This window comes from Mucilaginibacter mali (assembly GCF_013283875.1).
In the GTDB taxonomy this organism is placed as follows: Bacteria; Bacteroidota; Bacteroidia; order Sphingobacteriales; family Sphingobacteriaceae; genus Mucilaginibacter; species Mucilaginibacter mali.
In genome coordinates, this window is record NZ_CP054139.1 from 1,840,336 (window position 1) to 1,955,678 (window position 115,343).

103 protein-coding genes (2 of these 103 only partly in view) are annotated in these 115,343 nt (G+C 45.9%); 43 read left to right on the forward strand and 60 right to left on the reverse strand.

Going from position 1 to position 115,343, the window contains the following annotated elements; all coding sequences use genetic code 11:
• On the forward strand, window positions 1-76 hold the 3' portion of the coding sequence (locus HQ865_RS07785; RefSeq protein WP_173414349.1) for a YciI family protein. It extends 215 nt beyond the left edge of the window; 76 of the gene's 291 nt are visible here — the last part of the coding sequence; the start codon falls outside the window, past its left edge; it ends in the stop codon at window positions 74-76.
• A gap of 90 nt (window positions 77-166) precedes the next feature.
• Here the strand turns inward: HQ865_RS07785 and HQ865_RS07790 are convergent, their stop codons facing one another.
• From HQ865_RS07790 to HQ865_RS07800, 3 genes are all read right to left on the reverse strand, one after another.
• The gene (locus HQ865_RS07790) at window positions 167-901 is read right to left on the reverse strand and encodes a hypothetical protein (RefSeq protein ID WP_173414350.1); all 735 of its coding nucleotides are present in this window, start codon (window positions 899-901) and stop codon (window positions 167-169) included.
• A gap of 187 nt (window positions 902-1,088) precedes the next feature.
• Window positions 1,089-1,820: a hypothetical protein gene (locus HQ865_RS07795; protein ID WP_173414351.1), complete on the reverse strand. Its 732-nt coding sequence runs from the start codon at window positions 1,818-1,820 to the stop codon at window positions 1,089-1,091.
• Between the two features lie 210 nt (window positions 1,821-2,030).
• Window positions 2,031-2,888, reverse strand: coding sequence for an aldo/keto reductase (locus HQ865_RS07800; RefSeq protein WP_173414352.1), 858 nt, complete (start codon window positions 2,886-2,888; stop codon window positions 2,031-2,033).
• 276 nt (window positions 2,889-3,164) lie between these two features.
• Between HQ865_RS07800 and HQ865_RS07805 the strand changes: the two genes are divergently transcribed.
• The 7 genes from HQ865_RS07805 to HQ865_RS07835 all read left to right on the forward strand — a co-directional run bounded on the left by HQ865_RS07805 (window position 3,165) and on the right by HQ865_RS07835 (window position 11,505).
• Window positions 3,165-4,139, forward strand: coding sequence for a cytochrome C (locus HQ865_RS07805; protein ID WP_173414353.1), 975 nt, complete (start codon window positions 3,165-3,167; stop codon window positions 4,137-4,139).
• Window positions 4,140-4,242: 103 nt separating this feature from the next.
• Complete coding sequence (locus HQ865_RS07810) at window positions 4,243-4,956, forward strand: hypothetical protein (RefSeq protein ID WP_173414354.1); 714 nt, start codon at window positions 4,243-4,245, stop codon at window positions 4,954-4,956.
• A 162-nt stretch (window positions 4,957-5,118) separates the two neighbouring features.
• Window positions 5,119-6,465: a trigger factor gene (gene tig / locus HQ865_RS07815; protein WP_173414355.1), complete on the forward strand. Its 1,347-nt coding sequence runs from the start codon at window positions 5,119-5,121 to the stop codon at window positions 6,463-6,465.
• A gap of 201 nt (window positions 6,466-6,666) precedes the next feature.
• Window positions 6,667-7,380: an ATP-dependent Clp endopeptidase proteolytic subunit ClpP gene (clpP, locus tag HQ865_RS07820; RefSeq protein ID WP_173414356.1), complete on the forward strand. Its 714-nt coding sequence runs from the start codon at window positions 6,667-6,669 to the stop codon at window positions 7,378-7,380.
• A 101-nt stretch (window positions 7,381-7,481) separates the two neighbouring features.
• A complete protein-coding gene (gene clpX, locus HQ865_RS07825; protein WP_173414357.1) occupies window positions 7,482-8,723 on the forward strand; it encodes an ATP-dependent Clp protease ATP-binding subunit ClpX in 1,242 nt (413 codons plus the stop codon).
• 344 nt (window positions 8,724-9,067) lie between these two features.
• Window positions 9,068-9,928 carry an AMP nucleosidase gene (locus tag HQ865_RS07830; protein WP_173414358.1) on the forward strand — a complete coding sequence of 287 codons (861 nt, stop codon included), beginning with the start codon at window positions 9,068-9,070 and terminating at the stop codon, window positions 9,926-9,928.
• Window positions 9,929-10,143: 215 nt separating this feature from the next.
• A complete protein-coding gene (locus tag HQ865_RS07835) occupies window positions 10,144-11,505 on the forward strand; it encodes a pyridoxal-phosphate dependent enzyme (protein WP_173414359.1) in 1,362 nt (453 codons plus the stop codon).
• A gap of 191 nt (window positions 11,506-11,696) precedes the next feature.
• Here the strand turns inward: HQ865_RS07835 and aroC are convergent, their stop codons facing one another.
• From aroC to HQ865_RS07855, 4 genes are all read right to left on the reverse strand, one after another.
• Window positions 11,697-12,794, reverse strand: a complete 1,098-nt coding sequence (aroC, locus tag HQ865_RS07840; RefSeq protein ID WP_173414360.1) for a chorismate synthase — start codon at window positions 12,792-12,794, stop codon at window positions 11,697-11,699.
• Between the two features lie 199 nt (window positions 12,795-12,993).
• Window positions 12,994-14,307, reverse strand: coding sequence for a 3-phosphoshikimate 1-carboxyvinyltransferase (gene aroA, locus HQ865_RS07845; protein ID WP_173414361.1), 1,314 nt, complete (start codon window positions 14,305-14,307; stop codon window positions 12,994-12,996).
• 95 nt (window positions 14,308-14,402) lie between these two features.
• Window positions 14,403-15,533, reverse strand: a complete 1,131-nt coding sequence (locus HQ865_RS07850) for a chorismate mutase (protein ID WP_173414362.1) — start codon at window positions 15,531-15,533, stop codon at window positions 14,403-14,405.
• 33 nt (window positions 15,534-15,566) lie between these two features.
• Complete coding sequence (locus HQ865_RS07855; RefSeq protein WP_173414363.1) at window positions 15,567-16,478, reverse strand: prephenate dehydratase; 912 nt, start codon at window positions 16,476-16,478, stop codon at window positions 15,567-15,569.
• Window positions 16,479-17,169: 691 nt separating this feature from the next.
• Between HQ865_RS07855 and HQ865_RS07860 the strand changes: the two genes are divergently transcribed.
• Window positions 17,170-19,017 (forward strand): outer membrane protein assembly factor BamB family protein, encoded by a 1,848-nt coding sequence (locus HQ865_RS07860; protein ID WP_173414364.1) that lies wholly within the window; start codon window positions 17,170-17,172, stop codon window positions 19,015-19,017.
• 214 nt (window positions 19,018-19,231) lie between these two features.
• Here HQ865_RS07860 and HQ865_RS07865 read toward each other — a convergent pair whose 3' ends face one another.
• Window positions 19,232-21,994: a M14 family metallopeptidase gene (locus tag HQ865_RS07865; RefSeq protein ID WP_173414365.1), complete on the reverse strand. Its 2,763-nt coding sequence runs from the start codon at window positions 21,992-21,994 to the stop codon at window positions 19,232-19,234.
• A gap of 552 nt (window positions 21,995-22,546) precedes the next feature.
• Between HQ865_RS07865 and HQ865_RS07870 the strand changes: the two genes are divergently transcribed.
• Window positions 22,547-24,277 (forward strand): carboxypeptidase-like regulatory domain-containing protein, encoded by a 1,731-nt coding sequence (locus HQ865_RS07870; RefSeq protein WP_173414366.1) that lies wholly within the window; start codon window positions 22,547-22,549, stop codon window positions 24,275-24,277.
• A gap of 315 nt (window positions 24,278-24,592) precedes the next feature.
• On the opposite strand, the gene HQ865_RS07875 is transcribed toward HQ865_RS07870, so the two are convergent.
• The 6 genes from HQ865_RS07875 to HQ865_RS07900 form a co-directional block, all read right to left on the reverse strand.
• Complete coding sequence (locus HQ865_RS07875; protein ID WP_173414367.1) at window positions 24,593-24,961, reverse strand: hypothetical protein; 369 nt, start codon at window positions 24,959-24,961, stop codon at window positions 24,593-24,595.
• Window positions 24,962-25,523: 562 nt separating this feature from the next.
• Window positions 25,524-25,931: a hypothetical protein gene (locus HQ865_RS07880; RefSeq protein WP_173414368.1), complete on the reverse strand. Its 408-nt coding sequence runs from the start codon at window positions 25,929-25,931 to the stop codon at window positions 25,524-25,526.
• Window positions 25,928-27,664, reverse strand: coding sequence for a hypothetical protein (locus HQ865_RS07885; protein WP_173414369.1), 1,737 nt, complete (start codon window positions 27,662-27,664; stop codon window positions 25,928-25,930). The genes HQ865_RS07880 and HQ865_RS07885 overlap by 4 nt, the downstream gene beginning before the upstream one ends.
• A 191-nt stretch (window positions 27,665-27,855) precedes the next feature.
• Window positions 27,856-29,526, reverse strand: a complete 1,671-nt coding sequence (locus tag HQ865_RS07890) for a response regulator (RefSeq protein ID WP_173414370.1) — start codon at window positions 29,524-29,526, stop codon at window positions 27,856-27,858.
• A complete protein-coding gene (locus HQ865_RS07895; protein ID WP_173414371.1) occupies window positions 29,507-30,154 on the reverse strand; it encodes a hypothetical protein in 648 nt (215 codons plus the stop codon). The genes HQ865_RS07890 and HQ865_RS07895 overlap by 20 nt, the downstream gene beginning before the upstream one ends.
• A 15-nt stretch (window positions 30,155-30,169) precedes the next feature.
• Window positions 30,170-30,634, reverse strand: a complete 465-nt coding sequence (locus HQ865_RS07900) for a hypothetical protein (RefSeq protein ID WP_173414372.1) — start codon at window positions 30,632-30,634, stop codon at window positions 30,170-30,172.
• 214 nt (window positions 30,635-30,848) lie between these two features.
• On the opposite strand from HQ865_RS07900, the gene HQ865_RS07905 reads away from it, so the two are divergent.
• Window positions 30,849-32,801 carry a PAS domain-containing sensor histidine kinase gene (locus HQ865_RS07905; RefSeq protein WP_173414373.1) on the forward strand — a complete coding sequence of 651 codons (1,953 nt, stop codon included), beginning with the start codon at window positions 30,849-30,851 and terminating at the stop codon, window positions 32,799-32,801.
• Between the two features lie 207 nt (window positions 32,802-33,008).
• Here the strand turns inward: HQ865_RS07905 and HQ865_RS07910 are convergent, their stop codons facing one another.
• Genes HQ865_RS07910 through HQ865_RS07920 form a run of 3 tightly spaced genes read right to left on the reverse strand, consistent with a single transcriptional unit; the run spans window position 33,009 to window position 35,143 of the window.
• A complete protein-coding gene (locus HQ865_RS07910; RefSeq protein ID WP_173414374.1) occupies window positions 33,009-33,431 on the reverse strand; it encodes a type II toxin-antitoxin system VapC family toxin in 423 nt (140 codons plus the stop codon).
• Window positions 33,421-33,681 carry a DUF6364 family protein gene (locus HQ865_RS07915; RefSeq protein ID WP_173414375.1) on the reverse strand — a complete coding sequence of 87 codons (261 nt, stop codon included), beginning with the start codon at window positions 33,679-33,681 and terminating at the stop codon, window positions 33,421-33,423. The genes HQ865_RS07910 and HQ865_RS07915 overlap by 11 nt, the downstream gene beginning before the upstream one ends.
• 34 nt (window positions 33,682-33,715) lie before the next feature.
• Window positions 33,716-35,143 carry an ATP-dependent DNA helicase gene (locus tag HQ865_RS07920; RefSeq protein WP_173414376.1) on the reverse strand — a complete coding sequence of 476 codons (1,428 nt, stop codon included), beginning with the start codon at window positions 35,141-35,143 and terminating at the stop codon, window positions 33,716-33,718.
• 67 nt (window positions 35,144-35,210) lie between these two features.
• Between HQ865_RS07920 and HQ865_RS07925 the strand changes: the two genes are divergently transcribed.
• Window positions 35,211-35,996, forward strand: a complete 786-nt coding sequence (locus HQ865_RS07925; protein WP_173414377.1) for a DUF3822 family protein — start codon at window positions 35,211-35,213, stop codon at window positions 35,994-35,996.
• Window positions 35,996-36,529, forward strand: a complete 534-nt coding sequence (gene rsmD, locus HQ865_RS07930) for a 16S rRNA (guanine(966)-N(2))-methyltransferase RsmD (RefSeq protein WP_173414378.1) — start codon at window positions 35,996-35,998, stop codon at window positions 36,527-36,529. Before HQ865_RS07925 ends, rsmD begins: the two co-directional genes overlap by 1 nt.
• 127 nt (window positions 36,530-36,656) lie before the next feature.
• Here rsmD and HQ865_RS07935 read toward each other — a convergent pair whose 3' ends face one another.
• From HQ865_RS07935 to HQ865_RS07945, 3 genes are all read right to left on the reverse strand, one after another.
• Window positions 36,657-37,190: a hypothetical protein gene (locus HQ865_RS07935; RefSeq protein WP_173414379.1), complete on the reverse strand. Its 534-nt coding sequence runs from the start codon at window positions 37,188-37,190 to the stop codon at window positions 36,657-36,659.
• Window positions 37,191-37,216: 26 nt separating this feature from the next.
• Window positions 37,217-37,981 carry a C40 family peptidase gene (locus tag HQ865_RS07940; protein WP_173414380.1) on the reverse strand — a complete coding sequence of 255 codons (765 nt, stop codon included), beginning with the start codon at window positions 37,979-37,981 and terminating at the stop codon, window positions 37,217-37,219.
• Between the two features lie 111 nt (window positions 37,982-38,092).
• Window positions 38,093-38,443, reverse strand: coding sequence for a 4Fe-4S dicluster domain-containing protein (locus tag HQ865_RS07945; protein ID WP_173414381.1), 351 nt, complete (start codon window positions 38,441-38,443; stop codon window positions 38,093-38,095).
• Window positions 38,444-38,545: 102 nt separating this feature from the next.
• On the opposite strand from HQ865_RS07945, the gene HQ865_RS07950 reads away from it, so the two are divergent.
• From HQ865_RS07950 to HQ865_RS07960, 3 genes are all read left to right on the forward strand, one after another.
• Window positions 38,546-39,571, forward strand: a complete 1,026-nt coding sequence (locus HQ865_RS07950; protein WP_173414382.1) for an acyl-CoA reductase — start codon at window positions 38,546-38,548, stop codon at window positions 39,569-39,571.
• A gap of 98 nt (window positions 39,572-39,669) precedes the next feature.
• Window positions 39,670-39,873 carry a fructose-6-phosphate aldolase gene (locus HQ865_RS07955; RefSeq protein ID WP_173414383.1) on the forward strand — a complete coding sequence of 68 codons (204 nt, stop codon included), beginning with the start codon at window positions 39,670-39,672 and terminating at the stop codon, window positions 39,871-39,873.
• Window positions 39,874-39,879: 6 nt separating this feature from the next.
• Window positions 39,880-40,560 (forward strand): cell division ATP-binding protein FtsE, encoded by a 681-nt coding sequence (locus HQ865_RS07960; RefSeq protein ID WP_173414384.1) that lies wholly within the window; start codon window positions 39,880-39,882, stop codon window positions 40,558-40,560.
• A gap of 59 nt (window positions 40,561-40,619) precedes the next feature.
• On the opposite strand, the gene HQ865_RS07965 is transcribed toward HQ865_RS07960, so the two are convergent.
• The 8 genes from HQ865_RS07965 to HQ865_RS08000 form a co-directional block, all read right to left on the reverse strand.
• Window positions 40,620-41,231, reverse strand: coding sequence for a TetR/AcrR family transcriptional regulator (locus tag HQ865_RS07965; RefSeq protein ID WP_173414385.1), 612 nt, complete (start codon window positions 41,229-41,231; stop codon window positions 40,620-40,622).
• Window positions 41,232-41,397: 166 nt separating this feature from the next.
• A complete protein-coding gene (locus HQ865_RS07970; protein ID WP_173414386.1) occupies window positions 41,398-42,147 on the reverse strand; it encodes an SDR family oxidoreductase in 750 nt (249 codons plus the stop codon).
• A gap of 35 nt (window positions 42,148-42,182) precedes the next feature.
• Window positions 42,183-43,733, reverse strand: a complete 1,551-nt coding sequence (locus HQ865_RS07975; RefSeq protein ID WP_173414387.1) for a DHA2 family efflux MFS transporter permease subunit — start codon at window positions 43,731-43,733, stop codon at window positions 42,183-42,185.
• Window positions 43,734-44,079: 346 nt separating this feature from the next.
• The gene (locus HQ865_RS07980; protein ID WP_173414388.1) at window positions 44,080-45,336 is read right to left on the reverse strand and encodes an aspartate kinase; all 1,257 of its coding nucleotides are present in this window, start codon (window positions 45,334-45,336) and stop codon (window positions 44,080-44,082) included.
• Window positions 45,337-46,167 (reverse strand): RsiV family protein, encoded by an 831-nt coding sequence (locus tag HQ865_RS07985; protein WP_173414389.1) that lies wholly within the window; start codon window positions 46,165-46,167, stop codon window positions 45,337-45,339.
• A gap of 6 nt (window positions 46,168-46,173) precedes the next feature.
• On the reverse strand, window positions 46,174-46,974 hold the full coding sequence (locus HQ865_RS07990; protein ID WP_173414390.1) for an RsiV family protein: 801 nt from the start codon (window positions 46,972-46,974) through the stop codon (window positions 46,174-46,176).
• Between the two features lie 54 nt (window positions 46,975-47,028).
• The gene (locus tag HQ865_RS07995; RefSeq protein ID WP_173414391.1) at window positions 47,029-47,505 is read right to left on the reverse strand and encodes a GNAT family N-acetyltransferase; all 477 of its coding nucleotides are present in this window, start codon (window positions 47,503-47,505) and stop codon (window positions 47,029-47,031) included.
• Window positions 47,506-47,604: 99 nt separating this feature from the next.
• Entirely contained in the window at window positions 47,605-48,294 is a 690-nt protein-coding gene (locus tag HQ865_RS08000; protein WP_173414392.1) for a YggS family pyridoxal phosphate-dependent enzyme, read from the reverse strand.
• A gap of 45 nt (window positions 48,295-48,339) precedes the next feature.
• Here HQ865_RS08000 and HQ865_RS08005 point away from each other — a divergent pair, with 45 nt between their 5' ends.
• Window positions 48,340-48,741 (forward strand): DUF4296 domain-containing protein, encoded by a 402-nt coding sequence (locus HQ865_RS08005; protein WP_173414393.1) that lies wholly within the window; start codon window positions 48,340-48,342, stop codon window positions 48,739-48,741.
• Entirely contained in the window at window positions 48,741-51,107 is a 2,367-nt protein-coding gene (locus HQ865_RS08010) for an endonuclease MutS2 (protein ID WP_173414394.1), read from the forward strand. The genes HQ865_RS08005 and HQ865_RS08010 overlap by 1 nt, the downstream gene beginning before the upstream one ends.
• Window positions 51,108-51,245: 138 nt before the next feature.
• On the opposite strand, the gene HQ865_RS08015 is transcribed toward HQ865_RS08010, so the two are convergent.
• Both HQ865_RS08015 and HQ865_RS08020 read right to left on the reverse strand, forming a co-directional pair.
• Window positions 51,246-51,890: an NAD(P)-dependent oxidoreductase gene (locus HQ865_RS08015; protein ID WP_173414395.1), complete on the reverse strand. Its 645-nt coding sequence runs from the start codon at window positions 51,888-51,890 to the stop codon at window positions 51,246-51,248.
• A 54-nt stretch (window positions 51,891-51,944) separates the two neighbouring features.
• The gene (locus HQ865_RS08020) at window positions 51,945-52,352 is read right to left on the reverse strand and encodes an Rrf2 family transcriptional regulator (RefSeq protein WP_173414396.1); all 408 of its coding nucleotides are present in this window, start codon (window positions 52,350-52,352) and stop codon (window positions 51,945-51,947) included.
• A gap of 195 nt (window positions 52,353-52,547) precedes the next feature.
• On the opposite strand from HQ865_RS08020, the gene HQ865_RS08025 reads away from it, so the two are divergent.
• Window positions 52,548-53,396, forward strand: a complete 849-nt coding sequence (locus HQ865_RS08025) for a universal stress protein (protein WP_173414397.1) — start codon at window positions 52,548-52,550, stop codon at window positions 53,394-53,396.
• 178 nt (window positions 53,397-53,574) lie between these two features.
• On the opposite strand, the gene HQ865_RS08030 is transcribed toward HQ865_RS08025, so the two are convergent.
• Window positions 53,575-54,069, reverse strand: a complete 495-nt coding sequence (locus HQ865_RS08030) for a hypothetical protein (RefSeq protein ID WP_173414398.1) — start codon at window positions 54,067-54,069, stop codon at window positions 53,575-53,577.
• A gap of 262 nt (window positions 54,070-54,331) precedes the next feature.
• On the opposite strand from HQ865_RS08030, the gene guaA reads away from it, so the two are divergent.
• From guaA to HQ865_RS08045, 3 genes are read left to right on the forward strand one after another with little or no spacing between them, the layout of a single operon-like run.
• Window positions 54,332-55,861, forward strand: a complete 1,530-nt coding sequence (gene guaA / locus HQ865_RS08035; protein WP_173414399.1) for a glutamine-hydrolyzing GMP synthase — start codon at window positions 54,332-54,334, stop codon at window positions 55,859-55,861.
• Entirely contained in the window at window positions 55,818-57,107 is a 1,290-nt protein-coding gene (locus HQ865_RS08040) for an ABC transporter substrate-binding protein (protein ID WP_173414400.1), read from the forward strand. The genes guaA and HQ865_RS08040 overlap by 44 nt, the downstream gene beginning before the upstream one ends.
• The gene (locus HQ865_RS08045) at window positions 57,104-58,270 is read left to right on the forward strand and encodes an RsmB/NOP family class I SAM-dependent RNA methyltransferase (RefSeq protein WP_173414401.1); all 1,167 of its coding nucleotides are present in this window, start codon (window positions 57,104-57,106) and stop codon (window positions 58,268-58,270) included. Before HQ865_RS08040 ends, HQ865_RS08045 begins: the two co-directional genes overlap by 4 nt.
• 3 nt (window positions 58,271-58,273) lie before the next feature.
• On the opposite strand, the gene HQ865_RS08050 is transcribed toward HQ865_RS08045, so the two are convergent.
• Together HQ865_RS08050 and HQ865_RS08055 are read right to left on the reverse strand one after the other, a co-directional pair.
• Window positions 58,274-61,120: a gliding motility-associated C-terminal domain-containing protein gene (locus HQ865_RS08050; protein WP_173414402.1), complete on the reverse strand. Its 2,847-nt coding sequence runs from the start codon at window positions 61,118-61,120 to the stop codon at window positions 58,274-58,276.
• Window positions 61,120-62,736: a Na+/H+ antiporter gene (locus tag HQ865_RS08055; RefSeq protein WP_173414403.1), complete on the reverse strand. Its 1,617-nt coding sequence runs from the start codon at window positions 62,734-62,736 to the stop codon at window positions 61,120-61,122. The genes HQ865_RS08050 and HQ865_RS08055 overlap by 1 nt, the downstream gene beginning before the upstream one ends.
• A gap of 376 nt (window positions 62,737-63,112) precedes the next feature.
• Here HQ865_RS08055 and mgrA point away from each other — a divergent pair, with 376 nt between their 5' ends.
• From mgrA to HQ865_RS08070, 3 genes are all read left to right on the forward strand, one after another.
• Window positions 63,113-64,102, forward strand: a complete 990-nt coding sequence (gene mgrA / locus HQ865_RS08060; protein ID WP_173414404.1) for an L-glyceraldehyde 3-phosphate reductase — start codon at window positions 63,113-63,115, stop codon at window positions 64,100-64,102.
• 3 nt (window positions 64,103-64,105) lie between these two features.
• Window positions 64,106-65,089, forward strand: coding sequence for a Gfo/Idh/MocA family protein (locus tag HQ865_RS08065; protein ID WP_173414405.1), 984 nt, complete (start codon window positions 64,106-64,108; stop codon window positions 65,087-65,089).
• Between the two features lie 75 nt (window positions 65,090-65,164).
• Window positions 65,165-65,680, forward strand: a complete 516-nt coding sequence (locus tag HQ865_RS08070; RefSeq protein ID WP_173414406.1) for a DUF2911 domain-containing protein — start codon at window positions 65,165-65,167, stop codon at window positions 65,678-65,680.
• Window positions 65,681-65,736: 56 nt separating this feature from the next.
• Here HQ865_RS08070 and HQ865_RS08075 read toward each other — a convergent pair whose 3' ends face one another.
• Together HQ865_RS08075 and HQ865_RS08080 are read right to left on the reverse strand one after the other, a co-directional pair.
• Window positions 65,737-65,913: a DUF6496 domain-containing protein gene (locus tag HQ865_RS08075; protein WP_173414407.1), complete on the reverse strand. Its 177-nt coding sequence runs from the start codon at window positions 65,911-65,913 to the stop codon at window positions 65,737-65,739.
• 238 nt (window positions 65,914-66,151) lie between these two features.
• A complete protein-coding gene (locus HQ865_RS08080; protein WP_173414408.1) occupies window positions 66,152-66,799 on the reverse strand; it encodes a CatB-related O-acetyltransferase in 648 nt (215 codons plus the stop codon).
• 74 nt (window positions 66,800-66,873) lie between these two features.
• On the opposite strand from HQ865_RS08080, the gene HQ865_RS08085 reads away from it, so the two are divergent.
• Window positions 66,874-67,743 carry a nucleoside phosphorylase gene (locus HQ865_RS08085; RefSeq protein WP_173414409.1) on the forward strand — a complete coding sequence of 290 codons (870 nt, stop codon included), beginning with the start codon at window positions 66,874-66,876 and terminating at the stop codon, window positions 67,741-67,743.
• Between the two features lie 47 nt (window positions 67,744-67,790).
• The gene (locus HQ865_RS08090; protein ID WP_173414410.1) at window positions 67,791-68,885 is read left to right on the forward strand and encodes an AI-2E family transporter; all 1,095 of its coding nucleotides are present in this window, start codon (window positions 67,791-67,793) and stop codon (window positions 68,883-68,885) included.
• A gap of 69 nt (window positions 68,886-68,954) precedes the next feature.
• Here HQ865_RS08090 and HQ865_RS08095 read toward each other — a convergent pair whose 3' ends face one another.
• Window positions 68,955-69,812 carry a hypothetical protein gene (locus HQ865_RS08095; protein ID WP_173414411.1) on the reverse strand — a complete coding sequence of 286 codons (858 nt, stop codon included), beginning with the start codon at window positions 69,810-69,812 and terminating at the stop codon, window positions 68,955-68,957.
• Between the two features lie 455 nt (window positions 69,813-70,267).
• On the opposite strand from HQ865_RS08095, the gene HQ865_RS08100 reads away from it, so the two are divergent.
• Window positions 70,268-71,077, forward strand: coding sequence for an MBL fold metallo-hydrolase (locus HQ865_RS08100; RefSeq protein WP_237073769.1), 810 nt, complete (start codon window positions 70,268-70,270; stop codon window positions 71,075-71,077).
• A gap of 50 nt (window positions 71,078-71,127) precedes the next feature.
• On the opposite strand, the gene HQ865_RS08105 is transcribed toward HQ865_RS08100, so the two are convergent.
• The 9 genes from HQ865_RS08105 to HQ865_RS08145 form a co-directional block, all read right to left on the reverse strand.
• Entirely contained in the window at window positions 71,128-71,727 is a 600-nt protein-coding gene (locus HQ865_RS08105; protein WP_173414413.1) for a tetratricopeptide repeat protein, read from the reverse strand.
• A 17-nt stretch (window positions 71,728-71,744) separates the two neighbouring features.
• The gene (locus HQ865_RS08110; protein WP_173414414.1) at window positions 71,745-73,046 is read right to left on the reverse strand and encodes a bifunctional folylpolyglutamate synthase/dihydrofolate synthase; all 1,302 of its coding nucleotides are present in this window, start codon (window positions 73,044-73,046) and stop codon (window positions 71,745-71,747) included.
• Window positions 73,047-73,146: 100 nt separating this feature from the next.
• Window positions 73,147-73,953 carry an energy transducer TonB gene (locus HQ865_RS08115; protein WP_173414415.1) on the reverse strand — a complete coding sequence of 269 codons (807 nt, stop codon included), beginning with the start codon at window positions 73,951-73,953 and terminating at the stop codon, window positions 73,147-73,149.
• Window positions 73,954-74,027: 74 nt separating this feature from the next.
• On the reverse strand, window positions 74,028-74,426 hold the full coding sequence (locus tag HQ865_RS08120) for an ExbD/TolR family protein (RefSeq protein ID WP_173414416.1): 399 nt from the start codon (window positions 74,424-74,426) through the stop codon (window positions 74,028-74,030).
• Window positions 74,426-75,136 (reverse strand): MotA/TolQ/ExbB proton channel family protein, encoded by a 711-nt coding sequence (locus HQ865_RS08125; RefSeq protein WP_173414417.1) that lies wholly within the window; start codon window positions 75,134-75,136, stop codon window positions 74,426-74,428. Before HQ865_RS08125 ends, HQ865_RS08120 begins: the two co-directional genes overlap by 1 nt.
• 12 nt (window positions 75,137-75,148) lie before the next feature.
• The gene (locus tag HQ865_RS08130; RefSeq protein WP_173414418.1) at window positions 75,149-76,510 is read right to left on the reverse strand and encodes an HU domain-containing protein; all 1,362 of its coding nucleotides are present in this window, start codon (window positions 76,508-76,510) and stop codon (window positions 75,149-75,151) included.
• A gap of 175 nt (window positions 76,511-76,685) precedes the next feature.
• The gene (locus tag HQ865_RS08135) at window positions 76,686-78,560 is read right to left on the reverse strand and encodes a porin family protein (protein ID WP_173414419.1); all 1,875 of its coding nucleotides are present in this window, start codon (window positions 78,558-78,560) and stop codon (window positions 76,686-76,688) included.
• 17 nt (window positions 78,561-78,577) lie between these two features.
• Window positions 78,578-81,679, reverse strand: a complete 3,102-nt coding sequence (locus HQ865_RS08140; RefSeq protein ID WP_173414420.1) for a tetratricopeptide repeat protein — start codon at window positions 81,677-81,679, stop codon at window positions 78,578-78,580.
• A gap of 203 nt (window positions 81,680-81,882) precedes the next feature.
• Window positions 81,883-84,096 (reverse strand): tetratricopeptide repeat-containing hybrid sensor histidine kinase/response regulator, encoded by a 2,214-nt coding sequence (locus tag HQ865_RS08145; RefSeq protein ID WP_173414421.1) that lies wholly within the window; start codon window positions 84,094-84,096, stop codon window positions 81,883-81,885.
• A 425-nt stretch (window positions 84,097-84,521) separates the two neighbouring features.
• On the opposite strand from HQ865_RS08145, the gene HQ865_RS08150 reads away from it, so the two are divergent.
• Window positions 84,522-85,793 carry a BamA/TamA family outer membrane protein gene (locus tag HQ865_RS08150; protein ID WP_173414422.1) on the forward strand — a complete coding sequence of 424 codons (1,272 nt, stop codon included), beginning with the start codon at window positions 84,522-84,524 and terminating at the stop codon, window positions 85,791-85,793.
• Between the two features lie 683 nt (window positions 85,794-86,476).
• Here the strand turns inward: HQ865_RS08150 and HQ865_RS08155 are convergent.
• Both HQ865_RS08155 and HQ865_RS08160 read right to left on the reverse strand, forming a co-directional pair.
• The gene (locus HQ865_RS08155) at window positions 86,477-86,815 is read right to left on the reverse strand and encodes a glycine zipper domain-containing protein (protein ID WP_173414423.1); all 339 of its coding nucleotides are present in this window, start codon (window positions 86,813-86,815) and stop codon (window positions 86,477-86,479) included.
• A gap of 72 nt (window positions 86,816-86,887) precedes the next feature.
• Window positions 86,888-87,289 carry a hypothetical protein gene (locus HQ865_RS08160; protein WP_173414424.1) on the reverse strand — a complete coding sequence of 134 codons (402 nt, stop codon included), beginning with the start codon at window positions 87,287-87,289 and terminating at the stop codon, window positions 86,888-86,890.
• A 119-nt stretch (window positions 87,290-87,408) separates the two neighbouring features.
• On the opposite strand from HQ865_RS08160, the gene HQ865_RS08165 reads away from it, so the two are divergent.
• Window positions 87,409-87,570 carry a hypothetical protein gene (locus HQ865_RS08165; RefSeq protein WP_173414425.1) on the forward strand — a complete coding sequence of 54 codons (162 nt, stop codon included), beginning with the start codon at window positions 87,409-87,411 and terminating at the stop codon, window positions 87,568-87,570.
• 28 nt (window positions 87,571-87,598) lie between these two features.
• Here the strand turns inward: HQ865_RS08165 and HQ865_RS08170 are convergent, their stop codons facing one another.
• Window positions 87,599-88,102 (reverse strand): hypothetical protein, encoded by a 504-nt coding sequence (locus tag HQ865_RS08170; RefSeq protein ID WP_173414426.1) that lies wholly within the window; start codon window positions 88,100-88,102, stop codon window positions 87,599-87,601.
• Window positions 88,099-88,560, reverse strand: a complete 462-nt coding sequence (locus HQ865_RS08175) for a sigma-70 family RNA polymerase sigma factor (protein ID WP_173414427.1) — start codon at window positions 88,558-88,560, stop codon at window positions 88,099-88,101. The genes HQ865_RS08170 and HQ865_RS08175 overlap by 4 nt, the downstream gene beginning before the upstream one ends.
• Window positions 88,561-88,780: 220 nt before the next feature.
• Here HQ865_RS08175 and HQ865_RS08180 point away from each other — a divergent pair, with 220 nt between their 5' ends.
• Window positions 88,781-89,287, forward strand: coding sequence for a DUF892 family protein (locus HQ865_RS08180; protein ID WP_173414428.1), 507 nt, complete (start codon window positions 88,781-88,783; stop codon window positions 89,285-89,287).
• A gap of 112 nt (window positions 89,288-89,399) precedes the next feature.
• Entirely contained in the window at window positions 89,400-90,581 is a 1,182-nt protein-coding gene (locus HQ865_RS08185; protein WP_237073770.1) for a BamA/TamA family outer membrane protein, read from the forward strand.
• A gap of 71 nt (window positions 90,582-90,652) precedes the next feature.
• On the opposite strand, the gene HQ865_RS08190 is transcribed toward HQ865_RS08185, so the two are convergent.
• Window positions 90,653-91,567: a DUF6263 family protein gene (locus HQ865_RS08190; protein WP_173414430.1), complete on the reverse strand. Its 915-nt coding sequence runs from the start codon at window positions 91,565-91,567 to the stop codon at window positions 90,653-90,655.
• A gap of 392 nt (window positions 91,568-91,959) precedes the next feature.
• Here HQ865_RS08190 and HQ865_RS08195 point away from each other — a divergent pair, with 392 nt between their 5' ends.
• A complete protein-coding gene (locus HQ865_RS08195) occupies window positions 91,960-93,804 on the forward strand; it encodes an SPFH domain-containing protein (RefSeq protein ID WP_173414431.1) in 1,845 nt (614 codons plus the stop codon).
• A 234-nt stretch (window positions 93,805-94,038) separates the two neighbouring features.
• Here the strand turns inward: HQ865_RS08195 and HQ865_RS08200 are convergent, their stop codons facing one another.
• Window positions 94,039-94,329, reverse strand: a complete 291-nt coding sequence (locus tag HQ865_RS08200) for a hypothetical protein (protein ID WP_173414432.1) — start codon at window positions 94,327-94,329, stop codon at window positions 94,039-94,041.
• Between the two features lie 269 nt (window positions 94,330-94,598).
• On the opposite strand from HQ865_RS08200, the gene HQ865_RS08205 reads away from it, so the two are divergent.
• The 3 genes from HQ865_RS08205 (at window position 94,599) to HQ865_RS08215 (ending at window position 96,627) form a co-directional block, all read left to right on the forward strand.
• Window positions 94,599-95,852 (forward strand): DUF2130 domain-containing protein, encoded by a 1,254-nt coding sequence (locus HQ865_RS08205; RefSeq protein WP_173414433.1) that lies wholly within the window; start codon window positions 94,599-94,601, stop codon window positions 95,850-95,852.
• Between the two features lie 96 nt (window positions 95,853-95,948).
• Window positions 95,949-96,176, forward strand: coding sequence for a UPF0175 family protein (locus HQ865_RS08210; protein ID WP_237073771.1), 228 nt, complete (start codon window positions 95,949-95,951; stop codon window positions 96,174-96,176).
• Entirely contained in the window at window positions 96,163-96,627 is a 465-nt protein-coding gene (locus HQ865_RS08215) for a DUF3368 domain-containing protein (RefSeq protein ID WP_173414435.1), read from the forward strand. The genes HQ865_RS08210 and HQ865_RS08215 overlap by 14 nt, the downstream gene beginning before the upstream one ends.
• Window positions 96,628-96,667: 40 nt before the next feature.
• On the opposite strand, the gene HQ865_RS08220 is transcribed toward HQ865_RS08215, so the two are convergent.
• On the reverse strand, window positions 96,668-97,807 hold the full coding sequence (locus tag HQ865_RS08220; protein ID WP_173414436.1) for a putative sensor domain DACNV-containing protein: 1,140 nt from the start codon (window positions 97,805-97,807) through the stop codon (window positions 96,668-96,670).
• Window positions 97,808-97,929: 122 nt separating this feature from the next.
• Here HQ865_RS08220 and HQ865_RS08225 point away from each other — a divergent pair, with 122 nt between their 5' ends.
• The 6 genes from HQ865_RS08225 (at window position 97,930) to HQ865_RS08250 (ending at window position 101,428) form a co-directional block, all read left to right on the forward strand.
• Window positions 97,930-98,328, forward strand: coding sequence for a ribosomal maturation YjgA family protein (locus tag HQ865_RS08225; protein ID WP_173414437.1), 399 nt, complete (start codon window positions 97,930-97,932; stop codon window positions 98,326-98,328).
• A 1-nt stretch (window position 98,329) separates the two neighbouring features.
• The gene (locus tag HQ865_RS08230; protein ID WP_173414438.1) at window positions 98,330-99,085 is read left to right on the forward strand and encodes an oxygenase MpaB family protein; all 756 of its coding nucleotides are present in this window, start codon (window positions 98,330-98,332) and stop codon (window positions 99,083-99,085) included.
• A 143-nt stretch (window positions 99,086-99,228) separates the two neighbouring features.
• Window positions 99,229-100,023, forward strand: coding sequence for a HipA family kinase (locus HQ865_RS08235; RefSeq protein WP_173414439.1), 795 nt, complete (start codon window positions 99,229-99,231; stop codon window positions 100,021-100,023).
• Entirely contained in the window at window positions 100,001-100,384 is a 384-nt protein-coding gene (locus HQ865_RS08240; protein ID WP_173414440.1) for a DUF3037 domain-containing protein, read from the forward strand. Before HQ865_RS08235 ends, HQ865_RS08240 begins: the two co-directional genes overlap by 23 nt.
• Window positions 100,384-100,959 (forward strand): Crp/Fnr family transcriptional regulator, encoded by a 576-nt coding sequence (locus HQ865_RS08245; RefSeq protein ID WP_237073772.1) that lies wholly within the window; start codon window positions 100,384-100,386, stop codon window positions 100,957-100,959. The genes HQ865_RS08240 and HQ865_RS08245 overlap by 1 nt, the downstream gene beginning before the upstream one ends.
• 25 nt (window positions 100,960-100,984) lie before the next feature.
• On the forward strand, window positions 100,985-101,428 hold the full coding sequence (locus HQ865_RS08250; protein ID WP_173414441.1) for an SRPBCC family protein: 444 nt from the start codon (window positions 100,985-100,987) through the stop codon (window positions 101,426-101,428).
• A 67-nt stretch (window positions 101,429-101,495) separates the two neighbouring features.
• On the opposite strand, the gene HQ865_RS08255 is transcribed toward HQ865_RS08250, so the two are convergent.
• From HQ865_RS08255 to HQ865_RS08290, 8 genes are all read right to left on the reverse strand, one after another.
• Complete coding sequence (locus HQ865_RS08255; protein ID WP_173414442.1) at window positions 101,496-101,837, reverse strand: hypothetical protein; 342 nt, start codon at window positions 101,835-101,837, stop codon at window positions 101,496-101,498.
• A gap of 203 nt (window positions 101,838-102,040) precedes the next feature.
• Entirely contained in the window at window positions 102,041-104,437 is a 2,397-nt protein-coding gene (locus HQ865_RS08260) for an ABC transporter permease (RefSeq protein ID WP_173414443.1), read from the reverse strand.
• 157 nt (window positions 104,438-104,594) lie between these two features.
• The gene (locus HQ865_RS08265) at window positions 104,595-105,788 is read right to left on the reverse strand and encodes a hypothetical protein (RefSeq protein WP_173414444.1); all 1,194 of its coding nucleotides are present in this window, start codon (window positions 105,786-105,788) and stop codon (window positions 104,595-104,597) included.
• Between the two features lie 82 nt (window positions 105,789-105,870).
• The gene (locus tag HQ865_RS08270) at window positions 105,871-108,411 is read right to left on the reverse strand and encodes a carboxypeptidase-like regulatory domain-containing protein (RefSeq protein ID WP_173414445.1); all 2,541 of its coding nucleotides are present in this window, start codon (window positions 108,409-108,411) and stop codon (window positions 105,871-105,873) included.
• Between the two features lie 329 nt (window positions 108,412-108,740).
• Entirely contained in the window at window positions 108,741-110,015 is a 1,275-nt protein-coding gene (locus tag HQ865_RS08275) for a serine hydrolase domain-containing protein (RefSeq protein ID WP_173414446.1), read from the reverse strand.
• 123 nt (window positions 110,016-110,138) lie between these two features.
• Entirely contained in the window at window positions 110,139-111,491 is a 1,353-nt protein-coding gene (locus HQ865_RS08280) for a TolB-like translocation protein (RefSeq protein WP_173414447.1), read from the reverse strand.
• Between the two features lie 368 nt (window positions 111,492-111,859).
• Window positions 111,860-113,248 carry a glycoside hydrolase family 88/105 protein gene (locus HQ865_RS08285; RefSeq protein WP_173414448.1) on the reverse strand — a complete coding sequence of 463 codons (1,389 nt, stop codon included), beginning with the start codon at window positions 113,246-113,248 and terminating at the stop codon, window positions 111,860-111,862.
• 43 nt (window positions 113,249-113,291) lie between these two features.
• Entirely contained in the window at window positions 113,292-114,887 is a 1,596-nt protein-coding gene (locus HQ865_RS08290; RefSeq protein WP_173414449.1) for a rhamnogalacturonidase, read from the reverse strand.
• A gap of 319 nt (window positions 114,888-115,206) precedes the next feature.
• Here HQ865_RS08290 and HQ865_RS08295 point away from each other — a divergent pair, with 319 nt between their 5' ends.
• A protein-coding gene (locus HQ865_RS08295; RefSeq protein WP_237073773.1) for a glycoside hydrolase family 95 protein crosses the window boundary here: on the forward strand, window positions 115,207-115,343 show its start. It continues 2,353 nt past the right edge of the window; only the first 137 of its 2,490 coding nucleotides appear in the window; it begins with the start codon at window positions 115,207-115,209; the stop codon falls past the right edge of the window.

Below are 115,343 nucleotides of genomic sequence, written 5' to 3' on the forward strand. Positions count from 1 at the left end.
GCAAACCGAACCCTATATTACCCAGGGTGTTTGGGAAACAGTGGATATTAAACCTTTTAGGGTGGCGCAGGTGTAAGCCCCCCGGCCCCCTAAAGGGGGAGTAATTAAACAAACAGCCCGGTTATCTTTAGATAGCCGGGCTGTTTTAGTTAACATCGGTGGATGGTTATTTCTTTGTAAAGTCGCCGGTTAGCAGGTCAACAATATATACGGTGCCGTTAAGGGTAATTGTGGCTTTGCCGTCGCCGGTGAAAGTGGCATTACCTGTAAAATTAATAGCCGCGTTTTTTGTGGTAGTGCCGTTTACCGTTACTGTAGCCGAACCTGAGGTTACTACTTTGGTAGATTTATTGATGGTGAGGTTGGTAATTGCAAGTGTGACGGTTGTGGTGCTGGTATTTTTACTTTCAACCTTCGATGCGAAAGTGCCTACGCGCTTAAATTCGCCATTAATAACATAAACTGTGGCGGCCGGCGTTAAGCCTGCAACCCTGAATGTAGCGGTACCTGTATTTGTTGCCGAAGAACGCGGCCCGTCAAACGTGCCTTTTTCTGATGCTGTACCAGTAATATTATCGGGTTGGTTATTGGCATTACAGTTTAATGTATAACCGTAGCTGAAAGTATCACTGTAAGAAATATTGGCATTTGCCGGGCTGGTATGCGTGGCAGTGAAATTTTTTGTATTGCCACAACCAATGTTCAGATCGAACACGGACTGGGCGTTAACGGTGATATCGGCTGTCGACATAATTAGCCCGCTGGAGTTTGCGGAAAGCGACGAGGCTACCATATCGGCAACTTCGGCATTGGTTACCGGAGTGGAAACGGTATCGTTTGATTTTTGACAGGCAGCCAATGCCAATAGAAGCACCAGCGCAGGGGTTCTGAACTTTTTCATCTGATTAAATTAATAGTTGTTATTTTATTAGGTTAAATAAAGGTAATATAAATATTAATATTTAACAATATTTTTATATACGTATTAGCAGTGTTGAAAGTTTGCTAATTTGTATTAAATTATTATCGCTGTTTTTGATGATCTATCAATATTTAATATTATTGCTATTGGTTAATCAGGCGCTATTCTACATTGCTGTAACATCGGCCGTGGTTAAATTTATGCTATAGTTATTGCCCTCTAAAGTTAATTGCGCCGTATTAGCATCTTTAAAAACTATGGTGCCGTTATAGCTAAATGTATTTTTGTTTTTCACCGTCCCGGATACCGAAACATTCCCCGTGCCGCTTATGATAGCCCTGGACGATTTATTGATCACCAGGTTGACAATATCAATATTAAGGCTGTTGTTACCGGCCAGTTGGGTAATATCTACGGTTTGAAAGGTGCCCGTAGTTTGATAATTGCCGTTGAGCGAATAAGTAGCATCGCTGCCCGAAAGCGAGGCCAGGTTAAAGGTGGCATTTGCCGAGTTAACGCTTGTTAAGTTAGCTGCATCAAAGCTGCCATTGTATTTAACCGTGCTCGACAAGTTATCCTGGATATTATTATTGCAATTAACCATATAATAGTAGCCCAGCGCATAGTTGTAATTGATGGTAGATGTTGATGCCTCTTGCCGGGCCAGCGCGAATGAATCGATCACACCGCAGCCTTTTCCGGCATTGGTTACATTTTTAGCATAAAGGGCAATATCATTTTTAATGTTTGCAAAGCCATTGGCATTTACCGAAAGTGCGGCCCCAACCATGGTAGCGGCCTGGGCATTGGTAATATTGGTGGTTTTAACCGCATTTTCCTTTTTGCACGATGCAAATAAAATAACGGCCGCGGTAGTTAATAGTAGAAAATTTCTCATAGTGGTTGGGGTATTGGTCTCCCTTTTGATTACGAAAAACTAAAAAGGTTTAAGTTTATATTAAATATTATACGCCAATAGTACAGCAATTGTTTTAAAATGGTTGCTTTTTACACCAGATGCACTAATATTATTACATAAGGCCCCAATAAAAAAGCCTGAGAACCGACCTAAACGGTCAATCTCAGGCATTTAAAAAATATATGTCTGTTACAATGTTGCAGATAGTTTATTCATGGTCTCCATATCCTCATCCGTCAACTCAATATCGGCAGCTTTTACGTTTTCTTCCAGGTGTTTTACTTTGGATGTTCCCGGTATAAGCAGGATATTATTGGAGTGGTGCAGTAGCCAGGTAAGGGCAATTTGGTGTACGGTAACTCCTTGCTTGCGGGCTATCAGCTGTAGTTTTTCCTGCACGGCAACATTCCCGGCGTTTAGCGGGAACCAGGGGATGAAAGCGATATTTTGTTCTTCGGTATATTTTAGTACCTGTTCCCATTTGCGGTTATCAACACTGTACATATTTTGCACCGATACCACATCAAAAAATTCCTGCGCTTTTTTTATTTCGGCCACATTAACTTCCGACAGGCCAATGTGCTTGACTTTACCTTGTTCCTGCGCTTTTTTCAAAAATTCAAACGATGCTTCGGCTGGTACTTTTGGGTCGATGCGGTGCAGCTGGTACAGGTCTATTTGTTCCAGTTTCAGGCGCTTCAGGCTGCCTTCAAGCGCTTCCTGTAAATGTTTGGGGCTGGCATCTACCGGCCATTGGTCGGGGCCGGTACGCAGCAGGCCACCTTTGGTGCCAATTACCAGGTCGGTTGGGTAAGGGTGCAGGGCTTCGGCAATTAATTCTTCCGAGATATGCGGGCCGTAACTATCGGCTGTATCAATAAAATTAATACCCAGATCGATGCTGCGTTTTAACACGCGGATGGCTTCGTCCTTATCGGCCGGAGGCCCCCAAATGCCTTTGCCGGTAATGCGCATGGCGCCATAACCCATGCGGTTTACGGTAAGATCTTTGCCTATGGTGAACGTTTTGTTGAATGGTGTGCTCATGGTGTGTTTTTCTGTTAGGTAACAACAGCAAGTATGGCAAAAATGTTCGTATGATATCATCTGCACAATGTCAATTAATCGTTATTAAATAATAATATTACACTTATATTTAATGTGTTAATTCTAAAACGGCTCAAAAACGCGGTGAGATGCTCTGCCAGGGGTTAAAGCGGGCCGTACAATATCAACCATATATCTAAAAAAATAATATTGTTTGTAACGGAACGCGATGTTCTGGCATCTTATCAGCTTTAATACAAATACCTTATTACCAAAATGAAAAAGTTTAAAAAATGGATAGCGGTCACGGTGATCGTTATTGTAGTAGCCGTTACGGCGATGGTAACCTACGTAACCATGGTCCTGCCTAATGTAGGCAAACCTGAAGCAATAAAAATAGATTATACCCCGCAACGTATTGCTCATGGTAAATACCTGGCCAATCATGTAACTGTATGTATGGATTGCCACTCGGACCATGACTGGACCAAGTTCACAGGCCCGTCAGATACCAGTAAATTAGGCATAGGTGGGATGAAGTTCGATGCCGCGGTTGATCTGCCCGGCGAGATCTATGTGCCAAATATCACCCCATTCAATTTAAAGGATTGGACCGATGGCGAGATCTTTCGTGCCATTACTACGGGTGTTAAAAAGGATGGTTCGGCTATTTTTCCGATAATGCCATGGCAATCGTACTCAAAAATGGATAGGGAAGATGTGTATGATATTATTGCCTATATCCGCACCCTGAAACCGCAGCAAACCAGTTATCCTAAAGCTAAATTGGATTTTCCGCTGAATATCCTGGTGCACACTATGCCGCAAAAGGCAAATTTAGGCACCCGCCCGCCCGAAAGTGATACTTTGAAATATGGGCAGTATTTAGTGCAATCCGCCGTCTGCCAAGATTGCCATACACAGGAAGAACATGGTACGCAATTGCCGGGAATGGCCTTTGCCGGTGGCCGTCCGTTTACGCTGAACGGGGGAGTAGTAAAAAGTGCCAACATTACAGCCGACACCAAAACAGGAATAGGCGCATGGACCAAGGCGCAATTTTTGGCCCGTTTTACCATGTATGCCGATAGTGGTTATAAGCCAACTTCGGTTAAACCTGGCGAATTTCAAACCGTGATGCCATGGTTGATGTATGGCAAAATGAAGAAGACCGACCTGGAGGCTATTTACGCGTATTTAAAAACGGTGAAGCCGGTTGATAACACGGTGGTGAAGTTTAGTAACAAATAAGTTATAAAACCACGAATTTAGGCAGGCGTGCAGTTTTGTTTGGATATCATATTCAATATTTTATAGATTTATATTAACTATTAACTGATCAAATATTATTGAAATGAAAAAACTATTACTTGCATTATTTTGCTGCTTTGCTGTTGGCGCCTATGCGCAGGATACAGTAAAAAAAAGCAACAGCGTTGGTAAGTTCGATGAGCAATTTATGGTGCTCAAATCCGACAAAAAGGTGCGCCAGGGATCGTACCACCTTTATACCGAGAAGAAACTGGTAGCCAGTGGAAACTACGATAAAGGAAAAAGGGTAGGTGTTTGGAGTTTTTATAACGGTGATGAGCTGGAGCAACAGTACGACTACACCAGCAATAAAGTAGTTTTAAACCATGGTAGCAAAGCCATTAGCTGCGAGGTAGAAAACACACAACCCAGCGATTCGGTAAAAGCGGCTGTAAAAATTGGGGGTTATAATGGTTTGAGTATGCTGGTAGCCAGTACCGATTTTTCGAGCAATGCCGATGTGGGTAACAACAAGGTGATACACGTGTTCACGCTTGATGATAAGGGCGAAGTGCAATCGTGGATGGCTACCATTAAAAGCGCCGATGGTATAAAGGTAGTAAACCAAAAAATTGTTGATGTTGACCCTGAAGTGGTGAAATTTATTCCTGCCATGGTAAATGGTAAACCTGTGGCCTGTACAGTAACTTTTAACAGCGATATGAAAGGTATAAAAGGCGCGGGTACTGATGGTACCGATACTGGAAAGGCCAAAACACGCGGTAGCGGCTTTGGTGGCCGCAGAGGCGGGGAGTAGTAATTTTAGTTTTTGATTTTTAGCGTTAGCCCCAACTCTGGCTTATAAATAAGCACATTTCTTTAAAAAAATATTTATACCTTTGCGCCCTAATTTAATGGTGCAAAGGTATTTTTTTATCCCTGCGCCTGTTATCAAAAAAATAAAGACGGTTTTAAAAAGATGAACATCTCACAGGAAAAAAAAGACAGCCTGAACGCAGTTATAAAGATCAACCTTGATCCTGCTGATTACCAGCCACGTGTTGAAAAAGCGATAAAGGAACAAGCTAAAAAAGCAAAAATACCTGGCTTTCGCCCGGGCATGGTGCCGCCTGCACACATTAAACGTATGTATGGCAAAAGCATTTTGGTTGACGAGATCAATAACCTGTTATCAGATACGCTGAATAATTACCTGAATGAGCAGCAACTGGAAGTATTAGGCCAGCCACTGCCGAAGATGGATGACGAAAAGGAATACAACTGGGATTTTGCCGATAACTTTGAGTTTAACTACGAAGTTGGCCTGGCACCGGAATTTGCTATCGACCTTTCATCGAAAGATAAAGTTACCCAATACGAGATAAAAGTAGATGACCAAACCCTGGCCGACCGCACCAAAAACCTGCGTAAAAGCTATGGCAAAATGTCAAACCCTGACGTATCGGCAGAAGATGACGTGCTTTATGCCGAATTAAAACAACTTTCTCCGGATGGTTCTGTTTTTGAAGGTGGAATTGAGCATACAGGTTCTATCCGTTTAGACCAGGTTCAGGACGCCAAAGTGAAAAAATCGTTGGTAGGCCTGAAAAAAGGTGATAATGTAACCCTGGATGTGCAGAAAGCTTACAATAACGATGCAGCGCGCATTGCCGCTGTATTAGGTATTGACGAGGAAACTGCAGCAGCGTTGAAATCGAACTTTAGCCTGACCGTTAAAAACGTTAACCGTTTGGAAGAAGCCGATTTGAACCAGGAGTTCTTTGATAAATTATTTGGTGAAGGCGTAGTAACTACCGAAGAGGATTTCAAAGCTAAAGTTACCGGTGAAATTGAAATGATGATGGCGCAGGATTCAGAACGTAAACTGCAGAACGACATTTACAATTACGTGGTTAACAAATTCAACTTTGAATTGCCCGACGAGTTCCTGAAACGCTGGTTAAAAGCTACCAACGAGAAGATCAGCGAAGAAGAATTGGAAGGTGGCTACGCCGATTTTGCTAAAAACCTGAAATGGACCTTAGTAGGCAACAAGATCATTAGCGAAAACAAGATCGAAATTAAGTACGAGGATGTTTTCCAGGCGGCTAAGGCACGTTTAGATGCACAGTTCCGCATGTACAGCCCGCAGCCCTTAGGCGAAGAGCAATTAGGCCAGTACACTGTTCAGTTTTTACAGAACAAGGAGAACGCTAACCGTATCTTCGACGAAGTGAAAGGCGCTAAAGTGATCGATCATATTAAGAGTGTAATTACACTTGATAAAAAAGAGATAGCTAATGCCGATTTCGCAAAATTAGCCTAAAGCTGAAAGCAAAAGGCAAAAAGCTTTTTGCTTTGGTCTTTTCGCTTTAAGCTTATAAAAAGCCAAAAAAAGCAACGTTGTACACAGCGTTGCTTTTTTATTTGCAAATATTTTTACTTTGCGCAAACCATATGCTTAATAAAGTATTCAACTAAAAACTATATTTACCGGGCATACAAAACCCAAAAAACAAATTCCAAAATGGACAATATCAATAAAGACGAATTCAGAAAATACGCGGTAAAGCACCACCGCATTAACAGCCTTACTGTAGATAGATATATATCAGGTATCGACCGCTCTACCACGCCACAAGGCATAGTTACCGGTATGACGCCTTATATTATTGAAGAGCGCCAGCTGAACATATCTCAGTTAGACGTATTCTCTCGTTTAATGATGGACCGCATCATTTTTTTAGGCGATGCTATCTACGAGGGCATTGCTAACGTTATCCAGGCCCAATTGCTGTTCCTGCAATCGGCAGATGCCAAGCGCGATATCCAGATCTACATTAACTCGCCTGGTGGTTCGGTTTATGCGGGCTTAGGTATTTATGATACCATGCAGTTCATATCAAACGATGTAGCTACTATTTGTACAGGTATGGCCGCATCTATGGCTGCCGTATTATTATGTGCCGGTGCCGATGGTAAACGTGCCGCTTTGCCGCACTCAAGGGTGATGATCCACCAGCCGATGGGTGGCGCGCAAGGCCAGGCTTCAGATATCGAGATCACCGCCCGCGAGATCGCTAAACTGAAGAAGGAATTGTACGAGATCATCTCTAAACACAGCGGTACACCGTACGAAAAAGTTTGGGACGCATCAGACCGCGACCACTGGATGATAGCTGAAGAAGCTAAAGAATTTGGTATGGTTGATGAAATATTGCGTTCTAACAACGAAAAATAATTGCTTATTGGATATTAAATAAGGGTAAGTGAAACCATTTGCCCTTATTTATTGTATATTCAGCAATATTTATATAATTTTGAGTAAACCAATCTATAAGTATGACTAAGAACAGCAAGGAAATCAGGTGCTCATTTTGCGGTGCAGGTAAGCAGGATTCTCTGATGCTGATAGCAGGGTTAGATGCGCATATCTGCGATAAATGCGTTAACCAGGCTAACGAAATATTGGCTGAAGAATTAAAGATACGTAAGGTTAAGTCTTCACCATCTGCGCCATCCATATTAAAACCCGCGGAAATTAAGCTGCACCTTGATCAATACGTTATTGGCCAGGATGATGCTAAAAAGATACTTTCGGTTGCGGTTTATAATCACTACAAGCGCCTTAACCAACGTGTGGAAAAGGATGATGTGGAGATAGAAAAATCGAACATAGTAATGGTAGGCGAAACCGGAACGGGTAAAACCCTGCTGGCTAAAACCATCGCCAAGATATTGAATGTGCCTTTCTGCATTTGCGACGCTACTGTGCTTACAGAAGCAGGTTACGTAGGCGAAGACGTGGAAAGCATCCTGACCCGCCTGCTGCAAAGCGCCGATTATGATGTAACCGCTGCCGAAAAGGGTATTGTTTACATTGATGAGGTTGATAAGATCGCCCGTAAAAGCGATAATGCCTCCATCACCCGCGACGTATCGGGTGAGGGTGTTCAGCAAGCATTATTAAAGATACTGGAAGGTACCATGGTGAACGTACCACCCCAGGGAGGCCGTAAACACCCCGATCAGAAGATGATATCGGTAAATACCAGCAACATCCTGTTTATTTGCGGTGGTGCCTTTGATGGTATCGACAAAAAGATAGCCAGCCGCCTGCGTACCCAAACCGTTGGCTACAAAATGAAGCGCGACGATAACGGCGAGGTGGATATGAAGAACCTGTACAAGTACATCACCCCGCAGGATCTGAAATCGTTTGGCTTGATCCCTGAACTCATCGGTCGTTTGCCGGTGCTGACTTACCTGAATCCGTTGGATAGGGAAGCCCTGCACAATATCCTTACCGAACCGAAGAACTCGCTGCTGAAGCAATACAAGAAATTGTTTGAATACGAGGGAGTTAAACTGGAGTTTGAAGACGATGTGCTTGACTTTATTGTTGACAAGGCGATGGAGTTTAAATTAGGCGCCCGCGGCCTGCGTTCTATCTGCGAAGCGATCATGATCGACGCCATGTTCGAGTTCCCGAGCAAGAAAGATGTGAAGCGCCTGGTAGTTAATCTGGACTATGCGCGAGACAAGTTTGAGAAATCGGATATTAAAAAATTAAAAGTAGCATAATATTAATACGACATAAAATTCGTACATTTGCTATGCAAGCATAATAAACCCTGGTGAAACGCCGGGGTTTGTTGTATCCGGTATTTTGGGTTCGGGACGGTACCCCGCAAGCAGACCCTCATGTCATTTCGATAGAGCTGGGGTGGACAAGCGAAGTGGGGGCGAAAGAGAAATCTTATACGCGCGATAAGTATAGCGTATAAGATCTCTCCTCACGCCAGCGCACCACCCAACGCTGGTTCGTTCGAGATGACAAATTGTAAGTGCGGGGCGATAAACTGTAACAAATAAAAACAACATATAATTAAAACCCCCGAAAGGCGGGGGTTAAGGAGAGAAAAATTATGAACGAAGAAAAAAACGTAAAAAAGGCCGCTATCGCTAACGAAGCGCCTAAAGTGAAAGAAGTATCGACCCCGGTTAAAGCGGGTTTGAAAACAAAGGACAGCATTGTAGCTAACTGGCTGCCACGCTACACCGGCCGGCCGCTGGAAGAATTTGGTAATTACATTATCCTTACCAATTTTTCTAAATACCTGAGCATGTTTTCGGAATGGCATGATAACGCGCCGATAATGGGTTTAGATAAGCCGATGCAAAGCGTAACCGCCAATGGTATTACCATCATTAACTTTGGTATGGGCAGTTCGGTAGCGGCTACCGTAATGGACCTGCTGACGGCCATTCATCCCAAAGCGGTTATCTTTTTGGGTAAATGCGGTGGCTTAAAGCGGAAGAATGCCGTAGGAGACCTGATACTGCCGATAGCGGCCATCAGGGGCGAAGGTACATCAAACGATTACATGCCTGCCGAAGTGCCCGCGCTACCATCATTCGCACTGCAAAAAGCAATATCGACCACCATACGCGATTATGGCCGCGATTACTGGACCGGTACCTGCTACACCACCAACCGCCGTGTTTGGGAGCACGATAAAGAGTTTAAAAAATACCTGAAAACCCTGCGTGCCATGGCGGTGGATATGGAAACAGCAACCATTTTTACTACCGGCTTTGCCAACAAGATACCAACCGGCGCGCTGCTGCTGGTATCCGATCAGCCAATGATACCTGAAGGCGTTAAAACAGCTGAAAGCGATTCGAAAGTTACCGAGCAATATGTGGAAACGCACCTGCATATCGGTATCGAGTCGTTAAAGCAATTGATCAACAATGGTTTGACGGTGAAGCACCTGAAGTTTTAAGCTTAGGATTAACCACAGAGGTCACAGAGAAAGAAACACAGAGAACGCAGAGGCATATTTTAAAACTAATTTATCTCCGTGTCCTCTGTGAAAACCTCTGTGACCTCTGTGGTTAAATAACTAAAATGAAAATAATCTACTAAAATTATAGATTAAATTTAGACATTCGCACCCGGAACGGAAGCCCGCCAAATTGGGCTTTAATTTTGAAAATTATGTGGTACAATAATATACTGGAAACCATTGGCAATACGCCCATGGTGAAGCTGAACAAGATAGCTAAAGATATTCCCGCCACTGTGCTGGCCAAAATAGAGACCACCAATCCCGGTAACTCTATTAAAGACCGCATGGCGCTTAAAATGATCGAAGATGCCGAGAAGAGCGGCAAGCTGAAACCCGGCGGAACGATCATCGAAGGTACATCGGGCAATACAGGTATGGGCCTGGCCATTGCGGCGGTTATCAAAGGCTATAAGTGTATCTTCACCAGTACCGATAAACAATCGAAGGAAAAATTTGACGCCCTGCGTGCCTTTGGCGCCGAGGTGATCGTTTGCCCTACAAACGTCGATCCCGAAGATGCACGTTCATACTATTCTGTGTCATCGCGCCTGGAAAGGGAAGTGCCTAACTCGTGGAAACCTAACCAGTACGATAACCTGTCGAACTCGCAGGCGCATTATGAAAGCACAGGTCCCGAGATATGGGAGCAGACCGAAGGCAAGGTTACCCACCTGATAGCGGGTGTGGGCACCGGCGGCACCATTAGTGGTATAGCACGCTACCTCAAGGAAAAGAACCCCGCCATACAGGTGCTGGGTATCGATACCTACGGTTCGGTATTTAAAAAGTACAAGGAAACAGGGGAGTTTGATAAGAACGAGATCTATCCATATATCACTGAAGGCATAGGTGAGGACTTTCTGCCGCAAAACGTTGATTTTAACCTGATAGATCACTTTGAAAAGGTGACCGACAAGGATGCCGCCCTGATGACCCGCGAGATAGCCCGTAAGGAAGGCATCTTCTCAGGCAACTCGACCGGCTCGGCCATCGCTGGCCTGCTGCAAATGAAGAATAGGTTTAAGGAGGGGGATGTGGTAGTAGTGATCTTCCCTGACCACGGTACCCGCTACCTGGGCAAAATGTATAACGACGACTGGCTGCGCGACCGCGGTTTCCTGAAAGATGAAAAGCTGACCGCACGCGATATCATCGGCAAAAAAGAAGCCCAGGATATCGTAACCATCGACAGTGAAAAGACTGTACTGGAGGCGATAAATACGATCAAATCTTTGAATATATCGCAGATACCGGTTACCCAAAAAGGTATGGTAGTAGGCAAGATAACCGAAAGTGATATCCTGACAGCATTGCTGGAAACCCCGTCGCTGAAATCACAGCCGGTAAGCACCATCTCTACCGCGCCGTTCCCATTTGTTGATCTGAATACTTCGATAGACCGGATCTCGGCCATGATCAATAAAGATAACATCGCAGTGCTGGTAGAAGATGGGCAGGGGAAGATAGAGATCATTACCCAGTATGATATTATTAATGCGATTTCGGCTTAGTACTCCCATTTACCAAAGCAAAGGAGGGCGTTCGATAAAATCAAACGCCCTCCTTTGCTTTAATCACCTTGTCATTGCGAGCGATAGCGCGGCAATCTCGTAGTTTGATTTGCATGCTACGAGATTGCCGCGTCGCGCCATCGCACAATTCTTACCCGCAAGCTCCTCGCAATGACAAGCTTTTATGCAGACTATACCGGCAATCTGCTATTCCTATCCCTCAACCAATGATCGGCCAATACCAGCGCGGCCATAGCTTCAACAATAGGCACAGCGCGAGGCACTACACATGGATCATGGCGACCTTTGCCACTGATCTCGGCGGCGTTGCCATCGCTGTCAACCGTTTGCTGATTGTGCATAATGGTAGCCACCGGCTTAAAGGCCACGCGGAACTCTATCGGCATACCATTACTGATCCCGCCCTGTATCCCGCCCGAGAAGTTGGTAAGCGTACTGATATCGCCCAGGTGATTCTTCACAAATATGTCGTTATGTTCGCTACCCAGCATCTCGCTGCCCGAAAAACCTGAACCGAACTCGAAACCATGTACGGCGTTGATGCTCAGCATGGCTTTACCTAATTCGGCGTGAAGTTTATCAAATACGGGTTCACCCAAACCAACCGGGCAGTTTTTGATATAGCAGCTTACCTTGCCGCCAACGGTATCGCCGTTTTTGCGTACACCATCTATAAATTCGATCATTTCTTCAGCAGTGGCCGGATCCGCACAGCGTACGATATTCTTTTCCCTTTCGGCGATAAACTCATTGGCATCGTTAATAAATACGTTTGGCGCATCTATTTTACCTACGCTGCTTACATGGGCGACGATCTCGATACCCTGTGTTTTCAGCAACAGTTTGGCCAGCGCTCCGGCAGCAACACGGGCCGCTGTTTCACGGGCTGATGAACGCCCGCCACCACGATGATCGCGGATGCCATACTTGGTTTGATAAGTATAATCGGCATGCGAGGGGCGGAACACGTTGGTATTGTGGTTATAATCCTTAGATCGCTGATCTTCGTTAGGGATGATCATAGCGATAGGGGTGCCGGTGGTTTTCCCTTCAAAAACACCCGACAGGATCTTTACCGTGTCGCTCTCCTTGCGCTGGGTGGTGATCTTGCTTTGTCCGGGTTTACGTTTATCCAGTTCGCCCTGTATGTAGTCAAGGTCAACCTCCAGTTGTGCCGGGCAGCCATCGATGATAACGCCGATCGCCTCGCCATGTGATTCGCCAAAAGTGGTGATCCTGAATAATTGCCCGAATGAATTGCCAGCCATATATCTTTATGATTTCACCGATGGGGTTTGATTACATCGATTTTAGGTAACTAAGTTATATAATTTATGTCATTGCGAGCGATAGCGCGGCAATCTCGTAGTTAGCAGAGCAAAGCTACGAGATTGCCGCGTCGCCCCACTTCACAGGGCCTTCACCGCTCCTCGCAATGACAAAAGAGGAGACGTGGTAACTCCCCCTTTAGGGGGTCGGGGGGCTAACAAAGCCCACCTTTTCCAGGTCAGTCCAAAATGCCGGGTATGATTTTTCTACCACGTTAGCATCTTCAAACTCTACCTCGGGTATCAATATCGCCAGCGGTGCGAAGGCCATCGCCATACGGTGATCTTCGTAAGTGTGGAACAGCACCTTTTCAGGGATAAATTTTCCGCTACAGTCAAGTGTATATGCTTCGTTATTTTCTATCAGTTTAACGCCAATTTTAGCCAGTTCGTTTTGAAGGGCGGCAATACGGTCAGTCTCTTTGATCTTTAAAGTTTCCAATCCCGTGAAGGTAGCTTCATGACCCAATGCTGCGCATACCACCACTATGGTCTGTGCAAGGTCGGGGCATTTCTTCAGGTCAAATTCCTTACGGATGATCGGTTTCGGTTCCTTGGTCAACAGCACCCCTCCATCCTTAAATTGCGATGTGATGCCAAAGTTGGCCATGATCTCGGTGATCACGCTATCGCCCTGCAGGCTATAGCTGGTTAGTCCGGGTAGAAACAACTCGGCTTCGTCGCTCAGGGCCGCAATGGCATACCAGTAACTGGCCGCGCTCCAGTCAGGTTCAACCCAAATGCTGGTCTCGCTGAAATCCTGTTTGGCAATGCTGATCACATTGTCTGTCCAGTTATGCTTTATGCCAGCCTGTTCAAGCATGGCGAGGGTCATTTCTACATATGGGCGCGAGGTTAGGTCGCCAATTATCTCCAGCCCCAGCCCCAGAGGCAGATTAGGGGCGATAAGCAGCAGCGCGGTGATATACTGGCTGCTGATATTTCCTTTTATGGCTATGCGGGCAGCGCTTTGCTGTATATTCCCCGTAATCTTAAGCGGGGGATAGCCCTCGTTCTCTACATAACTGATATCGGCGCCCAGTTCGCGCAGCGCGTCAACTAACACGCCAATAGGGCGCTGCTTCATGCGTTCACTGCCGGTTAGGATCACCTCCTCATCCTGCAAAGTAAAATAGGCGGTAAGGAAGCGCATAGCCGTACCGGCGGGGCCGATATTGACGGTTTTTAGTTCATGGTTCATGGTTGATGGTTCATAGCTATCTTCGTTCGGACTATGATCTATGATCAATGAACTATGAACCTCTTGCGCTCCGCGCAAGATCCCCGCAAGCAGCACCGCGTCGGCAGCGTCTGATACGTTCTGTACCTTTACTTTACCTTTGCTTAATGCCTCGATAACCAGCGCGCGGTTGCATTCGCTCTTAGATCCGGTAAGCTGGATGGTGCCTTTACTTACACGCGATGGTTTAGAAATAACGATGTTAGGTTTCATTTATAGTATTTTACGCCTCACCCTGCCCTCTCCAGAGGAGAGGGTAAAGAATTTTATAGCCCCTCTCTGTTGGAGAGGGGTTGGGATGAGGCTCTTTACGCGTGCGTTAATTTTTCCTGCGCTTGTCCTTCAGCCTGGCCTGCGCTCATGATCTCGGTTTGCTTGCGGATAGATTCGGCGTGCATCAGTTCCAGCAGTTTTTCAGCAAAATCGGTATGCAGGTTAAGCGCACGTGCGTAAGCGGTACGTTTTTGCAGTATCTCGTCCCAGCGGTTAACCTGTAAAATGGTAACGCCGTTGTCTTTTTTGTAAGTGCCAATCTTCTCCACAACTTTCATGCGCTCGGCCATTTTTTGGAAGATGCTGTCGTCGATCTTGTCTATCTGATTACGCAGTTCATCCAGTTTGCTGCTCAGTTCTTTGCTGCCAACATCAGCCTTACGCAGGGTTAGGCGGTCTATCAGTTCAGCAAGGGCAGATGGCGTAACTTGTTGCTTGGCATCAGTCCATGCTACCGACGGATCGATGTGCGATTCGATCATCAGGCCCTGCATATCCAAATCCAGCGCTTTTTGAGCTACGTATGGCAGCAGGTCGCGGTTACCGCAAATGTGGCTTGGGTCGTTAATGATCGGCAGATCAGGTACCTGAGTTTTCAGCGCGATGGCCATATCCCACATCGGTTCGTTACGGAAAGCTGATTTCTCGAACGATGAGAAACCACGGTGAATAGCCGCCAGTTTAGTGATGCCGGCACCGTTAATGCGCTCCAATGCACCGATCCATAATGACAGATCAGGGTTAACCGGGTTTTTCACCATTACCGGGATATCCACACCTTTCAACGCGTCGGCAATTTCCTGTACAGTGAAAGGGTTCACCGTTGAACGTGCGCCAACCCAAAGGATATCTACACCGGCTTTCAGCGCTTCTTCAACGTGTTTACCGGTAGCTACTTCAATGGCGGTAGGTAAACCGGTCTCCTGCTTGGCGCGATCCAGCCATTTCAGGCCGATGCTGCCAATGCCCTCAAACTCGCCCGGGCGGGTGCGTGGTTTCCAGATACCGGCGCGTAGCGCGGTAACTTTACCGGTTTTAGCCAACAAATGCGCGGTGGCCACTAACTGGTCTTCCGTTTCGGCGCTGCAGGGGCCGGCAATTAAAAGTGGTTGCTTGCCCGTGTTTATCCAGGTATTAAGCGGCTGTATGTTTAAATTCAGTTTCATCGTTTTGTGTTATTTATTTTGAGGGTTTCTTATTTACTTAACTAATTTTTTTACTTCGATATATGCTCTTTTCGATTTGTCTTTTTTAACGGGCAACTTATCAGTCAACCCTTCTTCCACATGCCGCTGATACTCGCCCAGGATATTAAAATTATGGGTGTATTTCAGTATCTGCTTAATGGTAAGGTCGTATTTGCGGCTTTCTTCCCACTCCACATCCACATAAAAGTTGTACTCGGCAGGTTTCCCCAGCACGGGCATACTCTGTATCTTGCTCATGTTTATGCCCTGGTCGGCAAAAATGTTCAGCACCTTGGCTAATGCGCCTACTTCGTTACTTACCTGGAAGCAAAGCGACGCTTTGTTAGGTTTATCCGTCTTCGCATTCTCGTGCGTGGTCAGGATCAGGAAGCGGGTGAAATTCTTCTTGTTCGATTCGATACGCCGTTCCAGTACATCCAACTCGTACAGTTTGGCGGCCAGTGTATTGGCAATGGCTACGGTGTCTGTCAGCTTTTCATCGCGGATGCGTTTGGCGCAGGCGGCGGTATCGTTGCTTTCAACGATCTTTAAATGTGGATACTCATCAAAAAAATCAACACACTGGCGGATAGCGATCGGGTGCGAGGTTACGTACTTGATCTGCTCGAACTTAACCCCCGGCAAGGCCATCAGGTGCAGCTGGATAGGCAGGTAAACTTCGCCAACCACCGGGAAGCTGTAGCTTAACAACAACGAGTAGTTTGGCAAAATGCTGCCGGCAATGCTGTTTTCAATCGCCATTACCACGTAATCGGCATCACCGTTCTTCAGCGCCTCAAACGTTTGCTTAAACGAGTTGCACTCCACGGTCTCAATGTCCTCGCCAAAATAGCGGAACGCTGCTTCCTCGTGAAACGAGGCCCGGATCCCCTGTATGGCAACTCTTGGTTTTTTCGGTTTCATATGTGTGTTAAATGCAGAAAGTCCCGGCTTTTAGGCCGGGACTTTCTGATCTTGTTTATGTCTTTTGTTAAGCATATCAGTCCCGGCTCTTACCGCTAAAGTAAAAGTAGAAACCAAAATAAAATGCTTTGTGTGCGTTCATTGTTATTGTTTACGATGGTAAATATACGGTAAGAAATCTGTTTGTCAATAGATAATTTTTATTTTTCTTAAAATAATACATCAAACCAAATAAAATTCTTTAAAAATGGCTTTTGGCAGATGCTGGGTAAGGGGTTTGTTACAAAAACCGTCACGTCATTGCGAAGTATTTCCCCTATCTACGTCATGTTGAGCGATAGCGAAACATCCCCGGGTAATAGATGTGTATTGTATGACCGTTCTGCTAATTTGGGATGTTTCGCTATCGCTCAACATGACGGGTTGGGAGGACATCACGAAATCAAAATGATCAACATAAATCAGTGGTTCAGACAATTTGTAAATGTACGTTCAGCATTCCATGGCAGCCGGTAGCCCTGCTATCCACTCCAAATCCTCGTTCCGCTGCGCTACACTCCGGGTTTTCCGTTGCTATCAGGTTTAGGTTGAACGGTAGTGCTGAATAAACCAGACTTACGAAGTTTTTAAAAACTTCGTAAGTCTCTAAGCGCTTTAAACCCTACTTTTGAATATCTATCCCCCGTATCTTATGAAAAACACCATCCTGATATACCTGCTACTATGCACCTTAACATACGCGAATGCCCAAACCAAACCATGGCAGTTCGCTCATATATCAGACACGCACATCAACCTCACGAGCCAAACACCCGTTGAAGATTTGCAACGCACCGTGCGCGATATCAACGTCAATCCCGATCTGCAATTCGTCATCATCTCCGGCGATATCACAGAGTTTGGTGCCGACGAAGAATTGAAGATAGCAAAGTCGATATTGGATAGCCTCCACAAGCCCTGGTATATTGTTCCGGGTAACCATGATATGAACTGGTCGGAGAGCGGGGGTAACAGCTTCAAAAAAGTGTTCGGAGCCGAGACGTTCGCGTTCAAAAATCATGGTTACCTGTTCATTGGCACTAATTGCGGGCCGAATATGCGCATGAGCCCGGGACAGGTACCGCGTGAAAATTTGGTTTGGCTGGATTCGGTGCTGAAAGCTACGCCGAAGGATATGCCGGTCGTTTTCGTCAATCATTACCCCATCGATTCGGCCTTGAACAATTGGTACGAGGTGATCGACCGCCTGAAGACCCATAACACCCAGCTCATCATTTGCGGCCACGGGCATAATAACCACAAACTGGATTTTGAAGGCATCCCGGGCATTATGGGCCGGTCTAACCTGCGGGCTAAAGACCCGGTGGGTGGTTATAATATCGTAACCATTGGTAACGATTCGGTTTACTATACCGAACGTACACCGGGCATAGCAACAAAACCCATATGGGCGAAAGCGCGGCTATACCGGCATAATTACCTTAACGATAAATATCCAAGACCCGGCTACACGATAAATCAGCACTTTAACAATGTAAAAACCGCTTGGACGATACAGGACAACAGCGATATCGGCGCGGGGACTACAATAGCCGGTAACCTCGTCATGGTTACCAATACCGCAGGTTGGATAAAAGCTTACGATATTGCTAACGGGAAACCCAAATGGGCAGTTAAAGCCGGAGGGAAGATCTACAGCACGCCAGCTGCTTCGGGCAATTATATAGCTGTTGCCTGTAGCGATGATTACCTGTATTGCCTGGATAGGAATACCGGGAAGATCAAATGGAAAGCCAAATCAGGTAAGCCAGTGGTCGCATCGCCGGTAATTAAAGGCGACCGTGTTTTCTGCGGCGGCTCGGACGGGCATTTTCGATGCTACGATCTTGCATCGGGTAAACTAAACTGGGATTTCGACCAGGTGCAGGGCTTTGTAGAAACTAAGCCACTGTTATATAATGGCATGGTTTGCTTCGGCAGTTGGGGTAACCATTTCTATGCGCTCGATCAAAAATCAGGCGCGTTGAAGTGGAATTGGACCGATGGCTCCATCAACCGCATGTATTCGCCAGCTTCCTGCGAACCAGTGGCAACGGCTAACCGACTCTTTATTGTTGCGCCCGACCGCGCCATGACCTGCTTCGATGCCACAACAGGCAAAGTGATCTGGCGCAAACTCGACCCGAAGATCAAAGTTCGTGAAGCCATGGGCCTATCGGCCGACAGCAGCCTGGTATACGTAAAAACCATGGACGGCGATGTGCTGGGTATGGATGCAAAAGCCGATAGCATGATGGTAAAATGGCAAGGCAAGCGCAATATGGGTTACGATATATCGCCATCGGTATTAAAGGAAAACGGCGGTTTGGTATTCGCGCTATCTAATTCGGGACTAATCTATGCTTTCCGCCGTGGTGATGGCGCTTTAGTCTGGGCTTATAAGATCTCTAACTGCCTGGTAAATCCCCTGAGTTTTATTAATGATCATGAACTGATCGGTACGACTATGGATGGCAAGATTGTTTGTTTGCGGTATTAGCAGATTTATTAAGTTTAAAAGATAGTAAATCTAAGGCACAGCATTAATTAAGAAAATTCCAGCGCGACAGGTATTCTATGCGGTATTTTGAATAGTTTGTGATTTAACCACAAAGTACACAAAAAAGAACCACAAAGATCACTAAGCCTTCGTGGTTCTTTTTATGGAAGAAACTTCAATTGAAAATCACTTTGTGATCATTGTGGTTAAATCATCACTTAGCCGGTACAGTTGTATACAACTCGTTAAATAACAACTTAAACGTACCATGCGATTGCGCCCTGAAGTTGATCTCCGGCCCGAATACATACAGGTTGCCTTTACCCACCTGTGCCGAGAAAGCGGTAACATCATCCTTCAAATATTTCTGGCCGAAAGCCCAGCCGCTGCGCAGTGGTTTATCGTTAGGGAACCACATCAGCGGTTTAATGCCTTTTGATGCAGCATCGGCGTCCAGTTTAAAGGCAGGGCTGTTATCAAACAATACGTCGGCTTCTTTTTCCATACCCCATGTTGCAGGCTGGGTGTTGTCAACCGCTACACGCAATACCGAACCCGGGATATAGTATTTATCGCCAGATAAGGGGTTACCTTTATCGTCAACTATAGCGTTCTTCACCGGCAGGTTCAACTGGTAGGCTAAATTAGCGCTGCTGCCAATGGTTACAATAGTACCGCCGGCCTCTAAAAATGCTTTTAGTTGAGGGATGGTCTTATCGGGCGTGATACGGCCGGTCCAGGTTTTAAATTCGTCCGGAACGTTATCCTGCCCGAAACCACCTCCGCCGCCACCAAAACCACCGCGACCGCCTGCACGGGCAACAGCAGGGATAGCGCCGCCAACAAATACAATTACATCATATTTGCTTTTCAGGTCGCCGGCATCAAACTCCTGCGGGTAAACCAGTTTAAATGGATAGTGATATTGCTCAAACATCCAGCGTGTCCAGCCCGATGCCATCGAACCGCCGTAGTTATCCCAAAGGGCAATACGGGCAGCAGCAACCGGCGCAGCAGTTTTAGGCTTGGCCGATGCGGTTGCTTTTACGCCCCAGTCGGCGGCATCTTTATCCAACACAGCTTTAGCTTTAACCGAATACGGTACATAGAAATCACCACCATCGGTAGTGCGGAACACCTGCGCGCCGGCACTTAGCAGATCATTCATGGCGATGAACGAGTTGTTGGCTTTTGCGCTGATGGTATAACCTTTAGCTATTGCCGGTGCGGCTACCGATGGCATTGGCTGCAATTCGCCGTAAGGGATGCGTTTGAAAGGGCCATTAAAATCATCCAGGATGCGGTCGAACTTCACGCCCATTTGGTACGATAATGTCCAGCCGGTCATATCATACGGACGGATAGGAGGGCCCCCCGGGTATTGGAAATCATTCGGGTGATCTTGTGGTTCAAAGCGGTCTAATACCTCCGGCCGGAACGCCTGCGCGGTTTTCATAACAAACGAACCTGCCGGATAGCTTTTACCGCCAACGGTGAATGCGGCAGTCGCCTTTTCAACGATCAAGCCGCTGCGGATACAGGTATTGATGAACCTTACGGCTGTAGCAAAATCGGCCTGGTCGGCCGGAATGATGTAACCACGCGGATCACGAAGGGCCGGGTTTTTCAATACGGTATCATAATACTTCATCGACATGCCGCGACCGAAACCGCCACCGCCACCCAAAGTAACCGCGCCACTGGCACCACCACGACCACCGCGTTGCGCGGTTGAAGTATCGCCGCCACGGGCCGCCGCGTTAATTTGCTCAATACGTTTCGGCGATAGCGTCCAGTAATCCTTGCTGCCGCGCTCTATCGAGTTTTTCCCCATGCGGTAGCTGTTGAACAGCATTTCATCGGCATTGCGGGCGGCGTAGTTTAGCACCGCGTAGTTAAGCGATACCGAATAATCTATCGACTGTTTAAAGTGCCATACCTGGGGCGTAACCGGGAAAGGTGTCGCGCCGCTTGGTATCAAACGGTCTGGTACCAGCGGTACGCTTGACGGGGTAGGGCTGCCGATGATCTCGGTAAGCAAACCCACCATGTTGTGGAAATAAGTAGCCGTACGTAAACCACCATTCCACCAGGTAGAGTATTCTGAACCCTGGCGTTCGGTATAGCCTGGTTTGCCTTCCTGGTTTAGGCGGCTTACCATGGCGGCACCAACGGCGTCCAAACTGGTTACCATCAGCGGGTCGAACACATAGTTGAACGGATCGCGGTATGGCGGGCCTGAAAGCACCGTACCGGCCGGACCGGTTTGGTGATGGTTGTATACGATCTGCGGCAACCACTCCAGGTATTGCTGGCGGGTAATGTTTTGCGTTTCCTTCATATTCATCATATAAAAGTCGCGGTTATTATCGTGGCCGATGTATTTTTCCCACAGGCGGGGTACGTTGGTATTGCGCTTCTTCACATCGGCATCCTTCATGTACCAGTTAGATACCAGTTCTTGTCCGTCTGGATTGGCGTGGACGAACAGGATGATGTCCTTATCCAATATACGCATGGTCTCCTCGTCGGTGCGGGTAACCAGGCTGTAGGCGGTTTGTATCAGTTGGTGCGCGCCAACTACCTCGCTGGCGTGCAGGCCGCCGTCTATCCAAACTACGGCTTTACCCTGCTCGGCCAGCTTGCGGGCCTGGTCGTCGGTCAGGTTTTCGGCGCGGGCCAGTTTTTGCGAGATATCCTTATACTGATCCAGCTTTTTCATATTCTCGGGCGACGACACGATCAGCATTAGCTGGTGGCGACCTTCCTCGGTGAGGCCGATATCTACAAACTTAGCCCTTGGCGATGCCGCCAGTTTTTTAAAATAAGCTTCGGTTTGGGTATAGTTGGCCAGTTGGTAATCATCGCCAATGTTAAAGCCAAAATGCTCTTTGGGCGATGGGATGGTCTGCGCTTTTAGCGTAGCGGTGCCCAGCAGTAAAGCCGTGCACAATGTGCAAAGGTTTTTACAGGTCATATATACGGTTGTTTAGTTTTGTTTGATCAGTTAATATGACCAATTTATGCATTTGCGCCAAATGACCGATGCAATTTGTTGACCGTATGCACGATGTATTTAAGAAGTTACAAAGCGGTTTGATCGCCCATTGTAGAATCTTATCATTATTTACTCGTTTTGTTATTTTTTTAAGACCTTTTAATATCTGCCTGTTTCAACTGCTATCTAATTGGTTTTGAAGATTTAGATCCAGGCGAAATCTTGCTTAATTGCTTGTTTTTAATGTCAATGAACTTGTGGGTCAAATTTGATACGATGTATTTCGATATGTTTTCATCTATAAAAAACGCTCTGATTTGATGTGAGATCAGCAAATGTTAAAAATATGATCGTACAATTTATGAGGTAAAATGGGCGGTGGAATGCTTAATGGAAAAAAACCGGAGCTTCATCACAATATACGAAAAACCGTCCTGATCTGCAAATAATTATGGCCGGGTAAGGCCGTTCGCTTACCTGTTGTTTTTTTCTTAAATTAGTCTGAACCTTTTACCTGCTTAACCTGTCGCCATGAAAAAACTTCTCGCCGTCTGCCTGTTTTTGTTAGCCGCCACTTGTCTGTACGGACAATCGGTAACGGGCCGTGTGTACCGTGGCGCGGGTGATACCACGGTTGCCAATGCCGTTGTTTACTACAGCGGATCGATGAACGGCGGCACCATGACCGACGCCCACGGCCAGTTTGAACTTGCGGCGCGTTCGGCGCAGATCCCTATTGTGGTAAGCTGCGTGGGTTATTACTCAAGCACGGTGTATTACCGGGATGGGCAGCCGCTGGTTGTGCGTTTAAAGCCCAAGCAGGAGATGCTGAAGGAGGTTACCATCACCGTAGACGGGATGAAGCGCGAAGACGAGGTGGCCATCTTTAAACGCGAGTTCCTGGGCGTATCGAAATATGCGCTCAGTTGCGTCATCACCAATATCGACGACGTTAACCTGCACTACAACAAAAAAACGCGCACACTTACCGCCAGTTGCTACCGGCCCATCATTATCGAGAACCAAAAGCTGGGCTACACGGTTTCTTACTATCTTAATAAGTTTGAGAAAAACCCGGAGACTGTATCCATATTCGGCACTTATATTTTTAAGGATAATGTTTTGCCCTTCGATAAAAACTTTAAAAAGACACAGCAAAATCGCGAGGATGCTTACGACGGTTCGCGCATGCAGTTTATACGAGCGCTATGGGCCAATACGCTTGATAAAACCAATTTCAGGGTCTACACAACTTTTTACGACAAGCTTACTGCCGCCGAGATCACGGTTCAGGATAGCCTGGGGCAAAAATATGTGCACCTAAGGGGACGTATTTACGTGGTTAATACCGACAATATGCACCAGGATAATCCCCTCACGCAGCGCAGTAACTTTACATTTATTGACAGGGACGGCTATTTTGGCGAAGGCCTGATATGGGCAGGCTCAATTAGCACGCAGCGCATGGGCGACCTGCTGCCGTTCGAGTATCAGCCTGCAGCTGAACGCGACAGGAAGCCTGCAGAACAGATAGCAAAAGCACAGGGCCCGGCCGATGAGAACGCCACCTATGCCGACTATCTACCTGCCGGTAAAAAACTGACGCCGGCTGAGAAAGACGCCATGATATTTAAACGAATGGTATTAACGCCGCTAAGCCCTATTAACAACACAATGGTGGTTAAACGATGGCAGCGCCCCATCCGGTACAAAGTATATGGCAGCACTGGCAGCAAAAGCTATGATAAAGCAATAGCCGCCAACCTGAAGGGTTTGTTTAGCCAGATGACGGCGTCGGCCGATTTTTTGATGGAGGAAGCTGCTGCCGACAGCGCTGTTAACCTGAGCATTTTAATTGGCAAGCTGCCGGATTTTAAAGACCAGATCAGTATCGAAGCCATGGATTACTTTAACCGGGATATGGACAGATCGGGGTATTTTACTTATGCCGAAGATGGTTTTAAGAACATGGTGCAGCTGATAAATACCGACCGGCTGATAAACGGCGCCAACATTGTGAGAACGGAAATGGTATGGCCCCAGCTGAAATACCAGTTGATGGCCGGGCTTGGTTTTTTTGGCAAGCTGGGATACGCGCGCGAAAATGGGCATAGTATTTTTAACCCCGAATTTAGCTGGCTGCCTTATAACGGCTTCAAACCCTTCGATAAATACCTTATCCGATCACTTTATCACCCGCTGGTAAAGGCAGGCATGCAGGAAGCAGAGTTGGATGAAGCCATCAAAGCGATGAGTTTGTAATAATATTGCCCACCAACGATATGGTGAACGACAATGAACAATAAACTTTGACCAGTTGGTGGAAGGATAGTGATAATAGGTTGGAGATTAGAGATTAAGCGGCGCAATGGGTTAATGACAGCGCAGCCAATGGCTAATGACCAAAATGGCGTTGCCTCCGGCCCGGGCTGTACGCTCATACGCCTACAGGCCTTAGCCACGGGCCGGTATCCGCTTCCATCCCTAACGCGGGTGAGGTCGGTGTATCACGTGCGATTGTTGGATATACAAGCAAAGTCATCATCAAAAGCGATAAAGTAAAAAAACGCTTTTTCATTATTCTTCATGTGGGTCTGGGTAAAACTTAACTTTATAATAGTGATAGCGGTGTTCTTTGGTATCTTCTATAATATAGATGTTGGCAAAATATAACTCCCGTTCTTTAAACTGAGACCAAACCTTGTTGGCAACTTTTGCAAACTCCATCATAGTATAAACCTTTGTTGGTAGGGTGTCTCTTAGGTAGTTTTCATCAGTATTAACAAAATTGAAATGCATGTTTTTTTTGTTTGCATGGCATTCACATAAATAATCTATCGATGTATATTTTTCGCCACCTTCTTTACGGAATAATTTATCATGTGGCTGCACATGTATGTAATACAAAACAACCGGAGGTGTTGGCCTTTGAATGTTTGCTGCCATAAGGTAAAGAATTAACAATACATTACTCATAATTAGCCAATGCCAACTTTAATCATCATTTTCCTCGGGGAAAAACTGTACCCGATAGTATTTATAATTGTGTTTTTCTCCATCTTCTATTATATAAATTTTGCCATGCCAAAGCAGACTGTTTTAAAATTCAGATCGTAGTTTATTGGCTATGTCTGCAAACGAGCTCATGGAATAATATTTTTTAGGCAATGTATCCCGATAGTAAATTTTACTTGTATCAGAATAATGAAAGTCAAGATTATTCTTTCGCGCATAGCAATGACAGACATAACTAATTGCCACCGCATGCGGGAAATTCTTTTTGGCTAATAACTTGTCATTAGCTTTTGTGTAGATAAAATATATGTTATTATCAGTTGTCTTAATTTTATCATGACTAACGATAATTATAAGTATAAATATAATTGCTGCTTTCATCGTAATGCTCCTGTATTGTTAACATTATTAGACCAAACAAGATATACAGCATATATAAATACCATCCGACGCGCAAGCGGAGGGTAACACTAAATATGATTATATAAAAAAACTATTCTATTCCCTCAATAGGATAAAAATGTACCCTATAATATGAAAAAGCTTTTTGTTTGCCTTCTATAATATAAATTTTAGTATTCCAAAGATCCCTGTTTTTAAAATCGGCTCTGAATTTATCTGCAATTTTAGCGAACTCTGTCATAGAATATGTTTTGGTGGGCAAGTTCTTTTTACTATAAGTATCTATTGTATCGGCATCGGCACCTGTAAATTCAAGGTTATGACCTGTAGCATAGCATTTACAGGTGTATGTAATAGATACCCCGTTTTTAAAAACCGTTTTATGGAATAAAGTATCGCCGGGTTTAACATAAATATAATAGCCGGACTCTTGAACTTTTTTACTTACAGAGCAGCTGATTCCCGTTATAACTGACAAAATAAAGATTATTATTCTCATCGTAGTGGTCCCAAATTAGCTATGTTATTACTATATACAGAATTTATGTATTGCGTTAATGTTATGGCTCCTCCTTGTGTATACCCAGGAAAATACTGTAAAAAAGAGTTTTGATTAGCCGAGACTTGAAAATAAGTCGAATATGCCATTAACGTACTTAAAGCCTCAGCGTATATAAATTCCCTATTGTTAGCCAAAGGAGATTGCGTGCTAATTAAAAACAGGTTAATACCTTTAGCTAAAACGTCGATATTTTTTACCATGTAATTATGTTGCTCAAGTTGACTCCAATTGGTATTTGCTGTAATAAGTGTTCCTCCCAAATTTACCTGATTATTTTGATCGACGGCTAAAAGATCAATAAGCTGATGAATTGTAAGATCGTGAATATTTGTTATATTATAACGTTGCTGTATGATTGTAATATTTTGCTGATTGTAAATGGTTTTTAGTAAATAATCCAACTCGGCATGCCAGGTTTCGTGCAAAATGGTTCGCACAATATTAATATAAGCAGTATTGATATCTGTACGAATAAAATTCCTGTTTAGTGAAACAGTAGCTGTTCCGTTTAATGGCGCATTTGTACTTGTGGAGCCTCCATCAAAACGGGTGTGTCCCAATTCGTTGGTGGCAAGTGTGTCCGAGACCTTATACCTAAGATTATAATTCAACGAATTTTTATAAGCCCGGCTTAAACTATCAAATACCTGATTATTGTTGATCAGCTTTTTAAATATCGAATCGAGCCGTGGTATATTGGTGATGGATGTATCCCGTGTTATAATAGAGGCAACAGCCTCCTCCGGCAATACAACCTGTACGGGTTCCCAATGCCCCGAAGGTGTAGGGCAGCCATCGGGCGGTGGCACATGGTTAATCACTAAATGATTGCTCGCTGGGTTTAGGTCGGGCGGGCAATCAGGGTCTTGCGCATCGGGTACGTAAACAGATACCCACGGCGCGCCGCCACCACCACCGCCGGTTATGCCGCCAATAACTACCCCCGGTATGCCACTGCCCGAAAATGTCCAGTAATCGGTCCAGGCACCATTGCTCACTTCGTCCAATCCTTCATAATCATCGTATACGCAACCACCTACATATCCGTAGCCGCTGTCTGTATATCCCCAACTGCCACCTGTTATAAAGCACCAGGCCTTGGATATTGCTTCGCCAATATCTGCCAGTATATTGTTATTCTTCAATTTTTCGCTTTGTGTACTCAACGCGCTTTTTGTTGAAGATGTACTAACACTTTGCTGATAGGCGTTTGTAACGCTTCCGTTCTCGTAAAACATTGTTCTTATCGTGTAGTCCTGGAAGCTGAATGATGCTATTTTGCCAGTAAATCTTTTTGCACCGGGTTTGGCATCCAGCCATTTATAAGCAAACACTAATAGTTTCCCCTCTTCCCTGGTAAAAAACAGGGCGGCATTGTCTTTAAGCGGCACTTTTATCACATGCTTTTTATTGATAACTGATTGCTTAGCAGTACTCCAGTCAATTTTGTAAGGTAACCCGCCGGGTACATTAGTTATCCATGTGGTAATATCTGCCGAACTGACCTTGTCCGCGTCTGCAAGCTTATCCACGCCTGTAACTTTACTATACGTAATTTCGGCAGTAGGCTTCAGGTCTTTTTTACATGAATTAATGCAGATCAAAAAGAGAACTAAGGAAAAACAAATTTGAATTGAAAACAGTGAGGATAAGGAAAAAGGTTTTTTCATTGTGAATAATAGTTAAGGCTGGAAACAATTATACGCAATAAATGGGAGAAAGGTTATGCATGCAATTTTTTACTCCGCTCCGGCGCCCCTCTATCGCAGGTTTAGCGCAGCATAACATGTGGTAACCATCGCGAAAGTTTCAAACTTCGGCCAGCCAGTATTAGAAAACTCACGATGACAGGTTGAGGAAATTAAACCGGCTCGTTTTGCTGATGCGCGGGCATATCCTGCAGCATAGCCATCAGGGCCTCGGGTTTCATGGGTTTGGCCAGGTAATTATCCACGCCGGCGGTGTAGCAGGCTTCGCGGTCGTCTACCATGGCAGCGGCGGTGGTGGCTATGATATAAGGTTGCTTGCTGTGGTTTTTCCGGATAAAGCGGGTAGCTTCCAGGCCGTCCACTTCGGGCATCTGGATGTCCATCAGTATCAGGTCGTAATAATGCTGGCCCGATCGCTGGATCACCTCGGTGCCGTTGGCGGCAAGGGTTGGCGAGTAGCCCAGCTTGTTAAGGATGGTCATGATCAGCTGCTGATCGGTCTCCATATCTTCGGCCACCAAAATATCCAGCGGGTGCCCGGCGGCGAAATTGTTGTTCAACAGTCCCTGCGCGCGCTTGCCCAATTCTTCCTGCTGTTGTTGCAGCATGGCCAGTATAGCGCGGTTTAGGTGCTGCTGCTTCACAGGCTTGGCCAGCACATCGCTAAACAGGCCCGGGTATTTCTTCTTGGTGTCGTCGCCAATGCTGCTCAGTAAAATCACCGGCAAATGCGGGTGGCTTTCCCTGATGGCTTGGGTAAGCTGCACGCCATCCATTACCGGCATGCGCATATCGGTAATCACGGCGTCTATATCGGTTGTGCTTAAAGCGTGCAGGGCTTCTTCTGCCGAGGCGGTGATGACCGGCTTCAGGCCCCATTGTTTTAGTTGTTGTTGCAGCAGGTGCCGGTTGATCTGGTTATCATCAACCACCAGTATCTTTTTATCTTCCACATCCAGTATACCCAACGTATCGGCAGGCGTTTTATGGTCGGCATTTACCTCACACAGCATGTCGAACCTGAAAGTAGAGCCCTCGCCCGGTTTGCTGGATACGCCGATCTCGCCGCCCATTAGGCCAACCAATCGCTGGCAGATGACCAGGCCCAGACCAGTGCCGCCATAATTGCGGGAAGTAGTACTATCGGCCTGCGAAAATGCCTGGAACAGGTTGCTCAGCTTATCGGCCGGGATGCCGATGCCGGTGTCGATCACCTCGAAGCCGATGGTGATATTATTGCCCTCGTTACGGCTGATGAGTTTAATATCGATAAAGATCTCGCCCTTGAAAGTGAACTTCATGGCGTTGCTCACCAGGTTGATGAGCACCTGCCTTAGGCGCAACCCGTCGGCAATTACCTGGGCGGGTATGCGGGGATCTATCTGGTACAGCAGGTCGAGATTTTTTTGACCCGCATGGCCGGCAAACATCTCCAGCACATCCTCTACACAGCCGCGCAGGTTAAACACGTGCGGGTCCATATCCATCTTGCCCGATTCGATCTTAGAGAAGTCGAGGATATCGTTTATCACACATAACAGGGCCTCGCCACTGTGAACGATGGCCTGTGTGTATTCCAGTTGTTCGGGGTTAAGTTCGGTTTCGCGCAACAGGCTGGCCATGCCCAGCACACCGTTAAGCGGCGTACGGATCTCATGGCTCATGGTGGCCAGGAAAAGGCTTTTGGCTTCGTTGGCATTTTTTTGGCGCAGCGCATCTAACTGCTTCCGGTAAATGACCACCAAAAAGCAAACCACAATGGTAAACGAACCCATCATGGCCATAATAACCAGTGCTACTATATTATCTTTTATCTCGCCCATAGCGTATCGCTACAAAAAACAACAGGTACATGATCAGTACAAAGGTATCATGTATATCCCATATAATTAACTTAATGTTCTTCGGCGCGCTTTTGCTGATCACGTTTGAGAAGATAAACTGGAACAGCGAACTGAAGAAGTACATTAAAAAACCGCCGGCTACCCATCGGCCCGGGTTATGGCCGGGGCCGTCTTTATCGCCGGGGTGCTGCCCGGCCAGGTATATGCCGCTGAACATGATGATGATGAGCGCCTCCAGCGGGCGGGTATAGGTATTAAACTCGTAAATGCTTTGCAGAAAGGTGAAGTTTAGCACGCATAACACCGGGTAGATGATCATAATGGGCATTATCCACCCGTCCATCCTTTTATTGGCAAAGGCATACTTGTAGTACAGCATTACCGCCAGCAATTCAAACATAGTATAAAAATGCAGCAGCGGCAAATTGTTCTGGCGGTGATTGGACATTATTACCGCCACAATATTTATCAGCAGCACCACAATCAGGTAACCCGTTAAGGTATGCAAGGCCTTATTAAGGCGCTTGTAATAAATAATGCCGGCAGTAATTGGTATCAATGTACTGCCGGGCACTATATATCCTTCGTAAAAACTGGATAGGGTCATTTACGTTATTTACAATTATACAGTAGGCGGATTGCTGTTATCGTACAGCGGGCTGGAAGGGTCGCAGCAATCAGGGCATGGTTTGGTGAAATCGTAAACGTTCGAGTCGTCAAAATCGCCGCCATCTGGTGATAAGGCCTCCATTTCAGAACCGGCTGGGATGTACATCAGGTCTTGCCCGTTAAAATAGCCCGGTGTGTCCTTTACCAATACCATTACAAATTTTACCTGGTTGGTTTCGGTTTCTTTAAATTCGTTTTCCAGGGTAAAATAGGCACGTACACCTAATAAAGAGTCGTCGTTTTCGCAGTATTTAGCCAGGTCCATAATATCGTTCCTTGAGATGTAAACGGCTTTAGGTACGGTTTTTACATCGGCAGAAAACGTTTCTTCCATAAATTTACGCCAGTAGGTTGTTTTGGCGATGGCGACATCCACAGGGATGATCACACGGGTAGAGTTAATGAGCGGGTTTGCCATTGTGATTTAATTTAATTTGATTACGATAAAAGTAATGTAATTCCCGGGAAAAAATAATGGCAGGTTAAAAGAAACCGCAATTAAAAAACAAATTATGCCGCAGGTAGGGGTGTTTAGTTACATAAGTTAACTGACAGATAAATGTTTATAATTTAAAACATTTTTAATGGTAATGATGTTAGGTTGTATTTAGCAGTCTGCCTGTAATAACATCATGAACCATACCACTAAGCCCCTAAGCGATAAACAGCTATTGGATGTTTTATCATTATATCAATACGGTATTGCCGTGCACATTGGTCCGGATAGCGTGATCCAGTACGCCAATGATGCCATGATAGCTATTTGGGGAAAAGACAGGAGCGTGATCGGCAAATCGCTGGAAGCGGCCCTGCCCGAACTGGAAGGCCAGCCTTTTATTGATATGTTTAAGCAGGTTTGGAACGAAGGTATTACCATATCCGGTACCGATACACCCGCCGATCTGATTGTTAACGGCACCTTACAGACGTTCTATTTCGATTTTGAATACCGGGCCGTTTTGGGCGATGATGGCAAAACCATGTGCATATTACATACTGCTACCGATGTTACGGCGCGTTATGAAAGCAAGAAACGCGAGCAAAACATGGCCGAAGAAGTATTGGCCATCAACGAAGAACTTTCCGCATCGAACGAGGAACTGCTGACCACTAACGAAGAATTGCTGGAGGCACACGAACAGCAACGCCTGCTTTACGAGGAATTGCAGCAAAGCAGCGCCCGTTTCCGCAGCATGGTGCAGCAGGCACCGATAGGGATCTGCATCATCCGCGCCGAAGACTTGTATATACAGGATGTGAACGATGCTTACCTTGAACTGGTAGGCCGTCATCGTAGCGAACTGGAAAATAAAACGATATGGGAGGCCATCCCCGAAGCCGCCGACGCGTACGCGCCGATTATGAGCGGAGTGATCGCCACAGGCATTGCCTTTGTTGCCAAAGAGCATGAGGTAGTGCTGGTGCGCAACGGGGTTCCCGAAGCTGTTTTTTTAGATTTTGTGTACGAACCTATTAAATATTACGAAGGCACGGCCGATGCCATTATGGTTTTGGTAATTGACGTTACTGAAAAGGTACTGGCCCGGAGAAGCATAGAAGAGGTGGAAGAACGCGTAAGGCTGGCGGTTGAAGCGGCAGAAATAGGGACCTACGATGTTGACCTGTTAAAGGGAACCTTATTAACATCAGGCAGGTATAACGAGATATTTGGGTTTGATAAGCCGGTGCCCCTGCAGATGCTGATAGACGCGATACACCCCGATGACAAGCAGATCAGGCAGGTGGCTTATGATGAAGCCATGAAGAACGGCAAGCTGTTTTACGAAGCCAGGATCATTCATCCTGATGGATCGGTACACTGGATCCGCGCACAGGGCAAGGTGGTTTATAAGGATGGTACCCCGGCCCGGATTTTAGGTACAGTGCTTGATATTACACGTGTGCAGCGCCTTAATCAACAAAAGGACGACTTTATCAGCATCGCCAGCCACGAGTTGAAGACCCCGATAACCAGTTTAAAGGCATCCCTGCAACTGATGGACCGGATGAAGGAAGCACCATCGCCGGATATGATGCCTAAACTGATTGAACAGGCCAACCGCAGTATGCAAAAGATCAGTTCGCTGATAGAGGACCTGCTGAATGTGAGCCGCGCCAACGAATCGAAGCTGAGCCTCAACAAAACCAACTTTACCGTTGCCGAACTGCTGAACAGCTGCTGCAGCCACATCAGGGCCGCCGGCAAATACCATATCATAGTAAAAGGCGATGACCAGGTAAAGATAAATGCTGATGAGCACGCTATAGACCAGGTGGTGGTTAACCTGGTAAACAATGCCGTTAAGTACGCCCCCGATTCGCTGATCGTTACCCTGGGCGTTGAAAAATTGGATGGCTCTGTAAAAATATCCGTTACCGATAAAGGCCCGGGCATTGCCAGCAATAAGATCCCGCACCTGTTCGATCGTTATTACCAGGGTGAGGTAGCCGGTTTCCAAAACTCGGGATTAGGGCTTGGCTTGTACATCAGCGCCGAAATTGTGAAGCGCCACGGTGGTAAGATAGGCGTGGATAGTGAAGTGGGTAAGGGCAGTACGTTTTGGTTTACCTTGCCGGTGGAGTAAGGTCTTAGATCTGCCCTCTGTTAAATTAATTAAGCAGGTTTGCCTTCAATCTTTTTTCCCGCAGCAAGTAGTTTATCTAAATATGCCCTTTCTTCTGTGTAGGTCATGTCTTTTATTTCAAGGCTAAAATCGTCTCTTATTTTTGACGCATTGTTTTTATGGCATCGAATATTTTTTCCTGTTGTTTAACTTTCGCAATCATAAAGCCTATTTGTAAATATTTTCAAAAAAATATTTTGCTGATACAACAGGCAACGATGGTGTTCCCTCTTTTTGAAAATCTTTATCTTCAGATATAACTATATCTAACTGATGACGCAAAGCACTGTAATATTGTAATGCGTCCTCAATATCATCAATTTTCGAGTGTAATGCCAATAAGGTTATTTCATGATCAATATCTATCACGGTGACATCTGCCAATACAATTAAAAGCATTTCTTTTGCTTTTGCACTGCCATACGATTTAGTAAGCCAATGACCCACTAAATGCACAATGGATGGTGTTATAAATGCTTTAACCCTGCCACTTACAACAAGATTAAATACTGCTTTGGCATTCTGGTAATTACTGCGGATCAATAAATAATCAAGCAGAACATTGGCATCAAGAAATATGTTAAAAACCATATTTTTTTGCCTGGTCTTCGTAAAACGCTTTCTTCAGATCAACAGGCAGCTCAATATCAGGTGCCTGCATTTCATTCATGTATTCAACGATATTTTTGTGTTTAACCGGTTTGGAAATATTTTTAAAATGATTTTCCACTAATGCTGATATGCTGATCTTTTTTGATTCCGCATAGGATTTTATATTTGCCAATATCGCTTCGTCGATAGTTAGATTGAGCCTTGCTTTCATGAAAATAAATATACGCATAAATATTAAAAAATGCGCATAATGAAAGATGTTTTTATTCCCGCTCCAACTTCGTCGCAAAAAACTGATCGCTAAAATTCACCAGGTACAACTCCTTAGTAGCCCGCGTGCAGGCAGTATAGAACCAGCGTAAAAAATCAGTATTCACCATTTCGTCGGTCAGGTAGCCCTGGTCAACAAAAACAGCATCCCACTGGCCGCCCTGGGCTTTGTGACAGGTAATGGCATAAGCAAATTTAATTTGCAGGGCATTGTAATAAGGGTTCAGTTTCAACTCGTCGTGCTTCGCCTTTTTGCTGGTGAGGTGTTCGTAATCTTTCATCACCTCCAAATAAAACTTCTTTTGGTCGATGGGTTGCAATGCCGGCGATTCGGAATACAACGTATCCATCAGCACCTTGCAGTTAATGGTGGTATCCTCGGTATAATCGGTCAGTTCTAGTTGTACATCAGCAAAGCGCATGCCGTACATCTCTTCAAAGCGGCGCACCTTGCGTATGCGGCCAATATCGCCATTGGCAATAAACCCGGTGCTCCCTTCTTCGTTCTCCTGCAGCCAAAAGTAATTGTTCTTCACGATCATCACCTGGTCGCCCCCGGTCAGTTCTTCCTCCCGAAAGAGGATCCTGCCGCGGATCTGCCGGTTATATAAATTAGCGTTCTTATTGCTGCGGCATATCACCAGCGTATTTTCATCGCTGTATTTGTTGTAAGCGTAATTAAGGCCCTCTTCCAACCGCTCGCTGGTCATACGGAAAACATCTTTATAACCTTTGGTAACGATGCTGGGCCGGTGTTCCTGTCCCTTGCGGATGATCTCGCGGATGCCGGTCACATTCAGTAAAATACCCGAATCCTTTTGCTGGCGCAAAACTTCGGTCAGCTCATATTTAAAAATCGTCAGGCCAAACTGGTCCTTCATTAGTTTGGGATCCAACGCCGGGCTATATTCCGATCCTACGGGTGGCAACTGCGCCGTATCGCCCACCAGCATCAGTTTGCAGTTGTTGGTGTTGTAAACGTAATTGACCAAATCGTGCAGCAGGGTCTCGCGGTTATTGCCGCTGATCTCGTCGGATATCATCGAGGCTTCATCAACAATAAACAACGTTTGCGATGCCATGTTATCGCCCAGCATAAAGGATTCATCCACATTTAACGCCGATTTTTTGCGATAGATGCGCTTGTGGATAGTAAACGCCTTTCGCCCCGAATAGCTGCTCATTACCTTGGCGGCCCTGCCGGTAGGGGCCAGCAGCACATATTTAAACTGGTAAAAGCGCAGCGCTTTCACTAATGCCCCAATAATGGTTGTTTTGCCCGTGCCGGCATAACCACGCAATATGAAGCATTCGTCGCCATCCTGGGATAGTAGGAATTTGTGCAGCAGGTCGAACAATTCGGCCTGCTGGGCGTTGGGCTGATGCGGAAAAGCCTGGTGTATATGGTTTGCTGAAGACACTAAGCAAAAATGGCGATTAGAAAATGAATGGTGCGTAAAAAATATTACTTTTGTTGATAACCCGTATATGAGCGAATACTCTTTTACCTACAAAAGCGACAGCTTTAGCGTGGCTAAGGCGCATGATAGCGTGCTTTTTATAAAAGCCTGTAAAGCCGAATTTTCGATACTGATTGCCGAAGATGGCCGATTGCTGGCCTGGAAGGATAAATGCGCGTTGGCCGATTTAGCCGGCGACGAAGACCTGGGCGAGATATTGACCGCGCCATTTAAAAAAGCAGTGGTAGGTTTAACACCCGAAGCGCTTACACTGGTACCAACCGAACTATACGATGCCGATAACGTTTTGGATTATGCCCGCTACCTTGATGTGAAGGCCGAAGACCGGGTATTTGCCAGTCAGTTGGATGCGGAGAACCAGGTGATCTGCCGTATAGACCACGCCGTTACCGACGCGCTGGCATCACGTTTTAACCTGCGCGATACCGTGCCCGCCTATCGCGGCTGGCTGGCGGCTATTGCCAAAGGCGAGCCGCTTAACCATGGTATTTATTTAGATGTAAATTGCGGACAGGTGACCATGGCCAACTTTAACGGTGGTAAACTGCGTTTTTATAATACCTTTTCGGTAAGCGATGTGAATGATATACTTTATTATGCGTTGTTTGTTACCCAGCAACTGGATCTGCAAGCCGATTATACATCACTTATTGTAAGCGGTGTTTGCCCGGCCAGCGATTTTGATAAGCTGAACGAGTTTTTCAGGATGGTGAAGTATAACGACCTGAAGGCTATTGATGTACCCATGGGCGTACCTGCACACCAGGTAATGGCCTTAGCATCGCTGGCCTGATGCGTATCATAGGCGGCCGTTTAAGGGGGCTGCGGTTAAACCCGCCGCAAAATCTGCCCGTGCGCCCAACTACCGATCTGGCCAAAGAAGCCCTGTTTAACATCCTGCAAAATCAAATTGATATAGAGGGCATTAAGGTGCTCGATTTGTTTAGCGGTACCGGCAATCTTTCGCTCGAATTTGCCTCGCGCGATGCGGCCGAAGTGATCTCGGTTGATAAAAGCATCCGTTGTGTGCATTATTTAAAAGATATGGCCAAACAGCATGGCCTGGAGCAGATAAAAACCTACAACGCCGATGTTTTCAAGTACCTGCAAATGGAAACGGAGGTTTACGACCTCATCTTCGCCGATCCGCCCTACGACCTGAGCCGCATCCCCGAGATCGTCAAGATCGTTTTCGAACGGAAGCTGTTATCGCCCGATGGTATCCTCATTGTAGAGCATCAAACCATGCAAAACCTCAGCAATCACCCGGCCTTTACCGAGCAGCGGAAATATGGGCATTCTTCGTTTTCGTTTTTTAGGGCTTAACCGTTAAGTTATTGCGAGGTACGAAGCAATCTCTATGTTGGGTCAGTTAGTGCTTTTATGAACGTTAGCCCGGCTCAATCGCCGCCGGTTGGGCTGTTACTTTTTCTTGATAAAAAGTAACCAAAAATCAAGACAGCAAAAATGCTTCCCTTGCCGCACAAGGCCACTGCCCTGCAAAACAAACAGAACCACAGGGCTGAACCTTGATGCCTCCGCTTCGCACGCTCGTACCCGCCGCTTCAGGCACCAAGCTAATGCCCTTTTCCGCACACAAGCCACCATTGTTCTGCTCGTTTTCGCCCGGAAGCCGTTTTGCTGTCGGAGTGGTGACGAAACAGCGCAGATTCTGGCAAATCCGAGCAGGGCAAAGCCCTGCTCGGATTTGCTTTACCTTTCTTCTTCCCGACAGCGGTTTGCTTCTGGCAAGATCAGGCAAAACGATGCTGGCCTGTGCGCAGGAAAGGGGAAGCGGATTTGCCTGATGCGGGCAAAGACCCTGTGCGGCAAGGGAAGCATTACCGATGTCTTGAATTTTTGCTACTTTTTTTTCAAGAAAAAAGTAGTAGGCCCCTGCGGCTATGAGCAGACTGACATTAATAAGAGCACAAACTGAACATAATCCATCCGCCGAACATACGTAGAGATTGTTTCGTGCTGGCAATCAAGTAGCGGGAAGCAAAGCGGTTTTTACACCATCCGCTTAATAATCCGCAACTTATGCGTATACTTCTTCAACTCGCCGGAGTAAATCCCCTGCATGTCAATCTTATCAATCTTCACCTTGCCCGAGGCATGAATAATTTGCTCATTGTTGAGCATAATACCAACGTGGGTAATGCGGCCCTCGTCGTTATCAAAAAAGGCAAGGTCGCCTAATTTGGCTTCCTGTAAAAAATCGACTACTTTGCCTTGTTCGGCTTGTAAATAAGCGTCGCGTTTAAGGGTGATGCCCTGCAGGCGGTATACGGCCTGGGAGAAGCCGGAACAGTCGATACCGAAGTGTGTGCGTCCGCCCCATAGGTAAGGCACATTTAAAAACGATTTGGCGGTGTTCAACAGATCACCTTTTTCGCCAATTTCGCCAATGATCTCGTAACGGTCATTACGGATATGGCATATGGTGCCCTCTAAAAACGAAAGCGAACTGCCAACTGGCAGGTACAGTACGCTGTTATTATTAGCAATGTTCCATGCCTGTGTTATCGGGCGGTAGGTGAGCGGAGTTTTTTTCTTTTGTAACGATTTATAGGCGGTTTGGCTCAGCGGCGCAAATTGCAGCCCGTTTATCCAGCCTTCGTAGCCATCCATAGTGGTAATAATGCGGGCCCATTCGCCCTGCCATTCCATAATTTCAAACGCTTCGCCAAACAATACCTGCGATACCATTTCAGCGCGCGATGCTGGTTCGGCACGCAGGGGGACTATCGCAAGGTTACAAATTCCATATTCCATAAAGTTGTAAAAATGCCCCTTATACGCAGGGAGATATCAATTGGTTATAACAAAAAAAGGAATGTAATTAATTACATTCCTTTTAATATCAAATACAATTATATGTAATTATTAGCTAATATGCAGCCAATCTTTTTTAGCCAGCAATTCTTCTTCAGTTTCGCGTACGTCTTCGTCGTCTACACAGCAGTCAACCGGGCAAACGGCGGCGCACTGTGGCTCATCGTGAAAGCCAACACACTCGGTACACTTATCCGGAACAATGTAATAAATATCATCGCTCAGGGCAGCCTGTGCTTCTTCAGCGTTAAGGGTGTTGCCATCGCCAAAATCAATAACGCCTTTAAGGGTGGTGCCGTCGCTAAAACGCCATGCGGCGCCGGCATCATATATGGCATTATTAGGGCATTCCGGCTCGCATGCCCCGCAGTTTATACATTCGTCGGTGATCTTGATCGCCATTTTTATAAAATATCTTAGATTCTAAATTATCTTTGCCTTATCAAATAAGAGCGCAAATATAACAAAAAATGAGTTACGGGGTTTTAAAACCTCAACATCAATATGTCAAAATTAAAAAAAGATCAAATTATACGGGCTTTCAAAGCTTTGGGGCAGCAATTAACAAGCCCTGATGAAGCCTTGTCGGCCCTCATCAATACCGAATTTCATCATAACGCCTGGTTTACGCCCGAGAATACACTCGGCGCAGTTACTGCCATCGGTCAATCCTTAAACGAGGCCGACCTGAACACCTGGCTAAATAAATATCCTGATCTTGAAAGTGGCGGCGGTAAAACAGTAGGGCTGATACTGGCCGGTAATATCCCGCTGGTAGGTGTGCACGATGTATTGTGCGTGCTGGCATCAGGTAACCAGGCGCTTATCAAAGCATCAACCCAGGATGCCCGTTTAATAAAGCAAGTACTGAAAACGCTGGTTGATATAGAACCTGCTTTTGCCGATAGCTTTATCTTTGTAGATCGTTTGGTTAATTTCGACGCCGTGATAGCTACCGGCAGCAACAATTCGTCGCGGTATTTTGAGTATTACTTTGGCAAGGTGCCAAACATTATCCGCAAAAACCGTAACAGCGTAGCTATACTGACGGGTAACGAAACCGCGGAGCAACTGAATAATTTAGGCAACGATATTTTCGATCATTTCGGTTTAGGATGCCGCAATGTATCTAAACTGTTGGTGCCGGAGGGATATAACTTCAATTTCTTTTTCGAATCGATAGAGAGTTACCAGCCCATTGCCAATCACCATAAATACAATAATAATTACGATTATAATAAGTCGATTTACCTGGTGAACGGCGATAAACATTTGGATAACGGCTTCCTGCTGCTAAAAGAGGACAAGAGGATGGCATCGCCGTTGGCAGTATTGTTTTTTGAGTATTACAAAGATGACCAGGCAGTTAACGATCTGCTATTGGCCGAAAGTGAAAATATCCAGTGTATCGTAAGTCAGATAAAGATGAACGTACCTAACCAGGTAGTAACCTTCGGGCAAAGCCAGCACCCGGCCCTGTGGGATTACGCTGATGGGATTGATACGATGGATTTCTTGTCAAATCTTTAAATAAACAATACATTTGAAAAGTGATCATGGTTCATAGATCATGGTTCATGGAAGCAAATCCGGCTATGAACTATGAACCATTAACCATGAACTAAAGAATGTACATTATAAAAGTTAAAGGCGTTGCCAAAATACCCGACTATGTGCAGCTGCGCGACGAGCAGTTTACGCTGCTGGCCTACTTTAGGGTTGACAGGCCCGAGAAGCATTTAGAAAAGGCGGGGCTGGGCGATAAGCAGGCATACATTATGGGTTTGGTTAAGGATTTGCCCTTTGGCCGTATTATAAAACTTGAGCTATAAATTACCATGATAGGAAATTCCATTATAAAATTACAGGGGGTAGACGTGTTTCAGCAGAAGCACCTGGTGTTGTCGAACGTTAATTTGCATATTGATAAAGGCGATTTTGTATGGCTGATCGGTCAGACAGGATCGGGCAAAAGTAGTTTGCTAAAGGTAATTTATGGCGATATCAGCATCCCTAACGGCGAGGGCCATGCCGGCGGTTACGATCTGCGTAACCTGGCTACCAAAGATGTGCCTTACCTGCGCCGTAAGCTGGGTATTGTTTTCCAGGATTTTCAATTGCTGACCGACCGCTCGATAGAAGAGAACCTGAGATTTGTAATGCGCGCAACCGGCTGGACGGATAAAAACCTGATCACCGAGCGTATACTGGATGTGCTGGAAAAAGTTGGCCTGCGCAGCAAAGTGAAGAAAATGCCGCACGAACTTTCAGGCGGCGAACAGCAACGTGTGGTAATTGCCCGCGCCCTGCTGAATGACCCCGAAATTATCCTGGCCGATGAACCAACCGGTAACCTCGATCCGGATACATCCGAAGAGATTGTAATGCTGCTGAAACAGATCAGCCAATCAGGTACCGCGGTACTAATTGCTACACACGATTATCATATCATCCGTACCTTCCCATCGCGCATTATTAAGTGCGAAAACGGTAAGGTGCTGGAGGATGTGGAGATATAAGTTAAAAGTCTAAAGTCAAAAAAATAAAAAGTCATGCCGAACTTGTTTCGGCATGACTTTTATAATTGAACCTTCAACCCGTCGATCAGCGCCGTTACGGTTTTCAGTATCGTATCTAAACTGGTAGGGTTGTTAGTTATTTTTGATATCATCACGCCCCCTTCAATCAGGGCAATAATAGATAAGGCCGTTTGCTCCTGGTCAATATCATGCCTGAATTCGCCTGCTGCAATGCCGGCTTTTACCAGGTTGATGATGCTGTTCTTCCAGTTCAATATCGCTCCGGCCGCCTTATCACGTAGCGGGCCGTTGGTATCATCGGCTTCAATGGCAGTGTTCAGCACCGGGCAACCACCCTTCACAAAGCCCGATTTGCGGGTAAAACTATGATAAACCGTTGCGTACACCATCAGTTTATCATGATAGGTTTTCGCCTGGTTTACCTTATCTACAATTATCTTTTTAATGTAGCCATGGTTATGATCAAACGCGGCCAGCGCCACTTCCTCCTTATTTTCAAAATTACCGTAAATGCTGCCCTTGGTAAGCCCGGTAGCCTCGGTAATGTCGGACATGGAGGTACCCTCGTAGCCCTTTGTATTAAAAATAGGCGCCGTAGTTTCGATAATAAACTGCCGGGTGCGTTCGGCTTTTGATAATGTTTTGCTCATGATATGTAAATATACCAAAAGGTATTTGTTGTGAGAAATTTAACCACAGAGGACACGGAGGTTTCACAGAGAACACAGAGGCTTTTCTAAAATATTGAAAATTATCTCTGTGTCCTCTGTGATTTTTTCTCTGTGTTCTCCGTGGTTAATTTAACCACAAACGAAATTAATTCCCCCTCGCCTGGTTCATCGCATAAAATGCGTCTTCGGGTTTAGTGCGTGATAGTTCATATATGGCCGCTGTTTTGCCGGTATGGATCTCATAGATGTCGTTTTCAAACGCTTCTACCAGGCTGTCCGCAACTTCAGCGGGAGGGATGCCATTCGCGCCACCTATCGCGCTGGAAAATTCGGTATTAACCAACGGCGGCATCAACTCAAATACTTTAACAGCAGTTGTTTTGCCCAGTACATATCTTAACGATTGGCTGTACGAATGTAGCGCTGCTTTGCTTGCACTATAAGTAGGGATGCCGCTGTTGGGTACAAATGCGGCTATAGATGATACGTTAACTATCGCGGCCTCTTTCGATGCTTTAAGTAGTGGCAATAACTTTTCATTAAGATTGATGATGGCCAGGTAGTTGGTTTGGATCTCTGCTGCTGCTTTGGCGGCAATATCGCTATCCTCGTCTAATTTGTAATAGCTGGCCTGGCCTGCGTTGTTGATCAGGATATCCAGCCCGCCGAAATTATCCGACAGGTATTTCTCCAGTTTAGCCACGTCACCAGCATTATTTACATCAGTTGCGATGTAATGCACACCATTCAACGTTTCTGTCGCCTTTTTTAGTTTTTCTTCTGTGCGACCGGTAATGATCACTTTATTGCCTTTGGCTAACAATTGTTTGGCAATTTCTAAACCTATACCCGAGCCACCACCGGTAACCAGGATCGTTTTGTTGTTAATATTCATGATATTGATTTTTAATTGTTTATATATTTTAATAATTAATGATCGGACACAATAACTGCCGGTCTTTTCACCGGCGATCTCTTAATCACAAACAGCAGCAGCGGCAAAGCCAATGCGAATAGCAGGCCGATGAGCAAAAAGGCATCGAGATAACTTAACAGGGTCGATTGCTTTACTACCGACAGATCTATCAGGCCCATGGCCTTGTGTTTAGCATCTATCAAACTGATGCCCTTACTTTGGAAGTAGTTGGTATAGCCGTTCAACCTACTGGCGGTTGCCGGGTCGGCAGCAGTGATGTTGGTGATCAGGTCGGTACGGTGCAGGGCGAAACGCCTTGCGCTATAGGTGTTTACAATAGATATCCCGAACGAGCCGCCCAACTGCCGCATCATATTGTTAAGCGCGGCACCCTGGGGGATGTCTTTAGGATCTAAGGATGATACGGCCAGTGAAGTAAGCGGCACCGTTAAACAAGCCATCCCGATGGCCCTGAAAATGAGGTTAACACTGATAGCCCCTGCGGATACTTCGGTATTAATTTGGCTCATGTTCCAGCTAAACAGCATAAACATGCCGAACCCGGCGGCTACGATCAGTATGGGGGATATGCCGGCCTGTAATAGTTTTCCGGCTGTCATTAGCGCAAACAGCGCCAGTATAGCCCCTGGCAGTAGCAACAGGCCGCTTTCGGTAGGGGTGAAGCCCAATAAACGCTGCGCGATAACCGGTACAAGGAATATGGAGGTGAACATGCCGATCCCCGTAACAAAGGTGAGCACCGCCGCCACACTTAACGATTTGCTTTTCAGCACCCGCAGGTTAACCACCGGGTTAGGCACCCGCAATTCCCAAAATATAAAGGCGGTAAGCGAAATGATAGCGATAATGGTAAATACCACGATATATCCTGTGGCAAACCAGTCCTCGGTTTCGCCACGCTCCAGCACGGTTTGCAGGGTGCCCACACCAATAGCCAGCAGTGCTATGCCGGTCCAGTCTACCGCGCTTGCTTTGGGTTTAACAGGTGGCTCGGTAAGCAGAAAGTAGCAAGAAATAGCTGTGGCGATACCCAGCGGGATGTTGATGTAAAAGATCCATGGCCACGAATAGTTTTCGGTGATATAGCCACCCAAAGTTGGGCCAATGGTTGGCCCGATAAACACACCGATACCAAATATAGCGCTGGCAATGCCTTGCTTTTCTTTAGGGAATACCTCAAACATTACCGCCTGTGATACAGACAGCAAGGCCCCGCCACCGATGCCCTGCAAAAAGCGGAAGAACACCAGCACCCAGATATTATCGGCATTGCCGCACATGAACGAACAAAAGGTAAACAGCACAATAGACCCGATATAATAATTGCGCCTGCCCAAATTGGCAGTTAGGAAGCTGGTGATGGGGATGATAATTACGTTGGCGATGGCATAAGAAGTGATCACCCAACTGGTATCCTCGATAGTAGCGCCCAAATTACCGCTCATGTGCGACAGGGCAACGTTTACGATAGAAATATCTATCAACTCCATTACCGCGGCGCAAAGCACGGTTAGTATCAGTAATCTTCGTTTGATCGGGTCCATATTGCTTTATTTAATACCAATCGGTATATTTATAATCAAAAATATAACCGGCAAACCGGTTGTTGTTTCTTTGAAAATGTGGACAAATGTAATATCTAAAATATACCAAATGGTATTTTGATTGTCATAAAATACTCTTCCAATTGCGGAGAACAAAGCAATCCCGAACTATGCAAGGCCGCTCTTTGGGTGTGCGATTGCTTCGTGCCCCAATGACAAGGTGGATTATACGACAAAAGAGGCGCTGATGCGCCTCTTTTGTCGTAATCTCTAATCTCTAATCTCTAATCTCTAATCTCTAATCTCTAATCTCTAATCTCTAATCTCTAATCTCTAATCTCTAATCTCACTTCACCACTACCTGCGCTGTGTTACGACTGGTCTGTTCCAGTAGCACGGTCTTATCGCCGATCAAATCGCGTAGCGCGTTTTGCTGAAAGTGGCGTATGGTATACAGCGTAAGGCCACTGTTGTATTTTACTTTAAAATCCTTTTTCAAATCGGTCAGTAGCTGCTCAAAGCGTTCCTCGTGCACGTTAAAGCATACGCTGAAGCTAAGGGCCGATGTTTGCATGATATTGATATGCACATGATGTTTGGCAAACAGGCGGAAAACATCGCTCAGGTGATCTTCGGATATAAAGGAGTAATCCTTGGCCGATACTGATAGTAGCGTTTGTCCCGGCTTAACAATTATTACCGGTTTGGGAAAATGTTGATTAGCATGCTCTTTAATAATGGTACCCGCGCCGTTTACATCGTTAAAAGGTTTAACCAGTAGCGGGATGCCGGCGTTTTGCAGGGGTTTAATGGTTTTGGGGTGGATAACCGTGGCGCCGTAATAGGTCATTTCTATGGCTTCGTTATAAGTAAGTTCATCAAACTTAACGGTATCGCTAAACAGCTTTGGGTCGGCGTTTAAAATGCCGGGTACATCCTTCCAGGTGGTAACCGATTTTGCCTGCAGGCACGATGCAAATATCGCAGCCGTATAATCAGACCCCTCGCGGCCAAGGGTGGTGGTAAAGTTCTCGGAAGTGCCGCCTAAAAATCCCTGTGTAACTACAACGCCCTTTTGCAACAGCGCTGGTATTTCCTTTTTAATAATGGCGCAGCTTTTATCCATATCTACCAAGCCCTCGCGGTAGGTATTATCGGTATGGATATACCCGCGCACATCAAGCCAGGTACTGTTGATGCCAAAATGATTAAGATAGGCGTTTACGATTCGGGTTGAAGCCAGTTCGCCAATCGAGACGATCTGATCGTAAATAAAATCGAAATCATCCTGCGGCTCATCCTCCAGCATCCAGTCTATCTCTACAAAAGTGTTGTTCAGGTCGATGAATACCGGATCCTCATCGCCAAAAAGATCGTGCGCAATCTGGTAATGATATTGCTTGATATCTTCAAAAATATCGTGCATATCACTGTCCTGCTCGTAGTAAGCTTTGGCCAGCTTTTCCAGCGCGTTGGTGGTTTTGCCCATGGCCGATACCACGATGAACAACAGATGCTGCGCGTTATGTTGAACAATATTGGCGAGATTCTTTACGCCCCTGGCATCCTTTACCGATGCGCCACCGAATTTATAGACCAGCATTTATTTAATAAATTGAGTAACCACGGTATTAGGCCGCAGCAAATGTTTAATTGATGAATAAGGGACCAGCAGTTCGGTAGGGCCATACGCGTAGGCTTGTATCTCGTAACTGTTATAATAAAACCTAAGCCCCTTCTCAGTTATTTCAAAGTTATTATTAAGCGCAAATTCGCCATTATCAAAATTGTAATTAGTTAATGGCGCCCGGGGACCAAGTTTAGCGTCTTTCCTGAATATGCTTTCCGCCACCTTATTTAAACCGGTAGTATGATCGTTTATCAAAATATCGTTAAGTGTAATTCTCCTGTCGGTTTTAGGGTTCCAGTTAATAAAACCGGTATTGGTATTTGGGTGTGTTCCGCCGCTGGTTTCTTCAGACCAGGTTAGCACCACCAGGTTTGCGGCCTGCAGCGAAACGCTGATGTTGAGATCTAAGGTACTGGCATGAATATTTTCGGTATCGCTGCTGTCGGGTTCGGCAAAACTCTTTTGGTATTCATCGAAATAGGCTTTGAAAGATTGGCCGGCCGGCTTTTCATCGCCAAGACTGTTAAGCATCGCTTTTTCTATCTCCCGGTTTAAGGCCGGCAAGGTTTTAAATGCCGGATAATTTAACTGGCTGTAATCATAATTGCCCTGCTCATCCTTGCGTAGGGTATCTTGCGCCCGTAAAGATTCATTAGCGTAGGTTATCGTATCGGTGCTGATGGTAGCCGGTGATACCAGCGTAGCCAGGGTATCTGTGCGGTTGCCCGGCTTTTTTTTATGTGAGCAGGCCGATATGGTGATGATGGCTGGTAGAAGGCAGAAATAGTAAGTTATATCGCGCACTATATTTTACAGATGGTATTGGGTGATGACGGTATTTACCCGCAGCAATGTTTTAATTTGCGCGTAAGGTATAAATAATTCTGTTTTTCCCGCCGCGTATGGTTTTATCTCATACTCGTTATAAACAAAACGCAGGCCGGTAGGGGTAACAAGGAAATTGTCGTTCAGGCTAAATTTATCCTTAGCAAAAAAGTAATTATTCTTCAGCGGCTCGGCATCGCTTAAATTTTCCTGCTTGCGGAATATCTTCTCGCCGATAGAATCCAGCGGCTGCTTGTAATTATCTATCAGCAGATCGTTAAGCCTTAGCTGTTTATGTGCTTTGCTGTTCCAGTTTAAAAAAACGGTCAGGCTGCTGCCATGTGCCCCTCCCTGGAAACTGTATCCCGATAACTGCAAGGCCACCAAAGCCGAATCCTGCCTTACAATGGTTGTTTGCGCCTGCAGGGTATAGATCATTTTGGTATTCCGGTTCACCATATCCTGTTGATAGGCTTTCATAAACCGGTCGGCAAACTGGCGGAAACCCGTATCAGCCTTTTTGTAAACGCCAAATAGGGTGGCTGTACGGTGCCTCACAGTATCGCTCAGGGCAATATCGGCCGGGAAGACCGGGTATTTAAACATCACCACCGTGCAGCCGCTGTCGGGTTTGGTACCACAATCGGCAGCGCGCTGTTTAAAGGTTTTGTATTGATATCGTAAAGTATCCTTCGCGATATCGGCCACACTTTTCCCTCCGCTATTCCACGAGCAGGAAGCCGCTACCGTAAGTAAACCAACCATTAAAAAGAAGAAGTATTTCATAGCGTTTAGTCCTCTTACCATATAATACAGTTTACGGGCCGCTTTGTTATATTTTTAGGCGTTAAACGCGGCCAGTTGCTCCTTTGATAACGAGGCGTTTAACCAACCGACCTCGATACCGGCCCCATACAGGTGATAGAATTTTATAGCCGGCTCGTTCCAGTCAAGCACCTGCCAGGTCATCCCGTTAAAGCCCATTTCGTGTGCTTCCTGCACACAACGGTTAAACAGCAGCTTGCCGGCACCTTTGCCACGGTAACTTTCGGTTACGATCAGATCTTCAAGGTAAAGGCGCTGCCCCTTCCATGTTGAATAACGGATGTAGTACAAGGCCATACCGATGATCACGCCATTGTCTTCGGCTACAAAGGTTTTCCAAACCGGTTTGGCGCCAAAGCCGGCTTCTTCAAACTCGGCCAGGGTAACGGTTACTTCATCGGGCGCGCGTTCAAATACAGCCAGTTCATGTATCAGCTCCATCAAACGCGGGCAATCTTCTTTTTTTGCTATTCGTAATTGTATTTCAGTCATTGACACCTTGATTATTAATATTGGACCATGATTTAAAGGATTTAAGGATTGCCAGGATCATGGGTAATCATGTTAATCCTTAAATCCTTTAAATCATGGTCAATTGTTTCTGAAGTGCTTGATCACCCTTGCCCCAAACACCGTGCTGCCCACGCGTATCATGGTGCTGCCTTGCTCCATGGCTATTTTGTAATCGCTTGACATGCCCATTGATAGTTCATCAAACGTATCCTCTTTGCGGAAGATGCTTTGGCTCAGGCCATCAAAAAAGGTATCCAGCTCGTAAAACTCTTCTTTTATCTGCTTTTCGTTATCGGTATTGGTGGCAATGCCCATCAACCCGCGGATGCGGATATTTTTTAGTTCGGCATACTCTTCAGATCGTAGCAGCTCTATCGCCTCGTCAAAGCTTAGTCCGTATTTGGTTTCCTCGTCGGCAATGTAGATCTGCAGCAGGCAGTCTATCACCCGGTCATTCTTCAGCGCGTGCTTGTTGATCTCCTGCAACAGTTTTATACTATCTACCGATTGGATCAGGCTGATGAAAGGGGCAATATATTTTACCTTATTGGTTTGCAGGTGGCCGATGAGGTGCCATTCAATATCCTTTGGCAAGGCTTCGTATTTCTCTACCAGTTCCTGCACCTGGTTCTCGCCAAAAACGCGCTGACCGGCATCATAGGCTTGCTGAATATCTTCGATCGGTTTGGTCTTGGATACCACTACCAGCGTAACATTGTACTGATCGGTTTCTTTTTTTAGTGCTATTATATTATCTGCAATGCTCATTTATGCGTAATTTTACACAATTAAAAACGTTGGCTAAATTACAGAATGCGCAACTATAAATATTTCTTTTTTTTAATCATCCTTGTTTTGGCATCGTGCCTGAGCGAGGAGTCGGTGCCAAATAATGTCATCCAGGAGGACCGCATGACCGGCCTGATGGTGGAATTACATTTGGTAGACGGCGACCTGTTTAACATACAGCAGACACCAGATACCATTTATAAATACAGTATGGGCCGCTACCAGGCCGCCTTTAAAAAATACCGTACCGATTCGGTGCAGTTTAAAAAAAGTTTCAACTGGTATGTTAAACATCCCATTAAGCTGGATGAAGTGTGTGATAATGTGATAAAAATACTACAGGCCAAAACCGATTCGGTGGCGAAGATCAAGCCGTCCAAACCATCGGCCCCTAACAATACGCCTGTTAACGTTCCTGCCCAATAATGCTATACCCGCAAAATAGTGCCGATAAATTAGGCTTCATCGATGTTAAGGAACTGATAAAAGCCCATTGCCTTAGCGATATGGGCCGCCAGATGGTTGACCGGATACAGGTAATGAATAATTACGATAATATCCGCAAATTCCTGAGCCAGGCCGGCGAGTTCAAAAATATTTTGGTAAACAATGCCGCGCTGCCCATCAGCCATTTCTTCGATATTAAATCGCTGGCTAACAAGGCGAGGATAGAAGGAGCATTTTTGAGCGAGGAGGAGTTTTACCAGGTGCAGGCATCGCTAACTACGGTGTTTGCGGTGATAGCTTACTTCAACGAGCGGGAAGGCCAGTACCCAAATCTCGAAGCTCTGTTCGAACATTTGCCGATTGAAAAGGTCATACTGAAAAAGATAGATATGGTGATCGATGCCAAGGGGAAGATCCGTCCCAACGCGTCGCGCGAACTGGCTGAAATTACATCGGGTATTGCCAAAGCCGAACAAGAGGCCCGCAGCAAAATAGACCAGGTATTTAAAAGCGCTACCGGCAACGGCTGGACGGCAGATGGTTCGCTTACCGTGCGTGATGGCCGCCTGTGTATCCCGCTGCTTGCCGAAAATAAACGTAAGCTGAAAGGTTTTATCCATGATGAATCCGCATCAGGCCAAACCGTGTACATGGAACCGGAGGAGGTTTTCGCCCTGAATAATAAAGTGCGCGACCTTGAATTTGAGCGCCGCCGCGAAATTGTAAAGATCCTGACCGCCCTGACGGATGAACTCCGTCCGTATACGCCGCTGCTTTTATCGTACCACGGCTTATTAACCAAGCTCGATTTTGTGCGGGCCAAGGCACTCTTCGCTATTGATATCGAAGGTGAGATGCCCGAGGTGGTGCAGGATGCCCGCATTAAACTGATCAATGCACGGCATCCGCTGCTGTTCCTGAGTTTTAAAAAAGAGCATAAAATGGTAGTGCCGCTAAATGTGCAGATAGATGAGGGTACAAGGGTAGTGGTGGTATCAGGCCCAAACGCCGGCGGTAAATCGGTTTGTATGAAAACCGTAGGCTTGTTGCAAATGATGGTGCAGGCCGGCTTGCTGATCCCCGCTGCGGATAATAGCGTGGTAGGCGTGTTCAAGCAATTGTTTGTTGATATTGGTGATGACCAGAGTATAGAAAGCGACCTGAGTACCTACAGCGCCCACCTGAGCAAAATGAAGCACTTTGTAGAGAATGCCAACGGCAAAACCCTGGTGCTGATTGATGAATTTGGCACCGGAACCGATCCGCAATTTGGCGGCCCGATAGCCGAGGCGGTGTTGGAATCGCTTAACCATAAAAAGGTGCGCGGTATGGTAACCACCCACTACAGCAACCTGAAGATCTTCGCCAGCAATACCGAGGGGCTGGAAAATGCCTCGATGCTGTTTGATAACGTGAACATGAAACCCATGTACATGCTGGAAGTAGGTAAGCCCGGCAGCAGCTACGCCTTTGAGATAGCCCAAAAGATAGGCCTGCCGCAACAGGTGCTTAATTTGGCCAGGAATAAGATCGGCACCAGTCAGAAAAAGGTGGATACCCTGCTGGTTGATCTGGAACGTGAGAAAAAAGAGATCTTCGATACCAAACTGCAACTGGATAAGCAGCAGCGCAAGGTAAATACCCTGCTAAAGGAAAACGAGCAGCTAAAAAGCTACCTGGAAGAAAATCAAAAGGCACTGATCCGCGATGCCAGGCAACAGGCCAAAAATATCATTCTTGACGCGAACAAACTGGTAGAAAACACCATATCCGAAATTAAAAGCAGCCAGGCCGATAAGGAGAAAACCCGCACCCTGCGCGAGAACCTGAATAAAGAACTGCAAAAAAACACCATAAAACCCGAAGCGCCGAAGCAAGCGACACCTGCCGATGATGAAATAAAACCCGGCGATTGGGTTAAACTGGTCGATTCGGAAACGACGGGGCAGGTCATCGAAATTATAAAGGAAAACGTAGTGATCGCCATCGGCGATTTGCGGACTGTAGCCAAAAAGAAGCGGGTACAAAAAGTATCTAAAAGGGAAATACCGAAAGAGGTGAGGCGCAGCTACAATAGTTCATCAACCAGCGATGTGGCTAACTTTAGCCCGGAGATTGACGTGCGCGGCCAAAGGGGGGAAGAGGCTTTATATAACATAGAAAAGGTATTAGACCGCGCCATTATGATGGGCTACGGCACCCTGAAGATCCTGCACGGCAAAGGCGATGGCATCCTGCGTAAACTCATCCGCGATTACCTGCGCAAATACGAGCAGGTGAGCCGCATGGAAGATGAACACGCTGACAGGGGCGGGGATGGGATCACTTATGTTTATTTGAGGTAGTTTTCTCTCCTTCTGAAAAACTAACGTCATCCTGGAGCGATAGCGAAGGATCCCCGGCAAGCAGAGCGGTAATAAATTGCCGACTTGCCTATTTGAGCTCCTTCGCTAGCGCTCAGGATGACGGATCGATGGTTAAACTTAATAGCCCAGCGTAAACCGCTGCCGCACAAACTGGTTCTTCTCCAATTCATCCACCAGCGCAACCGCCAGATCCTCTACAGATATCTCACATTTCTGATCAGCATCAAACACCGGGTTATCGGTACCTAAACGGAATTTACCGGTACGCTCGCCCGGGTGCAGGTTAATAGCCGGGCTTATAAACGTCCAATTCAGTTCAGTTTCCTTTTTCAGAATGTTCAGGTAATCGCGGGCGGCGGTGGCGCCTTCTTTCCATTCGGCAGGGAATTGCGGGGTGTCTACCAGTTGTACACCAGGGGCAATGTACAAGCTACCCGCACCGCCAATTACTATCAGCCTTTTAACCCCGGCCTGTTTAGTGGCTTCCTGTATATCTTCCGAACCTTTTATAAAATCGGCATACAGATCAGGGTTAGTCCAACCGGCATTGAACGAACTGGCAACGGCATCGTGGCCTTTTAATATTTCAGTCAGTGCCGCTACATCGTTCACATCGGCCTGTACCGGGGTAATCAAATCGTTTTTAACAGTTATCTTTTCTGTGTTACGGGCAATGGCGGTTACCTGGTGGCCACGGCTTACGGCTTCGTTTAAAACTGCGGTACCTGTAAAGCCGGTAGCGCCAATCAATGCAATTTTCATTTTATTATTGTTTAAATTGTAATTAAATATGTTACAGTTTTGTTTAAAAATTTTTTAATTAAATCCCTCGCCAAATTTTTCGAGGGTGATGGTGGCCAGTTTGCTTAAAATGGTTAGGTCAACATCCATATATAATTTATTGATCTCGCCGCTGATCTGTTTCCCCACCGGGCAATCGGGGTTAGGTTCATTCTTTGATGTACCTAATACAGCGCCTGTTTTTACGGTTTGATAAATATCGGCCAGGGTAATTTTAGCAGCGGGTTTGCTCAGCGAATAGCCGCCGCCTTTGCCCTCCTTGCTTTCAATAAAGCCATGGTTGCGCAAATTGCTGATCTCTTTACGTACCAGCGCGGGGTTGGTGTTCAGGCTCCCGGCAATATAGTCCGACGACAGCAGTTCTCCCTCCGATTTATTCAGCAGGGTTAAAATATGTATTGCTATCTGGAAGCGGGCGTTCATGTTTTGTTATCTGTAATAAAAATTATTACAGTACAAATGTAAACACAATTATTTATCCCGCAATAACTTTTATCGCACAAAAATTAAAATGAAACATTACTGACAATAGCGCATTATATCATCAGTAACTTTGATCTGTAATTTAACTTTTAGACCAAAAAAGTCAAAAAGTATCACAATTCTTTATTTACTGCTATGAAAACATACCTTGTACCTGTCGATTTTTCCGACGCTGCTAAAAACGCTGCCCACTTTGCCGCCCAACTCAGCCACCAAACCGATACCTCGGATATCATCCTGATGAACGCCTTTTATATTTCGCCTTACGAAACCCTGCTGCCTAATCCCGATATGCTGATGCTACGTGAGCAGGAGATAGAGGAAGACGCCGCCAAACGGATCAAAAAACTAAATAAGTTAAAAAAGAAGTTAGAGACCGAAGTCCGCGAGGGCGTAAATGTCCGCATCCGCCTGAACCGGAGCCACCTGTTAAGAGCTGTGGTTGATACCGTGATTGAAGAAAATGTTGACCTGGTATTTTTAGGCAGCAAGGGCAATAGCAGCGCCGGCGTGCCGGGTATTGGCAGCCATGTTATCAATGTATCAAAGGCCAGTCCGGCGCCAATCATTGTTGTTCCGCCAGGTTATCAATACAGCCTGATAGATAAAGCCGTCATTGCCTGCGATTTTAAGCAGGTGACCGAAAATATGCCGATGGAGATATTGCACAAGCTATTAGGCAATCAACAGATTAACCTGATGGTGTTAAATATAGATAATGAAGGTAAACACGCCACCGCCGATGCCGAACAAAAAGCCCAGGAAACCGCGCTACATGGCATGTTAAAGCAATACCGCCCCCAATACCATTACGTAGCATCACCCGATGTTATTGAAGGGATATTGAACTTTGCCGGCGGGCATAATGCCCAACTGGTCATCGCGCTGCCGCATAAGTACAGCTTCTTCCAATCGCTGCTGCATAGCAGTATATCGCAGCAACTGGCAAGTAATTCGGAGATACCTGTGTTGTTGTTGAAGTAGAAAAGCGCACAAGGGCTTGTGCGATTCCCTCCCATGGGGAGGGTGTAGGGAGGGGTTTATACGGTATAGCATATCGACTAAACCCCTCCCTACCACTACACAAGCCCGGCACACCCCTCCCCAAGGAGGGAACTGCCTAATCATGGGCTATTACCCTCCCAGGGGAGGGAACTTTAAATTACGTTTCAATATGATCAATATCCCCGCCGGTTTCGGTAGTGCTGCTGCCGTGGTCGGGTTGTGGCTCGTCTAACTCAGGTTCGTGATAGGGCTGCTCCTGTGTTTCCTGTGTGTTGCCATCTTCGCCCACCTTTTGTTGGTCGGGCACCTCCTGCGGACCGGGGATATTGCTGACATTACCCTGTGCCGCGGCGTAATCAGGTTCGCCCTGCTGGTGTTCTGCTTTAAAGTTATTGTTGGCGGTATCTTCCTCACTTGGCGCTACCCGGGCAAAATAAGGGTTACTGTATCCCGCATTGCGCGAAGGATTGTCTTTATCATCGCCCATCGGGGTGGCGCTGCCCTCTTTGCCGAAAGCGTGGCCGCCAACGCCCTGTCCCTCGGTAGGCCGGCCGCTCATGCCAGCAATGTTGCGCTCGTTACTGGCCTGCTGGTTTTTTTGCGCGCTGTACGAATCCCGTTCATCGCGCAGGTTGTTTTGGTTGGTTAGCATGGTTTATCATGTTTTAGATGTTATATAAACAATGCGAGAAAATTAATTTTGTTTTAGTTAAATTTGGGTTATTTAACCACAGAGGGCACAGAGGCCTTTCAGATATATAAGTATAACAAGATAAATATTAGGGCCGCAAGTCTCTGTGTCCTCTGTGTTTCTCCCTCCGTGCTCTCTGTGGTTAAATCGCCCAAACCCCCGCCAATTATCAAAATCTCAAATCTCATATCCCACATCTCCAATCAAATGCCTATCTTCGCCCATGCAAGAAAAAATCCTTATTCTTGACTTCGGCTCACAGTTCACCCAGCTTATCGCCCGCCGTGTCAGGGAACTCAACATTTACTGCGAAATCCATCCGTTTAACCATGTTCCGGCTATCGACGACAGCGTAAAAGGCGTGATCCTGTCGGGCAGCCCGTACTCTGTACGCCAGGAGGATGCACTGCATTACGATTTTAAAACCATCCACGGTAAACTGCCCCTGCTGGGCGTTTGCTACGGCGCGCAGTATATGGCGCATTTTGGCGGCGGCGAGGTAATGGCTTCCAGCACCCGCGAATACGGCCGTGCCAATTTAGATTATATTAAACCCGGTAATCCGCTGTTCAAGCAGATCCCGCAGCACTCGCAGGTATGGATGTCGCATGCCGATACCATTTCCCGCATTGCCGACGATTACGAGGTGATTGCCAGTACCGAAACGGTAAAGGTAGCCGCCTATCAAATAAAAGATACCCAAACCTACGGCATCCAGTTTCACCCCGAGGTAACGCACAGCATAGACGGCAAGCAATTGCTGCAAAACTTTTTGGTTGATATTTGCGGTTGCACCCAGGATTGGACACCGGACTCGTTTGTTGAAACCACCGTTGCCGCCCTGAGAGAAAAATTAGGCGACGATAAGGTGGTGTTAGGTTTATCCGGAGGTGTCGATTCGTCGGTAGCGGCGGTATTGCTGCACCAGGCCATCGGTAAAAATCTGCACTGTATATTTGTTGATAACGGCTTGCTGAGGAAAGACGAGTTTGAATCGGTTTTAGAATCGTACAAGCACATGGGCCTTAATATAAAAGGTGTTGATGCCAAACAGCGTTTTTACGATGCTTTATCGGGCCTGAGCGATCCTGAGAAAAAACGCAAGGCTATTGGCCGGGTATTTATAGAGGTGTTTGATGATGAAGCGCACCAGGTACAGGACGTGAAATGGCTGGGCCAGGGCACCATCTACCCGGATGTGATCGAGTCGGTATCGGTAAAAGGGCCGTCGGCTACCATCAAATCGCACCATAACGTTGGCGGTTTGCCCGATTTTATGAAACTGAAGGTGGTTGAACCGCTAAACACTTTATTTAAAGATGAAGTGCGCCGTGTGGGCAAAACCTTAAAGATAGATGATAATATTCTTGGCCGCCACCCATTCCCGGGCCCCGGTCTGGCTATCAGGATCTTAGGCGAGATCACCCCTGAAAAAGTTGCCATTTTGCAGGAAGCCGACGCGATTTATATCAACAATTTACGCTCGGCCGGTGTTTATGATAAAGTTTGGCAGGCCGGCGCTATCTATCTGCCGGTACAAAGCGTAGGCGTAATGGGCGATGAACGCACATATGAAAACGTAGTTTGCCTTCGTGCTGTAGAATCGTTAGACGGGATGACCGCCGACTGGTGCCACCTGCCTTACGATCTGCTGGCCAAGATCAGCAACGAGATCATTAACAACGTAAAAGGGATCAACAGGGTAGTATATGACATCAGTTCGAAACCGCCTGCTACTATCGAGTGGGAATAAATGGTTACTGCCGGTAACCATTGGCATGCTGCTGGCGGCTTGTTCGCCCAAGGTGCGCCCCGTGGTTACCGCGCCCAAACCGGTTGATACTATTGTTAAAAAGCCTGTTGTAGTTAAAATTACCCCGCCGCAGCCTCCACCCGCGGCGGTGATATCGCTTTTATTGCCTTTTTATTTAGATGAGCTAAACCTGAGCAAAGGCGCGCCTAAAGCAGGCCTCAGCAAGGCAGACCTGGCCCTGCAATATTACCAGGGTTTTAAACTGGCTTTAGATTCACTGACCGAAAAAGGAGAAAACTTTAAGCTGCAGGTTTTTGATACCCGCGATGCTACCGCGCAATCGCATAATTTGGCATTGACCACCAAGGTACGTACCAGCGCGCTTGTTATAGGGCCAATTTATCCCGAAGAGGTGAAAAGCTTTACCCAGGCTACGGTAAATATGCACAAGATGCTGGTGTCGCCGTTGTCGCCCGCTTCGCCTGCCGATTATAAGAACCCGGATTTGGTCACCGTGATTCCGCCACTAAAGTACCATTGCGAGACGGTCGCCCGCTATATTACCGATAAGTTAAAGGCAAAAAAGGTATTCGTACTGAAATCGGGCTATAGTGATGATAACAAATATAGCATCCCTTTCGACAGGGCTATCGATAGCATCAGCAAAAAGCGTGTGAAGATAGTAGAGGTGACCATTTTGCGTGGCAACCTCAGCGCATTGCTGCCGCAGTTGTCAACTACCGAGCAAAATATATTTGTGATACCGGCTACCGATCAGCAATTTGTTCAGGTTACTACCCAGGCTTTAGATAAATTGGCCAAACAGCATTACCCGGTTACTTTGTTCGGCCACCCAAACTGGGAGGATGCCACCTATTTAAAAGCCGACCTGATGCAGCGTCTGAACACGTTTATTACATCGGGCGATAGAGTGAACTACCATGCGGCGCGTACCATCAAATTTTTAAAGGCTTTCCGCAAAGCTTACCGCAGTGAACCCGGCGAATATGCCATTAAAGCTTTTGATGAGGGCATGTACTTTGGGCAGATGGCCGCCAACTACGCCAAACAGGGAGCCGCCAATAAGCAAAGTCCGCTGATGCCGGCCAAGGCGGTAATAAGCAACCAGGGCTTCGAAGCATTGCATAATACCTTTCATTTTACCGAGGTACCGGGACAGGGTTTTGTAAATACCCACGTTAAGTTGTACCAATATGCTAACTTTGAGCTAAAACCCGTAGAATGAAGGCCCTGAACCAGCTTAAAACTTTTCAGCGCATTTTGGATGAATACCCCGCCGATACGCCATTGGGTAAATTTCTGCCGGGCTTTTATCGCCAGAACAAGCAAATGGGCTCAACCGACAGGAAAGTGGCTGGTCGCTTGATCTATAATTACTTCCGTTTAGGCCGGGCATTGCCTGAATTACCTGCCGATGAGCGCCTGGTCGTCGCCGAGTTTTTGTGCAATACGCAGGTTAATTCGTTCATTCAACACTTTAGGCCCGAGTGGTCGCTTTGTATCGATTTTGATATCGACCGTAAACTGCAAATGGTAAAAACGGCTTATCCTGATTTTAAGCTGGAAGATGTTTTCCCCTGGGCGGATCAGCTATCGCCTTCTATTAATAAGGATGCTTTCCTGAAGTCGTTCTTTGTTCAGCCCGATCTGTTTATCCGTGTGCGCAAAGGTTTCGAAACCCCGGTAAAAGCCGAATTGACCAAGGCCGGCGTGGTGTTTAAGGATGAAGGCAGCAATTGCTTATCGATGCCTAACGGCACCCGGCTTGAAAATATCTTCCCTAATCAGCACTGGTTTGAGGTGCAGGATGCTTCATCGCAAAAAACAGCGCAATACTTTAAACCCACCAAATGGGAGGCCTGGTGGGATGCCTGCGCGGCATCGGGCGGTAAATCGCTGCTGCTGCACGAGTTGGAGCCTAACCTGAAGCTGGTGGTATCCGATATCCGCGAATCGGTATTGGCCAACCTTGATGAGCGCTTTCAGCATGCCGGTTTGTTAAAGTATCAAAAGAAGGTATTAGACCTTACCCAAAATATCGACCTGGAACTGCACCATTATGAGTTCGATGGTATCATTCTTGATGCCCCATGCAGTGGCTCAGGCACCTGGGGCCGCACGCCGGAGATGATCAGCCAGTTTGGTAAGCAGCGTATCGATTTCTTCAATCGCCTGCAAAAGGACATTGTACGTAACGTGGTAAAATACCTGAAGCCGGGAAAACCTTTGATCTATATCACCTGCTCTGTTTTTAAAGCCGAGAACGAGGAGCTGATCAATTTTATTACCGGCGAACTGGGATTAAAAGCTGAAGAACAAACCGTGCTGAAAGGCTATGGGCATAAAGCTGACAGTATGTTTGTGGCAAGGCTTGTAAAAGCGAAATAATATTTACCTTATTAACGTAACGTAACCGCTTTTGATCAGCGATTTACCCTCGTTATTGGTATATGCCGCTTTCCAATAATATACGCCAACAGGCGCAGGCTTCCCGTTAATCGATCCGTCCCATCCGGTATGTGAGTTAATAGAGCTGAATACTTGGATGCCCGCCCTGGTATAAATGTATAGCTTAAAATTATCTGCTTTACTATTTTGTGTCGGTTGGAAAATATCGTTTATTCCATCATTGTTAGGGGTAAAGGTATTCGGAAATGCTACAATTTCACATCCCTCTTTTTCAATGTTTATAGAAAAATTATCGAGCAGACAACCATCTGGTTTTAGTACGGTAAATACCTGTTCTCCCTCGTCGAGCCCATTAAAAATATGGTCGAAAGTATACGTATTGCTCTTATAGATAATCTTATACTGACTGCTGTTTATTTGCATATTAAACTGTACTTCTCCTTTTAACTCACATATCGCTTTTTTTGTAGTAAAAGTAATAATAGGTTCAGTTGCTTTATAATCCGGCACAATTGCTGAAATAGTTTGTTCATCTTCAGATGAAGTTACTTTTATCTGGTAGCTTCCAGGTGCAACATTGTTAAATATCCCTGTGTTATTAGGATTACTATTGTTTAGCCAATAAGTATATGTATAGGTGTGTGGGTTACTATTTACGTGTATACTTCCTTTAAATGCTATATTACATTCCTGAGTAACATCGGCCGATAGTAATACAATATCACATTTTTTACGTGTAAGCGGTATATCGATAGTGTTAAATAAACAACCATCAGGTTTAAGTACGTCGAAACGATAAATAGCTTCTGACAGGCCTGTAAATTGATGATCAAAAGGATAAATACTACCGGCATATCTAATTGTATAGTTATGTGTATCTGTGTTGGGGAGTGATAATTTTATGTTGCCGGTCACTTCGCACTCGGGCCTGATAGCCACATAGCCAATGGCTGGTTTGGTGGCGTTGTAATCTGGTACGTTCAGGTCAAGTTCTTTTTCATCTTCATCACTTGTTACCTTTATGTGGTAATTGCCTGGTTGTAAATGATTAAAAACACCAGTGGCATTGGTTTCATTATTATTAATTGTATAAGTGTAAGGTGCGGTATGCGGCTGCGCATCTATTTTTATCACGCCATAACCCGGCGCATTGCATTCCTCGGTAACAACACTGCTGTTTAATTGTATAATGCATTTATCACGGGTAAGGGTAACCTCTTGGGTGGTTACAATACATTCTGTACTATTAATTATATCAAAATGAAAAGTACCTGGGTTAAGATTTGAGAACACATGATCAAATGGATAAATATCGGCACCCGCCCTGATGCGATACAATGCGGCAGAGCCGTTGCCGATATTGAATTTTATTTCACCTGCTGCATCGCAAACGGGGTTTTTAGTAGTTGAGGTAATAACAGGTTTTGTAAGATTGTAATCAGGCACAGTTATAGCAATATCTTTGGCATCACCGCCTGACGAGGCGATATGAATAGTATAATTACCAGGATCAATATTGTTAAAAATACCGGTATTATTGATTGTAGTGTTTAAAGTATACGTATAGGTATCCGGCGAATTTACTGTAGTAATCCGGATTACGCCTCTGCCCGGATTATTACATTCTTCACTAACATCTTTTGCATTTATAGTGATGGGACACATGGCTTGTGTTAAGTTTACGTCTGTCTCATCAACAGTGCAACCTGTACCGTTTACAATAGTAAAATGATAATTGCCTGCAGTTAGGTTATCAAAGGTGTGGTCAAAATCAAAAACATCGTTGCCATAACGTATCTTATATAAGTTACCATCATTAGCAGCCGCAATTTTTATTTCTCCGGAGGCGAAACATTGAGGGTCAGTTTTAGTAATAGTTAGGTTTGGTTTTTTTACGGGAAATGCCGTTATTGTAATGTCCTGATCTTTCTGTTCGATGTCCGAACTTACGGTTAAATGGTAAGTACCTGGGGTAAGATTCGTAAAAATTCCTGTGGTATTGGTAATCGTATTGTTTAATGTGTATTTATAATCAATTAATGAGTTTACACATCTTACCTGTATAGAACCTCTACCTGTAAAAGGACAATCGGCATATGTATCTATCGCATCAATGGTTATTGGCAAAAGTGTATCATCCTCTACGTCGCTTGCTGCGTCGTTTACCGAGAATGGAAGTGTGCCAACCGTTGGGCCAAAGGTGTTGTTATTAAGGTCCAGTTCGATGATACTGGTATTGCCATTGTTGATATTTACAATCATCGCATATATTTTATTCTCTGTGCTGCTGTAAGGAACAGCGGTTAATCCCCATATTAGCGCATTGCTTGGTATCACAAGTTTACTTTTTGAGAGGTCAGATAGGTCTATTTTTACTATGCCTTCTTCTGCAGCCATGTATAGGGCACCCTTATAAAACACAAGATCTCCGCCAACAAAATAAGGTAGTTCTCCAAGTAGCGTAATACTTGAATTAGCAGGATCTGCTTTATATAGCTGATTTTGGTTTACTAAATACAATATACCGTTAGCGTCAGCCGTAAGTGCATTACCATAAGCTGGTACAGAGATATTGGTACAATTAATCAACTGGTTGCCGCTCGCTATTGTTGATTTTGTAATGGTGCCCCAAATACTATAAAATGTACCTTTGTGTATTGCTATGGTATTTGTAAAGGGTATACACGATGTTAAATTTTCCTGCGATAGGGTTGTACCTTTTATAGTGATCTTTTTTATTTGAGAATTACCATCAACCACGTAAAAACTCTGACCTAAAAGTTTACAGGATATGCTTAATACAAAAAATAAGGATATAAAGATTTTCATTAGCCTTCTTCAGTCATTAAATGCAACCGCATTTTCTCATGCTCCAGATCAAGCAGCTCTAATTGCTGTTTGATGAGTTCATCGCTGATGTTTTCCTTTTTGTTGAGGGTTTTCAGCAATTTGCGTTGTTCACGCGCAAGGTGGGCGGTAACATCGCGGTAGTCGTGATAAAATTCTTCGGCACGTTTTTCGTTATCGTCCTTTTCCCAATCCTTCAGCAGCTCCATATCGGCATGGTACCGCAAGCGCAGCGATTTTATCATTTCGTTACTTTTGGCCAGGTCTGCATATTCTTCGTCGAGGATCTTTAATGCCAGGATGGAGAGTTTTTTACGCACCAATTGCCTTTGCTGCTCAAAGGGGATGGTGTAATCCGGGTCGGGCAGGTTTACCCATTTAATTAGCGCGGGCAGTGTTAACCCCTGTAATACCAGGGTAACCAAAATCACCGTAAAAGTAATAAACAGGATGAGGTTACGGTTGGGGAAAGCCACGCCATTATTTAAAGCCAGCGGGATACTTAAAGCCGCCGCCAGCGATACCACGCCCCGCATCCCCGCCCAGCCGAACAACAAGGGTACCTTAGGGTGGGGGTGGTTATCGGCCACCGTGATATAGCGGCTGATGAATATGGTGAAGTATAAAGCGCCATAAGTACACATTAGCCGCCCCACAATTAGCACACCGGTAATAATGAGGCTGTATTTAATAGCCGGCGCCAGGCCGTCGGGCCCAAGGGCGTTGATGATAACCGGAAATTCTAAACCTATCAGTAAAAAAACAAAACCGTTTAGTACAAAGGCTACGGTTTCCCAAACATTAACCCCCTGCAAGCGGCTGCGGTGCGATAGGAAATGATCGCGCCGGGCCGACAGGAACAAGCCGCCGCTCACCACGGCCAGCACACCCGAAAAGTGAAATTGCTCGGCTGCGATATACATGGCATAAGGCGTTAAAAAGGTGAGGATGATATCCATATTGCTGGTGGTTGGCAACCAGCGGTGCAGGGCGTAAAATATCAGGGCCACAACAAGCCCGGTAGCTACACCCATTACTACTACCAAAAAAAAATTGCCCGCGGCCTGCGCAAATACAAACTTGCCCGTAAGGATGGCTGCCAGCGCGAAGCGGAACACAATTAAACTCGCCGCGTCGTTCAGCAGGCTTTCGCCCTCTAAAATTGTTGCCAGCCGTTTCGGGACCTTTACATTTTTAAGAATAGCACTGGCCGAAACCGCGTCGGGAGGGGAGATGATCCCGCCAAGTAAAAATCCCGCCGCCAGGGTAAAACCGGGGATAAGGCTGTTTGATACAAAAGCGATAACGCAGGAGGTGATGATGACGATTGGGAACGCGAAGCTGGTGATCACCCGGCGCCATTTCCAAAAATCCTTCCATGAGGTGTTCCAGGCGGCTTCATACATCAGCGGGGGCAGGAAGATGACAAAGATAAGATCGGGTTGGATCTCTGTGCCGCGCAGGGCAGGTACAAAGCCTAATACCAAACCGGTAAGCACCAGTAAAATGGGGTAGGCTACTTTTATTTTTTGCGCCAGCATCTCTACAAAAAGAATGACAGCGAGCAGGCAGGTGTATTGTATAACCAGGTGATGCATTGGTACTAAAATAACTAAAAACAGGGATATTGCTTTTAATTAATTAAAAGGAACACTTGGGGGTGATTATAAATTAGAAGCCCTTGTGCCTGCGACTATGCCTGCGATTTGACTCACCAGGTCTTCGCTTCGCTGGACCACCCTCTCTTGCCTTTGGCAAAAGAGGGAATTGGATATCCGGCATTGCATTTTCCCTCTTTCCGCAGAGCGGAGAGAGGGTGCCCGGCGAAGCAACGGGCGGGTGAGTCTACCCGTATACAGGAGCAAATGCGCGTATCAACCCAGATGTTGCCCATTTAAAATTTGAATACTTAGCCATACAGTCAAATAAAATTAAAAACCTATTTTTAAACGGTAAAACACAACCATAAACAAAATGACCTATCTACCATCGGATAAACGATACACAACAATGCAATATCGCCGTTGCGGCCGCAGCGGCATTAAATTACCGGCTATTTCACTGGGCCTTTGGCACAACTTCGGTGGGGTAGATGTGGAAGAGAATTTCCGCAGCATCCTGCACCTGGCTTTCGATAGCGGGATAACCCATTTTGACCTGGCCAACAATTACGGACCGCCGCCGGGATCGGCCGAGACCAATTTCGGTAAGATCTTGTCCGAAGATTTTAAAAACTACCGCGACGAACTCATCATCAGCAGCAAAGCCGGCTATACCATGTGGGATGGCCCTTACGGCGATTGGGGATCGAAAAAATACCTGGTATCCAGCTTAGATCAAAGCCTGAAACGTATGAAGCTGGATTATGTGGATATCTTCTACCATCACCGCCCTGATCCGGATACCCCGCTTGAAGAAACCATGTCGGCATTAGACCTGATCGTGCGCCAGGGTAAAGCGTTGTATGCGGGTATTTCGAATTATCCGGCAGATAAAGCAGCGCATGCTATCGCCATACTGAAAGAACTGGGCACACCATGTTTAATTCATCAACCTAAATATTCGATGTTTGAACGTTGGGTTGAAGGCGGCCTGCTGGATGTTTTGGGGCAGGAGGGTGTAGGCTGTATCCCGTTCTCGCCACTGGCGCAAGGTATGCTGACCGATAAATACCTGCATGGTATCCCCGAAGATTCGCGCGCGGCAAGACCAACCGGCTTCCTGAAAAAGGAAATGCTGACCGACCATAAACTCGGCCAGATAAAAAAACTGAACGAGCTGGCCCAAAAGCGGGGTCAAACTTTAGCCCAAATGGCATTGGCCTGGTTGCTGAAGGATGAGCGGGTAACCTCGGTACTGATCGGCGCCAGTCGCCCGGCACAACTGGCTGATTCACTGAAATGCCTGGATAATATCGAGTTTTCGGCCGAAGAATTGGCCCATATTGAAACCATACTGAAATAAGCCATGGCCAATATTAACTGGGGAATTATAGGTTGCGGCGACGTGACCGAGGTAAAAAGCGGCCCGGCTTTTAGTAAAGTTGAAGGTAGTAGACTGATAGCCGTTATGCGTCGCGATGCCGAAAAGGCCGCCGACTATGCTGAACGCCATAACGTAGGTAAATGGTACAGCGATGCCAATGAACTCATGAGCGATCCGGAGATCAACGCCGTATATATTGCTACGCCGCCGTCATCGCATACGCCTTACGCTTTAGAGGCACTAAAAAGGGGCCTAAACGTTTACGTTGAAAAACCGGTAACGCTAAACGCTAAAGAAAGCCGCCGCATAGCCGAAGCGCTTAAACATACCGATGCCAAATTAACCGTAGCGCATTACCGCCGGGCTGTGCCGATGTTTTTGTATGTAAAGGATCTGCTGGACAGGCAGGTGATAGGCGAGGTGCGCACCGTACAGATCCGTATGTGGCAAAGTGCCCGGCCAGCTTTGGTGGCCGAAACAAAGCATCAATGGCGTGTCGACCCTGCTTTGTCGGGCGGTGGTTATTTTCATGATCTGGCCCCGCACCAATTAGATCTGATGCTATACTATTTCGGCCAGCCGCAAAAGTATCACGGCTATGCTTTAAACCAATCGGGTCAAAACAAGGCCGACGACCATGTTTGCGGGCAAATTGTGTTTAAAAACCAGGTGGTTGTAAACGGATCGTGGTGCTTTAACGTAGCCCAAAATGAAGTAGTGGATAGTTGCGAGATAGTAGGTACCAAGGGGAAGATCAGCTTCCCGTTTTTTGGTAAAACGGTAAACTGGCATAACGAAGCCGAACAACATACCGAAGAGTTTATACATCCGCAGCATATCCAGCAGCCGCATATTACCAATATTGTGGCCTATTTTAACAATAAGCGGTCTAATCCCTGTTCGATAGAAGAAGCGATTGTGCTGATGGATATCATGGATGCCTTTACGGGCAAAACGGGCGTTTAATTTACTTTAGGATGAATAATTAATTGCGTTACAAAAATTATATTATCTATTTTCGTTTCAAACAAACAAAGAACAATGAAAAGATTATTTTTCCTAACACTGATCACCGGTTTTATCTGTTCGGCCATCGGTGCATCGGCACAGCAAAAAAAAGAAAGGCCAAGTCCGGCTGATACAGTTAAAGCTACCACTAAGCAAGGTGTTGATATCAGCATCGCTTACAGCCAGCCAGGCATTAAGGGCCGTACCCTGGGTAAAGAAATTGCTACTTATGGCCAGCTTTGGCGCACCGGGGCTAACGAGCAAACTGCTATCACCGTTAGCAAGGATGTAAAGGTTGAAGGTAACGACCTGCCAGCTGGTAAATACAGCATCTGGTCTATCCCCGGCGAAAAGGAGTGGACCATCATCATCAACAAAAATACTACCAACTGGGGTACCAATCATGATGAGCCGAGCGACTTGTTCAAGTTCACCGTGAAAACCCAAAAAGCTAAGAAATTTGCCGAGCGTTTTAAATTCGCTATCGATAAATCGGGCAAGGTTTCATTCGTATGGGGCGATGCGCTGGTTGAGTTTATGGTTAAATAAACTGCCGGGAACGATATTTAATAAGAAAGCCGCTTGTTTGAGCGGCTTTCTTGCTTTTAGTCTTTTTTCTTTGGCACTTTAGCGCCTTCCTTTCGTGCCTCGGACAGGCCGATGGCTATTGCTTGTTTTTTGGAGGTTACCTTTTTACCGCTTCCGCTTTTTAGCGTACCCTTGTGCATCTCGTGCATGGTCTTCTCAACCTTTTCTCCTGCTTTTTCCGAATACTTTGCCATTTTGTAGATGTTTAGTATTTAATCGAAGCAAAATCCCGGCCAGAAAAACACGATAGCGCAGTTTGGGATAAAGTCATTATTCTGGTATATTTTGGCTAAAGCCACTTGGGTATCGCATTATTCCGTCCCATAAATAGGACGGCAATGAATTGGGGTTTAGATAAACCGCTATTAATTAATTGCCGTTGGCTTTAGCTAACGGATAGGGAAATGCAATATCGGGCTTTAGCCCAATAAGTTACACCACCTGCTCCAGCGCATCCACATCAACCGAATTAATGAGTTTTAAATGTTCGGTGACCTTCTCCACCGGCCAATCCCACCAGGCAATTTTAAGCAGGCGGGCAGTGGTCTTATCATCAAACCGCTTACGAATCACTTTGGCCGGGTTACCGCCTACAATCGCATAGTCGGGCACATCTTTAGTAACTACCGATTTGCTGGCTATTACCGCGCCATGACCTATCTTAATGCCGGGCATTATCAGCGATTGATAACCCAGCCAAACATCGTTGCCAATTACGGTATCGCCCTTGTGTGGGTATTTTTGAGTGAGGTCCACCCCTTCGTTTATTTTTTCCCAGCCGTTCTCAAATATGGCAAACGGGAAGGTGGAGATCGGTTCGATTTGGTGGTTAGCGCCGTTCATAATAAACTGTACGCCCGAGGCGATGGCGCAAAACTTGCCGATGATGAGCTTATCGCCCAGCATATCAAAATGATATAACACATTGTTCTCAAAGGCCAGCGGATCGTCGCTATCGTCGTAATAAGTATAATCGCCCACCTCGATATTTTTGCGGGTGATGATATTTTTAAGAAAGATCAGCTTACGGTATTCCTTCATCGGGTACAGTGCGTTCGGGTCAGGGCCTTGTGCTTGCATAGGTGTTGATGTTTTGCTTATTAAAAATATAGTTTTAAGCCGATAAAGCCTTAGCTTTATTTTTTTATACATCTATGGAAAAAATATCTGAAACCGATCTGATCCTGAACGCCGATGGTAGCATTTATCACTTAAACCTGCTGCCCGAAGATATTGCCGACACCGTGATCACCGTTGGCGACCCCGACCGTGTAGGCGAGGTGAGCAAACATTTTGATACCATCGAACTAAAAAAAGGCAAGCGTGAGTTTATTACGCATACCGGCACGCTTTCGGGCAAACGGATCACGGTACTATCAACCGGTATTGGTACAGATAATATAGATATTGTATTTAACGAACTGGACGCGCTGGTGAATATCGATCTCAAGACCAGGATGGTAAATAGTCAGTTGCGTAGTCTTAATATCATCCGCATCGGTACTTCGGGCGCGGTACAAGCGGATATTCCGGTAGATAGTCTGCTGGTATCTGAAGGTGCCTTTGGACTTGATGCTTTGATGCATTATTATATGCAGGATATGATGGATGAGGAGAAGCTGCTGCTCACCGCTTTTATATCAGCGCTGCCTCCTTATGGCCTTAAACCCTATTTTGCACCTGCCGGAGGCAGGCTGTTAGCTAAGCTGGCGCATGATCTGCCGCAGGGTATTACCATCACCGCTCCGGGCTTTTACGCGCCACAGGGCAGGCAGGTGAGGGCGCAATCCTTAACCCCGGGATTGATGGAAAGTATACAGCAATTTAATTACGCTGGGAAACGCATCACTAACCTTGAAATGGAGACGGCCGGCATTTACGGCCTTGCCGCGAGTTTAGGGCACCAGGCTGTTTCGTTTAACGTGATACTGGCCAACCGTGCTAATCATGTATTTAGTAAAGACCCATCTGGCGTGATGGAAAAATATATTGGCGAAATACTGCAGCGCATTGTTTCGGCTTAAAACTAATCATATATCTTAGCGTTTAACTGCTGATCAAAAATCACTGCATGACGACAAAAAAACTTATCGCTCCTTTTTACGAACGCCTTTCCCTGGTACTTATCGGTATCCTTTCGCTGGGATATTTAATATATGCCGGCAAGGAAGTGCTGGACCCCATGATGTTCGGCTTTCTGTTTGCCATATTGCTGTTGCCGGTAAGCAGTTTCTTCGAGCGTAAGTTGCGTATGCCCCGCAGTATGGCATCGTTCCTGTCGGTTATTTTAATGGTGTTGTTTATTACAGGAATAGTTTACCTGGTGGGTACGCAATTATCACAATTAAGTAACGATTGGCCTTTGTTACAAAAGCAGTTGGCAAGTGCCGTAGATAAGATACAAGCTTTTATAAGAGACAAATTTCATTACAGCAGGACCAAGCAAACCAATTACCTGCGTGATAACACGAAAGATTTGGTGGCATCGGGCGCCGATATACTAACATCCACCTTTGGCGCGGTATCATCGCTATTGTTGTTTTACGTGTTCATTATCATATTTACATTTTTTGTGCTTTTCTATCGCCGTTTGCTGATACGGTTTTTGGTATGGGTGTTCGGGCATGACAATGAAGCACTGGTTTTTGACATTGCCGAAAATGTGCAGAAGATCATCAGGCAATATATTTCCGGCCTGCTGATCGAGATGCTGATCGTATCAATAGTGGCCTGCGTAGTGTTCGAGTTGTTAGGCGTTCACTATGCCATATTATTGGGCATCATTACGGGGCTGTTCAATATCATCCCGTACATTGGTATCTTTTCGGCTTTGCTGCTGAGTTCGCTGATCACCTTTGCTACGGGCGATGCTACAAATACACTGTTTGTGGCTATTAGTGTATTGGGTATCCATATTGTCGATTCTAATTTTTTATTGCCTGCCGTAGTAGGAAAGAAAGTGCAGCTTAACGCCCTGATCACTTTTATTGGGATTGTGATTGGCGAAATGCTCTGGGGCTTATCGGGCATGTTCCTTTCTATCCCTACCATCGCCATACTAAAGATCATCTTCGACAGGATAGAAAGCCTGAAGCCATGGGGCTTTTTGTTAGGCGGGGAATACGAATATAAAAAATCAGCTGAAAAAGCGATGAAGACGGAGTGAGCCCCCCGACCCCCTAAAGGGGGAGTGAGTTTGCAGATGTGCAAATTTGCAGATGCCTAAATGCGGATATTACACTGGCACCAAAGCCCAGCTTTCGCGGATCTTACCAATTTTGGCGGCTTGTTTGATTAGTCCTGTAACATCGGCCAACCCTACGTATTTTAACGATGACATTTCGTTCCAAAGGCGGTCGGCTATTTTATGAACCTTAAACCCGCAATCCTTAAAAAAAACTTCAGCCTGGTCAAAGCTGTCAAATTTGTTCTCTTCCACGTTATGCGCTTGCAAAAAGGCGCTAAAATGATCGTTAGCGTTATCGACAGGGATATCCTTTTTGATATAAATATCAGCGTTGATCCAGTATCCGCCACGTTCGGTTAAAATGCGGTGAATGATCTGGCATAGCCGTTTTTTTTCATCGCTGTTCAGGTAAACCAGTAAGCCTTCATTTATAATATTTACCGGCCCGGGAGGCAGTTTATCTACATATTGCCTGAAGGTTTCCTCATCAAGCGCATTCATGGGCAGGGTAAGCAGGGTTCCTTTCAGGGTAAGTTTCTGGCCGGATACCAATTCTTCGGTTAACTGTTTTTTGGTTTCAATTACTTCGGGCAGGTCGGTATCAATATAGGCAACGTCTGGATTGTTAACCGCAAGGTGCAGGCCGCGAAATGAAAACCCCGAGGATATTTCCAGAATGTTTTTCCCACCCACGCTTGCTAAAAGATTATCTATCGATTTATAACGCTGTTCGAAATGGAAGAGGCGTTTTAAAAAATGTTCATTACGGGTGTTTTTATCAAGGATGTTCAATGTGCCATCGCCCCAAACCAATTCCACTGCATCGGCAATAAAAGGGATATTGGTTAAACCCTTCATTAATAAAAGGCTTTTTGCCGATGGGCTGATAGAACTGTAATCGCGCATGGTAGATTGCAGCCGCGCATTAGTATTATAATGTAAAACTCACATTAATTTTATAATGCACAGGTATTTTTGATGTTAGAATATTAATGCCCGCAATGGCAATCCCCAAAGCTACAATAATATGTCAGCGGACAATATAAATATACCAAAAAAACACAAGTGCAACAAATGTGGTAACACATTGGATACCCGTTTACGCCGCGGCATGTTTGTAAAAACATTTCTGTTTTGGCTTCCCTTAAAACGGTATTTTTGCACCAAATGCCTGCGCACCAAGTATGTGCTTTAATATAAGCAGGCTTGTATAGATGATACAGATAAAAAAGAGCGGGTTTACATTGTTCTTGTGTTTTAACGCTTTTGCCATTTTTGCCCAGGTTAAGCCAAGGCCTGCATTTAATATAGTGCCGCTCGGGGTTTTGGGCGGCATTAATGAAAGTAACTTATCGGCGTATATGGTTGCACCTTACGATAGCAAACAATATGTTTGTCTTGATGCCGGTACCTTAAACGCCGGTATTGAAAAGGCCATTGCAAACCATGTTTTTACGGTACCGGCCAACCAGGTATTAAAGCAATATATAAAAGGATATCTCATCTCGCACTCGCATTTAGACCACTTAGCGGGGATGATCATCAACTCGCCCGAGGATACCGCCAAAAACATTTATGCCTTTGTCGATTGTATCAGCGTATTGAAAAACAATTACTTCACCTGGAAAAGTTGGGCTAATTTCGCTAACGAGGGCGAGGCGCCGGCCTTGGGTAAATATCATTACCAGGCGTTAACACCGGGCAGAGAGACCGCGCTGGATAACACCGCCATGCAGGTTACTGCTTTCCCGTTAAGCCATTCTAACCTTACCAGTACGGCCTTCCTGCTAAAAAATAAGGATAGCTACCTGCTTTATTTAGGCGATACTGGTTGCGACGAATTGGAGAAGAGCCATAACCTGCAATCGCTTTGGCGGGAGGTAGCACCCTTGGTAAGATCACATCAGCTAAAGGCGATAATGATAGAAGTTTCGTTCCCCAACGATCAACCTGATAAAAGTCTTTTCGGCCACTTAACGCCACGCTTGCTTGCGCAGGAACTGAACGTACTGGTCGGTTATGCGGGAAGTGTTAAGGATCTTAATATCGTGGTAACGCATTTGAAGCCGCCTGCCAATCATATCCAAAAAATTAAGCAGCAATTGCAAGCGGGCAATAAATTAGGCGTAAAGCTGATCTTTCCGCAGCAGGGTGTTCCGTTAAATTTTTAGTCAATATTTAATTGCACTGTTTTCTATTCCACCTTAGGGGGCAAGGGGGATTAACTGTCGCTCAATATATCCAGGCAGTCTTTACTTAGCAGTTTTAGCCGCTCATCTAAAGTGTTTAACGAAGCGGTGTCCCCCATGTTTTTATACAAGGTTTTGATTATGGTAAGCGTATCATCGCTGGGATCGCAGGCCTGGGCTATTTCCAAATTTTGCAGGGCTTTAGTAGCGGCTGTTTTATAGTCGGCCTTTATTTTGTTGTAAGCGGGCGTACCGGGTTTAGTGGCCGAAAGTTTGGTAAACAGATCGTTAGCAGGGACAAGGTAAATATACCCCAAAGCCCGGTGCGCTACATAATAATGCGGTTCGGCGGCAATTACTTTTTCATAATAGGGTGTAGCCCTTTCGGGCTGGTCCTGGTCTTCGTACAATTTGGCCAGGCTGTTGTAAAAGCTAATGCGCGATTTGGGCGGCAGCTTATCAACACTGTCCAAAAGGGCTATTCCTGCATCAAGCGATTCGGCATGTTCACCCTGTAAGCGCAATAGATTGAAATCAAGGTATTGCTCGTAAGCTGTTTTTGATGGGGATTGTGCATAAAGCGAAACGCTTGCAAAAATCAGTGTAGCTAACAGGCAGAGTTTTTTTAGCATAACGAAAGTTTTAGTTATTAAACGATCTCGGCCACCACAAAAGTACTGCCGCCTGCAAATATTAAATCGTCAAGCTGCGCGGCAAAGCGGGCGGCTATCAACGCAGCCATTACCGATGGATAAGCTTCGCCAAGTAATTCGGCTTCCATCGCCTTACCCTGTAATTCATTAGCATCAAGCCCCCTGGGAATATCCGGCCGGCAGAAATAATAGGTGGCATCGGTAGGGAGCATGCGTAATACCTTGGTAATATCCTTATCGTTCACCATCCCCAGCACAAAGTGCAGGTGCTCGTGTGGCGTGGCAGCAATATTTTTCAGCACTTCGGCAATGCCTTCGGGGTTGTGTCCCGTATCGCAGATCGTGAGCGGATCATGACTTAACGTTTGCCACCTGCCGTTCAGCCCGGTAAGTGTGCGCACCTGCTTCAGAGCGGTTTTAATATGCTCATCGCTGATATGGAAGCCCTGCAAGCGTAACTCATCAATGGCAGTTAATACCGTTTTTAGGTTTTTTAACTGGTAGATACCGGTAAGGTCGAGTTGTAAATCTAAAGTTCTGAATCCGGTATAATGTTTTATCCCAACATCCAGCATCCCATCATCTTTCGCCTTTAACCTTTCACCTTTTACCTCTACATCCCATTCCTCTGATGCAAAGGTCAGCTTAGATTTCTCCTCATATGCCTTCAGCGTGAACACTTCGGCAACTTCGGATTGATATTCGCCAATAATGGCAGGTATATCGGGTTTGATAATACCTGCTTTTTCGCCAGCTATCAGCGGTAGCGTATCGCCCAGCAAATTCATGTGGTCCCAGCCGATATTGGTAATTACCGAGAGGAGTGGAGTGATCACATTGGTGCTATCCAAACGTCCACCCAGGCCAACTTCAACAATAGCGATGTCAACCTTCTCCTTAGCAAATATGTCGAAGGCCAAACCCACGGTCATCTCAAAAAAAGATGGCCTGATGGTCTCAAAATCAACACGATGATCTGCCACAAAATCAATAACCGCCTGCTCGCTGATCATCTGACCGTTTATGCGTATCCGTTCTCTGAAATCGCGCAGGTGCGGTGAGGTATACAGTCCCGTTTTATAACCCGCGGTCTGCAAAATAGCAGCCAGCATGTGCGATGTTGATCCTTTACCGTTAGTACCACCCACATGTACCGATTTAAACTTATCCTGCGGCCCATCCAGCAATTTACACAAGGCGATGGTATTGCTCAGGTCCTTGGTCATGGCCGAGGCGCCTGTGCGCGAGAACATGGGGAGTTGGCTAAAAAGGTAATCGAGGGTTTGTTTGTAGTCCATGATCGATGGTCCATAGTCCATGGTAAAAGATGGGCTATGCTACAGCAAAGTTATAAGGAATTTCTAACTACGGGCTATTGGCTATCGTCTATGGACTAAATTAATCTACCCTAAAGATAAACGACATCTGCCCTTTAGCGTTCCCTGAAGCCGGTGCTGATGAAGTAAACCGGGAGTTCCTGATCGCGTCGATACAGCTTTGCACCAGGTCTAATCCCGCACGGGTTTTTTGTTTATTGGCATGCGCTTCCAATACGTTACCGCGGTCGTCGATGGTAAAATCTATCACCACCGTTCCGGGTACACGGTGCACGTTCTTCACATCGGGTGGGTTAACAAAGTGCCAGTTGGGCAGGCTTAAGCCATTGCCCGAACCACCGGGACCATAATTATCGCTCAGTGTAGATCCATTAGGGCTGCCCTGGTTACCGGGTTTATCGGTAGTACCATCGCCGGAACCTGTGCCATTGCTGGTTTTACCTTTATATAGCGCGTTTTGGTTCACCACCTGTTTGGGTGGCGTTGGCTTGGTGGTTTCGGTAGCTGTAGCGGTGCTTGGCTTTTTGCTGTTGGCGGCCACTACAGGCGCATCTTCGGTATTTTGCGTAACTACGTTCTGGTTGCTTTTTTCAACGGGCGTAGGCTGATCGGTCGGCGGGGCAGGGGTAACCTTTTCAGGCTTGGTATGGTTAGCCTTTTCGGCTGCCGATACTTCTTCCATGCTCAGCTGATCGTTGCCAGAACCTTCGTCGGTAGTACCATAATTTACCAATATGCCGCCAATGCCATCCTGTTCTTTAGGTGGTGCCTTTATAATAATAATATAGCACAAGGCAGCCAGCACGGCCATAATAATGCCTGTTGCTAAAAATGCCTTGGGGTAGTTGTTTTCTTGCTGCAATTCCATTTTTAGTTTTCAGTTACTAGTAGCAGTTTGCAGTCAAAACTTCGGGTGCCGACTGCAAACTAATACCTGCAAACTTATTTCGCCACCGTTGCCAGTACCAGTTTAATATTTAGTTTCTGGGCTATGTCCATCACTTCAACCACATCCTGTATGGCTACTGTTTTATCAACAGATAATACAATGGTTAGTTCTTTTGCCTGCGATTTGTATTTCGTCAATTCATCTGAAAGCTGGGTTACGGCTATCTCTTTTTTATCAATGGTATACTTCAGGTCTTTACTGATGGATACATTGATGGTTTTTTTAGAGATGGATTGCCCGCTTGATGATTTGGGCAGTACCAGCTTCACCACGTTGGGGTTGGTTACCGTAGACGCGATGAGGAAGAACAACATCAGGAAGAACATGATATCGTTCATGGCCGATGTATGCATCTCGCCCGAACCGCGCCTGCTTCTCTTCTTTAAATTCATTATTTACCCGGTTCTTCTAAAAGGTCAATAAACTCAATCGCATCGGTCTCCAGCTTCAATATTACCTTGTCAACCATCATGTTAAGCGTTTGATAGCATACATAGGCAATGATACCCACGATCAAACCTGCCGCCGAGGTGATCATCTTTTGATATAGACCGCCGGAAATGGTACCCATACTGATATTATCGGTAGTTGAGATATCGTGAAAGATCTTAATTACACCCGCGATGGTACCAATAAAACCAAACATTGGGGCTATACCCGCCACAATGCCAATGATACCGATATTCTTCTCCAGCTTAGATACTTCCAGCTTACCGATATTCTCGATAGCGCCTTCGATATCTTTAATGGGACGACCGATCCTTAGCAAGCCTTTTTGCAGCATACGGCCCAGCGGCGAGTTGCTGTTACGACAAAGGGCGATGGCCGAGTCCAGCTTACCGGCAATAATGCTGGCTTTAACCTGACCCATCAGGCTCGATTCGTCCTTAGCGGCCTTTTTAATGGTGAAATAGCGCTCAAAAAACATCACCAGTGCTAATACCAGTAATATGCCCAGCGGTATCATTACCCAGCCGCCTGCTATCAGCAGTTCGCCAAAGCGCAGGTCTTGTTTGGCAACACCGGGTTGGGTTAGGGCATGGTTCGCGGTATCAACAACTTGTTTTGCCGTATCGCCGGCTATTTGCATTAGTAACATCATCTATATTTTCAATTAAAATTTTCTAAGCGACATTTCATTATCGGTGATTTTTCCGGTGGCTTTCAGTTCCTTCATTTTATCATTTGCCTCCTGTCGGGTTGGGAAAGCCCCTAAAATAACCAGGTAGTTACCAGCCTGTCCAACTTTGGTAGTGGCAAAGCGCGCTTGTACAAAGCCTCTGCTCTTCATCTCAGAGATCATTTTTTCGCCCGGGCCCTTTGTTCCTGATGAGAAGGCGGTAATGATATACCATCCTCTTGGAATTTCTGCAGGCATTTCGCCGTTACCAGCCCCTTTATCAAAATTAGCCGTAATAGCCTTTTGGGCGGTTACCGGTGGTGTAACAACGGCGGGAGCCGGCTTTTTAGTATCAGGAGCAACTGTAGGTTTCTTAGCTTCGGGCTTTTTAACCTCAGCCTTAACTTCAGGTTGCTTAACCTCCGGTTTCACTTCCGTCTTTTTAACTTCGGGTTGTTTGACTTCGGTCTTCTCCCCAGGTTTAACCGCTGTCTTAGCCGAATCTGCCTTTGCTGCCGAATCCCGTTTTGCGGCATCCACTGCGGCTATGCTATCCGCTTTTATCCGGGCCAAACTGTCTTTTTTATGGTCGATAACAGGAACGATCGGTTTGGTTATCGAGGTAGTGTCCTTTTTATGCAGCGGGATGATCTTATTAAACACATCAGGCTTAAACTTATACAGCGCGCCTAAACCGGCTGCTATTAATACCAGTACAATGAGTATGATCATCCATACGCCAAAAACGCGTCTTGGCGCTTCTTCCTCGTAGTATTCTTCAGTTTCTTCCGCAGGCGCAACAATTGGTTCGGGTACCGGTGGAGGCGGGGTACGGAAGGTCGTCGGCGCGCTTACTGCGGGTTGTACAGGGGCTTCTGAAACAGGTACAGGCGGCGGGGCTTCGGTAAGGAAATCTGATTTACCGGCAGGCTTTTTAGCTTTGGTATCGCCAATTTTAAATACATCCAGCGGCTGGAACGCGAAAAAGGCCGGATCGTCCATTTTATTGCCCGAGTTGAAGGTTAACTTCAATCCATCCGAGCTGAACGAGCCTAAATTAGCAAAGGGCACATGTTCTACCACCGCCTGGCTTTTTAAGTTGGCGATGTATTTTTCGATAAAGTATTTGGCCGATGCCAGCGAGATATTCTTAACGCTTGTAATATGGTTGGCCAGCGAATCGTCCTCGTCAATTACCTGTGGGTCAAACTGTACCGAGTAATGTGGTGGGAAAAACTTTTTGGCCTGGTTATCATAGTAGGCAGCCTTGCGTATTTGCACAAAGTAGCCCAAATTGGGTACCGTCAACTCGCCTTGCTGCCCCAGCAGATCGCTTATATAATAGGCTATATCCATGCCGTTAAAAGTAGCAGTAAATTATAAAACATCAAAACGGTTAAAATCATCCGTATTTAATACCTCACAGTCATACCGAACTTGTTTCGGCATCTCATTTGCAAAAAAATAGCCCTGTAAAATCTCAACTATGCATGTGGGATGCCGAAACAAGTTCGGCATGACGTTATTATCTTTAAAATCCATAACTCACACCACCAAAAATGTTGAATCCGTAGTTATTATAATACAACCAGTTAGAGTAGGTGGCGTTCAGCAAATTGTTTACCTGGGCGAAGACACCCAGTCTGCTGTTCACCTTGTATTCGGCACCGGCATTGATATCGGCAAAGGATTTAAGCGACACGATCTTAGTAGTACCCGGAGCAGCCGGATCGGCAGTAATATCCTTGGTATCGCCACGGAATAACAGGGTGCCGGTCAGTCTTACCTTATCGGTGATGTTGATATTGGTACCGGCGCTCAGCTTAAATTTAGGCAGGTTCCATGGCTGGGCCTCGGTAGCCAGTTTGTAATCCTTAAACTCTACACGACCAAAAACGTTAACATCCGGCGATGCGCGCAGGTCCAGTTCGCCGTTGAAGCCGGTTACGGTAGCGCGGCCACCATCATAGATCACCATAAAGCGGTTATAGCCCTTAGCGAAGTTGAAATTGCTTACAAACAGCGGCATGTTCTTCACATCATTGCGGTAAACGGTTGCCTTAAAGCCCAGGCCAGGAGCAAGTGTTCCCTTTAAACCGGCAGCCAAATCCAACTGGTCGACCGAGTTTTTGATATTGATATTAGGGCCGATGAACGGATTATTCTCCGAAAAATCTTTCAACGATGAGCGGTTGATATCGCCCTTAGCCTCGGCAAAAAGGCGCACATATTTAGGGATCACCTGCACCTCTAACCTTGCGGCAGGGAATACCAGCAGGCGCGATGAAAAGCCGAACTCGCTAACGATGTTTACACCCGCGTCTATTTTATAAGCCTCGCCCTGGAATTTCAGGTAGGGATTGGCACGCACCAAACTATTATTTAACGAATAGGCGCTGTCCTTTTGCGTACTCAGATCTACCGAGCCGTTCAGGCCGGCGTAAAACTGTTTAACAGTTTGATTGATAAAGCCCGAAAGCACAATGTTGCTTTCCCTTGCCTTAAACTTATCGCTGTATAAATAGCCGTTTAGTTTTAATGCATAAGTGAAATCTTTCTCTACGTCCTTATAGTTTTTGGTTAGTTCGCCCTCAGCACCAATGGTGTTGAAAGCCTGTTGAGCCGGTACAATAGCAGTTGCCGGCGGATTAAACTGGTCGTAGCCATAAAAATTATTGCCGCGGCGTTTGTAGTAAATGGTGCCGCGCAGACTATTCACTTCGCCAACGCTTTTGCCAAATATGGCAATTTCGTCCCTGCTTTCGTTTTGCTTGGCGTAGGTGGTACCGGCCTGGCTGAAATGCTTCAGGTAAGCGCCGGTTTGCAAAGCCCCATCGCGACCGTTGTTGATATATACCTCGCCCATCAGGGTTTTCATGCTGCCCGCGCCGCCTTTTACCAGGTTATTATACAGGTCAGAATCGCGAATGGCCGGCATCTTCATCGGCTCCATTTGCTTGATATCGGTATTGCGCTCCAAACGTTTATCCAGCGGCTTATAGGTAAGCGGCGCCTTGAACGGCGTTTTATCCTCCAGGTCAGGATTGCGGCGGATCTTCACCGCATCGGCTAAAACCGGTTTGTAGGCAGTGGTTACGATGATCTCTTCAGATAAACTGGCATTATCTGGTCCGTTCACCTGGTTGCCGCGACGGCTGGTGTCCTGCGCTATTTTAGCTACGGCATCGCCCAAACTTTGGGCCGTAGTTTTGGCGACTGGCGGCGGCGTAGTTTTTTTAACAACAGGTTTCGGCGCCGGTTTTTTGGCAGCCGGTTTAGCTGCTGGTTTGGTAGTAGCTTTTTTAGCCGGGGCCTTTTTGGTGGTCTTTTTAGTTTGCGCGTTAACAGGGGCAAAAAATAATGCCATCCCTAAAATCAGCAGCGCGTATATATATTTAAATTTCATTGCGTGTGTTGCTTGTTTTAGTTGTTACCTTGTTTTTTTACCTCTTTTTGTTTGGTGCTATCGGATGGAGCAGGAGCAGGGGAATCCTTTACGCTTCCAGGTGCTATCTTCTCTAACTTGGCTTTGGCCTCGGGCAGCACATCATCGTTGCCCGTATAGTGCTCAATTACGCTCTGATAGGTAGCCTTGGCCTGGAAGTTGTCCTTTAAGCCCACGTAATTATCACCCAGCAGGATATAGGTTTTGGCTATCCAGTAATCGTAGTTGGGCAATTCCTTAGCCAGATCGAAGCAGGTTTTTTGCGATGCCTTATACTTGCCCTTTTTATATTCTATCAGGGCGATGTTGTATTTAGCTTCGGCGGCGGCAACGGTTTTGGTGTTGGCTACGGTGTAGTCAAACTCGTTAACGGCGGCTGTAGTATCACCTTTTAACAGGTAGGCTTTACCGGCGTATACACCAGTTTTAAATTTGTCCTCCTGTGCCGATTTTTCGTTCCCGCGAACCAGGCCAACATACTTCAGCACATCATCCGGCTGATTCATTTGCGAGTAGCTGAGCAGCAGGTTATTAATAGCATAGGTATAGTCAGCCTTGTATTCTGAGTTGGTTTCCAGGCGTTTAAGGAATACTACAGCATCACCATACTTCTGCTGATCAAGGTATAGCTTCGACATGCTGATCAATGCCTTTTCGGTGTAGGCGCTGGTCCAGTCGTTCAGTATCACGTTGTAATCCTGCACGGCTTCGTCGGTACGCTTCAGGTTGACCAAAGCCTGCGCACGGATAAAACGCATCTGCTTCTCGTATATCGGTTTCGGGAATTTATCGTAGTACGCATTTACCGCGCCAACGGTGCCTTGCCAATCGCCCTTTAGATAAAGGTTGTTAGCGGCAGTTTGCATAATGGCTTCCTGCTGGGCGGTGGTGTAATTGCCGATAGGGGTAGAGGTAGCGTAAGTGATGAACGTTTGCGCATCGCCCTTATCGGTATAGATCTTCTCTACCTGCTTTAAAGCCTGTTTAGCTTCCTCGGTTGATGGATAATCCTTGATCACCCGTTTGAACGATTCAACGGCCAGGTCTTCCTTATCGGCGTTGTAATCTATCAAACCAATGGTAACCAACGCACGCGGGATATAGCTGCTGCGCGGATATTTATCTATCATGGCCAGCAGGTCAGATTTAGACTTGTCGCCATCATTCTTGATGAAATAAGTATAAGCGATCTCAAAGGCCGCGTCATCGGCAAAATCAGAGTTAGGGAATTTATTCAGCACATCGTTCAGCGTGCTGATCTTCGCATCCGGCGAACCCTGCAAACCCTGTATCATGCCCCGTTGAAATAAGGCGTAATCCTCGCCCTGGCTATGACGGTCAATAATGCGGTTATAATAACTCATCGCCTTTTCGTAGCTTTTCAATACAAAGTAGCTGTCGGCTATGCGGGTGGTGGCATCGTTAACGGTGCTCGGGTCTTTTACCGTCCCGGCCAGAAACTTCTCGAACGAGCTGGCTGCTTTTTTATACTGATCGCCGTTAAAGGCTGCGTACCCCAACGCGTAGTTGGCATAGTTGTACACATCGGTTTCCGGCGCGTCGGGCATATCCAAAAAAGTCTCGAAGCGTTGTACCGATTCGCCGTATTTGCGTACCTCGTACATGGCCTCTGCCATCCAGTAGGTGGTTAGCGCTTCAATTTTGGTATCGATAGGGTATTTCAGCGAGCGCAGGAAGATGCCAATGGCGTTCTCAAAAGCGCGTTCGTTAATAAACTCCAAACCACGGTAGTAGGTTACTTTTTGGTAAGCTATCTTGGCGCTTTGGGTTTTGTTAGGGATGGGTTCTAAAATCTCCACCGCTTCACGATAGTTACGTGAGCTGAGTAATTCTTCGCCCAGTAAGATCTTCATCTCATCGGTACGGGGCGATCTTGGATAATTCTTCAGGTATGTACGTGTGGCTTCCAGCGCCTGCACGTAAAAATCCAGTTCGTACGATAGTTTGGCGTATTGATAAAGCGCGTCTTCCTGCAACTGCTTATCGAAATCCATTTTTGAGGCTACCATAAAGGCGTTGCGGGCGCTTTGCTTATTATTCAGCTTAAGGAAGGCATCGCCAAGGGTATAGCTACCCGTTTGACTGTAAACGTCGTTCTTATCGGTTACCTTTTCTAATTGTACGGCTGCCTTTTGATAGTCGCCAATTTTATAGTAACCGTAGCCCATCTGGTAGCTATCCTGCGTGTTTTGGGTGCGGCCGTTGTCCTGGGCCTCGAACTTGCTGTAATATTTAACCGAATTTGGATAATCTACTTTGGCAAAGTACGATGCCGCCACAATACGGAACATCTCGGTCTCGTTTTTCTGATGCGTACTGTTCAGGATAGGAACGGCGTAGCTCAGCACATCATCATAACGCTTATCTAAAAAGTAAACGGCGGTGATGTAGTAGGGATAGCTATCCTCGTATTTCTTCGAATTTTTTAAGCGCTCGAAATTTACCAGCGCCAAGTGATAGTCCTGGTTAAGGTAGGCGATGTAGGCAAAATAGTAGGTGGCATCCAGCGTGTAGGGCGATTTGCGATCCTTTACCTCGCTGAACAACATTTGGGCATGCTTATAATCTTTGGTATCGAAATAAGCATAGCCCTTGTAAAACTTGTACTCGGTATTTTCGCGGCCGTTTAACGATGCGGCGTCTATCTTATCAAACCAGCGCAATACATCCTGGTATTTGCCCTGCTTAAAGTACGATTTACCCATCTGGAAGTAAGCCAGCTTGGTCAGCGGGTTTTCGGGGTGTACCTTAATAAAGCGCAGAAACATGTTTTCGGCATCATCGTTACCCAGTTCCAGCGCGCAAAGGGCTTCGTAATATTGAGCGTTTTCCTTTAGCAGGGATACCGAAGTTTCAAAATCGGGCTGGGTGGTGGTTGATATGCGCGATGTTTCTACCAGTCGAAATTGCTCGGCAGCGGCCACATATTTTTGCTTATCCAGTAACTCGATAGCGGTATGGTAGGTTTTATATACCTGGCCTGCAGGGTTTTGCTGCGCGTAAACCGTGGCGGCAGAGAGTGCAGGAAGTATAAGAGCGACGTATTTAAGTTTCATCATAGTATAGGTATGATACAATTTGGGCTAAAAATAGCGTTTCCGCAAAGATGTAATCCACAGGAGTAATTCACAAATGTGGAAAACACTTTTTTAACGTATTTAGTTTACCGGATGGTATAGATGTGGAAAAGTTTTGGGGAAGGGCAGTGATTTGTGGTTAGTTAATTAGTGATTAGTACGGGACCTAATCACTGGTTAACTAATCAACTAACAACTAAAAGCGCATTCACCAGCGAGTTGTACAATTTTTCTATCTCGATAGGTTTACGCAGGAAGCCGTTGAAGTAGCCGGCGTATTCGTCCTGGTGTTCGGCGGTAATATCGGCCGTAAGGGCGAAGATGGGGGTGAACGAGTTAGGGTTGCCCATTTCCCTGATATTTTTGGTAGCGTCGAAGCCGTTCATTTCGGGCATATGGATATCCATCAAAATAAAATCGTACGCGCGCAGCTTCGATTTTTCAACGGCTTCTATGCCGTTTTTAGCATGCTCGGTAGCAATGCCCCAGTTTGATAATAATTTACGGGCCACCATGGCATTTATCATGTTATCTTCGGCCAGTAAAACGGAGCGGTTGGTCAGCTTATCAAGCGGTGCTTGCTTCTGTGCTTCTTCGCTAACAAGTCGTTTAGTTTTGATATCGAAGTGAAAAGACGATCCTTTGCCCACCTCGCTGTTTACATGTACCTTGCTTTTATACAGTTCTACCAGTTTTTTTACGATGGCCAATCCCAGCCCCGAACCGCCATGCTTACGCGTAGTGATTGATTTTGGCTGCGAAAAGCTTTCAAAGATCTCTTTGTACGATACCTTTGGTATCCCCACACCGGTATCGGTTATGGTAAACCGCAGGGTATCTATCTCTTTATCGCTTTTTAAATTAGTTACGCCGATTTCTACCTTACCGTTATCGGTATATTTAATGGCATTGCCTATCAGGTTGCCTAATATTTGCGATAGTTTGGTTTCGTCCAACTCGTAGCTTTCGGCTACGGTAGTATCAATATTAAGGAATAATTTCAGGCCTTTTTCTGTCGCCAGGTTCTCGTAAATATGGCGCAGGTTCTCTATTAACGTACGGAAATTGCAGGGGTGCACATCCAACTGCATTTTACCGGCCTCGAGCTTGGTAAAGTCGAGGATATCGTTAATAATAAGCAGCAAATTATTTGACGCGAACTTTAGTGAGTTAAGCAGGCGTTGTTCCTCCTCGTCCGATCGGTCTTTTAATAAAGATGTGATAGTGATCACCGCGTTTAAAGGCGTACGGATCTCATGACTCATGGTCGACAGGAAATCCTGCTTTACCTTGGCCGATTGTTCTGCCAGTTCCTTCTTTTTGATGATCTCGTCTTTTTCCTTTTGCAGCTTCGCTTCCTTTTCAAGCGATTCCATGCGGGTGATCAGTTCGTAGTTCTCGATGATCTGCAGGGTTTGCGTATTAATAACCGCTTCTTTTTGGCTCAGGTACCGTTCAAGATACTCGAGGGCCAGTACCGTATTGCCCTTCTTTTTATGGATCTGGTACAACAGGTGGTCGCACTTGAATTTAATGATCACGATGTTGTACGCGTCGCTAAAGTCGAGTGTTTGTTCAAGCAGGCGGCGGGCCTCCTTCAAGCGGTCCATGCGCATATACAGGTCGGCCAGGCGGTGATAGGCCATACCCAGCCCCAGTTTTTCGCCCACCTGCTGGTGTATGGAAATGCATTCCTGCAGATCTTCTTCGGCCAGGTCAAACTGCCCTGTGCTGATGTGGATCTTACCTAAACCATAAAGCGCAAACGCGAGACCACGGATATCGCCGGTTTTGTTTTTCATGGCTATCGACCGTTCAATCAGATCGAGCGCTTCTTTTGTTTTACCCTGTTTAAGGTAAATGCCCGACAGGGGGTTATAAGCGTTCGACTCGAGGTTGATATCCTTAGCCTGCCGGGCTGCCTCGATGGCACCTTCGTACGATTTGATAGCGTTTTTCTGATCGCCAAAATATTCATAAATAGTGCCCAGTGATTTTTGGGTACGGGCCTGGTTATGGTAATCGTTGTATTTGCGGTAGGTGGTAAGGCAATTGATAAGGTAGATGAGACCTAAGTGATAGTTATCGGTTTTATAATAATTACCGGCAATACTGTAGCGGGCATCGGCAATACCTTTATCATCGTGCAGTTCTTCAAAATACTTAATGGCCTCTTCGGCCATGCCGATGGAGCGTTTGTACTCGCCCTGTATCATATAAAACAACGATAAGTGATTAAGGCTTTTGCCTATTAACTCGTTGTTATTGATCTCGCGGCTAAGCGATAATGCTGTATTGGCCAGTTGGGTACTGTGGTTTAAATCGTTAATACGACCGGCATACGCTTCATCTAAAAGCGCAACTATCTTATCGGTATCAACGGTAAAGTTTTTATCCACAGAGTAAATTATTTAGAGAAAACTGTTCCTGGTTAATAATATAATGCAAATAAATATTAAAAACCGCACTTATTAAAATTAGTAATTATTTATTGATATAGTTAATACGGATACGGTTAAATTTTAGGTGATACGAAAAATGTAATTTTTTTGTTACGGCTTTTTTGTATATTTTATTTTAATGTTTTTATATTCGTTACAGATATACTACATGTCGCTGTTTAATGTGCCTGCCCTAATGGCACATTAAACAGATATAAAACCAAGTTAAACTCAATCCGAAAAAAAGAAAAATGCAAGCTTCGGCACGCCATGGTGCGTCAAATATTTTTGCCCGGTTGTATCTTAATCATACCCCATTAGAAAGCCTTTCCTGGTTTCCGGGCAAATTAATGTTTTATTGTTAATATAATCCCCGGTTTTACGTGAAAAAGGGCGTGGTGTTTTTGTTGCTTTTGGCCAGCTATATACAGGGGGCATGTGCCGGGCGCGATACCATTAAACGCGCCGGACTGAAAGATCAGACCGACCTGCTGGATGTAAAAGCCAGTCTGTTTCATAAAGAAACCAAGCTCGACACTTCCATCCTGAAGCTGCAAAAGCTGTTTATCCCATCATTTACCTATAACCCAAGTGCCGGGTTTGAGCTGGGCCTTACCCTGGCCGCGTTGAAGTTTTTAGGACACCCGGATAGTACCTCGCTTTCAAGTGGTGAAATAGAAGTGTCGGCATCAACCAAGGGACTGGCTTATATTAATTATAAACACAGCATCTACCTGCCTGAAAATAAATGGAGTTTGCAGGGTAACTGGCAGGTTGGGCGCACACTGGCTACAGATTATGGTGTAGGAACCGGGCAGTATAGTGAAAATGAAGACGGTAACCTCCCATCAAACAGTTATTTGCCGGGCAGCCCACCCAATGTATACAAACTGAAATATACTTCGGTTAGGTTTAGAGAAACTGCTTATAAAAAAATTACCGGGCACTTTTACACGGGCATTGGCTTAAATATTAATGCCTATACAGGTATTGACGAGGAAAGCCGCGATGACCTTACTACCCACAATTACCGGTATAGCGATCTTAACGGTTTTTTGCCCTGGCGATACCTGGCTAATTCGCTTTCCTTTAATTTACAGTATGATGACCGGGATCATCCTAATCAACCGTATAAAGGGATGTATGGCAATGTTGGGATCAAAACCAGCAAAAAGATACTGGGCAGTTCGGCCAACTCTACCCAATTGATGACAGAGTACCGCAAGTACTGGAGTTTATCGGCCGTAAATCCTCAGCATGTGCTGGCCTTTTGGCATTGGGGGAGTTATCTCTTAAGCGGCAAGATCCCTTATCTTGAACTGCCCGGCACCAGTGGTGATAATGATGGCCGCAGCGGCCGTGCTTATACTGTGGGGCGGTTTAAAGGATATTCCTTTTTTTATTCAGAGGCCGAATACAGGTTTCCCATACTGGCAAATAAGCTAATAAGCGGTGTGGCATTTATTAATGCCCAAACAGGCAGTAACCCTAACGCGCAGAAGCCTATAAAGTTGTTTCAGTATTGGGAACCAGGCACCGGTGCAGGATTAAGGATATTGTATAACAAATACTCACGGTCTAACATCTGTATCGACTATGGAGTAGGCAGATACGGCACCAGGGGGGTATTTATCAATCTAAATGAAGCTTTCTGAGTTAATCCACATCATCATCCTTGTTTTCATTCCTGGATCTTTTATCGGTTAAAACGTAATGACTGTCTTTGCACTTTGCGCAAAAATATTTTTTGACAGGTAAAAAGAACAGGAATTGCCTTACAAACCAACTGCGATGTAATTGAAAATGATAAGGTTGCCCACAATTTGGGCAATATTTACCGGAGTATATTCTAAAAATGGATGCCAAGGCAGAATTAAGTTTTAGCTAAATAAAATTTAAAGCTACAAAAAAAAAGAAAACTACAAATTCATTTTTACCGGCCCCACACATAAACTTTTTTATTACACTTAAAACACCGGTAACGTTTAACAGGCAACCAAAACAATATATTTTTAAATATATAACCACGTGGTATGCGTTGCTCCAACTTGTTTTTGCATTTACGACACAGCGGAGAATTGACGCTTTTAATATTACTTAGGGGGATTACCATAGCATACAAATTAAGGAAATTAATTTCATATAGCCATTGATAAATATATAATAATAATTTAGATAATATATAATAACAGATATCTAAAAAAGCGCTTTATTTGCTATAATAATGGAAAAAATTGTGGAAATTGTCAAGCAGGCGGTTATTGTTATCAAGCTAAATATTTAACCGGGCGGATCTTTTGATTTATTAATAATACCGCCCGGCCAAAACCTTTTATAATTAGTCGTGCTTTCTGATCACGGTTACATTTTTTGACGGATGTGTAATGGTATGGTGCCTGCGGTAGTAAGCCCGCTGCGCCGCGCGTTTTTTCTTGGCTACATGCCTGCGGTGCTCGTTACCAATAATATATCCGCCACCCGCGCCAATTGCGCCGCCGATAAGGGCGCCGCCAACACCATGGCCAACTATGCCGCCTACAACAGCGCCACCGGCACCGCCGATGATGGCGCCCTTAGCCTGGCCGCTCATTTTCTTTTTTTCCTGTGCAACGGAATGGGTTGTATCGGCAACTAATACAGCAAGCAATATGCTGCAACTTAAAAATATCTTTTTCATTGGTTAGCTGTTTTTTTTGTTTAGTGTACTAAAACAAATACCAGGCCAATAAATTAAACTTAGGGGTGCGGGCTATTTTTTAACAGCAGTTACACGCGAGCCATCTTTATCAAGCGTTTCGAATACGATATTTTTATCATCAAGTTTTGAAACCCAAAAAGGGAATGTGCGGGTTTTACCATCGGGCAATTGCTCGGTATAATTTATATTATCACCCGCTACTACAAAAGTGCCGTGCGATAATACTTTGCCGCCCCATTGTATCACAAGCTGTTTTTCTGCTGAAAAACTGATCTCTGGTTTCTGTTCTTCCAGGTCCATCGCGCTGACAGTATCGGCAGCGTCGCCCCTTGGTTTATCAACTTTTATATACTTCCAGTTGCCGTAAAGGGCTTCGGGTTTTATACTGTGTTTACAGGCTGTGGCAAGCAATAACAATCCGCCGCAAAAAAATAAAAGTGTTTTCTTTATCATACAAAAAGGTATAAAAAGCGATGATTTTAGTTGACGCTGATAAACATACTCAAAAATAATATAAACCATAATTGTACGCAGGTGTTAAAACAGTAACCGTAAGGAAAATTAACAGCACAATGAATACAGACCAGGTAAATCCCGCGCCAAAAAAAGTTGACCAGGCAGAAGAGTTAAAAACCGAAGGGCCGATCAGCGAAAAAGATGAAGTTAAAGCTGCCGAGCGCAAAACTGCCAAGCTACACAAAAAAGCAGCGCGATCTGCAAAAGGTGGAAAGTGATTTGACGTGTAGAATAAAAACTAATATTTTATCTACGCGCTTTTATCTCAGTTTTTAACTCCTGTATTTGTTGCTGCGCTTGCCTGTTCTCCAGGTAAAAATAAATAGCCGCGGCTAAAAATAACTTGCCTAATATAAATACAGCGGCAAACACCCACTTCCAGTTTTTGTGGATACGCATGTGGCTGCTTTCGGCCTCTATATCAATATACTGGGGAGGCGTGTTACCACGGCGTGATGAAGTGCGTGTTGGCTCTTCTTCTTCTATAAAAGCTTTGGGCGATGTTTTTTCACGAAGAATGATATCGTCAATTTCCGCTTCAATTTTGCCCCATACGGTTGGCGGCGGCGGAATGGCCATTGTGGCGGCCAGCATTTCCATATCAACCTCCAACTGGTATAAAGCTTCGTGCACTTCGGGATAAGTCTGTTTCAACCGCAATACTTCGCGCTCTTCATCAGCCGTAACCGAACCGGTTACATACGCTTCCAGAATACCACTATTTATATACTGTTGTATTTGTACGTTCATGCGGCCCTCCTTATTGCGGCGAATGCCTGTTGCAGGATCTTTTTTATGGCTTGCTCAGTCCGGTTTAGCTCGCGGGCTAATGCGCTGATGCTTTTACCGTTATAATGAACATTGCAAAAAATAAACTGTTCCTCCTCACTCATCCGTTCTAAAAACTTATTTGGCATGGCCGGTAAATGCGCTTTTTTATCAGCAGGATCGCATGCCGGTATGGTCGCGAAAAAATCGGCCAGTACTTTGCGGGTCAGTAACAAAAGGCGTTGATAGGTATTCGTGCCAGGCTGCATTACATCGTGCAGGTGTTGTGGCAATTCCTTAAAAACTGCTACAAGGTACTCCTCCGCTATATTTTTATCTTTTACTACCTCAAAAATATAGCCAAGTAGCAAGCCCGCATACTCATCGTATATGGCCCGTGTGGCTGAAGCAGTGTTGGTTATAGAAATATGCTGGCTCAAAACCTAATGGCTATGGGTGCTGTCAATTAGTTTAAATCGGTTATAAAAATAAATAAAAAATACTTAGATGTAATTACTTTCAAGTTAAAAAAATATTGAATGTTGAAAAATGTAATTTAACCATATTGATTTTTAAAAAAACAAAAAGATAGTACGGCTGCTTTTGTTTTAAAATACCCCGTTTGTAATGATAATAAGACAAAATCTACCCAAAGCAATAATGCGCGTTTATAACGGCGATTTAAAGCTGGATGAAGCCGCGCTAAGGAAATTGTTTCTGCGTCAGCTGGATAACGTTTACTGTATCAAAAAGCATTTGGTAAAAATATTGCCATCCCTGGCCGATAAGGCCTCATTCCCCGACCTGAAAAACGCCATACTGGAAAATGCCGATCAGATAAAGTTGCAGCTGTTGCGTATGGATGTCATCTATAAAATCTATAACGCAACTTATAAAGATCAAAAATGCATTGGGGTAAAAACCCTGTCGCTTGAAGCTTATGTGGCCTCAAGGATTGAAAAACAACTACCTGTTGAGCGTGACCTGGCCCTGCTGATACATTTGCAAATAACCGAAAGCGTTGAAATGGCCTATTTTAATGTGCTGAAAAATATTGCCGCCAGCCTAAACAATAACGAGGTTGAGACCTTATTACAGCAGAATTTTGAAACAGCTGTAAGCAGTATGAAACTTTACGAGTTGATAGCTAAGGAATACATTGCATAAGCCTGTAAGCTTATTGTGGACAAAGGATCTTTAAATTATATTGGTAGACTGATAACATGCATAAGCAAGGTGCGTTTAATTTGATATGGTGAAGGCGTTGTTAGTCCTGTTTTTGTGTTACTTACCATTCACCTTGCTGGCGCAGGACGTGATACAAACTGCCAAATATGTAGACACAACCGGCCAAACCGACCTGATAGATCTTGGCCGCAGCTTGTTCAGCATTAAAGGCAAGCGCATGAAAAATAAGGAAGGGAAGAATATTTACTTCTCATTCCTGCCCATATCATCGGCAGTACCGGGTGGGGGTAAAGCGCTCATCACATCAACCACCGCAGGCTTTTACCTTGGCCCGCGCGATAGTACTTTTCTGTCAAGCGCTACATTCGCGCCATACTTTAACTTTAACGGTAGGTTTGGGATCCCGCTCCGCTCATCGCTATGGCTGAAAAACAATGGCTGGAATATACAGGGCGATACCCGCTTTTTGGTATATCCGCAATATACCTGGGGGCTGGGCGGCAATCAATCTGAAGATAATAAGATACTGGTGAACTATAAATATATCCGCTTTAACCAGGCGGCATTAAAACGGGTTACCAATTTCCTGTATGCCGGTATCGGGTACGATCTGGATTACCACATCGATATCTCGGCCGAAGAGACTAACCGGATCCGTAGCTTTACCGGTTACCAATACGGCGCCGCTAACGATAACAATTCCTTTTCATCAGGCGCGACGCTTAACCTGCTGTATGATACCCGTAACAACCCCTTCAACCCCATGCCTGGGTGTTACCTGAATGTGGTTTACCGGTATAATTCGCGAATGCTGGGCAGCCAGGATAGCTGGAAATCGCTGTATGTAGACGCGCGTAAATACATATCGCTAAGTAACGAACGCAAAAAGAATGTGCTGGCCCTGTGGGGATATTACTGGACCACCTTAAACGCCGGTACCCCTTACCTCGATCTGCCCAGTGTTGGCTGGGACCCATACAACCGCTCGGGCAGGGGGATGGATCAAAACCGTTACCGGGGGCAAGGCCTGATCTATCTTGAAACAGAATACCGCCGCGATATCACCCGTAACGGCTTGTTTGGCTATGTGCTGTTTGCCAGCGCCACATCGGTTACCGAGGCTGCCGGGCGCAACTTTAAATATATTAATCCTGCCGCAGGGGCGGGCCTGCGTATTAAATTCAACAAAGGATCGGACACCAACATCGCTATCGATTACGGCTTCAGCAAAGGGTATAATACGTTTATACTAAGTTTGGGTGAAACGTTTTAGTTGTTGGCCAAAATGCCGCAGGCATTTTTTATGCGTACTATCTAATGACCAATGACAGCGTAGCGAAATGACTAATGAACATCCGTTATCACCACTTCGCTTTTCATAACAGTGGGTATTACCATGCCGCCCGGTACCGTTGGGTTGTCCTTAATTTCGGTAGTGCCGCCAATGTTTTGTAAAATACTGGCCTGCTTCACCCAGCCGGTTACTGTATCCACCACAATATCAGCCGAACGGCTGCCCTCCATATTGTATTTTAACGGGATCCCGTTTGTTACGATAAATTCATCGCGGTTTAAATAAGTGATGGTGGAGTTAACGTGGATCTGGTTAAAAGTAGGGGTGATGTCGCGCAATTCGGCAATGGAGTGTACATTGGCCGGCCGGCTGCTTTCCAATTGGGTATCGCTTATCCAAAAGGCATTTTTCCTGACAGGTACCGACGGAAAGATAACCGTCCCCATCTCAAAATTGCTGCGAAAGGCCCGTTCGCCGAAGGATTGCTCCATCATACTTTTTATTTGAGCCCGCTCTTCGGCAGATAATTGCGGGAATTGTTTAATGGCCCTGTCAATTGCCGTGCTGATGGGCGCCAGCGCCTGCAAATTGCCGTTGCGGGTAATTACCACGGCTATTGGCTGGTTGCGCAGGGCAGCTAATACTTTTGAAGTTGCATCAATGCCGTTTGAATTATACTGGATAGTTCCCTGCGGCAGATCCATTTTAAGCGAAAGGTTTTCGTAGCGCATCTCCATTTCATATAAGCTATCGCGAATGTTCATCACCTTAAAGGCAATGCGGCTGGTAATGGTAGTGCCTTGTTGGGTTTTTTGCCCGTTTACTGTTTGCACTACAGTTGCCGTGGCTGTGGTTAAATTATAATAAGTATTGCCCTTAACCAGGTTCAGCGCCAGTTTAACGTACTGGGCGTGGCAGTTTACCGAAGCGATTATTAACAGGAGTATGCCGAAGCTTTTCTTCATGCGCAATGTTAGGAATAATGTTTTGATGAGTAAAACGCTTGTTATCGGAGTTTCAATATGAATGGCTCGATATTTTGGCTAAAGCCCGTAATATTCGATGATATCCCCCCATAAATGGGACGGCAATGAATTAAACGAATAGCTAACCAGTCCTGATTTTCATTGCCGTTGGCTTTAGCCAACGGATAGCTAACAATTTAAGCATAGGCTTTAGCCCAACATCTGTATCTTAAAAATATTTCTCAAAATTCCTGTAACATTCCGGTAACGCCTACATCTTAATAACGATTTCATAGCTGAGGTACTACAAATAAATGCTATGATCATCGTTCCCGATCCGCACCTTAAGGATCACGCATAAAAAAATTCTAAACAATTAATTTCTAAAAAAAATGAATGATTTCATGTTCCACCTGTGGTGGATTGTGCCCGTTGTGGTACTGGTGTTGCTGTACAAAAGTGTATTGCGCGTGTTTTTTGGTATGATCATCGTTCCCGATGACCGTATTGGCCTGGTAGTTAAAAAGTTTACCCTTTACGGGGATACCCGTATGCCCGACGGCCGTATCATCGCCACCAAGGGCGAGGCCGGTATGCAGGCCAAACCGCTGGCCCCGGGCTTGTACTGGCGTATGTGGCCATGGCAATACGCCATCACCATGGAAGCCTTTACCATTGTTCCGCAGGATAAGCTGGGACTGGTAAAAGCTAAGGACGGCTCGCCGATGGATATAGGCCGTGTATTGGGTAAACCAGTAGCCTGCGATAAATTCCAGGACGCCCAGGCCTTCCTTGAAAACCATGGGCAAAAAGGCCCGCAGGCCGCGTTCTTAACCCCGGGTAGTTACCGTATCAACACCTTTTTGTTTGATATTGTAATGGTACCTATTACCCAGGTGCACGAAAATAAAGTGGGTATCGTCACCACGCTGGATGGCGAGCCTTTGGAAAAAGGCGAAATTGCCGGCGGTCCGGTTGCTGGTCACCGTAACTACCAGGACCCGATGGCCTTCATTACCGCGGGCGGTAAAAAAGGCTTGCAGGAGGATGTGATCCTGGCCGGTACGTATTATCTGAACCCATGGTTTGTAACTGTGGAACAGGTAGAGATGATGCACATTTCTATCGGTTTCGTAGGCGTGGTCAATTCCTTCGTTGGTCCTGAGGGTAAAGATACCAGCGGTATGGCCTTTAAACATGGTAACATTGTTGCCAAGGGCGAAAAAGGTGTGTGGAATGATCCGCTTGACCCCGGTAAACACCCGGTAAACATTTATACCCACACGGTAGAGGTTGTTCCGACCACCAACATCGTGCTGAACTGGGCAAACAGCCGCACCGAATCGCACGAACTGGATAAGAACCTGTGTACCATCAGCGTTCGTTCATCAGATGGTTTTACCTTCAATTTGGACGTATCGCAGATCATCCACATCCCGCATAACGAGGCCCCTAAGGTGATAGCCCGTTTCGGTAATATGAAAAACCTGGTATCGCAGGTGCTGGAGCCCACTATCGCCAACTACTTCCGTAACTCGGCACAAAAAAGTGGTGTGATAGAGTTCTTAACCAACCGTTCGCAGCGCCAGGAGGATGCCAAGAACCAGATCAGCGAAGTGTTGAGCGCTTATAACGTGGAAGGCGTGGATACGCTGATAGGTGACATTGTGCCACCCGAAGCGCTGATGAAAACCCTTACCGACCGTAAAATAGCCGAAGAGGAAAAAATGACCTACGAGATACAGCGTAACGCCCAAATAGAGCGTAAGGAGTTCGAGAGCGCCAAAGCCGGTGCCGATATGCAGCCCGAGGTTGTAAAATCAACCCGCCAGGTGGAGATCAACACCCAGATGGCTGCCGCAAAGGTAGCCAGCGCCAAAGGTGATGCCGAATCGAAGACCATTAACGCCAAGGCCGATGCCGAGGTGCAAACCATTAACTCTAAAGCCAACGCTTTGGCCACCGAGGTTAACGGTAGCGCCGAAGCCGGTAAAATTAAGGCCATAGGTTTGGCCGAAGCCGAGGTGACCAAACAAAAGACCGAAGCGATGGGTACCGAACAATACGCCATTGTGCGTGTAGCCGAAGCCCTGGCACAAAACGGTGTGAAACTGGTTCCTGAAATATTGGTGAGCGGTCAAAACGGCGGCGGCAACGGCATTATCGATGCCTTGATCGGTACCGAACTTTTCAAGAAATTGAAAGAGGAAAACGATAAAAAGCCATTGGCCGAATAAGTTTAGTTTTTGTGATTGTTAACCCCTTGCCGCAGCAATGCGGTGAGGGGTTTTTCTATGTCGAATGTCATCCCGAACTTGTTTCGGGATCCCACATGGATGGTTATCCGAATTGCTTTTCAGATGGGATGCCGAAACAAGTTCGGCATGACTAAAAATTCAAAATAACAAAAAAAAACGGCTCCATCGCGGGGCCGTCTCACTTTAAACTAACTTAAACTATTAACTGAATTATTAACTGATGAGAGCTAATTCCTTTGATACAGGTTTATGCGAGCTCCACAGCACGGTAACCTTTACGCTGCTGCTATGCTCTTTCGCGGCTTCTAAAAAATTTCTTCCGGCCATATCGCGGCAATCCTGCTCCAGCATTTGCCGGTTAAAGGTGCCGTACCAAACATTGTTCAGTTTATCACCCGGGTTGCTGAGGCGAAACCAGTTGCGCTGGTTCAGCCATTTTTGTATGCTTTTAGCTTGATCTTCGGTTGCCCCGGGGAAATCGGCGCATACCATTACGTGGTTCATATTTGTGTTTTTATAGGTTAAATACATCGTTCCAGGTTGTTTTTAATGTATCCCTGCTTTAATACAGCACACCGCGCTTGGTATGCCATATTAAATTTGGTAGATGCAGGATCTGTAAGGCATTCAAGTCAAATAGCGACATCCGATTTTGCCCGCCTTAATTGTTTACAAAGAAAAAGCTTTACCGATGCGGATTTAACCGTGTTTTAACGGTATTTTTGGGGAATTTAGCGGTCGGCTAAGTTGATAAACAAGAGCAAATAATTTTCATGGCAACAGACGTAAAATGCCCATCGTGCGGTTCAAATTTCCAGTTGGAGGAAATAATGGCCGAAGAATATAAAAAGGACCTGCGCGCAAAGCTGCAGGAGTACACTGCTAAAAAAGAGCAGGAATATAAGCTGAAGCTGAACGAGTTTGAACTGAAAGAGCAGCAGCAGCAATTGCTGTTTGAGCAGCGCCTGCAAAACGAGAAAAAGGCGCTACAGCAAAATCTTGAACAAAACCTTCGTAAGTCTATCTCGTCTGATTTTGAAAATCAATTGCTGATGCTGCAAAAGGGCAAAGAGGATGCGGACGAGAAATTGAAGGCATCGCGCCAAAAAGAACTGGAGTTTTTGCAAAAGGAGCAAGCTTTGCAACAAAAGGAAGAGGAGCTGCAACTGGAAATGCAGCGCAAGCTACAGGAGCAGCGCGAAAACCTGGCACAAGAGATTCGGAAGCAGGAGGAACAGAAAGCTCAGTTGAAAGAGACTGACCATATGATGCAGATAGCCGAGCTTAAAAAACAGTTAGATGATCAGAAAAAGCTTGCCGAGGAAATGAAGCGTAAGGCTGAGCAAGGGTCGATGCAACTTCAAGGCGAGGTTCAGGAATTGATATTAGAGGAATTGCTTCGTAATTCTTTTCCGTTTGATGTAGTAACAGAAGTTGGCAAAGGTGTTCGTGGTGCTGATTGCATACAGACAGTACGAAATCAATTTGGGCAAGAATGTGGTCGTATTATATATGAAAGCAAAAGGACCAAAGATTTTGGGGGAGATTGGATTGAAAAATTAAAAAAAGATATGCGCGCCAACGGTGTAGACGTTGCTGTTATTGTAACTCAATGCTATCCAAAAGGTATGAATTGTTTTGGTGAGAAAGATGGAGTTTGGATATGCTCATTTGATGAAGCTAAGGCCGTTGCTTCTGTATTACGCGATGGAGTTATCCGGTTATATAATGCTACGCGATCACAAGAGAACAAAGGAGATAAAATGCATATGCTGTATGATTATCTTACGGGCGTTGAGTTTTCAGAGCAATGGAAGGCTATTGTTGAAGGCTATATGGGTATGAAAAATTCTATTCAGATCGAACGCAATGCGATGGAAAAGATGTGGAAGGCGCGAGAAAAGCAACTGGAGAAAGTACTGCTTAATGCAAACTATATTAAAGGATCTGTTGAAGGTATCGCGGGCAAAGATTCAATCCATTTAAGTTTGACGGATGATGCGGATGACGCGTTGTTATTGGAATAGGACCGCTGATTTTCGTTGATTGATTTGATTCTGCTGAGCAAAACAGCATGATAATTGATTTATAAGATTTTATAAGTATCTTTAGTTATGACTACGATGACATTACAGGTTCCGGAAGCGCTTGAAAAAGAACATGATGAGACCGTCCGTTTCCTTGCTGCAAAACTTTATGAAGCCGGAAAGTTGAGATTAGGCCAGGCTGCAGAAATGTGCGGGATGAGAAAATGGGATTTTGCCGAAATATTGATCAATTACGGAATACATTATTTTGAAGCAAGCGTTCTTGCCGACCTCGAAGATTTAAAAAAGGGTGCAGCTAAATAAAGTAGTTGTCACTGACAGCAGTTGTTTTATCCTGTTTGATAAAATAAACGCACTAAACATTCTTAATGATTTATTTGGGATTGTTTTAACCACTCCGGAAGTTGCGGCTGAATATGGTTCCCCGCTACCCGAATGGGTAATCATACAAAAAGTAGATGATTTTAACTTGCAACAAAAATTTTATCAGCATGTCGATAAAGGCGAAGCGAGTGCAATCGCTCTTGCATGCGAGGTTCATCCAGACTTTTTAATATTGGATGATTTAGAAGCACGTAAATTTGCTGCCAAATTAGGATTGCCGGTAAAAGGATCGGCTGGAGTTTTGGTGCAGGCTAAACAAAATGGCATAATAGCAACTGTTAAACCCTATTTAGACTTAATGCAACAAACCAATTTTAGAATTGCATCATCCGTTATAGAAACTGTTTTAAAAGAAGCTGGAGAGTATTGATTTATCAACTAAATCAAACAAATCAGCGAAAATCAGCGGTCTACATCAACAATATATCAATCCTGTGCGCATGCACCATATTCAGCGCGTTCGACCAGGCGAATAGTGTAAAATGCCCGTCCTGCGATGCTACCATGGCCTGTGCATCCCGCTGATCGTATACAAATTGGGCGGCTGCTAAGTGCCGGGTACCGCCATTTTGTGCCGGGTGCATGTATTTGGGTACCGAATCGGTAACCGGTTCGGTTACGATCATCTGATCTACCGGTACACTTACTTCGGCGCGGGTGATCTTGGCGCCAAAGGCCAGCAATTCATTATCACGATTGATCACCGTGGCGCCGTCTACAGCGGTAAACCCGCCAATGATATCTATCGCGTTTCGTAACGATTGCTTCCACTCCATGTTACGTTGATCCTTTTCAACCGTCAACAGGGCTGATATGGTAGAATAAGCCGGTTCTACAGGGTAGGAGATGGGATGAATTACAGAATGGTGCCAGTTGGTAGATCCGGTAGGAACGATCATCACCAGGCCACCTCGATTGTGCGCCCGCATGGCCGTAGCCAGTTCAACCAGTATATTAAATGATCCGCCCGGTGCCGATGGCAGGGGCATGTCCAGTAATGATTCAATCAGTTCCGGGCAGTTATCAAGGCTGATGTTCTGCTCGTCAACCATTTTTATTTCGTCGCCCCGCAATACGCAAATGTTCACAAACTTACCGAAACCATCCGTACGGCGATGCTTGATCACCAGCAGGCCAGGCTCCACCACTTCCAGTACAAAGCAAATGCCGGGTATCTGGTGCGTAGTTCCCCAAATATTCAGCGAATCGCCATCGTACCAAACACCTATGTGCAACCCGGGCTGCTCAACAGCAGGGGCCAGTTTGGTAAGGTTATGTGGGGTAAGACGTAGCTTATGCTCAAATATCAGGGGTTTAACTGCCTGATCGGGATGTAAAAAAGCGATGGATATTTTCGGTGGGTGCCCTTCCTCACGGCGCAGACTTGCCCAAAAGGCAATGTCAATTACAGATTCTATTACCGATACCGATGGTACAAAGGCCAGGTCCTGCTCGCCCAACTGGCGCGCAACCTCTACATGGCGCAGTAAGTGGGCCTCAATTTTAGTGGCCACCATGCGGGCAGCCAGGTACGATGGTTCGGATAACATAAGGTAGCAATTTATACAAAGTAAACCATCTGAAAAGATATAGGCGGTATGATAAATGTAAAAAAATCTGTTGTGCGTATCAATTATTTAGATAACTTTGTAATTCAAAGTACTTTTATAAAATGAAATTAAAATTTTCAGTTCGTTATTTTATCCTGACCATTCTGCTGTTTCTAACAGAGGTATTTATCGGCATGTACGTGGACGACGCCATTATCCGACCTTATGGTGGCGATTTCCTGGTGGTGATCCTGATCTACTGTTTTGTGAAAAGTTTTTTAGATACGCCGGTTATTCAAACGGCTATTGGCGTGCTGCTTTTTTCATACTTAATAGAGGTATCGCAATACTTTCATCTGGTCGACCTGATTGGCCTCGGTAACTCGCGCATAGCGGTTGTGATGATGGGCAACTATTTCGCCTGGACAGATATGCTTGCCTACACACTTGGCATAGTTACTGTGATAATAATAGAGCAACAGCGCATTAAACGGAATATTAATAAAGCATACACCAATTAACATGGCAACTTTTGTAACATCTGATCATATCGTACGGAAAATATGGGGCAGGGCAGATACCGTGCTGTTTATCTTCGCCGCTTCGGCAGCAGAGTTTGCAGTAAATAAAGCAGTTGATTGGCTTTATTTTACCGGTAAACTACCATCCGACCCACTGGGGCGATTGTTCTCAACCGTGACCTATGCCCGGCACATCATTTTTTCAGATCATGACGATGCCATCCGGGCTATCGATAAAATTACAGCCATCCATCATGGTGTAGAACAAGCCCGCGGCGCACAAATCCCTGATTGGGCTTATCGCGATGTTTTGTTTATGCTGATAGACCATTCCATCCGGGCTTTCGAATTATTAGACCGCAAGCTCACTATGAAGGAAAAGGCCGATGTATTTGATGTGTTTTATCGTGTAGGCGTACAAATGAAACTGACAGGTTTACCTGTTAGTTACCTGCAATGGGAAATGATGCGCAACCATCAGCTAAACCAGGATACCATCAGCAGCGAGTTTACCATCAATTTGTATAAACAATATAAAAAACACCTTGGCCGTATCCGTTTTTTTATTTTAAAGCAGGTGCAAATTATGATGGTACCCGAACGGGTGCGGAAACTGCTGCGCTTACGTCGTATTCCTGTATTGCTGCCAGCCTTGTTGTTTTACAAATTATTCAGGCGGATGAAGCTGGAGGGCCTGCTGAAGAATGCTCTGCTACCCGTGGAATACAAAGCGCAGATTATGGCTTTGGATGTTTAAGAATTTAACCACAAAGGACACAAAGATTTTGCACAAAGGGCGCGAAGAAATTTCTTATAAAATATTCTTTGTGCCCTTGGTGTTTCTCTGCTTTGCGCCCTTTGTGGTTAAATCATCACTAATCCTGCTATATTTGCCCTACCATGAATGTCAGCCCGCCGCAATTACGCACCGTAAATGTTACCCGCTACGTTACGCCCCTGCGCGAGGGCGGCTCGTTGCCTGCCATTGCCGAGGCTGATGATGGTTTTCTGTACGTTATCAAGTTCCGTGGGGCAGGGCAGGGCGTAAAGGCGTTAATTGCCGAACTGATAGGTGGCGAGATCGCCCGTAAAATTGGCTTCAAGATCCCGGAAATTGTATTTGCCAACCTCGATACCGCCTTTGGCCGCACCGAACCGGATGAAGAAATACAGGACCTGCTAAAAGCCAGCGTGGGCCTTAATTTGGCTTTGCATTACCTGTCGGGGGCTATCACGTTCGATAGGTCTGTTACGGTGGTTGAACCCATGCTGGCATCAAAAATTGTGTGGATGGATTGCCTGCTGACCAATGTAGACCGTACACCCCGTAACACCAATATGCTTACCTGGCACCGCGAGTTGTGGTTGATAGACCATGGCGCGGCCTTATATTTCCATCATTCCTGGTATAACTGGGAAGAACAGGCCAAACGTCCGTTTGTGCAGGTGAAGGATCATGTTTTGCTGCCTTATGCTACTGAGCTGGAAGCTGTGGATCCCGAATTAAAAGCCATTATCACCCCCGAAGTTATCCGTGGAATAGTTGGTTTAATTCCCGATGAATGGATTGCTACCGAATGGCAGGAAACGCCGGACGAGGTGAGAGATATTTACGCCCGTTTTTTGGAAACACGTATCGCGTCATCGCACATATTTTTAAATGAAGCACAACATGCCAGAGCAGCACTTATTTGAGTACGCCGTTATCCGCGTTGTGCCCAGGGTAGAGCGCGAGGAGTTTATAAACGTAGGCGTAATTGTTTTCTGCGCCAAGCAAAAGTTTTTACAGGCCACCTATGCCTTAAACCAGGCCCGTATGCAATGCTTTGGCACGCTGCCCGATATGGAAGAACTGCGCGAGCACCTCTGCATGTTCGAATACATTTGTACCGGCAGCCCGCAGGGCGGCCCCATCGCTTTGCTTGATGCAGCATCGCGCTTCCGCTGGTTAACGGCTACCCGCAGTACGGTTGTGCAATGCTCAAAGGTTCACCCTGGTTTGTGTACTGACCCGGCCGAAACACTGGCTAAACTACATCAGCAATTGGTATTATAATGATGTATCCCGAGATCTTAGCACACATTAAACGCTACATTAAGCTAAGCCCCGAACAGGAGGAGTTGATTTGCAGCAGGCTGGAACTTAAGAAGTTTAAAAAGAAGCAATATGTGTTAGAAACCGGAAAAATTTGCGCCGGCAATTACTTTGTGATAAAAGGGGTATTACGGCAATACTACGTTAACAGCAAGCTGAACGAACAGATCATACAGTTTGGCCTTGAAAGCTGGTGGATAGCCGATCAGGACAGCCTGCTGAACCACGCGCCGGCTACAACCTATATCCAAACCATCGAAGCCTGCGATCTGCTGCTGCTTACCGAAAAGGACCGCATCTATTTGTGCGAACAGATCCCTCAACTGGAAACCTATTTCCGCATCATGATGCAAAAGGCTTTCATAGCGGCGCAAAGGCGTATCGGCTTCATTTTTAATCAAAGCGACGAGGAACGGTACCGGTTTTTTGTAAGCCTGTTCCCTGGCTTTGTACAGCGGGTGCCGCAATATATGCTGGCATCGTACCTGGGCTTTACACCGCAGTTTTTAAGCCGGCTAAGGGCCAAAAAAGTTTGACAGGTAATTTTTATAATCGGCAAACATGAAGGGTATCAAATTCACCGAGCAGATCATCATCCATAGCGATAGCGAAACGGTATTTGACTATACACAGGATTATGCCAATCGCCTTAAATGGGATGTGTTTTTAAAACGTGCCGAACTGATTGATGGCGCGATAAAAGCGGATAAAGGAGCAAAAGCTTATTGCGTGGCTAAAAATGGATTAGGTATGGTAACGGAGTATGTAAGCTTTAACCGCCCCAAAGTAACTGCTATAAAGATGACCAAGGGCCCGTTCATGTTCCAATCATTTGCCGGTTCGTGGACCTTTAGAGAAGTAAACACAACGGAAACCGAAGTGATATTTGTTTACTCATTTCAGCTTCGTTTCCCGTTTAACCTGGTAATTCCGTTTATCAGATCCAACCTGCAAAATAATGTAAAGCAGCGCCTGGTTAATTTAAAGCAGCATATCGAACAATAGCGCCCTTAAGCGATAAACCCCGGCACCAGGCCAGGGTTATCACATTATAAAAAATCACTCAATTAAACTACTTCGTTGTTTTTTCGGGCTTGGCGGCAGCCACTTTAGCTACGGCTGGTTTGGCGGCTGGTGCTTTTACAACAGGTTTTTTCTCTGCTGCTACCGCCGGTGCAGCAGGGGCCTGGGTTTCTTTGGCCTTTGCAGGTTCAGCAGCCTTAGGGAATGTTAATTCTTTAGCTAATTGCTTGGCCAGTTTTTTGGCACCCTTGGCTATTTCTTTTTTTAGTTTTTTTGATGCCGGGCCAAATTCTGCAGTCAGTGTGTTAAGGTGTGCGGTTAAGCTAACTTCAATTTTAACTCTTGCTATCTTTTTTGCCGATTTTGCTATTTCTGGTTTCTTTTTGTCCATAGGAATTGTTGAATTTGACACAAAAGTAGGATAACTTAATGTTATATTAATATTATCTTTATGTTAAGTGTCATGTATTGACTTAACACAAAACCTGCTTATATATCTATAATTGAGGTAATTACGAAAGTTTCAATTGTTTCCATTTTGCTTCTGATACTTTCGCTCAAAATATTGACCTTGCAGGCAGTTCGATAGTCAAATTAATTGTCCCTCAAACTATTCACCGGGTTAGCCAATGCCGCTTTAACCGAGCGTATACTGATGGTAATACAAGCGATTGTTATAGCGCTAACGCCCGATAACCCAAATACCCACCAGTTTATTTCAACGCGATAAGCAAAATTTTGCAGCCAGGTATGCATCAGCCACCAGGCAAAGGGGCTGCTGATCAGCATAGCGACGAGGATCAGCCTGATGAAATCCTTCGTCAGTAAGGTAACAATACCCATTACCGATGCGCCCAACACTTTGCGGATGCCGATCTCTTTTATGCGCTGCACCGTTACCAGCGATATCAGCCCCAATAGGCCCAGGCAACTGATAAAGATGGCCACCATTGTGCCGGCTTTGATGAGTTTGTTGATCATCATTTCCTTTTGATACAGGTCGGCTATTTGCTTATCCACAAAATGATATTCAAACACATATTGCGGGAAAACCCGGCGGTAAGTTTGCTTAATAGCGTCTATCAAATCTAATTGATGACCGCCAGCAATTTTAATAGCTGCATAACGGTAATAATCGGGCTGGGCGGCAATTAGTAAAGGTTGCACAGGCTGATACAGGGCAAGGCTGTTAAAATCCTTCACAACGCCCACAATAGTACCTTGTTTATCGCTGAAATCGCCGGCGGTTAAACTGCGGCCGATGGCTTCCTGCGGGCTTTTTATCTTCAGTTTGGCCAATAATTGCTGGTTGATGATAAACTGCGCCTTAGGGTTGATAGATGATATGGGATGCCCGGCCAAAAGCTTCAGTTTAAAGGTACTGATGTATTGCTCATCGCCAATTATACTGTTCACACTAAAATTTTCCCAGTCCTTGCCATTGTAACGTACCGAACCGCCTTTATTAGTGAAATCAGCAGGCGCACTATAACAGTAGCTTACATTTTTAACGGCCGGATTGCTGTTCAGTTGATTACGCAGGTAATCCAGCGCGTTCAGATCGGTATTGTGGATGGGCACCAGTATCACCGCGTCTTTATTAAAGCCCATATCGGCGTTAATAAGCATTTTAACCTGCAGGGTAATGATCAGCGCGCAAACAATCAGCACTTGCGCTATTACGTTCTGTAGCACGATCAGTCCATCGCGCGAAAACCTGCGGCTCCCATTACTTTGGCCAACCATGTTTTTCAGGGCGTTGGCAGGCTTAAACCTGCTTAAAATAACAGCCGGGTAAAAGCCTGCAACCAATATGAGCAGCAACAGCAATACCGGCAGGAACACAAATACGCCGCCGCTGATAGATAGGGGCAACTGTAGCCAGTTATTCAGCACCGGTAAAAACAACATTACCGTTAATAAGGCCAGTAATGTTGCCGCAATAGCAACATAAGCCGTTTCGGCCATAAACTGCCAAAAAATCCCGGCCGGGCTGCTGCCCAATACTTTGCGGGTGCCGATCTCCTTAGCGCGGGTAAGGCTTTGCGCCGTAGCCATATTTATAAAGTTTACACCCGCTATCAGCAATAAAGCTAAACCAACCAAGGCTAAAACGGCCAGTAAAGGCTTTGCGATAGTGCCGCTGTAGCGGCTGTTAAAATGGATATCGGATAGTGGCTGCAGGTGAAACTGGTAAACATCCACATCGCCCTTATAAAACTTTTGGCGGATGCTGTTGATACTATTGTTGACCTGCGCCCCGGCTTGCGCGTTGTTTAGTAAAACAAATACGTTGGTTTTCGATGAAATAAAGCGCCAGTCGGTATTGATGGGTTTGTCCAGATCGGGATAAACGTCTTTTAACGATGCCAGCGAGATGAACAGATCGGCACGGATATCGGTATTTTTCACGTTATCCTGTATCACGCCGGTAATGGTAATATTGGTTTTATCGTCCAGCCTGATGGTGCGGCCAATGGCATCGTCGGTATTGAAATATTTTTTAGCTAAACCTGCTGTTATCACGGCGTTGCCCGGGGCCGATAAAGCATTACCGGCATTGCCGTGCAGCCAGTTATAAGTGAATATATCAAACAGGTCGTTATTGGTAAAGGCGATGTTTTCGTTCTCGTAATACAGATCCGCTTTAGTCTGATCGTCCGGTTTTACCGCGACCGTAAAGCTTCGCTTCTTCAACAACACGGCTTCTTTAACAATAGCCGGGTTTTGCTGCTGAAGCGTTTTTCCTAAAATAATGGGCGACCCCTGGTCGTAAAAAACTGTGCCATCGCCAATGTGCAGATCGTTCACAATGCGATATGTGCGTTTGGCATTATTGTGGTAGGTGTCGAAACTTAAATGGAACGATATGAAGATAAACAGAATGATTGCGCAGCCTATGCCCATAGCCAGGCCAAGCACATTAATGGCGGAATAAAAACGTTGCTTATAAAAGTTGCGCCAGGCTATTTTCAGGTAATTGCGTATCATGATGCGATGTTTGGTTTGTCAACGCAAAATAGCCAATACTGATGGCTTAAATAACTACCTGTCAGCTTTTAACAAAACTTTAACTATTAGCAGTAATGCCTGTTTTACGTAGAGATGCTTCGTGCCTCAATGACATTGTGGAAAGAGGTGATCCTCGTTACGAACTTTGCTTATACTTTACGTCAATCAAGTGATTTGGCTTTAAATAAATAAAATCATTTTTAAGATCAAGCAGCATATTAAAGCGCTTCAGCAAATCATTTCCTAAAAAGTTGAGTTCGTAACCCGCGGGGTTTATCTTGCTGCTTAAAATAAGGGCAGGGACGTTGCCGAGCGGGAAGTTATTGATAGTATAAGATGGTGTAAGCACCACATTGCTTTGAAAAGTACGATTTTGCGGATCGCTGAACGTCATCGATTTGATCAGTTTTAACCGATCCACTGGCAAGTGTTGTTTACCCACCCAGCCGCTATCAACAATCATCGCCGTTTCCGAACCCGTATCCATAGAGAAGTTGCCGGTGTATACTTTACCATCTATCTTAAAACTGCCCCGCACCAGGGCGTTAGAGCGGTTGAAGATCAGTTTAGAGCGCTGATAACCTTTGGGTATCTTTGCTAAATTATTGTGGATAATGATCAGGCTTTTATCGTAATCCAGTTCTATGGTTTTACCCTCAAACAAGTTCCAGGCAAAGCGGCCGTCCATCTCATGGGCAGTGCTTCCGGTGGTTGATACCGGCGGATCGGTAAACACAACCTGGCCCATTTGCAAGCGGGTAACCTTAGCCATTTTATTAAAATTTGGCGTTACCTTACCTGCAATCGCATCGGGTTGGGTTACCAGTAAATGCGTCTTTTTCAAAATCGCGTCGCGCGTCAGGTGCACATCAAACGAACTAAGATCCAAGTGCAGCATCAGCGTGTCGGTATTATTGATAACCGCCTTTACCGCAATGGCATCATGAGTGGTCAGCGTAAAGGGAATGGTATCGTGAGTAGCTGCAACGTTTTTGAACTTATCTTCGGGCGGTATGGCGCTGGCGACCTGTGTAAAGCAGGAATCCTTGCCGTTCAGCAATATCACAAAATTATAGCGGGTGCCGGGCTTTACCTGTACACGGATGGAATCGATATCGGTGTAAAACGTTACGTACTTGGCTTCGCGGGTGCGGTCGGCAGTAAATACATCAGGCCTTGCGGACGGCGTCAGGGTCCACGAGTTTTTATTTAGAAATTCTCCGTCCTTTACAGATACGCTTTTAGCGGTAGCCCTGATAACCGGTAATTTGCTTTGTGCAAAAAGAGTGTGAGCGAATAGTATGGGCAGGTATAGGAAGAGGCGTTTCATTCCCCTAAGTTAGGATAATTATTGTTTTTGATCCATTACTAAAAGTAAACAGGCGGGGTATTTGCCCCGCCTGTTTATAAATTTATTTCACACTATAGGTTTTTACACCACTCATTGGGTCGCCCTTGCCGCTAACGCCCTGTACTACAACACGTATGTTGGTTTTAGGGTCGGCGTTGTAAAAGGTAACTGTGGCTTGTCCGTTGGCATCTGTCCGTATGATAGGCTCCCAATGGATGGTGTTGCGCATATCGGGTTTAGACGCGTTGATGGCTGTGCTGGTATGCAGCGGTTTGTAGAAATCGCGGGCTTCGTAATAACCGGGCAAGGTGGTGCCGGTAAGGCCGGCACCGTTAAGTTCCATCGCGCCGGGTTTCAAAGTAAGCAATATCACAAAAAGATTTTCGGGGGGAGGGATCCGGCCATTTGATACCACACCAACACCCATAATGTTTGTACCTGCTCCGGAAGCTATTTTAGGTGGTTTTAACCCGGCCAGCATCCGCCTGATCACCACTTTCTCAACTGCGGTCATAGGCAAGCTAAGGTAGTTGTTGGAGAAATGAGCCATTACATCTTCATCATCGTCATCGGTAAAAAAAGCCTCTTTATTGTCGACAATGAAACGCGGCTTGTAATTTTTACCATCGGCAAAAAATACGATCTGGTCGGGGTAATCTGTTGGTTGCGGGATAGGTTTGGCCTGTTTGGACGCGTATAAAATATAATCGTGCAGGGTGTTAAATTTCATATCGGCAGCAGTAACCGTTAACACTTCATCGGGAAAGCCACTGCTTACGGCTGTCTGGTCGCGTAATACAATATTACGGCTCGCTTTAATTTTAACTTCCTTCAGGTTGGTTACGCTATCCAGTTTTTTATTGGCCACTGCACGTTTGCCAAGTTCGGCAGTAAGGTTAGCAGAAATGTCTGTGGTTTCATTAAGGCCGCTTTTATTTATGGGCAGGCTGTTTTTAGATAACGAATCGATCTGTAAAATGCCGTTTGATTCGCCCTTGTCGTTACGCGAGGTGAGGGTAACGCGCTGCTGTCCGTACAAGGGGATGTTATCAAAGTAATAGTTGCCCGCTTCGTTGGTTTTTGTTACAAACACTTTTTGCCCGGTTGCTTTGGCATTACGCATGGTAATATTGGCTCCTGCGATAACTTTTTTTCCGTTCTGGTCTTTCACATTGCCCGATACTGTAAAGCCTTGTTCGGGCAGGTAGGATATTTTGATAGCGGTGTCGGCCAGTCTTTTCCATATCAAATTGCGCCAGCCCTGGGTTAACAGCAGCATATCCAACTGGCGCGCGCGGTTAACATTGGTGGTATCAAAATAACGCTCGATATGTTCTATTTTACCTCGTACTTCCGAGCCTAAGGTCATATAAGCCATAATATCATCCACGGCCGAATGATCTACTCCGGCATCAATGGCGGCCAGCGAGAAGTTGCCCTGTACCGGCTTATGGTCGGCCCCGGTGGTTTTAACAGTAACCGTTACTTTTTCGCGCGATCTATAAACCTGCTTTTCGGTACTAACCGCCACTTTAGCGCTGTGGTTAGGATGACTTACATAGAACAGCCTTTCGCAATTTGGTTTATGCTGATCATCGTACAGCGTAATGGCGGTGATACCCTCCGGCAGGATGCTTTCCGGTACCTTCACCAGGGCCTGGTTATCCGTTAATTGTATCTGCGGACTTGCATACGCTACACCGGCATGCTTTACCGATAAGGTTAAAGGCTTGCCGGCGAAAGTTGCTGATGCCGCGTTGTTGCAGCTAATGGTGATATAAATGAGCGTATCGCGTTTAGCTACCTTTAAAGACAGGCCGCTGCCCAGCGCGTCGGGCAGGGCGGCTTGTACAGCTTGCCCTTTGTATTTTAAACTGGTATGATATTTTTGTCCGGCAACCGGCACTATCGCGAACAGGCCCATCCCCAAACTATCGCAGGCAAAGCGGGCTATCGTATCTCCCGTTGCAGATAATACGGGACCGCTAACCGCGATGCCCTTACCGCTTGCATCTTCGGCCTTTACACCCACAATAGCGCTGATATCATTAACCAGCGAGCCTCCCTCGGGGAAGAAGCGGATGATTGGCGCGCCACTTGCGGATTGCGCGCCCTGTGATGCGGCGGCAACTGTTTTGGGTGAGTTGCTTCCAATTGACGCTCCTTTTCCCTGCGCGGCACTACCGGTAATGGTAATGCTTTTTTCGAAGATGAAGTTATCGCCAAAATTGCGCATCCAGTTGGTATAGGCCCTTAGCCGGTAGGTACCGGGTGCCAAACGTGCGGGCAAGGGGATATCGCCCTTGCCCAGGCCATTAGTTAATTGCAGGGTTTCACTGTACACCATGGTATCGGCTGGTGCTATCAACTCTATATGCAGATTTTTACTGGTGCCGATCAGGTGGTTATCCTGCGCATTCACCACATAGGCCCTCAGCCAGATATCCTCGCCCTCGTTATAAATATTGCGGTCGGTATGGATAAAAGTCTTTTCAAAAAATAGTTTGATAGGGGCTGGTGTTTGTGGCGTGGTTTGTGCCGCGGCCCGTAAACTGCAAACAACAGCCACGCAGGTGATTAGCCGGATGGTAAGGTTTTTCATTTGGTTGATGGTTATAATTGTTAGGGGTATGTGTTTATACAAATCTGCTAAACATTTAGCTTGATTTGTATACTTCAGGATAGGACAGGATAGTTGGGCGATGGTTTAACAGCGATCTGTATTCAGTTAGATATTTTGGCCACGTATATTATTGGTAAAAAAGTGGACTATTTCAGTATAAAACACACAAAAGAAGTGTCTTACACTGAATATTGAACATTGGAGGTAATGTTCTGTTTGATAGTTTGTTACGTGTTCAAATTGTGTTCAATATGCGTTCAAAAGCGTTCAATTTGAGGTTGTTTGATATCCACACAATAAAGTCCGGCTTATTTAACAATTGCCTGGTTAACCAGCACACGGAACTTACCGATCAGGTTTTCGTCCCAATAGCTATCCATCTGGCAAAGGAAAACCCCAACCACCTGCTCTTTCGGGTCGACCCAAAAACGGGTATAAAAAGCGCCGTCCCAGCCAAATTGACCGATGCTTTCTAATTCGTTAAACTGACTATCCTTTATCCGCAGCCCAAAGCCGAGGCCGAATTTATCGCCCATAATGCCATTATGCGTGGATGTTGGCGTGAAGATCAGCAGACCGCCGATGGAATTGCTGGTCATCAGGTCGATGGTTTTTGGGGATAGGATGCGCCTGCCGTCTAATTGCCCACGGTTCAGCAGCATTTGCGCGAAGCGGGAATAATCAGCAGCGGTTGATACCAGCCCTGCACCACCTGCGAAATAGTTTTGTATGGCCGGGTAGGGGAAATATTTGGTCTCCTTCTCTAATTTGCCCGACTTATTCATTTTGTAAAGGCTCGCCATCCGCGGAAATTTCTCCTTCGGTACGCTGAAATAAGTATCGTGCATGTTCAATGGCGTAAAGATGGCCTGCTTCAGGTATTCATCTAAGGTTTTATGGGTGATCACCTCAACCAAATAGCCTAACACATCAACCGACATCCCGTAATGAAACTCCTCGCCGGGCTGTGAGATTAGCGGCAATTTGCCCAGCGCCTGTATCTTTTCCTCTAAGGTGCCGGGTGTAGGTAAAAGGCCCACGGTCATGCCGGCTTTGGTGTAATAAGGCGCTTGCAAGCCATCGCCATAAGTGATGCCCGAGGTATGGTTTAGTAATTCCCGTATAGTGATCTCGCTTTTGGCCGGAACCAAAATCACACTGTCTGATTTGGGCGACCTCGTCACCACCATGGGGTTCTTAAACTCGGGTATGTATTTGGAAATGGGATCGTTTAGGAGGAAGTAGCCCTGTTCGTACAAGGTCATTACCGCTGCCGATGTGATGGCTTTGGTCATGGAGGCGATGCGGAACATTGAGCCGGCGTCCATCGCTTTGCTGGCTTCGATATCGGCTTTGCCGAATGCTTTGTAGTAAACCGTTTTACCATGCCTTGCTACCAATGCGACAGCGCCGGGTATTTTGCCTTGTTTTACGTAGTAGTTCAACACGGTATCAATACGGCTAAGGCGTTCAGATGAAAAGCCTTGCTCTGCAGGTTTGCCCGCGGGCAGGCCCTGGGCGTGTACGATTACGCTGATACATAATGATAACGCTGCGATGGCAAAACGGATACTCTTTATCATGACAAGTCTGTTAATCGTCATCCTGAGCGATAGCGAAGGATCCCCAATAAGCAGAGCGGAAATGCACAGTTTGGGATCCTTCGCTATCGCTCAGGATGACGGCGTGGTGTGGGTGACGGAATTTTATTTAGTATCGTATTTGCGCTTCAACCAGCTTTCCGGCACGGGAACAATACATATATTCATCGATTTATTATCCGCCGATAACATGGCCGATTGTATCTCTATCCGTGTACCGTCAGGGCTAAAAGTAGGGTGGGGGTGATCGGCTGCGGTTGGTTTATGGCCGGTGGTCAGCATGATCATTTCGCGGGTATGACGGTCTATCAGGTACAGGCTGCGCGAAAAATCGTCGCCTGCGGCCCAGCGGCCATCAGCCGAGCCGTTTACATGCCACAAACCGCTGCCCGATGGGGTTTGGCCGATGATGACCATTTCGCGCGTGTTGATATTTACAATGCCTAAACCCGTTGGCTTTTCGCGCGTGCCCGATGGGCCCCAATCGGTTTCCTGGCCGGGGTTGGCGCCACCTACTTCGGTACCCGGGGTAGCCAGTTTAGCACCTTTAACCGGGCGGTGGCCCATAATGGCAAAAGCAACTTCATCTTTGGTGATTACCGCTTCGTGTGTTACCCATTCGTATTCAGATTCGGGATAAAGCGGACGCAAACCTGTACCATCCGAATGGACGATCCAGGTGCGCTGCGGCGATTTGCCGCCCGTCTCCCAGCAAAATACAATCTCGCCTGCAACCCATGGGTTGGTTTGGATATGGCCCACCTGGAATGGTACGGCAACAACATGTTTAATTTCGCCGGTTTTAATATTCATAGCACCAATGCCCGATGGCCCGGCACCCATCTTGCGCGGACCGAAAGCGGCTTCTACCTTGGTACCCGCAGGCAAACGTTTAGTAGCTTCAGCGCGACCAATGCGGAAATAGGCCCAATCCTCAGCACCATCCAGTGCCATATCGCCGCCCGCACCAATCTCGGGCGGAGTAGTGCCGCAAACGCGCTGGTAATGATCGACAGATTGCATTTTGCCTTTTTCACTATCGGCAAAAACCTTAGCCAAATCAACCTCCACTATTTCCATCGAACCTGGAGCTGCTGTTGATTTGGGATTCCGCATAAAGAACAGCTTCATCTCTTTGCGCGATACATTCAGCATACCGGTATAACCGCCTTCGCTCACCTGCACAATGACGCCAGTCTGCTCGTTTACGGCCATAGCCTCGTTACGCACCCTGTCCGACCGGAAGATGAGCCATTTGCTGTCAGCCGTCCACTGGTTATGGGTTTGATAGATCTTGGAATCGCCGGCCTGTGTGCTGGTCAGGAAGGTAAGCATAGTGCCCGTTACCGGGTCTTTAACAACCTTGCGTTCCGACGGAAACCTCCGGCCGATCTGCGCCGAGGCCGATGCGGCCAGTAACAGCGCGAGGGCAAGGGTTGGGTATAGCTTTGTTCTCATATTGGGTTTGGTTTATAGTGGTTATCAACGATACAAAGGCCATGAGCGAATGGCTCGACAATCAAAGGTTCCCTCCCCTGGGAGGGGTGCATCGGGTTGGTGTAGTAGCAGGGAGGGGTTAGTCGCGATGCAATATCGTATAAACCCCTCCCTACACCCTCCCGGTGGTCAATGTCATTAAGTTACGCTTTTAAGCCCCACCTAAATCCTCCCCAAAGGAGAGGACTCTAAGAATTTTACGCTTGTGCAGCCTAAGTCTCCCCTACCGGGGGAGATTTAGAGGGGGCTTTATTCGGCTGATCATCCTTAACTTAATGACATTGCCCGGTGGGAGGGAATCGCACGATTCCCCCGCGCTTTTGCTGCTGCTACTTATTCACCTGCACCGAGCTATCGTTTATCACAAACGGATGCTTCTCCAGCATGCGATAGATCTCGGCACCGGCCAGTAGCACGGGGCCGTAGCCATGCGCCGCGAAATTGTTAACCGGGCGGTAGTAATAAAACGCCGGGTCGAAGCCCATGCCGGTACCTACGCAGGTGCCTTCTACCTGGCCATCTTTATTTACTTTGGTACTTACCGCGTTCCAGGCCAATAAAGCGGCCGGTCCGTAAGCCTTGGCATCTAACCAGCCTTTGTTAACGGCGCGTGCGAAACAGTAAGCGTAAATAGCTGTGGCCGAGGTCTCTAAATACGAATCGTTCCTGTCCAATAACTGGTGCCAAAAACCGGTACCATCCTGGCGCTGGGCTAAGCCGTAAGCATGCTTCTTCAACATGGCTAATACCTCGGCACGGCCGGGGTGATTGGCTGGCAATGCGTCAAGCAGTTCAATCTTGGTCAATATCGCCCAGCCATTAGCCCTTGCCCAATGGAATTGCGGGTGTGGGTCCATATCCTGAACCCAGCCGTGCATATAAAGACCACGCTCGGGGTTAAACATGCGCTTAGAGAACAGGCGGTATTGTTTAATGGCTTCGTCGAAGTACTTTTTATCACCTGTTAAAACGCCCATTTGCACAACAGCAGGTAGGCTCATATATAAATCATCCAGCCATAAAGTGTTGGGTTGTGGGCGGTTACGGGCCAGGGTACCATCTTTCAGGCGGAACTCCTTGGTCATGATGTAATTCAGGTAGTTATCAATTACTGGTCTAAGCGCAGGCATGCTCAACCCACCCATACGCGCTGCCTTGATCATCGATGCCGCTATCGAACCCGCGTCATCCAGCGCATGCGGCTCAACCACCGAACGTACCGGGGTTATAGCTTTTGGCGATGTTTTCAGGAAGTTGGATTTGTAGCCGGCTACCACATCGCTTAAGAATTTTACCCGGTTGGTGGTGTATTCGGTATATTTTTTATCGCCGGTGGCGGCGCCCGCTTCCAGCATGCCGGTATAGGTAACGCCCCACTCGTAGCTGGTCAGGCGGAAATCGCCGGGTTTAAAAATGCTGTTGGCGTTGGCCTTGCTGTAATCGGTAATTACTTCCTTGCTGTCTTTATCTATTAGCTGATAAGGGGTTACTGCATCAAGATAATGGTAAACTCTATCGAGTACAACCTTAACATCAGCCTGTTTAGTTTCTCCGTAAGGTGTAACATAGGCCGGCTTCATCAGGTGCAGCGGCGTGGTTACATCGTTGGTTTTAGCGGGCGTGGTTTGCGCGAACGCCGGGATAGCCATGGTGCAAATGGCCGCTCCGGATATGATGGCTTTGATGCCCGGAAATTGTTTTTTAGTAATGATAGTCATGTTGTATATCGATCAGGTGTTATATGGATATTCGGTTATTTAATTATTTCTGGCGCATGTTTATCGGAGGATCGGGAGCGGTTGTTGGTATGGCTTCTTTTTTGATCTTGTTAGCTGGTATGGATGCCGACGCCTGGATGCTGAAACCCTCTACACCACGCTGCACAATAGCCGGCATATTATCGGGTGTTTGCGCTTTGAAATTGATGAAGCTTACGCCCTTCACATCTTCCAGTATCACTGCCGGGCGGGTTTCTTTACCCATAAAACTTACTTCCACATTATTCATCTCGATGTTTTGCGCATGGCGAATGAAAAATCCGTAAGATGGCAGTACACCGAAGCGTTCAGGCTCAGGGTAGTCCTTAATGTGTTCAGGCAAAGCGTTTTGTATCTTCACCACCGGCGAATCGATAGGGCGGTAGTAGATGCGGATATTATTCAGCTTCACATCTTCGATATTATGTCCGGGGATACCTACGATCATGGATGAGAAGTGCGAATCGGCATTGTATACGTTCACGTTGCTGATCAGTACACGTCTTAAATAACCCACAGGTGTGTTTTCCGGTCCGCGCATACGTGCGCCCAAACGCAGGAAGAGGGGAGAGTTGCCAATATCGCGCATGGTGATATTATTGATAGTGACATCTTCTATCGATGCGCCATCAACAGTCTCTAAAGCCAATCCCCGGCAATGCTCAAACACGCAATTGCTGATGGTAATGCCCTTAAATCCACCGTTAGATTCGGTGCCGAATTTAATGCGGCCCGTTGGTCCCTGGCGGTCGGGTACCATTTTGCCCTCTTTGGTTTGGTAAGTGCCGTTCAGGAAAGTGCCACGGTCGAAACCACTTACCTGGCAGTTGGTAATGGTTATATTCTCGGTGCTGCGGAAATACCCCAGCGCGAACGAGCTTTTCAGGCAGATGCCATCATCAAAAGGGGTGTTTACTGAACAGTTGGAAACGTGCACGTTATGGCAGCAGTCGATATCCATACCATCGCGATTAGTGTCTTCCTTAATATTATCGATGGTTAGGTTATCTATCCCGGTCAACAACATCCCGAAATGGCCGCCCAGCAGTATGCTAAAATCCTTTAAAATAACATTGCGGCAAAGCTTCAGGCCGATGGTTTTATTACCCTCGCCAACACGACGTGGTGTTTCGCGGGTAAGGCCTTTGCCGTAGATCAGGCCCGGACCCATAATGCTGATATCTTCCAAATTTTCGCCCCATATCAGGCTGTTATGCCAGTGACTGTGGCCAAAATCCTGGTATTTTAGTTTATCGCCCCAATCGTTGGGTTCGGGTTCATCGTATCCCTTGCCCCCGGCTGTGGATGGAGCAGCCAAAATGGTAGCTCCCTGATCGATATATAAACGGATATGGCTTTTCAACCGGATAGAATGCGAAGCATAGGTACCGGCCGGGAAGTAAACCGTACCGCCGCCCGCAGCGGCTGCCGTAGTTATTGCTTTATTAATAGGGTCGGTGTCAAGTGTTTGTCCATCGCCGGTGGCGCCGAAATCTTTTACGTTGTAGGTTTTAGCGGCGGCTGTTTGCGCTTGTACCGATAGATACGCGCCGCAAGACATCAGCGTGGTGATCATTAACGTGTTGATCAGTTTCTTCATGTGTTGTTTTTATAAGATGGCTCATCGCATGCATAAAAGCGATAAGGCACAAGCTGATAAATTATTATTAAGGGGTTTAATTGGTAAAGCTGCCGGGCAGCAAATCATACTGCTATGTTATGGTATATTTTCGACATTGCTATCCTGTTGCATCCTGACCTATACGTAATACAAGCCTGCACTTTATGTATTAATGCCTGTCATCAGGATACATCAGGACACCTTATAATAATATACTGGTTACATTTACGTCAACAACCGTTATAAACAAACCGGAATTTTTTCGGCAACGAGACCGTACCTGATCAACCTTAATGATATGAGATTTACCCCGTATGTATTAATACGCTGTAAAAAGCTGCTACTGCTGCCATTATTAATCGCGACGATGCAATGCTTTAGCCAGGGCGCTTTAAAGCTATGGTATAAGCAACCGGCCAGGGTATGGACAGAAGC

Excerpts from the sequence above, each read along its gene's own strand:
- HQ865_RS08180 (WP_173414428.1), top strand. The coding sequence starts at position 88,781 with ATGCGCGTTTATAACGGCGATTTAAAGCTGGATGAAGCCGCGCTAAGG.
- HQ865_RS08055 (WP_173414403.1), bottom strand. The coding sequence starts at position 62,736 with ATGCATCACCTGGTTATACAATACACCTGCCTGCTCGCTGTCATTCTT.
- HQ865_RS07795 (WP_173414351.1), bottom strand. The coding sequence starts at position 1,820 with ATGAGAAATTTTCTACTATTAACTACCGCGGCCGTTATTTTATTTGCA.
- HQ865_RS07960 (WP_173414384.1), top strand. The coding sequence starts at position 39,880 with ATGATAGGAAATTCCATTATAAAATTACAGGGGGTAGACGTGTTTCAG.
- aroC (WP_173414360.1), bottom strand. The coding sequence starts at position 12,794 with ATGGCTGGCAATTCATTCGGGCAATTATTCAGGATCACCACTTTTGGC.
- HQ865_RS08100 (WP_237073769.1), top strand. The coding sequence starts at position 70,268 with ATGGTTGCACCTTACGATAGCAAACAATATGTTTGTCTTGATGCCGGT.
- HQ865_RS07925 (WP_173414377.1), top strand. The coding sequence starts at position 35,211 with ATGAGCGAATACTCTTTTACCTACAAAAGCGACAGCTTTAGCGTGGCT.
- HQ865_RS07990 (WP_173414390.1), bottom strand. The coding sequence starts at position 46,974 with ATGAAATACTTCTTCTTTTTAATGGTTGGTTTACTTACGGTAGCGGCT.
- HQ865_RS08240 (WP_173414440.1), top strand. The coding sequence starts at position 100,001 with ATGCCAGAGCAGCACTTATTTGAGTACGCCGTTATCCGCGTTGTGCCC.
- HQ865_RS08260 (WP_173414443.1), bottom strand. The coding sequence starts at position 104,437 with ATGATACGCAATTACCTGAAAATAGCCTGGCGCAACTTTTATAAGCAA.
- HQ865_RS07970 (WP_173414386.1), bottom strand. The coding sequence starts at position 42,147 with ATGAATATTAACAACAAAACGATCCTGGTTACCGGTGGTGGCTCGGGT.
- HQ865_RS08190 (WP_173414430.1), bottom strand. The coding sequence starts at position 91,567 with ATGAAGAAAAGCTTCGGCATACTCCTGTTAATAATCGCTTCGGTAAAC.
- HQ865_RS07835 (WP_173414359.1), top strand. The coding sequence starts at position 10,144 with ATGTGGTACAATAATATACTGGAAACCATTGGCAATACGCCCATGGTG.
- HQ865_RS08140 (WP_173414420.1), bottom strand. The coding sequence starts at position 81,679 with ATGATGAAACTTAAATACGTCGCTCTTATACTTCCTGCACTCTCTGCC.
- HQ865_RS08275 (WP_173414446.1), bottom strand. The coding sequence starts at position 110,015 with ATGATAAAGAGTATCCGTTTTGCCATCGCAGCGTTATCATTATGTATC.
- HQ865_RS08155 (WP_173414423.1), bottom strand. The coding sequence starts at position 86,815 with ATGAAAAAGATATTTTTAAGTTGCAGCATATTGCTTGCTGTATTAGTT.
- HQ865_RS08200 (WP_173414432.1), bottom strand. The coding sequence starts at position 94,329 with ATGAACCACGTAATGGTATGCGCCGATTTCCCCGGGGCAACCGAAGAT.
- HQ865_RS08070 (WP_173414406.1), top strand. The coding sequence starts at position 65,165 with ATGAAAAGATTATTTTTCCTAACACTGATCACCGGTTTTATCTGTTCG.
- HQ865_RS07890 (WP_173414370.1), bottom strand. The coding sequence starts at position 29,526 with ATGGGCGAGATAAAAGATAATATAGTAGCACTGGTTATTATGGCCATG.
- HQ865_RS08170 (WP_173414426.1), bottom strand. The coding sequence starts at position 88,102 with ATGAACGTACAAATACAACAGTATATAAATAGTGGTATTCTGGAAGCG.
- HQ865_RS08110 (WP_173414414.1), bottom strand. The coding sequence starts at position 73,046 with ATGGACTACAAACAAACCCTCGATTACCTTTTTAGCCAACTCCCCATG.
- HQ865_RS08005 (WP_173414393.1), top strand. The coding sequence starts at position 48,340 with ATGCGCAACTATAAATATTTCTTTTTTTTAATCATCCTTGTTTTGGCA.
- HQ865_RS08010 (WP_173414394.1), top strand. The coding sequence starts at position 48,741 with ATGCTATACCCGCAAAATAGTGCCGATAAATTAGGCTTCATCGATGTT.
- HQ865_RS07865 (WP_173414365.1), bottom strand. The coding sequence starts at position 21,994 with ATGACCTGTAAAAACCTTTGCACATTGTGCACGGCTTTACTGCTGGGC.
- HQ865_RS08265 (WP_173414444.1), bottom strand. The coding sequence starts at position 105,788 with ATGAAACGCCTCTTCCTATACCTGCCCATACTATTCGCTCACACTCTT.
- HQ865_RS07940 (WP_173414380.1), bottom strand. The coding sequence starts at position 37,981 with ATGGAATATGGAATTTGTAACCTTGCGATAGTCCCCCTGCGTGCCGAA.
- HQ865_RS07955 (WP_173414383.1), top strand. The coding sequence starts at position 39,670 with ATGTACATTATAAAAGTTAAAGGCGTTGCCAAAATACCCGACTATGTG.
- HQ865_RS07805 (WP_173414353.1), top strand. The coding sequence starts at position 3,165 with ATGAAAAAGTTTAAAAAATGGATAGCGGTCACGGTGATCGTTATTGTA.
- HQ865_RS07830 (WP_173414358.1), top strand. The coding sequence starts at position 9,068 with ATGAACGAAGAAAAAAACGTAAAAAAGGCCGCTATCGCTAACGAAGCG.
- HQ865_RS07975 (WP_173414387.1), bottom strand. The coding sequence starts at position 43,733 with ATGGACCCGATCAAACGAAGATTACTGATACTAACCGTGCTTTGCGCC.
- HQ865_RS07870 (WP_173414366.1), top strand. The coding sequence starts at position 22,547 with ATGAAAAAACTTCTCGCCGTCTGCCTGTTTTTGTTAGCCGCCACTTGT.
- HQ865_RS07965 (WP_173414385.1), bottom strand. The coding sequence starts at position 41,231 with ATGAGCAAAACATTATCAAAAGCCGAACGCACCCGGCAGTTTATTATC.
- HQ865_RS07945 (WP_173414381.1), bottom strand. The coding sequence starts at position 38,443 with ATGGCGATCAAGATCACCGACGAATGTATAAACTGCGGGGCATGCGAG.
- HQ865_RS08125 (WP_173414417.1), bottom strand. The coding sequence starts at position 75,136 with ATGATGTTACTAATGCAAATAGCCGGCGATACGGCAAAACAAGTTGTT.
- HQ865_RS07905 (WP_173414373.1), top strand. The coding sequence starts at position 30,849 with ATGAACCATACCACTAAGCCCCTAAGCGATAAACAGCTATTGGATGTT.
- HQ865_RS07850 (WP_173414362.1), bottom strand. The coding sequence starts at position 15,533 with ATGAAACTGAATTTAAACATACAGCCGCTTAATACCTGGATAAACACG.
- HQ865_RS07980 (WP_173414388.1), bottom strand. The coding sequence starts at position 45,336 with ATGCTGGTCTATAAATTCGGTGGCGCATCGGTAAAGGATGCCAGGGGC.
- HQ865_RS08105 (WP_173414413.1), bottom strand. The coding sequence starts at position 71,727 with ATGCTAAAAAAACTCTGCCTGTTAGCTACACTGATTTTTGCAAGCGTT.
- HQ865_RS08220 (WP_173414436.1), bottom strand. The coding sequence starts at position 97,807 with ATGTTATCCGAACCATCGTACCTGGCTGCCCGCATGGTGGCCACTAAA.
- HQ865_RS08015 (WP_173414395.1), bottom strand. The coding sequence starts at position 51,890 with ATGAAAATTGCATTGATTGGCGCTACCGGCTTTACAGGTACCGCAGTT.
- rsmD (WP_173414378.1), top strand. The coding sequence starts at position 35,996 with ATGCGTATCATAGGCGGCCGTTTAAGGGGGCTGCGGTTAAACCCGCCG.
- mgrA (WP_173414404.1), top strand. The coding sequence starts at position 63,113 with ATGACCTATCTACCATCGGATAAACGATACACAACAATGCAATATCGC.
- HQ865_RS08045 (WP_173414401.1), top strand. The coding sequence starts at position 57,104 with ATGAAGGCCCTGAACCAGCTTAAAACTTTTCAGCGCATTTTGGATGAA.
- HQ865_RS08120 (WP_173414416.1), bottom strand. The coding sequence starts at position 74,426 with ATGAATTTAAAGAAGAGAAGCAGGCGCGGTTCGGGCGAGATGCATACA.
- HQ865_RS07915 (WP_173414375.1), bottom strand. The coding sequence starts at position 33,681 with ATGCGTATATTTATTTTCATGAAAGCAAGGCTCAATCTAACTATCGAC.
- HQ865_RS08095 (WP_173414411.1), bottom strand. The coding sequence starts at position 69,812 with ATGCGCGATTACAGTTCTATCAGCCCATCGGCAAAAAGCCTTTTATTA.
- HQ865_RS08255 (WP_173414442.1), bottom strand. The coding sequence starts at position 101,837 with ATGGACAAAAAGAAACCAGAAATAGCAAAATCGGCAAAAAAGATAGCA.
- HQ865_RS08115 (WP_173414415.1), bottom strand. The coding sequence starts at position 73,953 with ATGGAATTGCAGCAAGAAAACAACTACCCCAAGGCATTTTTAGCAACA.
- HQ865_RS07995 (WP_173414391.1), bottom strand. The coding sequence starts at position 47,505 with ATGACTGAAATACAATTACGAATAGCAAAAAAAGAAGATTGCCCGCGT.
- HQ865_RS08165 (WP_173414425.1), top strand. The coding sequence starts at position 87,409 with ATGAATACAGACCAGGTAAATCCCGCGCCAAAAAAAGTTGACCAGGCA.
- HQ865_RS08040 (WP_173414400.1), top strand. The coding sequence starts at position 55,818 with ATGACATCAGTTCGAAACCGCCTGCTACTATCGAGTGGGAATAAATGG.
- HQ865_RS08050 (WP_173414402.1), bottom strand. The coding sequence starts at position 61,120 with ATGAAAATCTTTATATCCTTATTTTTTGTATTAAGCATATCCTGTAAA.
- HQ865_RS07875 (WP_173414367.1), bottom strand. The coding sequence starts at position 24,961 with ATGGCAGCAAACATTCAAAGGCCAACACCTCCGGTTGTTTTGTATTAC.
- HQ865_RS07880 (WP_173414368.1), bottom strand. The coding sequence starts at position 25,931 with ATGAGAATAATAATCTTTATTTTGTCAGTTATAACGGGAATCAGCTGC.
- HQ865_RS08085 (WP_173414409.1), top strand. The coding sequence starts at position 66,874 with ATGGAAAAAATATCTGAAACCGATCTGATCCTGAACGCCGATGGTAGC.
- HQ865_RS08250 (WP_173414441.1), top strand. The coding sequence starts at position 100,985 with ATGAAGGGTATCAAATTCACCGAGCAGATCATCATCCATAGCGATAGC.
- HQ865_RS08210 (WP_237073771.1), top strand. The coding sequence starts at position 95,949 with ATGACATTACAGGTTCCGGAAGCGCTTGAAAAAGAACATGATGAGACC.
- HQ865_RS08245 (WP_237073772.1), top strand. The coding sequence starts at position 100,384 with ATGATGTATCCCGAGATCTTAGCACACATTAAACGCTACATTAAGCTA.
- HQ865_RS08290 (WP_173414449.1), bottom strand. The coding sequence starts at position 114,887 with ATGAAGAAACTGATCAACACGTTAATGATCACCACGCTGATGTCTTGC.
- HQ865_RS08000 (WP_173414392.1), bottom strand. The coding sequence starts at position 48,294 with ATGAGCATTGCAGATAATATAATAGCACTAAAAAAAGAAACCGATCAG.
- HQ865_RS07855 (WP_173414363.1), bottom strand. The coding sequence starts at position 16,478 with ATGAAACCGAAAAAACCAAGAGTTGCCATACAGGGGATCCGGGCCTCG.
- HQ865_RS08135 (WP_173414419.1), bottom strand. The coding sequence starts at position 78,560 with ATGAAATTTAAATATATATACGCGCTGCTGATTTTAGGGATGGCATTA.
- HQ865_RS07895 (WP_173414371.1), bottom strand. The coding sequence starts at position 30,154 with ATGACCCTATCCAGTTTTTACGAAGGATATATAGTGCCCGGCAGTACA.
- HQ865_RS08080 (WP_173414408.1), bottom strand. The coding sequence starts at position 66,799 with ATGCAAGCACAAGGCCCTGACCCGAACGCACTGTACCCGATGAAGGAA.
- HQ865_RS08090 (WP_173414410.1), top strand. The coding sequence starts at position 67,791 with ATGACGACAAAAAAACTTATCGCTCCTTTTTACGAACGCCTTTCCCTG.
- HQ865_RS07910 (WP_173414374.1), bottom strand. The coding sequence starts at position 33,431 with ATGGTTTTTAACATATTTCTTGATGCCAATGTTCTGCTTGATTATTTA.
- HQ865_RS07790 (WP_173414350.1), bottom strand. The coding sequence starts at position 901 with ATGAAAAAGTTCAGAACCCCTGCGCTGGTGCTTCTATTGGCATTGGCT.
- aroA (WP_173414361.1), bottom strand. The coding sequence starts at position 14,307 with ATGAAACCTAACATCGTTATTTCTAAACCATCGCGTGTAAGTAAAGGC.
- HQ865_RS08205 (WP_173414433.1), top strand. The coding sequence starts at position 94,599 with ATGGCAACAGACGTAAAATGCCCATCGTGCGGTTCAAATTTCCAGTTG.
- HQ865_RS07810 (WP_173414354.1), top strand. The coding sequence starts at position 4,243 with ATGAAAAAACTATTACTTGCATTATTTTGCTGCTTTGCTGTTGGCGCC.
- HQ865_RS08235 (WP_173414439.1), top strand. The coding sequence starts at position 99,229 with ATGAATGTCAGCCCGCCGCAATTACGCACCGTAAATGTTACCCGCTAC.
- guaA (WP_173414399.1), top strand. The coding sequence starts at position 54,332 with ATGCAAGAAAAAATCCTTATTCTTGACTTCGGCTCACAGTTCACCCAG.
- HQ865_RS08030 (WP_173414398.1), bottom strand. The coding sequence starts at position 54,069 with ATGCTAACCAACCAAAACAACCTGCGCGATGAACGGGATTCGTACAGC.
- HQ865_RS08285 (WP_173414448.1), bottom strand. The coding sequence starts at position 113,248 with ATGACTATCATTACTAAAAAACAATTTCCGGGCATCAAAGCCATCATA.
- HQ865_RS08195 (WP_173414431.1), top strand. The coding sequence starts at position 91,960 with ATGAATGATTTCATGTTCCACCTGTGGTGGATTGTGCCCGTTGTGGTA.
- HQ865_RS08230 (WP_173414438.1), top strand. The coding sequence starts at position 98,330 with ATGGCAACTTTTGTAACATCTGATCATATCGTACGGAAAATATGGGGC.
- tig (WP_173414355.1), top strand. The coding sequence starts at position 5,119 with ATGAACATCTCACAGGAAAAAAAAGACAGCCTGAACGCAGTTATAAAG.
- HQ865_RS07860 (WP_173414364.1), top strand. The coding sequence starts at position 17,170 with ATGAAAAACACCATCCTGATATACCTGCTACTATGCACCTTAACATAC.
- HQ865_RS08065 (WP_173414405.1), top strand. The coding sequence starts at position 64,106 with ATGGCCAATATTAACTGGGGAATTATAGGTTGCGGCGACGTGACCGAG.
- HQ865_RS07900 (WP_173414372.1), bottom strand. The coding sequence starts at position 30,634 with ATGGCAAACCCGCTCATTAACTCTACCCGTGTGATCATCCCTGTGGAT.
- HQ865_RS08020 (WP_173414396.1), bottom strand. The coding sequence starts at position 52,352 with ATGAACGCCCGCTTCCAGATAGCAATACATATTTTAACCCTGCTGAAT.
- HQ865_RS08160 (WP_173414424.1), bottom strand. The coding sequence starts at position 87,289 with ATGATAAAGAAAACACTTTTATTTTTTTGCGGCGGATTGTTATTGCTT.
- HQ865_RS08025 (WP_173414397.1), top strand. The coding sequence starts at position 52,548 with ATGAAAACATACCTTGTACCTGTCGATTTTTCCGACGCTGCTAAAAAC.
- HQ865_RS08075 (WP_173414407.1), bottom strand. The coding sequence starts at position 65,913 with ATGGCAAAGTATTCGGAAAAAGCAGGAGAAAAGGTTGAGAAGACCATG.
- HQ865_RS07885 (WP_173414369.1), bottom strand. The coding sequence starts at position 27,664 with ATGAAAAAACCTTTTTCCTTATCCTCACTGTTTTCAATTCAAATTTGT.
- HQ865_RS08130 (WP_173414418.1), bottom strand. The coding sequence starts at position 76,510 with ATGGATATAGCCTATTATATAAGCGATCTGCTGGGGCAGCAAGGCGAG.
- HQ865_RS08225 (WP_173414437.1), top strand. The coding sequence starts at position 97,930 with ATGAAATTAAAATTTTCAGTTCGTTATTTTATCCTGACCATTCTGCTG.
- clpP (WP_173414356.1), top strand. The coding sequence starts at position 6,667 with ATGGACAATATCAATAAAGACGAATTCAGAAAATACGCGGTAAAGCAC.
- HQ865_RS08280 (WP_173414447.1), bottom strand. The coding sequence starts at position 111,491 with ATGAGAACAAAGCTATACCCAACCCTTGCCCTCGCGCTGTTACTGGCC.
- clpX (WP_173414357.1), top strand. The coding sequence starts at position 7,482 with ATGACTAAGAACAGCAAGGAAATCAGGTGCTCATTTTGCGGTGCAGGT.
- HQ865_RS07950 (WP_173414382.1), top strand. The coding sequence starts at position 38,546 with ATGTCAAAATTAAAAAAAGATCAAATTATACGGGCTTTCAAAGCTTTG.
- HQ865_RS08270 (WP_173414445.1), bottom strand. The coding sequence starts at position 108,411 with ATGAAAAACCTTACCATCCGGCTAATCACCTGCGTGGCTGTTGTTTGC.
- HQ865_RS07800 (WP_173414352.1), bottom strand. The coding sequence starts at position 2,888 with ATGAGCACACCATTCAACAAAACGTTCACCATAGGCAAAGATCTTACC.